Origin of the sequence: Aquiflexum lacus (assembly GCF_015476655.1) — a bacterium.
In the GTDB taxonomy this organism is placed as follows: domain Bacteria; phylum Bacteroidota; class Bacteroidia; order Cytophagales; family Cyclobacteriaceae; genus Aquiflexum; species Aquiflexum lacus.
In genome coordinates, this window is sequence record NZ_JABFHF010000005.1 from 173,015 (window position 1) to 269,828 (window position 96,814).

Annotated in this window: 93 protein-coding genes and 1 pseudogene (1 of these 94 only partly in view); 56 read left to right on the forward strand and 38 right to left on the reverse strand. The window is 39.5% G+C overall.

Translation table 11 applies throughout. The features are described 5' to 3' along the window. The 3 genes from HMJ38_RS06850 to mazG form a co-directional block, all read right to left on the reverse strand. Nucleotides 1-222, reverse strand: partial view of a CHAD domain-containing protein gene (locus tag HMJ38_RS06850; protein WP_194973633.1) — the beginning only. Its footprint begins 579 nt before the window's first position; only the first 222 of its 801 coding nucleotides appear in the window; its start codon is at nucleotides 220-222; the stop codon falls past the left edge of the window. Nucleotides 223-281: 59 nt separating this feature from the next. Next, entirely contained in the window at nucleotides 282-1,190 is a 909-nt protein-coding gene (locus HMJ38_RS06855) for a hypothetical protein (RefSeq protein ID WP_194973634.1), read from the reverse strand. A 331-nt stretch (nucleotides 1,191-1,521) separates the two neighbouring features. Beyond that, on the reverse strand, nucleotides 1,522-2,322 hold the full coding sequence (mazG, locus tag HMJ38_RS06860; RefSeq protein ID WP_194973635.1) for a nucleoside triphosphate pyrophosphohydrolase: 801 nt from the start codon (nucleotides 2,320-2,322) through the stop codon (nucleotides 1,522-1,524). 71 nt (nucleotides 2,323-2,393) lie between these two features. On the opposite strand from mazG, the gene HMJ38_RS06865 reads away from it, so the two are divergent. The 3 genes from HMJ38_RS06865 to HMJ38_RS06875 all read left to right on the forward strand — a co-directional run bounded on the left by HMJ38_RS06865 (nucleotide 2,394) and on the right by HMJ38_RS06875 (nucleotide 5,348). After that, nucleotides 2,394-2,624 (forward strand): hypothetical protein, encoded by a 231-nt coding sequence (locus tag HMJ38_RS06865; protein ID WP_194973636.1) that lies wholly within the window; start codon nucleotides 2,394-2,396, stop codon nucleotides 2,622-2,624. A 58-nt stretch (nucleotides 2,625-2,682) separates the two neighbouring features. Beyond that, on the forward strand, nucleotides 2,683-4,074 hold the full coding sequence (gene glmM / locus HMJ38_RS06870; RefSeq protein ID WP_194973637.1) for a phosphoglucosamine mutase: 1,392 nt from the start codon (nucleotides 2,683-2,685) through the stop codon (nucleotides 4,072-4,074). 131 nt (nucleotides 4,075-4,205) lie between these two features. Then, nucleotides 4,206-5,348, forward strand: coding sequence for a cysteine desulfurase family protein (locus tag HMJ38_RS06875; RefSeq protein ID WP_194973638.1), 1,143 nt, complete (start codon nucleotides 4,206-4,208; stop codon nucleotides 5,346-5,348). A gap of 564 nt (nucleotides 5,349-5,912) precedes the next feature. On the opposite strand, the gene HMJ38_RS06880 is transcribed toward HMJ38_RS06875, so the two are convergent. The 5 genes from HMJ38_RS06880 to HMJ38_RS06900 form a co-directional block, all read right to left on the reverse strand. Further along, nucleotides 5,913-7,703, reverse strand: coding sequence for an ABC transporter ATP-binding protein (locus tag HMJ38_RS06880; RefSeq protein WP_194973639.1), 1,791 nt, complete (start codon nucleotides 7,701-7,703; stop codon nucleotides 5,913-5,915). Between the two features lie 116 nt (nucleotides 7,704-7,819). Next, complete coding sequence (locus tag HMJ38_RS06885) at nucleotides 7,820-8,152, reverse strand: DUF6787 family protein (RefSeq protein WP_194973640.1); 333 nt, start codon at nucleotides 8,150-8,152, stop codon at nucleotides 7,820-7,822. A gap of 5 nt (nucleotides 8,153-8,157) precedes the next feature. Continuing rightward, nucleotides 8,158-8,511, reverse strand: a complete 354-nt coding sequence (locus tag HMJ38_RS06890) for a DUF5615 family PIN-like protein (protein ID WP_194973641.1) — start codon at nucleotides 8,509-8,511, stop codon at nucleotides 8,158-8,160. Then, a complete protein-coding gene (locus tag HMJ38_RS06895; protein WP_194973642.1) occupies nucleotides 8,508-8,738 on the reverse strand; it encodes a DUF433 domain-containing protein in 231 nt (76 codons plus the stop codon). The genes HMJ38_RS06890 and HMJ38_RS06895 overlap by 4 nt, the downstream gene beginning before the upstream one ends. Before the next feature lie 44 nt (nucleotides 8,739-8,782). After that, complete coding sequence (locus HMJ38_RS06900; protein WP_194973643.1) at nucleotides 8,783-10,525, reverse strand: M14 family zinc carboxypeptidase; 1,743 nt, start codon at nucleotides 10,523-10,525, stop codon at nucleotides 8,783-8,785. 157 nt (nucleotides 10,526-10,682) lie between these two features. On the opposite strand from HMJ38_RS06900, the gene HMJ38_RS06905 reads away from it, so the two are divergent. Beyond that, a complete protein-coding gene (locus tag HMJ38_RS06905; RefSeq protein ID WP_194973644.1) occupies nucleotides 10,683-11,810 on the forward strand; it encodes an AAA family ATPase in 1,128 nt (375 codons plus the stop codon). Between the two features lie 235 nt (nucleotides 11,811-12,045). Here HMJ38_RS06905 and HMJ38_RS06910 read toward each other — a convergent pair whose 3' ends face one another. The 3 genes from HMJ38_RS06910 to HMJ38_RS06920 all read right to left on the reverse strand — a co-directional run bounded on the left by HMJ38_RS06910 (nucleotide 12,046) and on the right by HMJ38_RS06920 (nucleotide 14,847). After that, the gene (locus HMJ38_RS06910; RefSeq protein WP_194973645.1) at nucleotides 12,046-13,365 is read right to left on the reverse strand and encodes an aspartate kinase; all 1,320 of its coding nucleotides are present in this window, start codon (nucleotides 13,363-13,365) and stop codon (nucleotides 12,046-12,048) included. A gap of 207 nt (nucleotides 13,366-13,572) precedes the next feature. After that, nucleotides 13,573-14,049: a 6,7-dimethyl-8-ribityllumazine synthase gene (gene ribH / locus HMJ38_RS06915; RefSeq protein ID WP_194973646.1), complete on the reverse strand. Its 477-nt coding sequence runs from the start codon at nucleotides 14,047-14,049 to the stop codon at nucleotides 13,573-13,575. Nucleotides 14,050-14,136: 87 nt separating this feature from the next. After that, nucleotides 14,137-14,847, reverse strand: a complete 711-nt coding sequence (locus HMJ38_RS06920) for a tetratricopeptide repeat protein (RefSeq protein WP_194973647.1) — start codon at nucleotides 14,845-14,847, stop codon at nucleotides 14,137-14,139. Nucleotides 14,848-15,294: 447 nt separating this feature from the next. Between HMJ38_RS06920 and HMJ38_RS06925 the strand changes: the two genes are divergently transcribed. The 3 genes from HMJ38_RS06925 (at nucleotide 15,295) to HMJ38_RS06935 (ending at nucleotide 16,818) form a co-directional block, all read left to right on the forward strand. Continuing rightward, nucleotides 15,295-15,759, forward strand: a complete 465-nt coding sequence (locus HMJ38_RS06925; RefSeq protein WP_194973648.1) for a helix-turn-helix domain-containing protein — start codon at nucleotides 15,295-15,297, stop codon at nucleotides 15,757-15,759. A gap of 376 nt (nucleotides 15,760-16,135) precedes the next feature. Then, nucleotides 16,136-16,432: a type II toxin-antitoxin system HigB family toxin gene (locus HMJ38_RS06930; RefSeq protein WP_194973649.1), complete on the forward strand. Its 297-nt coding sequence runs from the start codon at nucleotides 16,136-16,138 to the stop codon at nucleotides 16,430-16,432. Nucleotides 16,433-16,449: 17 nt separating this feature from the next. After that, nucleotides 16,450-16,818: a helix-turn-helix domain-containing protein gene (locus tag HMJ38_RS06935; protein WP_194973650.1), complete on the forward strand. Its 369-nt coding sequence runs from the start codon at nucleotides 16,450-16,452 to the stop codon at nucleotides 16,816-16,818. A 34-nt stretch (nucleotides 16,819-16,852) separates the two neighbouring features. Here the strand turns inward: HMJ38_RS06935 and HMJ38_RS06940 are convergent, their stop codons facing one another. Then, entirely contained in the window at nucleotides 16,853-18,958 is a 2,106-nt protein-coding gene (locus HMJ38_RS06940) for a hypothetical protein (protein WP_194973651.1), read from the reverse strand. 422 nt (nucleotides 18,959-19,380) lie between these two features. Between HMJ38_RS06940 and HMJ38_RS06945 the strand changes: the two genes are divergently transcribed. The 3 genes from HMJ38_RS06945 (at nucleotide 19,381) to HMJ38_RS06955 (ending at nucleotide 21,853) form a co-directional block, all read left to right on the forward strand. Then, nucleotides 19,381-20,280 (forward strand): helix-turn-helix transcriptional regulator, encoded by a 900-nt coding sequence (locus HMJ38_RS06945; protein ID WP_194973652.1) that lies wholly within the window; start codon nucleotides 19,381-19,383, stop codon nucleotides 20,278-20,280. 138 nt (nucleotides 20,281-20,418) lie between these two features. Continuing rightward, entirely contained in the window at nucleotides 20,419-21,129 is a 711-nt protein-coding gene (locus HMJ38_RS06950; RefSeq protein ID WP_194973653.1) for a hypothetical protein, read from the forward strand. Between the two features lie 139 nt (nucleotides 21,130-21,268). Continuing rightward, complete coding sequence (locus HMJ38_RS06955) at nucleotides 21,269-21,853, forward strand: DUF6642 family protein (RefSeq protein ID WP_194973654.1); 585 nt, start codon at nucleotides 21,269-21,271, stop codon at nucleotides 21,851-21,853. A gap of 374 nt (nucleotides 21,854-22,227) precedes the next feature. Here the strand turns inward: HMJ38_RS06955 and HMJ38_RS06965 are convergent, their stop codons facing one another. From HMJ38_RS06965 to HMJ38_RS07015, 12 genes and pseudogenes are all read right to left on the reverse strand, one after another. Further along, complete coding sequence (locus tag HMJ38_RS06965; RefSeq protein ID WP_194973655.1) at nucleotides 22,228-25,194, reverse strand: type I restriction endonuclease subunit R; 2,967 nt, start codon at nucleotides 25,192-25,194, stop codon at nucleotides 22,228-22,230. A gap of 67 nt (nucleotides 25,195-25,261) precedes the next feature. Then, a complete protein-coding gene (locus tag HMJ38_RS06970; RefSeq protein WP_194973656.1) occupies nucleotides 25,262-27,799 on the reverse strand; it encodes a S8 family peptidase in 2,538 nt (845 codons plus the stop codon). A gap of 3 nt (nucleotides 27,800-27,802) precedes the next feature. Continuing rightward, complete coding sequence (locus HMJ38_RS06975; protein WP_194973657.1) at nucleotides 27,803-28,777, reverse strand: AAA family ATPase; 975 nt, start codon at nucleotides 28,775-28,777, stop codon at nucleotides 27,803-27,805. 155 nt (nucleotides 28,778-28,932) lie between these two features. Beyond that, a complete protein-coding gene (locus HMJ38_RS06980) occupies nucleotides 28,933-31,701 on the reverse strand; it encodes a hypothetical protein (protein WP_194973658.1) in 2,769 nt (922 codons plus the stop codon). 174 nt (nucleotides 31,702-31,875) lie between these two features. Continuing rightward, nucleotides 31,876-32,262 (reverse strand): annotated as a pseudogene (locus HMJ38_RS25765) (sacsin N-terminal ATP-binding-like domain-containing protein); the annotation flags it as partial. Nucleotides 32,263-32,283: 21 nt separating this feature from the next. After that, nucleotides 32,284-32,478 carry a hypothetical protein gene (locus HMJ38_RS06985; RefSeq protein ID WP_194973659.1) on the reverse strand — a complete coding sequence of 65 codons (195 nt, stop codon included), beginning with the start codon at nucleotides 32,476-32,478 and terminating at the stop codon, nucleotides 32,284-32,286. Next, on the reverse strand, nucleotides 32,478-33,008 hold the full coding sequence (locus HMJ38_RS06990) for a hypothetical protein (protein WP_194973660.1): 531 nt from the start codon (nucleotides 33,006-33,008) through the stop codon (nucleotides 32,478-32,480). Before HMJ38_RS06990 ends, HMJ38_RS06985 begins: the two co-directional genes overlap by 1 nt. Further along, nucleotides 33,001-33,639 (reverse strand): DUF4145 domain-containing protein, encoded by a 639-nt coding sequence (locus HMJ38_RS06995; RefSeq protein ID WP_194973661.1) that lies wholly within the window; start codon nucleotides 33,637-33,639, stop codon nucleotides 33,001-33,003. The genes HMJ38_RS06990 and HMJ38_RS06995 overlap by 8 nt, the downstream gene beginning before the upstream one ends. Nucleotides 33,640-33,643: 4 nt before the next feature. Further along, nucleotides 33,644-34,897, reverse strand: a complete 1,254-nt coding sequence (locus HMJ38_RS07000; protein WP_194973662.1) for a restriction endonuclease subunit S — start codon at nucleotides 34,895-34,897, stop codon at nucleotides 33,644-33,646. Beyond that, nucleotides 34,897-36,363, reverse strand: a complete 1,467-nt coding sequence (locus tag HMJ38_RS07005; protein WP_194973663.1) for a type I restriction-modification system subunit M — start codon at nucleotides 36,361-36,363, stop codon at nucleotides 34,897-34,899. Before HMJ38_RS07005 ends, HMJ38_RS07000 begins: the two co-directional genes overlap by 1 nt. A gap of 191 nt (nucleotides 36,364-36,554) precedes the next feature. Continuing rightward, nucleotides 36,555-36,926: a GxxExxY protein gene (locus HMJ38_RS07010; protein ID WP_194973664.1), complete on the reverse strand. Its 372-nt coding sequence runs from the start codon at nucleotides 36,924-36,926 to the stop codon at nucleotides 36,555-36,557. A 101-nt stretch (nucleotides 36,927-37,027) separates the two neighbouring features. Then, complete coding sequence (locus tag HMJ38_RS07015) at nucleotides 37,028-38,524, reverse strand: type I restriction-modification system subunit M (RefSeq protein ID WP_194973665.1); 1,497 nt, start codon at nucleotides 38,522-38,524, stop codon at nucleotides 37,028-37,030. A gap of 220 nt (nucleotides 38,525-38,744) precedes the next feature. Here HMJ38_RS07015 and HMJ38_RS07020 point away from each other — a divergent pair, with 220 nt between their 5' ends. The 8 genes from HMJ38_RS07020 to HMJ38_RS07055 all read left to right on the forward strand — a co-directional run bounded on the left by HMJ38_RS07020 (nucleotide 38,745) and on the right by HMJ38_RS07055 (nucleotide 43,838). After that, a complete protein-coding gene (locus HMJ38_RS07020; RefSeq protein WP_194973666.1) occupies nucleotides 38,745-38,897 on the forward strand; it encodes a hypothetical protein in 153 nt (50 codons plus the stop codon). A gap of 105 nt (nucleotides 38,898-39,002) precedes the next feature. Next, nucleotides 39,003-40,265: an AAA family ATPase gene (locus HMJ38_RS07025; protein ID WP_194973667.1), complete on the forward strand. Its 1,263-nt coding sequence runs from the start codon at nucleotides 39,003-39,005 to the stop codon at nucleotides 40,263-40,265. Next, complete coding sequence (locus tag HMJ38_RS07030) at nucleotides 40,262-40,531, forward strand: RloB domain-containing protein (protein ID WP_194973668.1); 270 nt, start codon at nucleotides 40,262-40,264, stop codon at nucleotides 40,529-40,531. The genes HMJ38_RS07025 and HMJ38_RS07030 overlap by 4 nt, the downstream gene beginning before the upstream one ends. A 350-nt stretch (nucleotides 40,532-40,881) precedes the next feature. Next, nucleotides 40,882-41,520: an ATP-binding protein gene (locus tag HMJ38_RS07035; protein ID WP_194973669.1), complete on the forward strand. Its 639-nt coding sequence runs from the start codon at nucleotides 40,882-40,884 to the stop codon at nucleotides 41,518-41,520. Between the two features lie 291 nt (nucleotides 41,521-41,811). Further along, a complete protein-coding gene (locus HMJ38_RS07040; RefSeq protein WP_194973670.1) occupies nucleotides 41,812-42,039 on the forward strand; it encodes a hypothetical protein in 228 nt (75 codons plus the stop codon). A gap of 157 nt (nucleotides 42,040-42,196) precedes the next feature. Then, nucleotides 42,197-43,177, forward strand: a complete 981-nt coding sequence (locus tag HMJ38_RS07045; protein WP_194973671.1) for a phospholipase D-like domain-containing protein — start codon at nucleotides 42,197-42,199, stop codon at nucleotides 43,175-43,177. Between the two features lie 236 nt (nucleotides 43,178-43,413). Next, on the forward strand, nucleotides 43,414-43,620 hold the full coding sequence (locus tag HMJ38_RS07050; RefSeq protein ID WP_194973672.1) for a hypothetical protein: 207 nt from the start codon (nucleotides 43,414-43,416) through the stop codon (nucleotides 43,618-43,620). Next, the gene (locus HMJ38_RS07055; protein ID WP_194973673.1) at nucleotides 43,620-43,838 is read left to right on the forward strand and encodes a hypothetical protein; all 219 of its coding nucleotides are present in this window, start codon (nucleotides 43,620-43,622) and stop codon (nucleotides 43,836-43,838) included. The genes HMJ38_RS07050 and HMJ38_RS07055 overlap by 1 nt, the downstream gene beginning before the upstream one ends. Nucleotides 43,839-43,951: 113 nt before the next feature. Here HMJ38_RS07055 and HMJ38_RS07060 read toward each other — a convergent pair whose 3' ends face one another. From HMJ38_RS07060 to HMJ38_RS07070, 3 genes are all read right to left on the reverse strand, one after another. Then, complete coding sequence (locus HMJ38_RS07060; RefSeq protein WP_194973674.1) at nucleotides 43,952-45,043, reverse strand: Fic family protein; 1,092 nt, start codon at nucleotides 45,041-45,043, stop codon at nucleotides 43,952-43,954. A 356-nt stretch (nucleotides 45,044-45,399) separates the two neighbouring features. Beyond that, complete coding sequence (locus HMJ38_RS07065) at nucleotides 45,400-46,416, reverse strand: nucleotidyl transferase AbiEii/AbiGii toxin family protein (protein ID WP_228779927.1); 1,017 nt, start codon at nucleotides 46,414-46,416, stop codon at nucleotides 45,400-45,402. Beyond that, on the reverse strand, nucleotides 46,417-47,001 hold the full coding sequence (locus HMJ38_RS07070; RefSeq protein WP_194973675.1) for a DUF6088 family protein: 585 nt from the start codon (nucleotides 46,999-47,001) through the stop codon (nucleotides 46,417-46,419). A gap of 180 nt (nucleotides 47,002-47,181) precedes the next feature. On the opposite strand from HMJ38_RS07070, the gene HMJ38_RS07075 reads away from it, so the two are divergent. The 6 genes from HMJ38_RS07075 (at nucleotide 47,182) to HMJ38_RS07100 (ending at nucleotide 51,833) form a co-directional block, all read left to right on the forward strand. Beyond that, nucleotides 47,182-47,400 carry a hypothetical protein gene (locus HMJ38_RS07075; protein ID WP_194973676.1) on the forward strand — a complete coding sequence of 73 codons (219 nt, stop codon included), beginning with the start codon at nucleotides 47,182-47,184 and terminating at the stop codon, nucleotides 47,398-47,400. 215 nt (nucleotides 47,401-47,615) lie between these two features. Beyond that, nucleotides 47,616-48,932: an ATP-binding protein gene (locus tag HMJ38_RS07080; RefSeq protein ID WP_194973677.1), complete on the forward strand. Its 1,317-nt coding sequence runs from the start codon at nucleotides 47,616-47,618 to the stop codon at nucleotides 48,930-48,932. Between the two features lie 421 nt (nucleotides 48,933-49,353). Continuing rightward, nucleotides 49,354-49,578: a hypothetical protein gene (locus tag HMJ38_RS07085; RefSeq protein WP_194973678.1), complete on the forward strand. Its 225-nt coding sequence runs from the start codon at nucleotides 49,354-49,356 to the stop codon at nucleotides 49,576-49,578. Between the two features lie 388 nt (nucleotides 49,579-49,966). Next, the gene (locus tag HMJ38_RS07090) at nucleotides 49,967-50,119 is read left to right on the forward strand and encodes a hypothetical protein (RefSeq protein WP_194973679.1); all 153 of its coding nucleotides are present in this window, start codon (nucleotides 49,967-49,969) and stop codon (nucleotides 50,117-50,119) included. 414 nt (nucleotides 50,120-50,533) lie between these two features. Beyond that, nucleotides 50,534-50,929, forward strand: coding sequence for a DUF3037 domain-containing protein (locus HMJ38_RS07095; protein WP_194973680.1), 396 nt, complete (start codon nucleotides 50,534-50,536; stop codon nucleotides 50,927-50,929). Between the two features lie 61 nt (nucleotides 50,930-50,990). Next, complete coding sequence (locus HMJ38_RS07100; protein WP_194973681.1) at nucleotides 50,991-51,833, forward strand: alpha/beta fold hydrolase; 843 nt, start codon at nucleotides 50,991-50,993, stop codon at nucleotides 51,831-51,833. Between the two features lie 226 nt (nucleotides 51,834-52,059). Here HMJ38_RS07100 and HMJ38_RS25520 read toward each other — a convergent pair whose 3' ends face one another. Beyond that, complete coding sequence (locus HMJ38_RS25520; protein WP_262892875.1) at nucleotides 52,060-52,194, reverse strand: hypothetical protein; 135 nt, start codon at nucleotides 52,192-52,194, stop codon at nucleotides 52,060-52,062. 190 nt (nucleotides 52,195-52,384) lie between these two features. Between HMJ38_RS25520 and HMJ38_RS07105 the strand changes: the two genes are divergently transcribed. The 5 genes from HMJ38_RS07105 to HMJ38_RS07125 all read left to right on the forward strand — a co-directional run bounded on the left by HMJ38_RS07105 (nucleotide 52,385) and on the right by HMJ38_RS07125 (nucleotide 57,836). Further along, entirely contained in the window at nucleotides 52,385-53,056 is a 672-nt protein-coding gene (locus HMJ38_RS07105) for a 3-keto-disaccharide hydrolase (RefSeq protein ID WP_194973682.1), read from the forward strand. A gap of 10 nt (nucleotides 53,057-53,066) precedes the next feature. After that, complete coding sequence (locus HMJ38_RS07110) at nucleotides 53,067-54,416, forward strand: Gfo/Idh/MocA family protein (RefSeq protein WP_194973683.1); 1,350 nt, start codon at nucleotides 53,067-53,069, stop codon at nucleotides 54,414-54,416. Nucleotides 54,417-54,768: 352 nt separating this feature from the next. Beyond that, the gene (locus HMJ38_RS07115) at nucleotides 54,769-54,999 is read left to right on the forward strand and encodes an alpha/beta fold hydrolase (RefSeq protein ID WP_194973684.1); all 231 of its coding nucleotides are present in this window, start codon (nucleotides 54,769-54,771) and stop codon (nucleotides 54,997-54,999) included. 23 nt (nucleotides 55,000-55,022) lie between these two features. Beyond that, nucleotides 55,023-55,550, forward strand: a complete 528-nt coding sequence (locus HMJ38_RS25770) for an alpha/beta fold hydrolase (RefSeq protein ID WP_394355059.1) — start codon at nucleotides 55,023-55,025, stop codon at nucleotides 55,548-55,550. A gap of 312 nt (nucleotides 55,551-55,862) precedes the next feature. Further along, nucleotides 55,863-57,836 carry a S9 family peptidase gene (locus HMJ38_RS07125; RefSeq protein WP_194973686.1) on the forward strand — a complete coding sequence of 658 codons (1,974 nt, stop codon included), beginning with the start codon at nucleotides 55,863-55,865 and terminating at the stop codon, nucleotides 57,834-57,836. 236 nt (nucleotides 57,837-58,072) lie between these two features. Here HMJ38_RS07125 and pdhA read toward each other — a convergent pair whose 3' ends face one another. Continuing rightward, nucleotides 58,073-59,092, reverse strand: coding sequence for a pyruvate dehydrogenase (acetyl-transferring) E1 component subunit alpha (gene pdhA, locus HMJ38_RS07130; RefSeq protein ID WP_194973687.1), 1,020 nt, complete (start codon nucleotides 59,090-59,092; stop codon nucleotides 58,073-58,075). Between the two features lie 105 nt (nucleotides 59,093-59,197). On the opposite strand from pdhA, the gene recF reads away from it, so the two are divergent. Next, nucleotides 59,198-60,307 (forward strand): DNA replication/repair protein RecF, encoded by a 1,110-nt coding sequence (recF, locus tag HMJ38_RS07135; RefSeq protein ID WP_194973688.1) that lies wholly within the window; start codon nucleotides 59,198-59,200, stop codon nucleotides 60,305-60,307. On the opposite strand, the gene HMJ38_RS07140 is transcribed toward recF, so the two are convergent. Beyond that, entirely contained in the window at nucleotides 60,301-60,717 is a 417-nt protein-coding gene (locus HMJ38_RS07140; protein WP_194973689.1) for a DoxX family protein, read from the reverse strand. The two genes, recF and HMJ38_RS07140, sit on opposite strands and share 7 nt — an antisense overlap. 134 nt (nucleotides 60,718-60,851) lie before the next feature. On the opposite strand from HMJ38_RS07140, the gene HMJ38_RS07145 reads away from it, so the two are divergent. Then, entirely contained in the window at nucleotides 60,852-61,967 is a 1,116-nt protein-coding gene (locus HMJ38_RS07145) for a TlpA family protein disulfide reductase (protein ID WP_228779928.1), read from the forward strand. Nucleotides 61,968-62,091: 124 nt separating this feature from the next. Here HMJ38_RS07145 and HMJ38_RS07150 read toward each other — a convergent pair whose 3' ends face one another. After that, nucleotides 62,092-63,012 carry a nucleotidyltransferase family protein gene (locus HMJ38_RS07150; RefSeq protein WP_194973690.1) on the reverse strand — a complete coding sequence of 307 codons (921 nt, stop codon included), beginning with the start codon at nucleotides 63,010-63,012 and terminating at the stop codon, nucleotides 62,092-62,094. Between the two features lie 309 nt (nucleotides 63,013-63,321). On the opposite strand from HMJ38_RS07150, the gene HMJ38_RS07155 reads away from it, so the two are divergent. Further along, complete coding sequence (locus tag HMJ38_RS07155; protein WP_194973691.1) at nucleotides 63,322-63,660, forward strand: P-II family nitrogen regulator; 339 nt, start codon at nucleotides 63,322-63,324, stop codon at nucleotides 63,658-63,660. A gap of 171 nt (nucleotides 63,661-63,831) precedes the next feature. Then, the gene (locus HMJ38_RS07160; RefSeq protein WP_194973692.1) at nucleotides 63,832-65,064 is read left to right on the forward strand and encodes an ammonium transporter; all 1,233 of its coding nucleotides are present in this window, start codon (nucleotides 63,832-63,834) and stop codon (nucleotides 65,062-65,064) included. A 111-nt stretch (nucleotides 65,065-65,175) separates the two neighbouring features. Here HMJ38_RS07160 and nadC read toward each other — a convergent pair whose 3' ends face one another. Further along, nucleotides 65,176-66,036, reverse strand: coding sequence for a carboxylating nicotinate-nucleotide diphosphorylase (gene nadC, locus HMJ38_RS07165; RefSeq protein WP_317174499.1), 861 nt, complete (start codon nucleotides 66,034-66,036; stop codon nucleotides 65,176-65,178). 34 nt (nucleotides 66,037-66,070) lie between these two features. Beyond that, a complete protein-coding gene (locus tag HMJ38_RS07170) occupies nucleotides 66,071-66,481 on the reverse strand; it encodes a DUF4783 domain-containing protein (RefSeq protein ID WP_194973694.1) in 411 nt (136 codons plus the stop codon). Between the two features lie 211 nt (nucleotides 66,482-66,692). Between HMJ38_RS07170 and gpmI the strand changes: the two genes are divergently transcribed. Both gpmI and HMJ38_RS07180 read left to right on the forward strand, forming a co-directional pair. Further along, complete coding sequence (gene gpmI, locus HMJ38_RS07175; protein ID WP_194973695.1) at nucleotides 66,693-68,213, forward strand: 2,3-bisphosphoglycerate-independent phosphoglycerate mutase; 1,521 nt, start codon at nucleotides 66,693-66,695, stop codon at nucleotides 68,211-68,213. Nucleotides 68,214-68,302: 89 nt separating this feature from the next. Further along, the gene (locus HMJ38_RS07180; RefSeq protein WP_194973696.1) at nucleotides 68,303-68,860 is read left to right on the forward strand and encodes a hypothetical protein; all 558 of its coding nucleotides are present in this window, start codon (nucleotides 68,303-68,305) and stop codon (nucleotides 68,858-68,860) included. Nucleotides 68,861-68,984: 124 nt separating this feature from the next. Here HMJ38_RS07180 and HMJ38_RS07185 read toward each other — a convergent pair whose 3' ends face one another. From HMJ38_RS07185 to HMJ38_RS07195, 3 genes are all read right to left on the reverse strand, one after another. After that, on the reverse strand, nucleotides 68,985-70,487 hold the full coding sequence (locus tag HMJ38_RS07185) for a sodium:proton antiporter (RefSeq protein ID WP_194973697.1): 1,503 nt from the start codon (nucleotides 70,485-70,487) through the stop codon (nucleotides 68,985-68,987). A 193-nt stretch (nucleotides 70,488-70,680) separates the two neighbouring features. Next, the gene (locus HMJ38_RS07190; protein WP_194973698.1) at nucleotides 70,681-71,907 is read right to left on the reverse strand and encodes a Glu/Leu/Phe/Val dehydrogenase dimerization domain-containing protein; all 1,227 of its coding nucleotides are present in this window, start codon (nucleotides 71,905-71,907) and stop codon (nucleotides 70,681-70,683) included. A 66-nt stretch (nucleotides 71,908-71,973) separates the two neighbouring features. Next, entirely contained in the window at nucleotides 71,974-73,050 is a 1,077-nt protein-coding gene (locus HMJ38_RS07195; protein ID WP_194973699.1) for an anhydro-N-acetylmuramic acid kinase, read from the reverse strand. A gap of 117 nt (nucleotides 73,051-73,167) precedes the next feature. Here HMJ38_RS07195 and HMJ38_RS07200 point away from each other — a divergent pair, with 117 nt between their 5' ends. From HMJ38_RS07200 to HMJ38_RS07255, 12 genes are all read left to right on the forward strand, one after another. Beyond that, nucleotides 73,168-73,893, forward strand: a complete 726-nt coding sequence (locus tag HMJ38_RS07200; protein WP_194973700.1) for a type III pantothenate kinase — start codon at nucleotides 73,168-73,170, stop codon at nucleotides 73,891-73,893. Continuing rightward, nucleotides 73,877-75,160: a hypothetical protein gene (locus HMJ38_RS07205; protein WP_194973701.1), complete on the forward strand. Its 1,284-nt coding sequence runs from the start codon at nucleotides 73,877-73,879 to the stop codon at nucleotides 75,158-75,160. The genes HMJ38_RS07200 and HMJ38_RS07205 overlap by 17 nt, the downstream gene beginning before the upstream one ends. A gap of 12 nt (nucleotides 75,161-75,172) precedes the next feature. Further along, the gene (locus HMJ38_RS07210) at nucleotides 75,173-76,477 is read left to right on the forward strand and encodes a tetratricopeptide repeat protein (RefSeq protein WP_194973702.1); all 1,305 of its coding nucleotides are present in this window, start codon (nucleotides 75,173-75,175) and stop codon (nucleotides 76,475-76,477) included. 50 nt (nucleotides 76,478-76,527) lie between these two features. Then, complete coding sequence (gene lptC, locus HMJ38_RS07215) at nucleotides 76,528-77,118, forward strand: LPS export ABC transporter periplasmic protein LptC (protein ID WP_228779929.1); 591 nt, start codon at nucleotides 76,528-76,530, stop codon at nucleotides 77,116-77,118. Between the two features lie 88 nt (nucleotides 77,119-77,206). Continuing rightward, nucleotides 77,207-77,422 (forward strand): hypothetical protein, encoded by a 216-nt coding sequence (locus HMJ38_RS07220; protein WP_194973703.1) that lies wholly within the window; start codon nucleotides 77,207-77,209, stop codon nucleotides 77,420-77,422. Further along, complete coding sequence (locus HMJ38_RS07225; protein WP_194973704.1) at nucleotides 77,422-78,696, forward strand: hemolysin family protein; 1,275 nt, start codon at nucleotides 77,422-77,424, stop codon at nucleotides 78,694-78,696. Before HMJ38_RS07220 ends, HMJ38_RS07225 begins: the two co-directional genes overlap by 1 nt. 85 nt (nucleotides 78,697-78,781) lie before the next feature. After that, complete coding sequence (locus HMJ38_RS07230) at nucleotides 78,782-80,893, forward strand: peptidylprolyl isomerase (RefSeq protein ID WP_194973705.1); 2,112 nt, start codon at nucleotides 78,782-78,784, stop codon at nucleotides 80,891-80,893. A 102-nt stretch (nucleotides 80,894-80,995) separates the two neighbouring features. After that, nucleotides 80,996-81,262 (forward strand): DUF493 family protein, encoded by a 267-nt coding sequence (locus HMJ38_RS07235; protein WP_194973706.1) that lies wholly within the window; start codon nucleotides 80,996-80,998, stop codon nucleotides 81,260-81,262. 11 nt (nucleotides 81,263-81,273) lie between these two features. Then, nucleotides 81,274-81,501 (forward strand): 4a-hydroxytetrahydrobiopterin dehydratase, encoded by a 228-nt coding sequence (locus HMJ38_RS07240; protein WP_194973707.1) that lies wholly within the window; start codon nucleotides 81,274-81,276, stop codon nucleotides 81,499-81,501. A gap of 1 nt (nucleotide 81,502) precedes the next feature. Further along, entirely contained in the window at nucleotides 81,503-82,198 is a 696-nt protein-coding gene (gene rsmI / locus HMJ38_RS07245) for a 16S rRNA (cytidine(1402)-2'-O)-methyltransferase (RefSeq protein WP_194973708.1), read from the forward strand. 169 nt (nucleotides 82,199-82,367) lie between these two features. Continuing rightward, nucleotides 82,368-83,165, forward strand: coding sequence for an inositol monophosphatase family protein (locus HMJ38_RS07250; protein ID WP_194973709.1), 798 nt, complete (start codon nucleotides 82,368-82,370; stop codon nucleotides 83,163-83,165). A gap of 65 nt (nucleotides 83,166-83,230) precedes the next feature. After that, a complete protein-coding gene (locus HMJ38_RS07255; RefSeq protein WP_194973710.1) occupies nucleotides 83,231-86,221 on the forward strand; it encodes an AsmA family protein in 2,991 nt (996 codons plus the stop codon). Nucleotides 86,222-86,254: 33 nt separating this feature from the next. Here HMJ38_RS07255 and HMJ38_RS07260 read toward each other — a convergent pair whose 3' ends face one another. Continuing rightward, the gene (locus tag HMJ38_RS07260; RefSeq protein ID WP_194973711.1) at nucleotides 86,255-87,160 is read right to left on the reverse strand and encodes an AEC family transporter; all 906 of its coding nucleotides are present in this window, start codon (nucleotides 87,158-87,160) and stop codon (nucleotides 86,255-86,257) included. A 158-nt stretch (nucleotides 87,161-87,318) separates the two neighbouring features. Between HMJ38_RS07260 and HMJ38_RS07265 the strand changes: the two genes are divergently transcribed. Next, nucleotides 87,319-87,549, forward strand: a complete 231-nt coding sequence (locus HMJ38_RS07265; RefSeq protein ID WP_194973712.1) for a hypothetical protein — start codon at nucleotides 87,319-87,321, stop codon at nucleotides 87,547-87,549. On the opposite strand, the gene HMJ38_RS07270 is transcribed toward HMJ38_RS07265, so the two are convergent. Next, nucleotides 87,546-87,920, reverse strand: a complete 375-nt coding sequence (locus HMJ38_RS07270; protein ID WP_194973713.1) for a UDP-glucuronosyltransferase — start codon at nucleotides 87,918-87,920, stop codon at nucleotides 87,546-87,548. The two genes, HMJ38_RS07265 and HMJ38_RS07270, sit on opposite strands and share 4 nt — an antisense overlap. A 200-nt stretch (nucleotides 87,921-88,120) precedes the next feature. On the opposite strand from HMJ38_RS07270, the gene HMJ38_RS07275 reads away from it, so the two are divergent. The 8 genes from HMJ38_RS07275 to HMJ38_RS25300 form a co-directional block, all read left to right on the forward strand. Next, nucleotides 88,121-88,432 carry a hypothetical protein gene (locus tag HMJ38_RS07275; protein WP_194973714.1) on the forward strand — a complete coding sequence of 104 codons (312 nt, stop codon included), beginning with the start codon at nucleotides 88,121-88,123 and terminating at the stop codon, nucleotides 88,430-88,432. A 71-nt stretch (nucleotides 88,433-88,503) separates the two neighbouring features. Then, nucleotides 88,504-90,771, forward strand: a complete 2,268-nt coding sequence (locus tag HMJ38_RS07280; RefSeq protein WP_194973715.1) for a TonB-dependent receptor — start codon at nucleotides 88,504-88,506, stop codon at nucleotides 90,769-90,771. Nucleotides 90,772-90,961: 190 nt separating this feature from the next. Continuing rightward, nucleotides 90,962-92,230 (forward strand): serine hydroxymethyltransferase, encoded by a 1,269-nt coding sequence (locus tag HMJ38_RS07285; protein ID WP_194973716.1) that lies wholly within the window; start codon nucleotides 90,962-90,964, stop codon nucleotides 92,228-92,230. Nucleotides 92,231-92,243: 13 nt separating this feature from the next. Beyond that, the gene (gene tatC, locus HMJ38_RS07290) at nucleotides 92,244-93,104 is read left to right on the forward strand and encodes a twin-arginine translocase subunit TatC (RefSeq protein WP_194973717.1); all 861 of its coding nucleotides are present in this window, start codon (nucleotides 92,244-92,246) and stop codon (nucleotides 93,102-93,104) included. Then, nucleotides 93,097-93,534: a ribose 5-phosphate isomerase B gene (gene rpiB / locus HMJ38_RS07295; RefSeq protein ID WP_194973718.1), complete on the forward strand. Its 438-nt coding sequence runs from the start codon at nucleotides 93,097-93,099 to the stop codon at nucleotides 93,532-93,534. Before tatC ends, rpiB begins: the two co-directional genes overlap by 8 nt. Nucleotides 93,535-93,704: 170 nt before the next feature. After that, nucleotides 93,705-96,068, forward strand: coding sequence for an ABC transporter permease (locus HMJ38_RS07300; protein ID WP_194973719.1), 2,364 nt, complete (start codon nucleotides 93,705-93,707; stop codon nucleotides 96,066-96,068). A gap of 212 nt (nucleotides 96,069-96,280) precedes the next feature. After that, a complete protein-coding gene (locus HMJ38_RS07305) occupies nucleotides 96,281-96,517 on the forward strand; it encodes a hypothetical protein (protein ID WP_194973720.1) in 237 nt (78 codons plus the stop codon). A 65-nt stretch (nucleotides 96,518-96,582) separates the two neighbouring features. Further along, the coding region (locus HMJ38_RS25300) for a hypothetical protein (protein WP_228779930.1) at nucleotides 96,583-96,814 on the forward strand (232 nt) is incomplete at its 3' end.

The following is a 96,814-nucleotide window of genomic DNA, read 5'->3' on the forward strand; positions in this document are numbered from 1 at the left end:
CCCAGCATGTTTGAATATTTTCCTGACAGGTTTAAAAACTTTGACTAGGTCAGTGTTAGGAAGGATATGAGAACAGTATTTAACAAAGGAGTGGATTTTCTTGGTAAAAACCCTCATTTGATGGATATCTACCGGGTTTTGGTGTTGGCAAAATTGGTCAAAATGCTGGTGAAGCATTTTCCATTTGTCTTCCAAAAATTCTTTTTGTTGGCGCTTATTCAATTTTGATAATTTTTTGACCTTGAATATACATCTTATTCAAAAATAATGGATTAAAAATTTCACTTGGATTTCAATGAAAATCCAATGCCAAGATGGTATTCGACATTTGTTAAGTCAAACCCCCTAAGGTTACCACCAAACCTGAGGTTCAAACCATTAAAATCCAGAATCATACCTCCTTCAATAGCAGCTTGGTTTCTGTTTGCCTGAGGGTTTTTGGCCCATTCATTTCGTTTGCCAGGGTTGTTTTCATCAATGATCTCCACTTCCCAAAATTCCCTGCTGTGGTTTAGTCCTGCACCTGCATACATCCAAAGGGGTTTATGGATTTTCCATGTTATTCCCATGATACCCTCTACCACCCCATGTTTGATGTAGCCTGTAGTCTCAGCATTTTCAAATTCCCCTTCACCATATACTGTACCCAAGCTATTAGCGGTCAGATCCCCGGTTTTGACCATTATATCGGGATTGCCTCTGATGGTCATGTAAGTACCAATACCACGATGATTGATGCTACCGACGGTTAATCCGAAAGGTGCCGTAGGATTGTAGACATAGGAATAAAAAAACCTGTCCACTTTTCTTATTGGGATAAACCCTTCAGGAAGATTTTCATACTTCTTTGTTGGTTTATTTTTGTTTATGGCAATGGCTTTTTCCAGTTCAAAGATTTTTGGGTAAAGCTTTTCACTTCCCAGTTTTTTGGCTTGTTCCAGATATGGTTTTGCCATTTTGGATTTACCCGTTTTGAAAAGGGCAAGAGCCGAATAATAATAACCTTCTCCTTGTTCTACGTCCATGGTGATTTGGACTTTGGCCAATTCAAGAACCTGTAGCCAATTTTCCTGATTGATTGAAAGGTTGATTTCTTTATCGATTTTTAAGAAATCAGCTTGTTGAGCATATACCGAAGTTGAAGCCAGCATTACAATGAATGCGAAAGCCACACGGGCGAAAGTTTTCATGATAAATAAATTCAATGGCAGCAAAACTCACTGCAATATTGAAGAGATAGATTTGGGTGATTTTGCTTGAAAATCATTACTATTTACCACAGAAATGAGGAATAAAAAAGGATAAATCAAAATAAAATTTTGAGGATAATATAATCCCTTTTAGAGATAAAAAAGTGTATCTGCTGCAGGTGAAAAACCAAAAGTTTAAGATTCAATGGTTTTATTTTTCATAAAACAGCTTTCCAACTCTTTTGATGTGTTCGATAAATTCAGGATGTTTTAGCTTCGGGAAATTTACAAGATCAACAAAATAAGGTAAGGAACTGTCTTCCAATTCTGATTATATTTTTTTCGCCTCTTCCCAATATACATCCATCTCTGCCAAGGTCATTTCCTCAATCAATTTTCCGGATTCTTTGGCCGCTTTTTCGAGGTATTGGAATCGCTTGATGAATTTCAGGTTGGTACGTTCCAAGGCCTCCTCCGGATTGATATCGATAAATCTAGCGTAATTGATCAAAGAAAAAAGTAAATCCCCAAATTCACCTGAAGCTTTTTCTTTGTCGATCTCAGCATCTTCTGTAGCATTGAAAGCTTCTTTGAATTCCTGCATTTCCTCTTCTACTTTTTCCCATACCTGATGTTTTTCTTCCCAATCAAACCCTACTCCACGGGCTTTTTCCTGTATCCTCATGGCCTTGATCAGGGCTGGGAGGGATTTTGGAACTCCACCCAATACAGATACATTCCCTTTTTCCTGCAATTTAATTTTTTCCCAATTCTGTTTGACTGTTTCCTCATCTTCGGCTTTGGTATCTCCATAAATATGCGGATGTCTTCGGATCAATTTTTCACAAAGACTATCAATCACTGTCCCTATATCGAAGGATTTTTTTTCAGATCCTATTTTGGCATAAAACACAATATGCAGCAGAATATCCCCCAATTCCTTTTTGATCTCATTAAGATCATTTTCGATGATGGCATCAGAAAGCTCAAAGGTTTCTTCTATGGTAAGGTGCCTCAGGCTTTCCAAAGTTTGTTTTCTATCCCACGGACACTGCTCCCGAAGCTCATCCATAATGGTCAAAAGTTTATCAAATGATTCGAGTTGGGATTTTCTGGAGGATAATTCAGACATATATGGGGAAACTAATCGTAATGTGAGGACGTTTTCAAAGTATTACGTAAATTTGCGCAAATTAAATTGATATGGCAACCTTGTACTTTACTTTAGGCTTTCTGGCATTATTCTTCATTTTGATGTCCGTCAGGCTGATATTTCTCAAAAATGGTGAATTCAAAGGCACCTGTGCTTCACAAAACCCCTACCTGAATAAAGATGGCGGGACCTGTGGCTATTGTGGTAAAACAGTAGATGCCGACAGTTCCTGCGGAAACCCTGACAATGAAGTGGACAAGGTCATGGCCAAATTCAAATAAGCAGTTTTTTACTCCTGATTATGTCAGGATTTTTCTATTTTAACTTAATCGTTTTCTTGTGGCATTAATTAAATCTATTTCAGGCATTCGTGGTACCATTGGTGGTAAACCTGGAGAGGGATTAACCCCTCTGGATGTTGTAAAATTTACCTCGGCCTACGGGAGTTGGGTCATCAATCATACAAATAATCCCAGGGTGGTTATTGGCCGGGATGCCAGAATTTCCGGTGAAATGGTCTCTAAATTGGTTTCCGCTACGCTTCAGGGCTTGGGGATTGATGTGATTGACCTTGGTTTGAGTACCACACCGACAGTTGAATTGGCAGTTCCGTTGGAAAAGGCGGGCGGAGGGATTATTCTCACTGCGAGCCATAATCCTATACAATGGAATGCACTGAAACTTTTAAATGACAAAGGAGAATTTATTTCTGATCTTGAGGGTAAGGCTATTCTTGAAAGTGCCGAAAATGAAGATTTTTCATTTGCAGAAGTAAGAAAAATTGGAAAATATATAGAGATCGATGATTATATCGATAGGCATGTGGAACATGTGCTTGGGTTGAAATTGGTGGATAAAGAAGCCATTGCAGCCAGAAAATTCAAAGTAGTCATTGATTGTGTAAATTCCACAGGAGGAATTGCCCTTCCAAAATTATTAAGAGCTCTTGGAGTTGAGGACATTGAGGAAATGTATTGTACCCCTGATGGAAATTTCCCCCACAATCCTGAACCGCTTCCAGAAAACCTGAGGGATATTTCTGAGAAATTGAAGAAAGGTAAGTTTGATTTGGGCATTGTCGTAGATCCGGATGTGGACAGGCTTTGCTTTATGAATGAAGACGGAAGCCCCTTTGGAGAAGAGTATACTTTGGTAGCAGTAGCGGATTATGTACTTTCAAAGACCCCGGGAAATACGGTGTCCAATCTAAGTTCAACGAGGGCCTTGCGGGATGTGACAGAGAAAAGAGGCGGACAATATCAAGCTGCTGCAGTGGGAGAAGTCAATGTGGTCAACAAAATGAAAGAGACCCATGCCGTCATAGGAGGTGAAGGAAATGGTGGGGTGATTTATCCGGAATCCCACTATGGAAGGGATGCTTTGGTAGGTATCGGTTTATTTTTGACACATTTGGCCAAATTCGGTAAGACCATTTCCAGATTGAGGGCAAGCTATCCGAATTACCATATTTCCAAAAACAAAATTGAACTCACACCGGAAATCGATGTGGACAAGGTCTTGGAAGCCATCAAGAAGAAATACAGCAAACAACCCATCAATGATATCGATGGGGTAAAAATAGAATTCGACAAAGAATGGGTGCATTTGCGAAAATCAAACACCGAACCCATTATCAGAATATATTCCGAATCAGAATCTCAGGCGACTGCTGACCACTTGGCCAATAAAATCATTTTGGATATCCGAGAAGTGGTCAAAGGTTCTAATTGAAAGTGGTTAATGTTAGTGGGACACTAACATTTGCCCAGAATAGTTCAAATTGAGATCGTTTAGAAACCTGCCATGTTTTCATAACCTGGGAGGTTTATAAAAAGTAACCCCGGCCCAAATAAAATAAAGAAATGAGAGTGTACTTAGACAATGCCGCCACCACAGCCATGGACGATAGGGTAGTGGAAGCCATGATTCCCTACATGAAAGAGCATTATGGCAATCCTTCCTCTGTTCACAGTCATGGTAGACAGGTAAGATCCGCCATTGAGAAATCAAGGAAAAAGGTAGCGGAATTACTGAATGCATCACCGGCAGAGATATTTTTTACCTCAGGGGGAACAGAAGCGGATAATACTGCGATTGTTTGCGGGATTGAGACGCATGGAATTACCCATGCCATAACTTCACCGATAGAACATCATGCGGTATTGCATACTTTGGAAGAATGTGCCAAAAAAGGGAAAGTGAAACTCAGCTTGGTGGAGGTAAATGATAAAGGAGAAATCAATTTGAACCATCTTCAAGAGCTATTGAAATCCAATCCCAATTCTTTGGTTTCTCTCATGCATGCCAATAATGAAATTGGTAACATCAATGACCTGAATGCTATAGGCAATATGGTGAAGGAATATCAGGGATTTTTTCATTCGGATACCGTGCAGACCATGGGTCATTATGTGCATGACCTTAAAAATCTACCCGTCGATTCCATAGTGGCCGGAGGGCATAAATTCCATGGTCCAAAAGGGTCAGGGTTTTTGTATGTCAAAAAAGACAGGAAAATCCATCCCTTTATTTATGGCGGAGCCCAAGAAAGGAATATGCGTGGCGGTACCGAAAATGTCATTGGCATAGTCGGAATATCCAAAGCCTTGGAGTTGGCCTATGAGGATATGTCTGGGCACCAATCCCACATTGAGGGTCTGAAAAAGCATTTTATCGAGTTACTGAAAAGTGATATTCCCGGAGTTGAATTCAATGGGCTTTCGGAAGATTTGGATAAAAGCCTTTACACGGTATTGAATGTAAGCTTACCACCTTCGGAAGAAAACAGGGGTATGTTACTGTTTAACCTGGATCTGCATGGGATTTCAGCATCAGGTGGTTCCGCATGCAGCAGTGGGGCAACGGTAGGTTCGCATGTACTTAGGGCACTGAATCATGACTATGAAAGGGAATCTGTGAGGTTTTCTTTCAGCAGGTTCAATACGAAAGAAGAGATTGAATACACTGTTGAGAAGTTGAAGGAATTGTATGGGGTTGCGGTCTAGGATCTCAAAAAGAGGATGTTTTAATTTTGTGGTTTGATAGAACGCTGATGACGCTGATTGTGCTGATTCACGCAGATAAAAAAATCAGTGAAAATCAGCCAAACCTGCGTTATCCGCATTCCAAAAAACGCTTAGTAGAAAATCATTCCAAAAAATAACTAAATTCTTGTTTGATATTCATTCTGATTTTACTTTTAGGGAAACACATTTAAAATGAGAAAGCGGAAGTGTTCCTGACCATATTTGATAAAGACCTCCAAATGATAGGGGAGACCAAAATCAAAGATTATGTAGAATAACACTCAAGCCTCCCATTTTACCAAAGATGGCGCAATATGGCTTCATGAAAATGTGGACGATGAGTTGGGTTTTATAAGGATTAAGGTTTTGGAGAAATGAATGCTTATCGAGGTTCAAGTCAGATCTTATGAAAATAGCTCAGGGCTTAAGATTCCATATCAATATCCATTTATATCCAATATCCATCAGTATCTTTTAATCAAAAAATTATACCATTGATTTCCTAACAGGCAGGAAAATGGAATATCATTAAAAACCTCATTATTACTCCGCAAACTGCAACCTTACCAAATTGGCATAGAAGCCATCTTCCTGCAAAGCCAAAGTTTCATGAGTGCCTTCTTCGACGATTTCACCGTCTTTGAGGACATAGATTCTGTTCACCTTACGGATGGTGGCCAATCGGTGGGCAATGATGATGGTGGTCCTGTTTTTCATCAGTTCATCCAATGCCTCTTGTACCAAAGCTTCTGATTCGGCATCCAAGGAAGAGGTCGCCTCATCCAAAATCAAAATGGCGGGATCTTTCAAAATGGCACGGGCTATCGCTACTCTTTGTCTTTGTCCGCCCGATAGTTTGATCCCCCGTTCACCGACAGTGGTTTCCAAACCTTCAGGAAATCTGCTGATAAACTGCCATGCATTGGCTTTTTTAGCTGCTTCGATGATTTCTTCTTCGGTGGCGTCAGGCTTGGCATAGGCAATATTTTCCTTGATACTGCCTCCAAAAAGTAGAACCTCCTGGGGAACAATACCTATATTCGACCGCAACTGCTTCAGATTCCAATTGGAGATATTTATTCCGTCCACCAGAATAGCACCTTTTTCTACAGGGTAAAATTTGAGCAATAACTGAATGATGGTGGATTTACCGGCACCACTTTGTCCGGCAAGGGCCACTTTTTCTCCTGCGGGGATATGTAAATTGATGTTTTTAAGCACTTCCAACTCAGGCCTTGTTGGGTAGTTAAATCGAACATGTTCAAATCGAACATCGCCGGACATACGGACTTTTTGAAAGTCAGCAGTGGACAATTCCGGTTCCTCCTCCAAAATTTCCAATACCCTTTCGGAAGAACCAATTGCTTTTTGAATCTGTCCATAAATATCTCCTAACCCTGCGATGGAACCTCCGATAAAAGTGGTGTACAGGACAAAAGAAACCAGGTCCCCAACAGTCATTTCACCTGATGCTACTAACGTGGCTCCATACCACATCACTGCCACAATCCCCCCGAATAAGGCAAAAATGATAAATGAGATAAAAGCCCCTCTGAATCCGGCAGCTTTCAAAGCCACATCAACCACCCGGTTTAGGCCTTTTTTGTACCTGTTGGATTCGTATTCCTCCCCTGCAAAGGATTTTACTGTCATGATGGACTGCAAGGTTTCTTCGACAATTACATTGGCTGCAGCCAATTCATCCTGTGCCTGTTTGGATAGTTTTCGGATAAACTTCCCAAAGACCATGGCGATGATGACCAATACCGGAAAAGTGGCCAACATAAACAATGTCAGTTTTGGTGTAGTCACCATCAAAAAGACCACCCCGGCAAGTAAGGTGATAATCTGTCTGAACAATTCTGCCAAGGTCACTGAGAAAGTATCCTGAAGCATGCTGACGTCAGCTGTGATCCTGGAAATCAATTCCCCGGTCCTTCTTTTGTCAAAAAATGTCATGGGCAATTGTACCAGTTGACTGTACAATGAGATCCGGATATCCCGCATACTGCGCTCTGAAACCTTAGCGAACAACCAAACCCTGAAAAAAGAAAATATGCTTTGGATCAACAAAATTCCCAACAAAATAAATGCAATTCCATTGATGTCATTGACCAACCAAGTCTCTCCTGAAGCTGTGTCTATCAGTTTCCCCGCAACAAAGGGGAATGTCAGTAAGGTTAAGCTTGAAAAAAGTAGAAATGTCATGCCCAGTAAAAAATTTACTTTATAGGGTAGAACAAACCTAAAAATACCACCTAGTTTATTCAGATTCTGTTTGTTCAGCTTTCGCTTTTCGTGTTCTTCAAGAGCAGTGCCTCTCTTTTTTGCCATGGATAATATCTATTCAATTATTCAACCTGCAAATCTAAACAATAAGATGGGAGGTGGAAGGTATTCATTCTTTTTTTTAAGGTTCAAACTTGAACAGCATCTATCAAGAGAACAGTTTATTTGGGCTTGTGTTTTGAGTTCTTACCTCTTCCTGAGATTCTTCTGAGAAATTGTTTTTCCTTCTCCCAAAAGAAGTCAAATTGTCCAAAGACAAATCCCCACATCAAAAGGATAATCTGATAAAGGGGAAGTACCAATAACAGGTAAAGCACGGTTTTCCAAAACCCGCCCCTTTCCATACTGATCCCCAAAAAGTCAAAAATAGGTTTCTTGATAAAAAGAATGGTAAATCCAGTCAATGCAAATACGATCAATACCAATACCACCTGTCGGAGACTTTTCAGGTTCCACTTGGATTGGAGTTTTTGGAGGAAGGATTGTTTTTTCATATCTATTATTGATGAATAATTACCCCATCATTAGATAGTTCAACGAAATTGCTATTTTCTAAAATCTCTGAAATGCGTTTAAAGTATTTCCTCAAAAGGTCAAAAAGTGTCCGGTTTTTGATATTTCCAGTGGTAATTAAAAGTAGTTTTTTTGGTTCATTTTTTACCATAAAGGAATTGTAAAAATCTAAATCTTTGGTGATCACTACATAATTATTTAAATCAGCAAATTCAGTAATCTCTGTATCTTTGGTTTCATCCCCTTTAGGCAGTTCCAAGACGTGTTTCGATTCAAAACCCATTTGATTTAAGATCTCACTAAATAGAGGAGGAAGTTGGGCGTCAACTAAATACCTCATGCGATTTTACTGTACGATTTCACTTTGGTAAGTTTGGATGCATAGGCTAAGCAAGCCAAAATATCCGCTTTTTCCAATGCCGGATAATCAGAAAGAATCTCTTTTTCAGTCATGCCTGCACTTAGTAAATCCAAAATAAGTTCCACAGGATACCTTTTGTTTCGAATGGTAGGTTTCCCGTGGCAGATATCAGGGTTGATAGTTATTCTTTCCAATAAATTTTCCATAGCTTAAAATTAACCCATTTTCGTGAATTCTAGGTTTAAATTGGTTATTTATCAAGTTTTTCCACCCTAAACACCGGATACCGATTATGTTCCTTTTCTTTCCATGGGGAATGTTCATATACCCATCTCAATTGTGCAGGACCACTTTTTGCCAACTCCTCATCTTTGGACTTGGCTTCTTCCATTTCTGATTTCACCTCCGGATTTTGTTTCAGGTATTCCGAAGCCAAATCTTCAAAGACATAGGCAGAATATCCTTCTTTGGCCTGTAAGATCGTGTCAAAGAAGTTCCAGTTGAAGAAGCTGTCCTCTGATTGAGGTTCCAAAACTTCCATGATATATCGGTTGGCTTCCTGATTCATGGGAATCATCATGTCTCCCTTACGAAAGCTTATCATAGCCTGGGATTGTTTTATTTGGGTGTTAGAGTGCAGGTAGTGGCCTTCATAAGGTCGCTGCGCCGTCTGAAAGTCTGCAATATGATAGATCGTCACCGGAATAACCGTATCTTTTTTGATTTCCTCCATTTGCACACCATTTCTTTGAAGGTTTTCTATGACGGTAAACCAACCTTGCGGAATGATATAAGCTTCCGGTTTTTTGATATTCAATCCGGCGGTGTAGGTGTCATAGAATTTGACTTCTTTGATAAATGGCTTACTTCGGTCATAGTATAACCTTGGCAATCCGGAAATATCAGAGGGCTTTTGGCCTGATTCATAACCCATATATTCAATCAGTTTATGCTGATTTCTATCCAATACAAAGTTGAAACCAAACTCCTCCTGTTCTTTTTTTGCTTTGCGGTCGGCAGACGCTTTGTCCACAATTTTTTCATAATCTTCCCGGATGATTTCCATAAAGGTCTCCATCAGGGCAAAGGTTGAAGCTACCCTTAGGTCATATGGTTTCAACATATGCGTCTCGGGCATAAAACTCAAAGTCCCAAAAAGTGCCGCATAACCGCTGCTGTACCTGCCATTGTCTTTGAACTGTGCCCATCCATCCTCGGGTTTCCCGCCCCAGGCATTGACATAAGGGACCATGGGGAAATCCTTGGTTTCCATTCCGCTGTAGAGTTTTGGATGCAGTTCCTGATCCAAATAGGTGCCCATTTCTCCACCAAGCTTGCCATGACTGGTAGATACCAAGGTCATCACATGTTGGTAGTCCGCGCCATTGCTGACATGGGTATCGATAAATATTTGTGGCCTCAGCCAAGTAAAGATCTGTTGAAATGACCTTGTGTTTTTGGTATCGGCTTTGATAAAGTCTCGGTTGAGGTCAAAGTTCCTGGCATTGCCCCTAAAGCCAAATTCCTGAGGTCCGTTTTGGTTGACCCTGCTGAATGAGCCTCTGTTCAGATGGCCCCCGATGTTGTAAACAGGGATAATGGCCATTGCAAGATCTTCCGGAACTTCTATTTCATTCAGAAGTACGTCCCTCAAAAACATCATCGAAGCATCTATCCCATCAGGCTCTCCAGGATGAATGCCATTGTTGATGAAAAGCACCAATCGGTTTGCTTCATGCCATTTTTTCGGGTCAAATATTTTCTGTCTGTCAAATAACAGTACGTGGAGCGGGTAAGCACTGTCGGTCATCCCCATTTCCACCATTTTGACCTCTTCAAAATCATTGGCCAAGGTCTGAAAATATTGGATTACTTCCGAATAGATTGGCGTCTCCCGCCCTCCTGTTTGCTCAAAAAGTGTCAAATACTTTTCCTGTGCGGATAATCCTTGAAAAATGAGTATTGCCAATACCAACAGTGAGATTTTTTTCATGCCCGAATTTGGGAAAAAAGAGCTTTAAATGCTAAAGGAGATTACACTTTTCATTTTTGGATTTACAAATTTGTTACGTACATTGCGTTACGCAAATTACGTTACGTAGAATGCGTAACGTACATTGCGTAATGGTAATACTAAATCAGTAAGCAAGATGTCAATGAAACCACCTGGTAATCCATTTGTACTCAATACTTATCATGGGAAAAAGTATTTCTGTGATAGGGAACATGATCTTGAAAAGCTTCAAAACCATATAGATAATGATAGAAATGTCGTTTTATATGCATGGAGAAGGCTTGGAAAATCTGCTTTGATCCAGCGGTTTTTTGAAGAATTGGAAGATACGGGTAAATATGAAACTATTTATGTGGACTTTTTGGCAACACATACCATTGAAGATGCAGTAAAGACCATCACGACGGGGATCTATGATAGATATGGAAAAACCAAAACAGGTTTTTCGGCTGCCATGCAGAAACTGTTGTCCATGATGGGTGCGACTATCAGTTTTGACCCTTATAGTGGCGCCCCTGAGTTGAGCTTGGGGCTGAGACAACCGGGAACTGAAGAACACTCCCTGCATGCTTTGGGTGAATTTCTCAGGGAAAGAAAAAAGAAGATCGTTATCACTATTGATGAATTTCAACAGGTAGCCCATTACGAGCAGGATAATGCTGAGGCCATATTCCGGGTCTGGACACAGCAGTTTCCCGATATCCGGTTTATTTTCAGCGGGAGTCATCGGACCATGATGGTCGAAATGTTTGCTGATAAGAGCCGCCCATTCTATCAAAGTGCGCAATTGATGTCCCTCTTGCCCATACCTTTGGAAAAGTACATTCCATTTATTCAGTGGCACTTCAAGGCAAAAGGCAAAAGTATATCCAATGAGCAAATAGCAATGATTTATAACTGGTCCAGGGGGCAGACCTATACCATACAGTTGGTCTGCAACTACCTATATTCCCAATATACCCAAGTCAAGGACGAAAATATCCAAAAAACTTATCAGGACATATTGGAGCAGCAGCAAGGGATTTTTGCCAATTTTCCCAAGATGCTGACCAAGACCCAATGGAATGTTTTCAGGGCTATCGCTAAAGAAGAGCCTTTATACAATCCCTTAAGTAAAGATTTTATCCAAAAACACAGGTTAGGTGCAGCAAGCACCGTAAACACCGCCCTCAAATCCCTCCAAAAATCAGAATTGGTGGTAGTCGATGATGAGGCTTATCTGGTTCATGAGGTGTTGCTTGCCAGGTGGATGGCGAGGTTGTAAAGAGAAATACCCCCAAATTTGGGTTTGGAGGGTATCTGATACCTGTCATTTCCGGATTAGTTCAAAAAGAACAGTTAAAAGGAGCAAAAGACCTATCCTTGTCACCTCGACGGCAGGAGAGGTCTATTAACTCAAATCGGTGAACAGATTTCTCTCTCCGTTCGAAATGACAAGGTCAAGCTTTTCTTTTGTCTTTCGTCTTGAATCTTGGGACTTCTTGCAGCCCCCAACTTTTTCACCACTCAAACAACCCCTCATTCAAACTCTTCAATGCCTCATTTTTGTATTGAGCTTCTACCAAAATAGATACATTGTGTCGGCTGCCACCATAGGAAACCATGCGGAGTGGGTATTCCCTAAGGCAATCCATGATATTGGCTACAGTCCCTTTGGACTCCGCAATCATGTTGCCGACAATGGAAACAATTGTCTGATTATTGTCCACCTCTACAGTTCCATATCTTTCCAATTCCTGTACGATTTCCTTGAGATGCGTAAGGTCGTCAATGGTAACAGATACAGCCACTTCGGAAGTAGTAATCATATCGATGGCAGTTTTGTATTTTTCAAAAACCTCAAAGACTTTTCTGAGAAAACCATAGGCCAACAGCATTCTACTGGATTTGATCTTGATAGCAGTGATCCCATCCTTGGCGGCCAAAGCTTTGACACCTGAACCTATTTCCTTGGCTGTGATGGTCGTGCCCTTGGCATCAGGCTCCATGGTATTCAGTAATTTGACAGCAATGTTATATTGTTGTGCCGGCCAAATGGAAGCTGGGTGCAGGATTTTGGCTCCAAAATAAGCCAACTCTGCTGCTTCATCAAAGGACAATTGGGCGATGGGTCGGGTTTTGTCCACGATCCTAGGATCATTGTTGTGCATGCCGTCGATGTCGGTCCAGATTTCAACCACATCCGCATTGATGGCCGCCCCGATGAGGGAAGCAGAATAATCTGAACCACCCCTTTTGAGGTTGTCGACTTCATTTCGGTGGTTTTTGCAGATATAGCCTTGCGTCACAAAAATGCTTTCCTCAGGATAATTGGCCAAAATCACTTTCAGTTTTTCGGAAATTTTATGGAGTTCAGGTTCATGATTTTCATCGATACTCATAAAATCCAATGCCGGGAGGAAAACCGCATTGATATCCAATTCCTGCAGGAGGGTATAGAACAGCTTTGTGGAAAGCAATTCTCCCTGCGCCAGAATATCCCTGTTGATGGCTTCGTTGAAAGATATCTTGAGAATGATATTGAGAAACTCAAAATGCTCCTTGATGATCTTTTCTGCCTTGGTCCTGGCAGCTTCTCCTTTCAAAAGTTCCTTATAAAAAGTCAAATAGTGTTTGTGAAGGGTATCAATGCGCTCTTTGGCAAGATCTTTATTGGCCTCTGCCAATGCTTCCCCGATACCTACCAGGGCGTTGGTCGTACCGGAAAGTGCGGAAAGCACAACGATTTTCCTTTCATTGTCTCTAGTGATCAAATCTTTGACCTGATGCATTCTTTCGGGCCTTCCTACCGAAGTACCCCCGAATTTCATAATTTTCATGGTATGTGTATAGGTTTGGTTTTTTTAGATGCGAGAGATTAGAAGTGAGATGGGAGAAGTAAGACACAAGACTTGAGGTCTTTGACGCAAGAGCCAAGAACCAAGATTGGGTTCATTTTAATTAAGGCTTTCTGGTTAAGAATTCAGGTTTTGGGAAGTGATGACTACCCAAAATCTAATGTCTCACGTCTTAAATATCACTTCTCTTTAAAACCCCAGCATCTTTATCGCTGTGATGGCTGCTTCATCTCCTTTGTTGCCGTGTTTGCCTCCGGCGCGGTCTAGGGCTTGCTGAAGGGTATTGGGAGTGAGAACCCCAAAAATAACCGGTTTGTTGTATTTCAATCCCACATGGGTAATCCCGTGTGCCACAGCATCACAGATAAAGTCGAAGTGCCTTGTCTCGCCCTGAATCACGCATCCCAAACAGATTACAGCATCAATTTCCTTTATTTCTGCCAACCACTGTGCACCTAAGGTCAGTTCGAAAGAACCGGGAACATTTTTCCGGAAAATATTATCCTTTTTGACACCATGTTTTAGTAGGGTTTCCACTGCAGCGGTAAACAAAGATTCGGTCACCTGATCGTTCCATTCAGAAACGACAATACCAAATTTCTTTTGAGACATATCCAATAAATTTTTATCAGAATACAGACTTAAGCTTTTCAATGAAGTTGCCATAAATTAAATTGTTGGATGGGGTATAAAATGAAAAAGGAGCAAGACCTTAGCCTTACTCCTTTTAGAATGCCTGTATAAATCAAAGCATTACTTAGAGGCAAGGCCTTCCAAGCGCGCTTTATGCTTTCGTGCGTTTGTGAATTCAAAAGACTCGAAATATTTGTCTTCTATAATACTGTAGGTTTTGATGGCATTGTCATAGTCGGCATCCACCTCATAGGCAATCGCCAATTTACTTAAATACCTGGGAGTATAGAATTTATTTTCTTTATGATCAATTGCCTTTTTGTATTGGGCGATGGCCTCTTTGTTATTTCCCAACTCCAGATAAGCATCACCTAACAATGAGTATGCCCTGGATTGAACAAAGAAATCACTGGAAGAGAAATTTTTCAGATGGTCAATTGCTTTTTGGAACTGTCCATCAGAAATATAAATGGATCCAATATAGAAATGAGCAAGATTAGAAGCATCAGTGCCACTATATTGGTCTACAATTCTGAGGAAACCAACATTCGAACCGTCTCCATTGAGTGCCAAATCAGTGCTGTCCTGTTCAAAATAATACACTGCCTGAAACATTTCAGCCTGTGCTTTTTTGTTTTTATTTTGTTTGTCTATCTGGAAATATAGAACCCCTGCAATCAGCAAAATGCCTACTATTAAGATACCGCCGAATAATCTCGAATTCTTTTTGATAAAGAGCTCACCTCTTTCCAATCTGCTCGCAATCTCTTCGGGTTGCTCCAAAAGCTCATATTCTACCTGAGGAGCTTTTTTTGTTGTTTTCTTAGCCATTCTTTAAAATTTTCCGCCCGCAAAGTTAATTTTCTTTTATTGAAATCCAAACTGAGATGGGATAGATACATTGAGAAGGCGGAAAGTAAGAGGGGAAATTGCAGTAATCACGGATACGCCAATATTTCATTTGTAAACCAATTGATAAAGTCATCTGATCATCCATTTCATTATCAAAGTCAACCAAACAGTGAATCAATAGAAAACTTTTGGCCACATGGTGAATGTTGATTCCCAACTTCGGGATGAAATTGACCGAACGATTTTGGTTTTGGGAACGGATTAGCAAGGATATCTTGTGGATGTTGACTTTGTGCAAGGTACCGCAAGGGAAGCAAGGGTTGCGCTAAGGTTTTTATTCTTTGCGATATCTTTGGGACCTTTAGGAATATCCGTTTTCTGAAATTCATTTTATAAAAGTTACCAAATAAGGTATCTTTGTAAATTATGAAAATTAAAATATTAAAGTCAAAACAAGAATATGACAATGCCTGTGAGCGGATTTACGCCTTGATCCAAAGCACAGAAAAAGCCATTGAACCGGAAAGTCCGGAAGGAGAGGAGTTAGAACTTTTGTCTATGCTTGTCGAAAAATATGAGCAAGAGCACTTTCCTGTCGAAGCGCCAAATCCAATAGAAGCAATTAAGTTTAGAATGGAACAGATGAATCTAAAACAGGTAGATATTGCTCCGCTATTGGGAGGCAAAACAAGAGTGTCTGAGATTCTGAATGGGAAGCGTGCATTGACCCTTAAAATGATAATTTTATTGAACAGATATTTGGGAATACCCTTGGAGTCACTGATTGCCGGGAATAAGGATGTAAACCTGGAGCCGGAATCACGGGATAAAGTTCTGGGAATTGCCTCAATCAAAAAATATTTTTCCGGGTCTAAGGCTGCTATTTTTTAAGCGAAATGCTGATTTTTTCAGAAGGAGAAAACCGTAAGGGCTTGAATTTAATGTTAAAAAAATGAGAAAATCTTAACATTATAAATTTACAATGTAAAAAAATATCAATTTTCTTTACATTAGTGTTTTTGATCAATGCCCTGACCAAACAGGAATAGAAAAATACAAATCCATTAGAAAAATCTGTATTTAGAACTTGAACCATGGACTTTGGGATTTGAAAATTGGCAATCCATAAAAAAATAAACCGCAAGGGACGCAAGGCTTCGCTAAGGAATTTCATTGCGCTTGTGTTTTGTAAGCATAAAAAAATCCAAATATAGAAAAGTTCCCAAATTGAGAATTTCGTCTTATATTTACATCAAGATTCAATGACATGGAAAGAATTTTTTCAAAAAGTACCCTAAGAGAATTTTGGGAGAAACATGCTGACTCTGAACAGTATCTAAAAACTTGGCATAATACAGCAATGAATGCACAATGGAAAACCCCAGGTGATGTAAAACAGACTTATGCGAATGCCAGTATTTTAAAAGACAGCAGAATTGTATTTAATATAAAAGGTAATTCTTATAGACTTGTTGCCAAGTTCAATTTTGAAAAACAATGGATTTTTATCCGATTCATTGGAACCCATGATGAATATGACAAGATTGATGCTAACTCAATATAAAATTAAAACTTAAAACCATGATAATAACACCAATAAAATCAGAATCTGACTATAGAAATGCATTAAAAAGAATGGAAGTCATATTTGATGCAGCTATAGGAACACCTGAAAGTGACGAAGCAGATATACTTGGGTTAATGATTGATGAATATGAAAAGAAATATTATCCGATAGAAACTCCTGACCCAATAGAAGCTATCAAGATCAGAATGGAAGAAATGCAACTAAAACAAGTTGACTTGGTAGATGAAATTGGTGGAAAAAGTAGAGTTTCGGAAGTTTTAAACCGGAAAAGAAAATTGACTGTAGAGATGATAAGAAACCTCACAAGACGATTAAATCTATCTCCAGGTCTATTGATCAATGACTACGAACTGGTACGATAAATATGCACAACAGTCAATACCCGGAAATCAACATTCAAGAGCCCTTATTTTCCGATCGCATATTCAGAGAGAATCCCCAGGCATCTTTGAGGGGCCTTGGATTGGTGAGGTTTTCTAGTTCGGAAACCTGCGCTTTCAAATGATTCCTGTAGAAAAGGAAATCCCCATCTTCAATCAGGCTATCAAGATCAAAATTCACGGCATATTTTTCTGCCATATGAAGAATAGCATCCTTGCGCATCTGACTGTGGTCGCTCAAATAATCAGCCATTTTCAGTAACCATAACTTTTGCTCCCCTAAGGTCTTTTCGGCCAACTCCAGGGCTTTTAAGATCAAAGATACCGCTTTTTTGCCCAGTTCATTGTCCTCATCATGAAGGAAATATTTTGTTTCTACTGCCTTTACATCAAAGGCTCCCGGAATATCACCCATTCCTGCCTCTTTCAGCATCCCTGTGATAAAGGCTGTGGCTTTCCTGATGTCATCCTCTGCACCGGTGGTTACATTTTCTTCTCCAAAAACAAGACGCTCTGCGGCATATCCGCCTAAATACAGTGCCAACCTGTTTATGACTTCCTGTTTGGAAATGTAATTCCATTTGAATTTGGTATGGACAAAGCCACCCGTTTCCACTTCGGCTGTATTGGAGAATATAACTTCAGGAACAGTGCGGAGTAAAATGGTAGCAATGATGGCATGACCGGATTCATGCACTGCTATAATGGCCTGTAAATCATTTTGCTTGCTTTTTCTCAAATCTTCCAGGATGAATTTTTGCTGGATTGAAAGCGAATGAACGAGGATTTGTTCCCGATAATAGTCGATATGGATATGGTTTTCCTTTAGCTTCATGGCAATACAGGAAACCTCCAGGTTTTTTAAAATCATTTCCGTGATGATTTTTCCCAATTTGGATTGGATAACCTGATGAATGGTGGTAAAGATCGGCCGGGTACCCTGAGTGGGATAAACCGCCTCTTTGTAAATAAAATCATGCAAAGAGGAATCAATTTGAAGTTTAACGCCTTGATTGCGGTAAACCTTCTCCTCAATTTTCCCAAGTTCCAGGTTTATGATTTTTTGAAAGGATTGTTTACTGAAGGCAGGGTAGATAATGTGAAGATTTCCCAATCTCGCAATCTGCTCATTTCGAAAACGACGCTGCAAAGCCCTTTTGATGATGGGGACGTTGATTTTCAGGGATTGTTCGTGAAACTCATCCGCATCCATATCGGGATTGAAATTGTGGCTCATGGTATAGGCCTCATCCAAATTGCCCAAAACAAAAATCAAACCTTTGGAACAATCCACTGTCTTTGGACTATTCCCGAGTTCAAATACCTCCAATAAGAAAGCTAAAGTTTCGTATCCTTCCAACGAAAGCAATTTTTCCTGCAATTCAAAAGTTGTAGAATATTTTTCCTTCACCATATCAAAAATACTTTCATAAAACCGGGCAGGGACAAATAGCACATCCTGCGTGTTTGAATCGGTCTGCTTTCCATCATTACTATGATCTGTATACTGATTTTTTGGATCCATTTTCTCCATGAAATATTCCACCTGAGCGGTTACCTTCCCTTTGGATACCTGTACGCCATGGGACAAAAGATATCGAAGCTGTTTGATCAGGTCGTAAATTTCTTCCTGATGAAAACTGAATTTGGAAATCTTGAATTTCCCTGAATCCAATAACTGCCAGATAATCCGGGAAGAACTTTTTTCTTTTTCCGCTCCCAAATCATCCAATGTTCGGGCATGTTGGAATTCATCAAGGGCCAAGATGATGGGGTAGCCATTGACATTTTCATAAATCTCCTGAAGGGTTCTCTGAACATTCCAATCTCTGTTTTCACTCTCACCAAGGTCAAAATAGTAGTACTTTTGCTCCATTGAAATCAATTGAACCAAACGATTGACCAAGGAAGACTTACCCACGCCCGTCAAACCCCACAAATTAATGATCACCGGCTTTTCCTGGATTTCAGGAAAAAGATACCAAGAGCTGATCGCATCGACTACTTCCTCAATGACCTGATCTATTCCCACAAATTCTGTTTTCAATGTTTCCTTGGCTTGTTGAAGAACTGTTTGTTTTTCAATCAATTCTTTGTGCCTTTGTTGTAAGTCCTTGTTCATATTTTCTTGTTTTGGGTCAAAACTATATTGACCCTCCGCCAAAGAACGGCCGAGTTAAATCTTTTTTCTGACTCTCTGTCCTTTTACACGTAGGCTTGTTTATAAAGAACTCTAATTTTAATTCATATTTTTCGGGTTGCTGTGGGTAGGAATGACTGCGGACCGGGCCGGCCTTGGCCTTGCGCGCGGATAGGATTCCGTCGTCTTGTCCCGATAGCTATCGGGATTGGTTACTTTTTTTGTCAATGCCTGCCCCGATTTTTTCGGGGAAAAAAAAGTAACTATATAAATGGCATTTCGATATTTTAAAGGTTGAGAAAACAATATATGGTAACCAGTATGATTCCGAATACTCAGAAAATCAAATTAAAAAAACAGACCCTCAGCCATATACTGGCTAAGGCTATACTTATCTTTATGACATGAGCAAACTAGCATCCCTGATCCGGCAGACAGAAATCATCAAACTGGCCAAAAGAAAATCCTTTGACTGGGAAACCTTGGACCGGCATTTGGCACGTAAGGAAGAGGAACTTGGGCATCAACTCTGCATCTCCAAAAGGACCTTTAACCGGGACCTGTCCGAAATTGCTTCCCTGTTTGGCATCGCCATTTCCTTTGACTTCAAAACTGCCCTTTACAGTATAGTTCCCGAGGACAGCAGTGAGGAAAACACCCAATTGCTGGAAGCTTTTGATATGCTTCAGGTCTTTGGACAAAAAGGGAAAGTGCCTTCCTACCTGCTTTTTGAAGAGCGAAAAGCCAAAGGGACGGAACACCTCACTTCCATTTTGGCAGCCATACAGAAACAAAAACTGGTAAATATCCAATACGAAAAATACTGGATGTGGGAACTGGAAGACAGGACCTTAAAACCGCTGGCGCTGAAAGAATTCAAACAGCGCTGGTACCTGCTTTCCCTGGACGAAAAAAACAAATTCAAAGTATTTGGATTGGACAGGATCCGGAATCTGGAAATCCTACAAGAAGGCTATCAGGTCAGCCAGCACATGGACTTTGAGCGGTATTTCAAGGATGTCTTTGGCATCATCAATAGCCCCGGCAATCCTGTGGAAGAGGTGATCCTTACTTTTACGGAATTCAAAGGCCGGTATATCAAATCCCTGCCCCTACATTCCAGTCAGGAAATATTGGTTGACGATGGCAGCATGCTTACCATCCGCCTCCAAGTCAAAATCGAATACGAACTCATTGCCGAAATCCTCTCCCATGGGGATGAAGTGAGGGTCGAAGGACCGGAAAGATTAAGGGGTCTGGTCAGGAAGAAGGCAGGGAATGTTGGTGCCGGTAGGATTAAATAAAGGGGAGATTTTATCATAGTGAAATACCATGAAGCTTCTAAAGGGAATAATAGGAATTTATGAGCGAACATAATTTTAAAAATTCAAAATTATTATCTTAGTTAAAAAGCATGAATCACTTTAAATCTTTAAACAATTATGGAAAAGAACAAAATTGACGAAGAACTTAAAAAAATAGAATCAATACATTGGCTACCATGGATTGGGGAAAAATATTTTGAAATACCTCCAGAAAATAGAATGCTCATAATAGGTGAAAGCCATTATCTTTCTGATTCTGGGGATCCCAAGAAAAAGGAGGGGGATTGGGAAAATAAAATCAGAAAGGATTTAACCCAAAGAATGATTGGTGAAGATGTCCAACATAAGCTCTATTATGAGAATCCTACATTTAGAAATTTTCATAAAGTATTGTTTAATGAAGATAATCTTGACCTTACTAGATTTTGGGAATTGGTGAGCTTTTATAATTTTATTCAAAGACCTATGGATTCAAAAAGTCATAGACCTTCTAAAGAAGATTACCAATTTGGATGGGATACATTCTCAGAAGTTTTTGATTTTCTAAAACCGAAATACTGTTTATTTATTGGAACTGGTTATGCGAACAATCTGAACAAAAATTTAAAAATTGGCCAGAAATTGAATCGATCTAGTGTTTCATGTCCAGAAATGATAAACAGAACTTACGGCAAGAAAATGATTATAGAAGATGAAAATTTAAATACTGCTAAATGCATTTTCATCAAACATACGTCTAAATATATCACACCACAAAAATGGAATTCTTTTTTAAATCAGGAGATGAAAGACCAACTTGATTGGTTATTACTTCAGATTAAAATTTAATCATTAAGTCTGAGTTTGGAATTTCGCAACTTGGGCTAGCGTTGCGGTGGATTTGGAAAATGCTTTAAAATAGCTATGTTTAATCTGAGTTTATTTCTCTTAAAACCTAAAATCTTATATTGTAATTTAAATCGATAAAATGAAAACAAAAATTTTTTGTTTGGAAGGTGAATGGCATTCCAAGGATCTGAGGGATCAATCAACCGTTGAGACATATCTACGTTTTTTGAAAGAGACATTTGGTATTGATTATCTTTTTAGAAAAGTTAATACTAGAGAATCCCTTTTCAAATACTTAGAGCTTTTAGGTAGATACTCAAAAAAGCAATACAAAGATTATTCTATTATTTACTTAGCATTCCACGGCGATCACAGAGAGATTTTCTTAGATGATGTCGAGTCAGTTGAAATTGATGAGTTACTAGATATTAAATTTAATCCGCTCCAAAACAGAATTGTCCACTTCGGCAGTTGCAGGACATTAAAGTTGAATTTTAGGGATTTAGAATACTTTTGGACTAAATCAAAGACAAAAGCTGTGAGTGGGTTTACAAAAAATGTTGACTTTTTGGAAGCTTCTATTTTTGACATTGCCTATCTCTATAAATTAAGTACTCTTGATCAAAAAGGGAAAGTTTATAATCATATAAAGACAAAGTATGAAAGGCATTCAAAAGACCTTGGCTTTGTTTATATCGATAATTATAACCCAAAATCTGAATGAATACCGCAGTACACAATAGATTTGTTTTCTTTATTTAGTTCAAAGCTGGTGAGTAATGTTTTCAAAGAGTGAGAATTAGATGAAAAAAGCAATATGCAAAAAATGCATATTGCTAATTCTAACAAACCCGTGTCATTTTACAACCTTGACGTCATCATCTCTATTTTTTACCGTGTAAAATCCTAACAAGACACTCAATTCCGAATTTGGACTACCAATGTTTTTCGGGAATATCTATTAAAAGGATACGCCTTGAACCATCGGATGGATAGGATTGAAAATAATTTCGAGGACATTTTAAAAGAAGTAAACCAATTCTCTTTGCAACTCAAAAAAAATGGACTTTCCGCCTATATTCTTTGGCGGTCAAATAATCAATAATACTCCTTAATATACCCATAAGCCCTATCAAACAAAACCTGATCTTTGTGGAGTTGATATTTTAGTAAGGCCTTTCTCAATGATTTCTGGACTTCCCTTTCCCCTGAAACCGTTTTTTGCCAACCAGGGAAACTCACTACCCTGACTATGGCATCAATATCAGTTACTATCCTTTCGACTACGGCAGGTGTTTGATCTGTTTTTAGCTCCAAAAACAATTCTGTTAAGGCTGCTTTGGGAGTTTTTTCCTGGATCAACTCTGCCAATTCTTTTTCAGCCTGCACGGTTTCCTTTGCAATTTTACAGAGTTCTTTCACGAACTCTATGGAGGTAATCAATCCTTTCTCTGCCCTGTCCCGGAGTTCTTCAAGGAGTTCACTCAGCTTTTTAAACTTGGGATTTCCTTCATGTTTTTTGAATCGCTTGACAAGGATCTTTTCAAGCTTTTTTGCATTCTTTGGGTCGGGATTGTTGAAGATGTCTTCAATAACATCTGCATCCAGGACAAACTCTTCCAAATGGTGTATTTCACCCACATGGATATTTTCATGGATCAACTTGGTTGTCTGAGCGCCTAAAGTCATCCAGAGAAGTTTTCCAATATTATCCGAAGCAGGCCGGACGGATTCATAGACTTGGGACAGCCATTTATAATCCACCTGATAGAGGTTCAGAATATTATCAGGAGAAAGGGACTCCCAAAGTTTGCTCAAGAATTTGAAGTCTTTAGCGAAGGCATCTTTTTGCTCATCTGATTTGATGGCATTTTGTGCCAGTTCCAGGCCTTCAAAACCAACAATATTTCTGTCCACGCCATCAAAATGGGACAAAGTATCGTGCATGGCTTTTGGCAATTGTTCCCTCAATTCAGAAAGATTGGTAATGATCTGTTGCACGGATTTTTCGTCGAACTCCAACGCCTTAGCGGTATCGTCAAACACTCCAAAATAATCGACTATCCTTCCATAATGCTTTTTTGGGAACAATCTATTGGTGCGGCAAATTGCTTGCAACAGGGTATGGTCTTTGAGTGATTTGTCCAAATACATGGTCTGTAAGATGGGCGCATCAAATCCTGTCAACAGCTTTGCAGTTACAATCAGAAATTTCAAATCCAATATGGGATCGTTGAATTCATCTATGATGCGCTCTTGTTGTGATTTGTCCACTCCCCATTGTTGCTTGAAGTTATAATCATCATTTGCTGAGGTGGATATAACGACTTTACTGACCTCTTCAGGGAAGTGTTTATCCAATTCTTCTTTGTACTGAATACAGGCATAGCGATCAGGTGTAACTATCATGGCTTTAAATCCATGAGGCTCCACTTTCTCCCTGAAGTGAATGGCTATATCCTCAACTATCTTGGCTACCCTTTCAGGGGATTTGAGGAAAGCGGCCATTTTTGCGGACTTCTTGTTCAATGCATCCGCTTCTTCATCCGTCAAAGCAGCTTCCTCTTTGAAGTTTTCAAAAAGCTTGTCAATGGTCTCTTTATCTACATGCACATCTACCAAGCGGGGTTCAAAATGCAAGGGCAAAGTAGCACCATCCCGAATGGAATCCTGAAAAGTATATCTTGATAAATATCCGCCCTCGTCCTCCTCAGAACCAAAAGCCCAAAAGGTATTTTTATCAGCTTTGTTCACCGGGGTACCTGTCAAACCAAAAAGAAATGCATTGGGCAAGGCTGCACGCATCTGTCTTCCCAAATCCCCTTCTTGGGTTCGGTGGGCTTCATCCACCAGCACGATGATATTTTCTCGGGTATTCATGTTTGGTTTGGCATCCCGGAATTTATGGATCATCGAAATGATGATTTTCCGGGTATCCTGTTCCAGCATCTTTTGAAGATCACGGATATTTTCTGTGGTCTCCACATTCGCAATATCCGCAGCATTAAAGGTTCCTGAAATCTGTGTATCCAAGTCTGTTCTATCCACCAAAACAATAACGGTTGGACTTTTCAGTTCAGGCATGCGCCTCAATTTTTGGGCTGCAAAAACCATTAAGAGGGACTTTCCCGAACCTTGGAAATGCCAGATCAAACCTTTTTTGATGCGGCCTTCTTTGACTCTTTCCACGATTTTGTTGGCACCTTCATATTGCTGAAAACGGGGGATGATTTTGATCCTTTGCTTTTTATTGTTGGAACTGAAGAGGGAAAAATTCTGTAAAATATCCAACAGCCTTTTGGGATGCAGCAAATCTCCCATTTCTTTTCCGATCTCTCCCAAGCCCAATAATTTGGCAAGTCTTTCATCTTCGTCTTCCAATCGCCAAGGTGCCCAAAATTCTAAAGGGGTTCTGATTCCTCCAAAAAACAACTCTTTACCTTCAGTGGCAAAGGAGAGAATATTTGAGACAAAGAGTTGGGGAACGGCATTTTCATACACCTGATGGATTTCATGGGCACCATCCAACCAACTCACACTTGGCCTAATAGGTGTTTTGGCTTCCCCAACCACCACGGGAATTCCATTGATAAACAAAACAATATCGGGAATCTTGGTTTCCCGATGATGGACCCGATACTGATTGGTGATGATATAAGTATTGTTATTTATATCATCAAAATCAATCAACCGGATAGGCACATGTCTGTTGTTTTCTCCAAAAGGCATGGTTTTGTCTCCGGTAAGCCATTTGAAAAACTCCTCATTTGCTCGCACCAAACCAACTTGATTTACCGAAATCAGGATGGCCCGGAGTTTATAAATCACCTCATCGGCCAATTCATTTTTGGCTGCTATTTCAGGATTTAGCCTAACTAGGGCAGCTTTCAAATCCTGCTCTAAAAGTACTTCATTTACCGAACGGTTTAAATCTTGGGGAGATTTGTACACCCATTTCACGCCATAAGTAGTCAGCGGTTCTGAAATAATACCTGAATTCAGATTCAGCCCGGAAAGCTGATGAATGATGTAGTGTTCTACGCTGTTGAGTTCGTTAAATGACATATTCTCAAATTAAAAACATAATTAAAATAGGCCTTAAATTTTTTCTTACCAAAATCTATTGCCTTGATTACCCACCTTGACCAATTTGATTGGCAATTGGTACCTGTATTGAGATGATATTTTCAACAGGAGTATAGATATCCACTTCAGTTTCGGGTGTTTCAATAGAAACAATTAAAGAATACCTTACGCTTTCGTTGTATTTTTCCAAATTTCTTCTGCTCTTATACCATCCGCCCTTTGGATAAACAGCCAGTATATTTCTGGAGGCCAATGTCGCACCATTGGTCTTCAAGAAATCTTTTTTTAAGGAGCCTTTGCTTCTAACCCTTTCTTTGATGGTCCAATCTTCCTCGCTCAAATTTGGGACTTCTGCATCTTCTTCCATTTGTGCAGCTGCGGAAACCCTTCTTTCAAATTCAGCAGGGGTTTCACCTTGCTTAATTAATTTGAAGTCTAAAGCATGTGAATGGTAGGAAAAGTTTTTTGCATATTCTCTTGCTCCAGGATTGGGTTCAATAAAATAAGATAAAGTAACTTTTATTGTCACTTCCCTATCATACAATTGATCTTGCAAAACTTCTGTCGGCCAAGGGATTTCGTAAAGATGATATTCATTATACCGAACATTGTTACCGCTTAACTGGAAAGGCCTTATATATGCTTGCGCAATCAGTGTCAGCATATTTCCTGCACTGTAAAGCGCTCGGTTTAAATTAGGAACACCATAACCTATTGATCTCAAAAGAGATCTTCTTTGTCCTTGGTTATTGATATCTTTTCCATTAAGCATTTGAGGTGTCCACTCGGCTGAGTGTACCATCAATCCCCTGATTGTTTCGGGCCAAAAATCAGGATAAGCAGCAAGTATTTCGGCTGCTATTTTTGATGCAAAAGCTACCGCAGCACTTGTTCCTCCAAAAGGTCGAAATAATCTGGCTGAAAAATTCTTATCTATCGATAATGGATCCAATTCATCATGGGAGCTCAGAAAGAATCCATCAGTTACCATGTTTCCTCCCTCCAAAACCAAATCAGGTTTATTCGGCCATTGGGGTTCCCACATCCCAGAGGTAGAGTTTCTTGGTGACATTTCTCCTAATCGAGCAATTGGTGTATATCTTCCAGGTGCGGAAAGTCTATCCTTTGCAGTGAATGCACCAATGGTCAAGACATTATATGCTTGTCCAGGATCTTGAATGCTTTGTATATAGTTTTGATCAGGATAGTCACCATGATTATTTAACCCTACATTACCACCACTTACTAGAATCAATTGTGGAGCAGCGCCTTCAAATGCATTTCCAAACGATATCCGATCCAAAGTACTGGAAGCTGAACTTGGCCGACCCGAATTAATTATACCATCATTAGTGACTGATATACAAAATATCCTTTTCGCATCGGGATTTGAAATAGAAACTGTTGAAAGTCCATCCAAGTAAATTACGCCATGTAATTCTTTATCAGTAGCAACCCTAGGTTGAACGATTTTAAATGACTCAATTCCGTGAATAATTCTGATGGGTCCAGAACTTGCTAGCACCTCTGTCAAATCCCCAAAGAGGGCCAATGCGGCCATACCTGTACCATGCCCTCCATCAGCACCTGTATCTTCTACTCCCCAATCTGACATCCAAGCGTGCAGGTTTGATGCATTTACAAGGGGTTCGATTAGAGGATGACGATGCGTCAAACCTGAATCAAAAAGACAAACAAAAACATTGATTCCATCATTATTTGATCCTACCTCAGCACGGGAAATCAAATCTTGCAACCAAGCCTGTTCATCTTGGTAAGTAACACGATCCCCGGTGATAAAATCATTGATTTCTTGTGGCCTTCTAAGTTCCGCAAGACTATCCAAAAGAAAAACAGAAGAAGCCAATTGTTCCGCAGTTCCTTTTATCATTCGAATGATATGTTCAGGAAAGACCAGCTCTCTATAGCTAAAGTTTAATCCTGTATTTTCTAATTGACTTTCAATTCTATCTTTTTGATATGCAGATTGTCTGAACCAAACTTCCCACCAAACTTCTTGAGTTGGTTCAGGAAAGGAATAGCTATCAACATCAACCCAGAAAGCTTGTAGAGTAGCCAATTTAACTTCTCCCAAATTAGCTATGAGTGGTTGGGCTTGTGGTATTCCGGTATCAACCCCATCTTTTTTAGTGTTTTTAGTCAAAAAATCCTCTACTCTTTTTAAAAAATGGGCCACCCCCCGCTTCGACAACATGACCAAAACCTTATATCGGATTTCCTCCCGTTCTTCGAAAATGAGACTTTCTTTAGAAACTTTTAGGATTTGATAACCTCCTCTTGTATCTGAATGAAGTTGCTCAAATTTTAATTCATATCCCCACCCCGAAAAAAACTCTACATAAACCACCTCATCTCGGACCAAACCCTCTGCAATTTCTTGGTCCTGATTCAATTCAAATCGTTCTTTGATCGCCTCAATTTCCCTCTTTATCCGATTCCCGTGGATAGTCCTGTCGCGGTTTACAATCGGAAAGCGCGATACAACTGTCCTCGGATAAGTATAATCCTGACCTCTTGCAAATCGCTCTATTCCAATTAAATGTCGCTTGGGTTCCTGTGCCATCGATTACTTTCTTTTGGAAAGGGCATCGATCAGGTCTTGCGGTTGAAGTTTATTTTGCCCGTCTAAAATCATGGCTTTGATAGTTTCTTCACAAGCTCGAACGATATCCGAAAAATTAAGTCCTAAAAACTGTTTTGCTATTTTATGTATCTCCAAAGGCTCACTAAATGAAAAAGCCTGCAATTGTTTTTCAATCATCAAAATGATTTCTTCCTCTGTGGGAAGGGGAAATTCTATTACTTCATCAAATCTTCTGAATAATGCCTTATCCAGCATCTCAGGAAGATTGGTTGCACAGATAATGATGCTATTGCTTTGGTCTTTTTCTATATTGATCAGGAAAGAGTTCAACACCCGCTTGATTTCTCCTACATCCTGTCCTTGATTTCGATGGCTACCAATAGAATCAAATTCATCGAAAAGATAAACGCCACGATGATTAACCATAGCATCGAAAATCACCCGAAGCTTGGCAATAGACTCTCCCATAAACTTGGAAACAAGTCCATCCAAACGCACAATAAAAACAGGAATACCCAATTCCCCTGCAATGGCCTGTGCAGTCATGGACTTGCCACATCCCGGAGGGCCGGAAAGCAGAAGTTTTCTCTTAGGTTGCAGATTGTATTGACGTAGAAGTTGCCAGTTGTTTTGTTCTTTGATCAGGCTTTCCAGAGATGCCTTGGCATCGGGTTCCAGGACCATGTCTTTCAGCTTGATCACAGGTTGGAAAACATCCAGCAATTCTTTTAAATCACGCTGACTGGGAAGAATGGGGACTGTTTTGCTTCTGTCTGCAAATGGTTGGCTTCGTTTTAACCTTGCCTTGTCAATCAGTGATTTTAATTCCTGGGCCAAGGCAGTATGTCCCTTTTGGGCTTCGGCAGCAGCAATCTGCAAGGCGGATGAAATGAATCGTTCATCATCCCCTTCTCCAAAATGCTTGATCAAACTTTTTATTTGTTCTGTCGCTCCCATAAAACAAAATTAGAAATTTCTATTTGACATTGTAACCATTAAAAAAAAACTAAATAAATAGCATTAGGTTATTTACTGTTGCTTAAATCATCCGTGTAGAATTAATAAAGACTTTAAATGAAATATTCTTAAAATTGAGGAAAATTTTGATTGACTTAAAATATTTGTCTAGTTATTTTCTGAATCATGTCGTGAAAAGAACCTGCTTGCTTCAGTAATTTAGATTTTTGAATTTCTATTCTTTCTTTTTCCAATAGAATTAGGCGAAGTTTAGAATCAAAATTTTCTTCCCTGCCAATGATTTTTTTGTAAGTAAGAAAATCATTATATCCTGATATAAAAAGATTAAATCCTTTTATGATAGCTTTGGTGTTCTCTTTAATGTAATCTATCGTTATCGAATTGTTTTGTGGTCTTTCAATCAAACAAATAGCAAAGTCCCCTTTTGAATTTATCGCCCTATCTGCTTGACTTGGGGCAAACCTCAATGGTTTTAAGGATCCATAAGCATAGGATTTTAATTCAATGTAAAAAACCTTTCCATTTTTAGTATTGGTTAATTTAAAGTCAAAGGATCCTGCACCGGTATGGATTAATTCCCCACGAAGTGATTCGTTTTTTAAAGCTTTCATAAAGGCTAATTCTACTTCTGAACCTACTTTAAGAAGCCAATCCATATTTTGCTTTTCTGAAACAAGGTCATCTGCATATTGAAGAAGTTGGGAAGCGGACCCAAGCATTTCTGCTCTAGATATCAAGTCCATTATTTCCTTTTTTGGGATCGTTGAATTTGAGATTTGCCTCAAAAGTACCTTGTTGTCTGGATCAGCCAACATCTTGATTTCATCTAACGTGACGTTGGAATTCCTCATAGTTAGTTTATAAAAAAGTTCATTAGATTTTTCTTTGAATGACTTCAAATACTTTTCAGCTCTTTCATCTTTATTTGACCATTCAATTAAATCCAGAAGACAATTTCTGTATTTTTCCAAATGGCCAATTTCAGGCTCTGATAAGTCATTTTTCTGAAGTTCAAATGCAAGCTCTTGGACTCTGCTTCCTAATTCTTCAAACTTGATGGTTTCAGCCATCGGAATTGAAATACACTCATGAATCAAATCAATTCTCCAATCTTCATTTTCATCCAATTCATATAGAATATCCAGGAGTTTTTCATCTAAGGGAATTTCTGGTGATCCAAAATTTTTCAAATCTTCAAACGCACAAAAATCACCATATCGATTTGGTACTATTGCGCCATATTTAATTAATGATTCGAAATCAGCTTTTCCTTTCAGAAGATTCAGATATTCATCAATCCATCCCTTAGCTTCTTTTTCCCCAATTTTCAAACAGTCTGCTAATCCAGAAATATTTTCAGTTTCCTCGATTTGATTGTTGATTAATTCAATGAAAAATTTCAAAGCATGTTCATATCGAAACGTTTCTATATGGTCAATTGGTATTAATTCAGCCTCATACCCAAAAATCTCCTTACCGAAATAAAATATTTGATTCTTAAAACTATCAGATTTAGAATCTTTTCCTAGTAGCTGAAGAATTTGAATTAAAAGATCTTTTGAGTTTTCTCTTTCTTTAAACTTCCATTTAAACCTATTTCCAGACAGAGATATCTTCTCTTTTAATACCTCATTTATCTTAGCTGAAAGGTCAGATAAGCCAAGCATTTCGACCGAGATACCTTTTAATTTGATAGAGCTATGAATGATACAATTCCTCCAATCATCATCAAACGGAACCACTAAATCCAAAAACTCATCAGCAATTGGGTCATCAGTATCCTCCAAGTACAGGTCTTCTAACAACAAGAAATTATTATTGTGATTAGGAATTATAGAGTACTCATTAAGCAGTTCTGACTCCCTATTATCTACCAAAAATTGAATTAACTGATTAATCCATTCTCGGACTTTTTCCTTTTTAATCTTCAATAACTCGGAGACTGCCTGAACCGATTTTAATTCTGATAGCTCACTCAATAAATCCTCTAACCCGTAATAAATCTTTTCAGGCCATAATTCTTCTTCCGAGGTAGGCCCAACAAATTCTATCCATTCTAGAATGTTACTTTCATGGGGAACCTGTGAAGCTCCTTTGAAAAATTTCACCAATTCATAAAAAGCAAGTTTAGACTCATGACTCAAACCATACTTAGGAATAAAAGAGCCACTCAAAGGTTTTACTATTCCAGCCTCACCTGTCTCAACAACTTCTGAATTATAGATAAACTCTCGATAGCCTTCGATTTGTTCTTCAATCCATGGTCTACTGGCATCACTCCATTTTTCATCTGGAAGTCTAGAAAAGACTGTAATGAATCTGTTTTTGGCATCGTTGTTAATTAGCCAATTAGTAAATTCTGTAGCTGCCTCATATGCATTTTCAATAATATTCCGATTCTGGACGGCATCAATACCGTCTTTACTATGAAGCAAAATACCATCTCTATCCTCTGTCGGATTAAATTTAAATCCGTTTAGGATGAATGGAAAGTGAAATTTTTGAGAGCCTATTAGAGGAAAATCTCTAAAAAGTCTGGGATTTTTGGCATCATGAGGAATTAATTTCATGTTTTCAAAATCTTCAACTTCCACAGCCAATGAAACCTCAGGAGTCGAATAAGTAATGAAATTATGATCTTGGTCAAATTCACCATCTTTGTAAATTGTCACAGTATACCTTGAAATCTCATCTTTTTGTTCCTTCAACTCACTTGTAAATGAAATTTCAGTTTCTTCAATTTCATTTAAAACTTCCACTTCTTTGATTTTTGGTAGGTATACCAAGGTTAATGGCAGAGTATTGACTAGATCCTTAAGGCCTTCTTCAGCAAAGGATAAGCGCTCCTCTGTATCTAAGAAATAAGTAAAAATAGTATCAAGTGAATCTTCTTCCCGATGCAATTCATATTCAGGGATTTTTGGGAAAAACTCATCATTTTCAATATCGCGAATATGATTTAGGGCTTTCTCGATCTTTGGAAGCATTTCCTCTGATGTATTTCCTGATCGATCTAATAATGACTTGAATTTTCTATGAATACCTCGATGGTTTACAACACCTTCTACCTCGATGATTTTGGATAATAGGTGGGTACTGATAAATCCAGTTCCAAATTTACCTGTCACTTCTTCATCTGCATTGGTAGAATCCTTGGAACTGACTTGCTGAATCAAACTAAAAATATTCTTAAGGGTAAAGGGGTCTCCATTATGTTTAAAAATCAATTTTTCCTTAGTCAAGGTCAGTTGAATAGAAACTCTCCCAAATGCTATATTTGGAACATCTTTGGCATTTTGGATCAATTCCCAAACCCAGCGTTTTGAAGAATCGGCTGGATTATTTTCAACCTTACTTAATATTTGTCTGATTTTATCCGCAGTGAGTTTTCGGTTGTTTTGTTCTTCAATTACTCTGGGGTCGTCGAAATCTAAGTCAGCGACATTTGATTTTAATTCACTCATGGTTAATGTTATAAAATTTAGTTAAGATTCTTTTTCAAAAATCACTTCAATGAATTTCACAATAAACCCAATATGCATTTCGTAACTTAATCTTATCTCTTCGGGAACCTCTGGACCAAAATCCCCTTTAACTAAGTAAGTTCTCACAAATTCCTCTGACGAAAGAATTTGGTAAGAGGACATTATAGGATCAGGTTCAAAATAGTTGGTATCCATTACTTAATTGTTTCAAACATTTCTAATGCTAATTTTTTTGCATCCTCTCGATTATGGTTTGATAGGCCGATTTGTTTCTGAAGAGTTGGCCAATTAACCGTTTTGGTTTTGATTAGAAAAACTAATTCCGACTGAATACTTTGATAGAAATTTCGTGTTTCGGTTCTAGAAACATCGGCGAATGGTATAAATTCAAAAACATCCAAAATCAATTCCTCTGTTTCAAAACCACTTTCTTTCATGTAAGCTTTAGCTATCGATTTGGCTAAATCTTGGGTAAGACGTGATATCAATGGACCATGTGCGTAACCTACATAACAAAATTCATCTTTAAATTTAATAGAGAAAATCTTTGGCTGATTTGATTCTAAACCCGAAGTGTAGTCTTCTTCTTTTGCATTTGAAATTCTTATGAAATATTGAGGTTTTTCATGTAGTGACGCCTGAACCACCATCTCATTGGTTAATTTATATTTCTCTTCACCTTTGATAAGAGAAAAGACATATTGGCTTTTAAAAAAATCACTCATCTTTCTTTTTATTGTCTCTACCTTCAATTCCTTTAAGCTTTTCTTCTGGCAATCCATTATAGATTTCATCTACCTGCTTTGGTAGCGTGATCATATACTCCACAATCAGATTCGTTAAAGAGAAAAGTTTTCCAACGGTTTCTGGATCATCGGTATCAATCTGGCCAGGATGCACTGCGTCATTTCCAATTACCCGGACTGAATCCAGCGCTTTTTGAACCATTGGTGGTAGGCCTCTTTTGACTATTTTGCCAATATCTGTATTGATATTCTTACCTTCTTCTCCTAGTTCTTTACAAAGAATCTGAATTCCAAGTCGCAGTAAAGCCGCCGCACCTCTAGGGGATTGATTATGGATAATTGAAGCTTCATTATACAATTTCAAAACGGATTCTGGCATATCTGAATTAGGGAATGGAGCACTTCCACTGTTTGGGTACCTCAATTTTCCATTTACCCAAACTGTCGATTCTTCACAATTATGGCATGTTCCTATCCACAAAGGGTTTGAAGATTGTAATTGTTCAGTATAACCATCCCATGACCGGGACCACCAACTTTGCATAGAAACTGTATTACAATGCGGGCAAGTAAAAGACTTTTCTCCAACTATTGGTCGTATGTACTTCATATATTTAGAAAATTTGATTGATTAGGGATTTTTGGAGGTTACGGGATGTTAATATTTTTGACTCCACATTAATAATACTATCCTCAATTTTTTTCGAATACTCTCCTGCATATTCCTGCTCCTTTAAGCTTGGAACAATTATTTGCAATCTTAATAAGCTTTCAGATTGTACTGCAGCTTGACCTATCCATTTGGTACAAAGTCTTTCAAATAGTCCAATATCAAAGTGAAACTTCAACCATAAATAGAGGAATTTTTGGGTTATTATATTTTTATTGGCTCGTAAGCGGGTAAAATGATTGCTGAACGTAAAGCCAACTATTTCATCTGTTGCCAATATGCTTTTCCCTACTAAATCTTCGCTATTAGTATTACAAAAAAGAACATCATCAACTTCGATTAAATATCTTTCAATATTAATCCTAAAAGGAATCATTGCCACTTTCTCTAAATCAATTCTACCTTCTCTAGTTACATTGTTCATTCTTAACTGAGGAATGCCATTATCATCTCGTTGCCCCTCAGCAAAACCGTTTTGAAAGTCGGAAATAACATCAGAGAGTTTAATAGTCAGCCAACCAACAGGAAATTCTCGCTCTTCCCAAAAAGTTTGAAAAAGAGATTTACACTTTAATGGTTTCTTGTCTAAATCATGATCAATGTGTGAAGTAAAGATTTGCCAAATAAAAGCCTTCAACTTCTTTTTTAACCTCTCCAAAACCTCCCTCTCCCTCTCAATCACCTCATCCATCACCCAAAGCAATTCAGCCAAGCGAGCCTGTTCGGCTTTGGGGGGAAGGAGGAATTCGTAGTTGGCTAGGTCTTTAAATTTTACCCTGGGAGATAGTCCTCCTGCTGAATGCTTGATAGCATAATCAAAAAACTTTTCATTGTGAACGATAAAGGGAAGCAACTCTGACAAAAGCTCTTTTTTGGCTCTTAAGACAGTAATATCTCCGGAACAAATTCCATCAAATTCTGCTTGAGCAGCTTTTTTTAAATAAGCCCTTCTTCTGCCAAACAGCACATCACCTTTTCGGAACTTCTTAGTAAAGGTGGTACTTTCTTCTATTGTAGCAGACTTGCGAAGATGAAAATCTCCTGAGTCAATATGTTCTAAACCTACCACATGCTCAATACTTTCAGCAATGATATCCTTGCAAATTTCTTTAGGTTCGGCTACTAGATCGCCGAATTTGACCAGCTTCCAATTTGACTTATCAATATTCAAATCGGTATAGTTCATTACTTCTTCCATTACCCTTTTAAAATTTCAAAAAGCTGATTCATACTACTTTTAAGTTCTTCCCCTTGGCTTTCCCAGTTTTCATAAGCAAGTGGAAAAGGGAGAATCGAATCAGCCTCCGCCTTTTCAGGCCTAACATACAGACTAATTGCCATGTTGCCTTTATTATCCAGTATATCATCTATTGAAACTACTGCTGCAAAATTGTCTATATCCTCAAATCGTTGATAAGCCTCAAAAATCCTATCAAGATGATTATCCAGTAGGTATCCAATAGTTTTCTCCTGTTTCACTTCATGCACTGCATTGATGAAAAGTACCTTTCCCTTTCTTTCTTCACTCTTGTTGGTTTTGGTAATCAACAAACAAGCTTCCATTGGAGAATTATAAAACAGATTTGGTCCCAAGCCAATGACACATTCCACCAAGTCTGCTTCGATCATCTTTTTTCTCATTTCACCTTCTGATTCCCGAAATAGGATTCCATGTGGCCAAAGGGAAATAGACCGTCCATTCCTTTCATCCAAACTCTTTTGTATATGCTGCTGAAAAGCATAATCAGCACATCCCTGTGGCGGAGTTCCCCAAGCATTCCTGCCATAAGGATCATTTTCAAAACCTTTTCTATCCCAAGCCTTGATAGAGTAGGGTGGGTTGGCCAGGATGACATTGAATTTCTTCAGTTCATCATGCTCCAAGAAAGCAGGTTGGGCCAAAGTGTCTCCCCGCACTATACTGAACTCCTCTATGCCATGCATAAACATATTCATCCTAGCAATGGCCGAAGTAATCAGATTGATCTCTTGTCCATAAAGCCTGAGTGTTCGGTATTCCTTTCCTTCTTCTTTGAGGTGAAGGGCACAGTTCAGCAATAAACCACCCGATCCACAGGTCGGGTCATAGACTGACTCTCCCGGTTGGGGGTCCATGATTTTGGTCATCAGCTTCACCACCGTCCGGTTGGTATAAAACTCCGCAGCCGTATGTCCACTGTCATCCGCAAATTCCTTGATCAGGTATTCATAAGCATTCCCCAGCTTATCATCCGCAACCGCACTCAAGTTGAGCTTTTGTTTGGAAAAATGTTCGATCAGGTTGATCAGCGTAGCATCAGAAAGCCTTTCCTTATTGGTCCAACTGGCATCGCCAAAAATCCCGTAAAGTGTATCTGGATTCGCTTTTTCGATTTCTCGCATGGCATTTTGCAGGGCCATTCCCACATTGGTGGTAGTTTCCCGCACGGTATTCCAATGCGATTGTTCAGGCACCTGAAAGTGATGGTTTTCTGCAAAAGCTGCATATTCCATATCGCCGTCACTTTCTTTCAGTGCATTCTCAAACTCCTCCTCATACACATCACAGATCCGCTTGAAGAAAAGCAGTGGAAAGATATACTGCTTATAATCTCCCGCATCGATGGTGCCCCTCAATATCTTCGCCGCACCCCAAAGGTATTTTTCGAGTTCTTGTTGGGTCATATTATTTTGTTTACCACAGATTTATACAGTTGGTTCACCACAGATTTACACAGATTTGCACAGATTCTTATTTTAGTGTTGGTTTTTAGCTAAAGTGTAATTTGTTTTATTCTTCATTTACAATAATTTTTTGACCAAAAATTACTCAGAATTTTATCTGTGTTAATCTGAGCAATCTGCGGTGCAATCATTCACATTATAATTCTGTTAATTCCTTTTTTCATATCCTGTACATTAAAGTTCAGCAAGAGTCCAAGTTTCAAACCTGATAATTTGAGATAGGTCATGACTTGGGCTTTGTGAATTGATGCAATTTCATCTACAGCCTTCAATTCCAAAATTATCTTTTTTTCTACCAAAAGATCTATCCTGTAACCTGCTTCCAGCAATTTGTTGTCATACTCCACAGGAAGCACTTTCTGTCTCTCGACAAAAATCCCGGATTTCAATAGTTCATATTCCAAACATACTTCATAGGTTGACTCCAACAATCCAGGTCCCAAAGCGCCATGTACCTTATAAACGCATCCGATAATTTTATATGACAAATCATTCAATTCCATGAACTATAATATTTAGGTACTTGAAGTTGTATTAAATCAATTCCAGTTTCAATATAGTTTTCACCACAGATTCCACAGATTTTCTCAGATTTTAATCTGTGTCAATCTGAGATATCTGTGGTGAACTTTAATAGAATCTTTTTAAATCTTTCCTCAGCCTTTTGACTTTCCTCCCATGCTTTTTTCAGATCCGCCAAAGCCTCTTCTACAGAAGGCAGGTTATCCTCTATGACCTTTTCTACATAAAGCGGCATATTCAGGTTGTAGTCGTTCTCTTCAATATCTTCCAAGGAGGCTACTTTGACATAATTGTCCACATCCTGAAATTCTTTGAACCAGGTGAATATTTGCTTGACATTTTCAGGTTCAAGGAAATTTTGTGCCCTGCCCACTCTCACCTGATCAGAACCATCAATGAATAGCACTTTTCTTTTTTTCTCCGCAGTCTTGTTCTGCTTGAATACCATCACACAAGCTGCTAATTGGGTGCCATAGAAGATATTGGAACCAAGCCCAATCACCGCTTCCAACAAATCCTGTTTGAGTAAAGCTTCTCGGATTCTTCCTTCTGCACCTTTTCGGAACAAGGCACCATGGGGCAGAACCACAGTCATTCGGCCTGTGCTGTTCATGGACTTGATCATGTGCTGCACCCAAGCCATATCTCCGTTGCCTTTCGGTGGCACTCCTGCTATATTTCTTCCGTATGGATCGTTCACCCAATTTTCACTTCCCCAATCATCTAAGGAAAAAGGCGGGTTAGCAATCACACAGTCAAAAGTTTTTAATCCATCCGCAGAAAAGAAAGCAGGATTCCGTAAAGTATCTCCCCTTACAATCTGAAAATCTTCAATTCCATGCAGGAACATATTCATTCTTGCGATGGAACTGGAGGTAAGATTTTTCTCCTGCCCATAAAGGGTCAGCGTTCTGTAATCTTCCCCTGCTTCCCGTAGGTGATCCACACATTCCAATAACATACCACCTGTGCCACAAGCAGGATCATATACACTTTCTCCCTCATGTGGATCCAAGATCAATCCCAATAAATGGACTACTGACCGTGGGGTATAGAATTCCCCAGCTTTCTTATTGGTCAAGTCAGCAAAGTGCTTGATCAAATACTCATAAGCTTGCCCAAGGATATCCGGTTCTACCAGTGAGTTGGAAAGGTTGTATTGTGAAAAATGCTCTATCAGATCAATCAGCAATCTATCAGAAAGTTTGTTCTTATTACTCCATTGCGCATCACCAAAAATCCCATATAACAATTCCTGATTGGCCTGTTCTATTCCTCTGAAAGCTTTTTCGATCGCTTGCCCTACATTGGTTGTCGTCTGCCTTACATCATTCCAATGACAGCCAATCGGCACTTCAAACCTATGGAATTCAGGCAACATCGCATATTCAATATCTCCTCCTGATTCTTCCAAAGCTTGCTGATATTCCTCATCATAGACATCAGAAAGCCTTTTGAAAAACAGCAAGGGAAAAATATACACCTTAAAATCCGAAGCATCCACCGGACCTTTTAAGATCCACGCGGCTTTGGAAAGGTACTGTTCGAGTTGGGAGAGGGTGAGTTTGGATTCCTTCATTTAAAATCTGGTTGAAAAAAGCATTTCTCAAAGATAAAAGAATTGGGGAAAGAGATGGATTTATTTTTAAGTTGCTTTTTGATAAAATTCATCAATAAGTATTTTTTAGTTTATTTTTCATTAAATCATCTATACAAACAATGTAATAATATATGACACCCAAAATGGACTGCCTTCTGCCACCCCTTCCAAGACCATCAAGGAAAATCCTTATGGGGGATTGGATATCTATGAAAACAAAAACGGCATTCCCGGCATTGTTCCCCATCAGACCCTCAAACCCAATACCCACGGAGGCTACGATGTGTACCAAAACAAAAACGGGATTCCCTCTATCACTCCGACTGCTGTGATTAAGAAAAAGGATGAGTAGGGGGGGAGGGTAATTGCAAATCACACCCAGCGGAGGAAACAAAAAGTTTATTATAGTAATTTTAATGTTTATATTTGAAAAAATTTTACATATAAGACTATTAAAATGGTATTAGAAATCCGATTGAGTAATTTTTTCTCCATTAAGGATGAAGTCTGTATTGATTTTCGAGCTGCAAATATCAAATCAGCCAATGCGAGAGCATTAGCTGACAATGTGTTTCACCATGAGAAAACCGATATCCTTAAAACTATCGTGATGTATGGCGCCAATGCTTCAGGGAAAAGCAATGTGATCAAGGCTATCCGTTTTTGTAACACCCTGGTATTTAGATCACACATGCATAATGAAAATACGGTTTTCAATTTCAAGCCTTTTAAGTTTAACGGTTTCAGTAATAAACCTAGTAAGTATTTTATCCGCTTTATATCCAATGAAATCGAGTATGAATACGCTTTTAGTCTAACCACTAATCAAATTATAGAAGAAAGTTTACACTTTTATCCAAAGGGAAGAATCAAGGAAGTCTTTACCCGAGATGAAAGAAAAGGGAAAGAGAAGAGCGATATTTACACTTTTAGAGATGTCATCAAAAGACCCATGGATGTGGCCGAAAATACATCAAACAAAACGCTCTACATCAGCAGAGCAAGTCAAATGGACAGAGAAATTCCTAAGGAGATTTTCAATTACTTTCACAATACATTTATCCTTCAATATTTAGGTTTTGGTATCTCTGCGATTGAAAAGCTTAGTAAGGAAAATACAGAGCTATTGATTGATGCATTGAAAATCGCTGATAGTGATATCGTTGATGTTAAAATCAGATCATTGAAACAACCTGGAAAAAACTTCAATGCCAATCTGGATACTTTGACGGTGACTGTTGAAGAAGTTGTTCAAGAAAGACTTCAAATTACAACATTTCATAAGAGAGACCCGCAGAAAGGTTTTGACTTCTTGACGGAGGAATCCCAAGGTACTATTAAGTTGTTTTTCATCATGCTGACTATCATGGATATTGTAAAAAACAACAAGATATTGCTAATTGATGAAATAGAGGAGAGCCTTCATCCGAAAATCATTGAGTATATCTTCAATTTCTTTAGAGCAAGCAAGAGTGCCCAATTGCTTTGCACCACACACAACACCAAATTTTTGGATCTCAAGAAAATGCGGAAAGACCAGATTTACTTTGTGAATAAAAAAGAGGATGCTTCTACAGATGTATATTCTCTTTATGATTTCAGCGACTTTAGAGATACTATGGACTTGGAAAAAGCATACCTTCAGGGAAGGTTTGATGCGGTACCGATTATAAATGACTCTTTGGAAACTTTAAAAGAAAAATTGTTGGTGCCAAAATGATTATTTCAAACCCATCGATTGAATTATGGTTTTTGTATCATTACACGAACCAAAAAGCTGTCATATCTACCAATGATTGTATCAAAGAGCTATCAAATCGGAACAGGAACCAATACAAGAAAGGGGTGATTGATAAAAATCTCCGGGAAAAACTGGATGCTGAATGTAAGAAAGCCTGCGAAAGAGCAAAGACCTCACAACTTTTTCAAAACCCATCATCTAATATCTATGAACTGATCGAAGATTTGGAGAGTGTTAAAAAGTAAAGTCAAAACAAGAAGGACCATTACTTAAATAAATCCAAATGTCATCGCCATGAAAACCCATATCCTGACCCTCGTTTCTTTCTTCTTCTGCCTGACCCTTGCAGCCCAGACTTACCAGAAATACCCGACCCAAAACGGTATCCCGTCTATTAATCCTAGCACGACCGTCAAACAGCCCCCAATACTCTGAATGTGTACCAAAACAATAACGGGATTCCCTCTATCACTCCGACTGCTGTTATTAATAAAAAGGATGAGTAGGGGGGATTTTTTTGATGATGCAGGGATTCTAGTTAGAATAAAAAACAATCATAAGTATATGAAAGGAGATTATACTTTTCTGACATTAGATGGAGGTTGCCGATGCACCCGAACCCACTTACAGAAACCCTTTTCTAGTAGAAGCCATGATCAATCTGAATATGATTGATGCTATTGGAAGTGGCATCAAGCGTATGTTTAACATTCAGAGGAAGAAGTTTTTTCCAATGCCGGAATATGAATTCGGGGGCAAAAAGGTAAAACTTATAATTACTGGGAAGGTGATGGATCTGAATTATGCACGAAAGGTTGCGTCTATGCCTGATTTGGGATTGCTGGATATTATTGCTTTGGACAAAGTTTCTAAAGGAAAGAAACTCAATGAATCGGAGATTAAAGAACTAAAGGCTAAAGGATTGATTGAAGGCAGAAAACCTAATTTTCATATTTCTGCTACTGTTGCAAAAGTTACTGGAGAAAAAGCAGATTATATTAAACAACGTGGCATTGATGATGCATACTGCCAAAAAATGATATTGGATTATATTCAAAAATTTGGTGAAGGTCGAAGAGAAGATTTTGAGAAGGTTCTATTAGACAAACTACCCGACGTTCTGGGTATTGACCAAAAAAGAAATAAAGTACGCAATATTCTTCAAAAGATGAGAAGAGAAGGATTAATTGTACCTGAAGGCAAAACATGGAAGATGTCTAAGCTGAATGTTTAGACATTTATCGACGGGATTTAGACAAATACTTAGACGGATTTTATTATATCTAATTGATATATAGTAATTTATACTATACGGTCTTCATTAAATTTAGACATTTAGACGAACTTTAGACATTTTGAAATAAATAAATCCAAATGTTAACGCCATAAAACCCATATCCTAACCCTCGTTTCCTTCCTCTTCTGCCTGACCCTTGTAGCCCAGACTTACCAGAAATACCCAACCCAAAACGGAATCCCGTCTATTAATCCAAGCACGACCTTCAAACAGCCCCCAATACATTGAATGTGTATCAAAACAATAACAGGATTTCCGGAAATCCTACCTTCCCAAACCATCAGGGTGCAGCCCAATGGAACAAAGGAGGTCTATGAGATGCAATATGGCATCCCGGATATCTCACCCTCCCAGGTAATCAAACCCAGCTACCATGGAGGATATGAAGTGTATGACACCCAAAATGGCCTGCCCTCCATTTCACAAAAGAAATGGATAATACTCGAAGATAAATAGTATACAAGGGTAAAGAATAGAATTTTGTATAGAGATGTCAAAGGACAAGAAATTAATCAGCTATAGGTCAGAACCATAAATAAAAGGTTTAAATCAGGTTGGCACTTTCTGCTACTAATAATTACATTGTAAACAGTTGGAACAATAAAACACCAAAATGGGAAAATTTATAACAGGGAAAGAACTTGAAGAGGTGATCACAGATATAATTTATAAGGCTAAAAAAACACTTATGATAGTATCACCTTTTATAAAACTAGATGACTATTTTAAAGAAATGTTTAACAAACATGAAAAAAACCCTGATCTTCATATAATTCTGATTTTTGGAAAAAACGAAGGTTTATACAGCAAAAGCCTTTCAAGGGAGGATTTTGATTTTTTCAAAAAGTTTCCAAAAATAAGTATTGTATATGTTAAAAACCTACACGCTAAATATTACGGAAATGAAAAGATGGGTGTAACTACCTCAGTTAATCTCTATGATTTTTCATTTAAAAATAATATTGAGTATGGTATATATAAAGAAACGCAATTTTCATACACCTTCAATGGAAGTTTTGATTCAGACGTCTTTAATTTTTCATGGGATTTAACCGAAAACCACCCTTGTGTTTTTGTTAGAAGACCAATTATTCAAAAATCACTTATGGGATTAAAAACCAAATATCTGGGCGCAGAAACTTTGTTGGACCAATCACATGAATTCATAAGGAACAAATTTGACATAAGTCCTAGGTTAAATAAATTCCCCGATGTTTTAAAAGAAAATGATGATTTAAAATTTAAAGGAAAACCTTCTAGGGAAGAAATTGAAATCAATTACAACAACCAAAAAAAGGAATACAACAATCCTGATAAGGAAAAAGCTAGTTTAAACTTTTCAGCATCTAAAAGTAAATATCATCAAGAGGATATTCATGTAGGGTATTGTATCAGGACAGGTGAACAAATTGATTTTAATCCAGAAAGACCATTTTCTTACCAAGCATTTAAATCCTGGAATTATTTTGGAAATGCTGATTTCCCGGAAAAATTCTGTCATTTTTCCGGTGAAGCATCAAATGGTGAGACTTCAGCTGCCAAACCGATTTTGGGTAAAAACTGGAGGCAGGCAAAGAGTTTTATGGATTTTTGAACTTTCTAAAAATTTGAAACAAGAAAAAACATCGTCGCTCGCCCAATGATGGTTTTCAATATTTGAAATAGTGAGTTTAACTGCATATTAAGATCCATCTTGACCACCTGTTCCGGTGATGTTGACCACCTTTTTCCGATGATATTGACCACCCCTTTTAGGGCTAATTGCATCTTCAAAGGATAAAATTCCGATGATTTTTACCACTGGTTAAGGAAATTTAAATATATTTTAATATGTCAAAAGATAAAATGAATATTTCAGATGAAGAATTAGATAGGGATTTAAGGAATCTCTATCTTGATTCTGATAAAGATTCTCATATCCCGTTGGTAGATGATGAGTATTTCCATAAAATTTATGGAAAAGAAAATTATGAAAATATGAAAGCAAAAAGGGCTGAAAAAGTTAAAAAAGAAAAAGAACGTTTAGGTTTAATCTGATGAAAATCCAAATCCTGACCCTCATTTCCTTCCTCTTCTGCCTGACCCTTGCAGCCCAGACTTACCAGAAATACCCCACCCAAAATGGTATCCCGTCTATTTTTCCAAGCGCGACAGTCAAACCCGGCACTTCCCCCAATACCCTAAATGTGTACCAAAACAAAAACGGGATTCCCTCTATCACACCGACTGCTGTTATTAAGAAAAAGGATGAGTAAGGGGGGTGTAATTGCAAATTACACCCAGAGGGAGATTAATTAGGGTACTGGTGACACATTTAGAGATAGTTATAAAAATGGAATATAGCTTATTTATCTTAGGCTGGTTGGTCTCATTGGTCAAGGGAGCTATGTTCAAGAATTTTCATTAAAGCAGTATTGAGGTAGAGTTTTTCCTTTCCTACCTTTTTGGAATTCAGGAAACCTTTATCTTCCAAAGCACTCAGGTAGTTTCCTACGGTTTTTGGAGTTCCCAGGCCTACATCAATCAATGATTGCCTTTTGGTGTAGGGAAGTCTGAAAATTACCTCTATCAATTCCTTGGAATAAACCTTTGGCAATGTATTGCGGATACTTTCAGCAGTTGATTCCATCAGTTGGGTTACCTGTTCCAGTCTTTTCAACCCGTGATTGGCCGTGCTTTCGACCATTTCCAGCATGTAGAGGATAAAATCCTCCCAATTCTGATTTTCTGTTACTTCCCTCAGGCAGCGATAGTAATCGTTTTTATGCTGAATGATGTATTCACTGAGGTATATCGCCGGTATATCGAGCAGTCCTGTTTGCTTGAGAAATAGCAATAGCAGAATTCTACCCGTACGGCCATTTCCATCGGCGAATGGGTGAATCGCCTCAAATTGATAATGTGACAGCGCCATTTTGATCAAAGGATCAAAGGATTCATTTTCATTGATGAACTTCTCCCAGTTGGTCAATTTTTCTCTGATCACAGGTTCTCCCGTTGGGGGCGTGTATATTACCTCTCCATTGGGATTGGCTAAAGTTGTTCCGGGGGTATTTCGGATTCCAGCAGTATTTCCTTTGATGATCTGTACCAATTCTATGCAGAGATTAGTAGTGATAAAGGGCCTTGATTTCATCCGTTCCAACCCCAACCAAAGTGCCTCCTTGTATCTAAGAACTTCTTTGGTTTCCGGACTGTCAAATTTTTTATCAGCAATAAGGGCCTGGTAAAGGTCATCATTGGTAGTAATGATATTTTCAATGGCAGAACTTGCTTTGGCTTCCTGTAAGTGAATGGTATCTAAAAATAGTGTAGGATTGGGCAAACTACGAATAGCTCCGTTCAATTGAGCCAAAGCCCTGCTTGCCGATATTGTTTTCAACAGGATGGGTTTTGTCTCCAAGTCTGCCTTCGGTGGAAGTAGGGGGAGTTCGTTGTATGGAATTTTTCTATTAATCATATATTGGAACAGGAGTAAAATTTACACTCGTAAAAGTAACGAGGGTAAATTTATTGAATTTTTACCCTCGTTCAAAAAACAACGGTAAAAATTACCCTTGTTTTTTCATGTTGGGATTAGTTCCAAGTGCTTCCGAATTAGATGGATAGTTTGGATAGCTTGGTGAAATTACAAATTACACCAAGCAGGGGAAAAAAGAATGGGTAGGGGGAGAGGGTTGTTTTAAGAAAGTGAAATTCTGGTTATCGTAATCTGACATGTAACAACCTTCAAATCATGTCAAAACAGATATTTTTGGATATTCAGTTGATATTAAGATATTTTCGAGACAATGATCAAACACTTTGTCTTTCAGCTTATTTTAATATTATTTCCCAATCCAATTTATTGATTTTGGCTTTGAGGGTTTTTAATTTTTCAATCATTTCTTTGAAGGGAAGTGAATCTCCATATATCATTTGTTCCTGCATGGTCTTGTAATCATCTTCCCAGGTTTTTAAGATATTTTCCGGAGGAATCGGGTTGATATACTTAGGTGCGTGCTGCTTATAATCCATACCATTTATTCGGTTAAGCCGGCTTCTGTGTCTGACGATTTCCTGATATAAGTCTGGGGAAGCTAAGGCGATTTCCGCAAACTCCGTATCCATGATCCGCTCGATATCATACAGGTGACGGCTGAGTCTGTGGGTTCTGATATTTGTTTCCTGTTTTTGAAATTCCTCATGGAGCAGGAAGATCTTTTCCAGAAAAGTCCGTTCTACATTGACACAAGGGATATCGATAGGGAAATCTGCAAATGTTCTTCCTGCAAAATAATCTCCCACAAAACTATTGATCGGTCTTAGGGTAAGGGGTTCGTACAAAGACCTACTTCCAATTTCAATAAGAACTCTTGGGCGGATGTATTCGGAAACTTGTGGCAGCACTGATGGGTAGATTAACTCTATGGTCTGTGGATCCTTGTCTGATTGGGTACTTTCAGGTAGGTCAAAAGTAACATCCAATAATTCAGCCTGCTCAAATTTTTCTTTTAGCTTGGGATAAAATATTTCGCGGACAAAATTTTGGGAAGCCCTTCGGAGTTTATCGACTTGATGTTTGCCCAAGTCTCCTTCAAACCCCAAGTATTTCCTATCCAAAGCCAGGTCAATATCTTCGGAAAAACGCTCAATCATTCCCCAAGCTTTGCTCAGGGAAGTTCCTCCTTTGAAAACCAAAGACCCAGCCATCTCCTTCTCAAAAATCAGCCTGAGCGTCTGGACCACCCACCAATCTTTTTCGATGGCAACGGGCTTCAGTTTTGATTTTACTTCAATGTCTTTAAAGATATTGATTTTACTTTTATCCGGGATTTTCAACCATTCCTGCATTTAGACTTCCTTTTGGTTTGAAAGTGATTCCCGTATGATTTCCCGGATCCATTCTGGGGCAAGGCGCATATCATGCTCCAACCTGTGTCGTTCTTCTTTTTGTAACAAGGCAATGATTTTTGCTTTATCTCCTGAACTTACTTGATCCTTACCGATAGTTTTCAATGCCTGAATAACCAAGATACTGATTTTACCTATGGCATTTAGATTTTTCGGACTTGTCTTTTTAAACAAGATGGTCTGTTCCCCAGCCTGAATTTTGCGGGGTGCCCCATCAGTAAGGTAAACGATATTGACAGGAACCTGAGGAGAAAGCCCAAGGGCATGCAGAGCAAATTCACCCGTGGGGATAATTCTTGCCTTATCCCGCTTGGCAATTGCGTGGGCAATTTCTTCAGTAGTGATGTGGACTTCACCGATATAAGGGTCTCGCTGTGGTCGAGAGTAGATACCTCTAGCCACCCTTTTGATCTCAGATTTCTCGACTAATCTATCCAAGGCCTTTTGTATGGTATTGGCACTACCAAACGAAATAAAATCCTCTATGAAAAACAGCGAACCCCCTCTCGCTTTTTTCATTTTCATAAGTATCTTATTTTCAGTAGATATAGCCAATTTTTTATAATATTTCTGTCGTTAAAGTAGAAAATATTTCCGACAAAATGATACTTGTTTCAAGATTGATACAAGCATCGATAAAAATTGGCGATTTTGTTCCTTGTAACAAATTTTGATAAAATTTATTACAATCCAAATGTCATCGCCATGAAAACCCATATCCTGACCCTCGTTTCTTTCCTCTTTTGCCTGACCCTTTCAGCCCAGACCTACCAGAAATACCCTACCCAAAATGGTACCCCATCTATTTTTCCAAGCACGACCGTCAAACCCGGCACTTCCCCCAATACCCTGAATGTGTACCAAAACAAAAACGGGATTCCCTCTATCACTCCGACTGCTGTGATTAAGAAAAAGGATGAGTAGGGGGGATAAATCGGGGGGGGGTGAGGAGTGAAGCCAATGATATGGGATTAAGTATTGAATAAAAAACTTTCCGTCAGGTGTATGGGGATTTGAGGTCTGTTGTTGATTTAAAAAATGAGCGATATATTGTTGCATTAAAAGATTGTGGATTGATCAGTTCAGCTGATAAGCATTGGTTGACAGAGTTTAGAAAGGGAATCGAAACCAAATAGTTTATGTCAGAAAGTCAAAACATAGAATGGAAAAGTAGCTGGCATAATGACTATCTGAAATGGATTTGTGGATTTGCAAATGCCAATGGAGGCACTATTTATATCGGTAAAGACGATGCTGGTAAAGTAATTGGTCTGGCAAATGCCAAACTGCTTTTGGAAACTTTACCCAATAAAATCAGAGACAGCTTAGGTATTGTTTGTGATGTGAACTTACAAACTGGAAACGGACTGGATTTCATTGAAATTATTACCAAACCGTATTCAGTACCCGTTTCATTGCGTGGACGCTATTATTACCGTTCAGGGAGTAGTAAGTTGGAATTAACCGGTAATGAACTCAATGACTTTCTTCTCAAGAAAGGTGGGAAAACGTGGGATGATGTTATGGAAGTGGGAGCATCCATTGATGATATAGATGAAACGAGTGTCAGGAAGTTTTTGCAGGATGCCGCGGAAAGTGGCCGTATGCCGGATGTATCGGGCCTAAGCACAATGGAGATTTTAGAAAAACTACGGTTACAAAAAGAAGGGAAGCTAAAACGGGCAGCCATCATATTATTCGGTAAAGATCCAAATCAATTTTACCCCAATATTTTAGTGAAAATTGGACGTTTTACAGGAGAAGATGAGGATCTGACTTTTCAGGAAATCGAAGAGGGAAATCTAATAGGACTTTTATTAAGCGTAACCGAACAGCTAAATAGGAAGTTTTTGACAAAACAAATTGATTTTAAAGGTTTGCAAAGGATTGAAAAAGGAGAATATCCGGTGGCGGCCATCCGTGAAATGCTGCTGAATGCGTTGGTTCATCGTAATTATATGAGCAGTTCCGTTCAAATGAGGGTGTATGACAATAAAATCACCATTTGGAATGAAGGCAGCCTTCCCGAGGGATTGGATTATGAAGCCTTAAAGAGGAATCATAGCTCCAGACCAAGAAACCCCATTATTGCGGATGTGTGCTTTAAAGCCGGTTACATTGATGCATGGGGTAGAGGCACTCTCAAGATTTATAAATCTTGCCACGAGGCAGGTTTGCCTGAACCGGACATAAAGCCTTTGGATGGGGGAGTGGTTGTCACCCTTTTCAAAGATTATTTAAACGAGGAGCAACTTAGAAAATTAGGGTTGAATAGCAGGCAGATTAGGGCTGTTCAATTTGTAAAAATGAATACTGCCATTTCTAATGCTGATTATCAAAAGTTGAATGACGTTGGCAAAACGACAGCAACCGAAGAATTAGGTGAATTGGTGGCATTTGGGGTGTTTAGCCCACCAAAAGCCAAAGGACGTGGAGCAAAATATACTTTAAATTAATTGGCCGCTAATTGGCCAAATCGGCCGTTGATTGGCCGCTATTAGACCAAAAAAAGAATAGTATGAGAAACTAAGCAATAAAATAGAAGCCCACGACCGCTTCATTACAGAAATTCTAGATGACAAAAAGTACACTATAGATTCCGTTAAAAAGTATAAAGCATCTCATCCAGCTTGTGGTTTAACCCCAGAGACCACAAAACAAATAGACCTTTTTACAAATTTAGGTTTAAATCCATTAAGTCCCCTGCACAGCCCCCAATACCCTGAATGTTTATAAAACCATGAACGGGATTCAGGAAATCCTACCTTCCCGAAACATCAAAGTAATGGAACCAAGGAAGTATATGGGACGCAATATGGCATCCCTGAAGTATTCCCCTCCCAGGTAATCAAACCCAGCTACCATGGTGGATATGAAGTGTATGACACCCAGAATGGCGCGCCTTCCATCACCCCTTCCAAAACCATCAAGGAAAATCCCTACGGTGGATTGGATATCTATGAAAACAAAAACGGCATCCCCGGAATTGTTCCCCATCAGACCCTCAAACCCAATAATTACAGAGGCTATGATGTGTACCAAAACAAAAACGGCATCCCCTCTATCACACCGACTGCGTTGATTAAGAAAAAGGATGAGTAGGGGGATTAATGGCTATAATCAGAACTATTTTGAAGATTATGTTGTATGAATATTAATGAAAATATGACTTGGTATATTTGAATCAGGTTTAGAATTTTTTGAGTATTCGGTTTCTTGCATGTTACCAAATTTTGTATTCTCAAACATGTTAGTATCGAAATGTCAATTATATAGTTACTTTTTTTCTTGACAAAAAAAGTAACCAAAAAAGTCAAGACTGCGGAATCCTATCCACGCGCAAGGCCCTTGCCGGCCCGGTCCGCAGTCAATCCTCCCCGCCACAACCTGAGAAATTTAATCAAGATTAAGAGTTCTGGTTAACCAAACGAACGTGCAATATTTCGAATACTCAGATAGAATTTTGCTGCGAACATAAATTGCTACAGTATTGACTATTAAAAGCATTCCTGTATTAAAAGAAAAGGAAGCAGAAAAATTTGTTAAAATGGCAGAAAAATCCGTTTCAAAAGGCTCTACTGTAGATTTCAGTAAAGAGTTGGTGAAAGCGCATGCCATTCTTAAAAAAGCCAAAATGATGTAAATAATAAGGTTTTGGGATTTTTATTAGATACTTGTACTTTTTCTGTTCTGAGCAAGGAAATCTTAAGCAAGACCAAGGCTTTTGATTGTGGTCATCAGGATTTAAATGAGATTAATGTATTTTGATTTGATTGAAATTTCAGGTGAATAAATTCCTTATTACTTTTAATTTTTTCGTTACTTTAATAATCTACTAAATCTGTAAATTGCCTGCCTTACTTCAGATAGCTAACTTGATTGTATGGATAGAAGGATGTAATTGCAAATTACACCCAGTGGAGGGATTGCCAGAGGAATTGGGATTTGAAAAAGATGAAATCTTTAAAAATTTGACCAAAAACATCTTTTCTCAAGATTGGATTATTCAGGTAAGTAAAGCATACCGGGAATTCATCTCATTAATAACAAAAAAACCATGAAAAGCACCTATTCCATTGTTTATACTCCGGTTTCCGCTGTTTCTCAAGAGCGGATAAATTTGGGATTGCTAATGATAGGCGATCAGGGAGAAGGTATGTTCAGATATTCTCATAAAAAACTGAATTCAGTCAAAGCGCTTTTTTCACCTGATGGATTTAAGCTGCTAAAAACAACACTTAGTGCCCTGGAAAACCAGTTTTTTAAGGAATCGGGGTCTTTAATTCCCCAAACTGAAATAAATTCAGAACTGATCCACTACCTTTCTTATTATTCAAACAATTTAATTTCCTTCACGACTCCGAAGACGATTGAAATCGAATTAAATGAAGCAACATTCTCAAAATTGTTTGAAAAGTGGATTTTCAAAACTTTAGTCAGTCAGCGTCAATAAGTTACGGTTCCTTCCAATCCGAAAAAAAACCTCAAGCAAATCAAGACACACCATCAAAAAAATGCAGGCAATTAGGCAGATTAAAGTAGGGGATTTGGAATTTGACTGCCGGGTGGCAGGGGATCCAAAAAATCAGGCCATTATCCTGCTGCATGGCTTTCCGGAGACTTCTTTTATGTGGATCCGCCTGTTGGACAAGCTGGCTGCTTTGGGATTCTACTGCCTGGCACCGGATATGCGCGGCTACAGTGCCCATGCCTGCCCCAAGGGGGTAAAAAACTATACCGTAAAAAAGTTAACTGAAGATATCCTGCATTTGGCCGATGCCATAGAGGCGGCTAAATTCCACCTGATCGGTCACGATTGGGGGGCGGGGGTAGGCTGGAATGTGGTCTATCAGCATCCCGAAAGAATCCTCAGTTGGACAGCCCTATCGGTGCCGCATTCCAGGGCACTGGGCAAGGCCATCAAAACAGATCCGGAACAAAAAAAGAAAAGCCGCTACATAGGCTGGTTTCTGTTCCCCTTTATTCCCGAAATCATTATCCGCAGGAAAAATTTTGAAAAATTCAGAAAACTCTGGAAAAACAGTTCCCCGGAAGAGTTGGACAATTACCTGACCGTTTTTGGAAGAAAGCAGACCTTAACCGCCGCCCTGAATTATTACCGTGCCAATTTCAGAGGCGGAAAAAGCTGGCCCATCGGGGAAATTACCACCCCTACCTTATTGATCTGGGGAAAATATGACCTGGCCATTGGTGCCGCGGCAGTGGCAAATAACCCCAAGTACATGAAAGGCGACTATACTTTCCTGGCCTTGGAGGGCGGGCATTGGCTGATGCAGACCAATTATGCGGAAGTGGAAAAAGCGGTGGTGGAGCATGTGACTAAATATAGAATATAGCCGGTAATAGAGGCCAAATGGATAGGAGGGGGGTAATGGCAGATTACACCCAGTGTGGGCAGGCAGGCATCATCCCGAGTTCCCAATATTTTAAAAACATTCAGAAAAGTAATGACACTTGTTTTCACGTCGCGTCCGCCGCGAATTCGCTGCGATCGTTGCGTGAAACATTTAACACCTCATTGGTAGTCACGAGGGACTCCAGCGGTACAATTAGACGGTTGAATTATTGGAAAAATATTTTGCCCTTTTGGTCAAAATCATCCTTTTTCCGGACTTCGTGAGATGCCCCTAATCCCGTAGCTATCGGGACGGGACAGGCTTTCACTACGATCAGCATGACGCTCCGAAATTCTGTCATTTGTAGTTAGCGAGAAGGTATGGATAGAAGGCTGTAATTGCAAATTCACTCAGCGGTGGCAGGTAGGCGTGTTTAATTCTTAATTAGCGGGGCATTTATTTATGACTGAATGACCTTTTTTAAAATTTTTCAACAAGTTATTTTTATTTGTATTATTTTCAATTTAATTAAATGATTAAAAAATCTCCCCATGATAAACAAAACATTGTTTTGCCTCGCTGCATTGATATGCTTTGGCTTTGGTACCACCAACGCCCAAGAAATCCCTGACACTGAGTTTACCCCGCTTTTCAACGGGCAGAATCTTGATGGATGGGTAGGGAATAAATCAGCATATCGTGCTGAAAACGGGATGATAATCGTCGACCCCAAAGGTGGTGGAGGTGGGAATCTTTTCACCGAAAAAGAATATGGCAATTTCATATTCCGATTTGAGTTTCTCTTGACGCCAGGTGCCAACAATGGTCTTGGCATCCATGCGCCTTTGGAAGGGGATGCCGCTTATGTAGGCAAAGAGCTCCAGATTTTGGACAATGAAGCGGAGAAATATGCCAATCTTGAGGATTATCAATTCCACGGTTCAGTATATGGCGTCATGCCTGCCAAGCGCGGCTATTTGAAAGCTCCCGGGGAATGGAATCAGCAGGAGGTCATCGTCGAGCATCCCAGAATAAAGGTGATTCTCAACGGAACGGTCATTCTGGAAGGTGATTACCTGGAAGCAAGCAAAAACGGAACAATGGACCAAAAGGACCATCCAGGACTTCAGCGCAGCAGTGGCCATATTGGCTTTTTGGGACATGGAGATGTCCTCCGGTTCCGCAATATCCGAATCAAAGAATTACCCTTGACAAACAAATAATAATAACCCGATGAAGAAAAATTTTCAAGTGATAGACCGAAGGGACTTTTTGAAAAAGTCTGCTTTAGGAGCCGCAGGTTTGGCTTTGGCCCCATCCATCTTGGCACAAGCCAAAGCCGCTGGCAGATTGAGAACAGTCCATATAGGCTTGGGCGGAATGGGAAGGGCGGACTTGGAAGCCATCGCTTCTCATCCTGAGGTGGAAGTAGTGGGACTATGCGATGTAGACAGCAACATGCTGACACAGACCAAAGCCCTTTATCCCAAGGCCAAGACCTATGCTGACTACCGTCAGATGCTCAAGGAATTGGAGAATGAGTTTGACGCCGTGGTCGTTTCGACCCCCGATCATAGTCATGCGCCGGCATCATTGATGGCCATGGAAATGAACAAGCCAGTCTATTGTCAAAAACCGCTTACCCACCATGTGACGGAAGCAAGGGCCATGAAGAAAATGGCTGAAGAAAAGAATTTGGTCACGCAGATGGGCATTCAGGTCCACTCTTTCTACGATTACGAACTGGCCACCCTCCTTATCCAATCCGGGACCATCGGCAAAGTGCATACCGTACGGGCCTGGTCTCCCAAAAACTGGGGATTTGATGGCCCGGAACCTGTGGGAGCTGATCCTGTTCCGGATCACTTGGACTGGAATCTCTGGCTTGGCACAGCCCCCAAGCGATCTTATAAGGAAGGGCTCTACCATCCTGGAAACTGGAGAAAAATCATGGATTTCGGTTGCGGTACCCTTGGGGATATGGGCGTGCACATTTTCGATACACCCTACAATGCCCTGCAGTTGGATGTCCCCCGTACCATCCACAATGACTGCAGAAAACCTACCGGATTTGGATTCCCTGAAAACAACATAGTGACTTATGAATTTCCTGCCACCCCGTATACCGCTGAGTCACTCAAGTGGGTATGGTACGATGGTTCCGGAGCCCCTGCGGCCCATGAAGACCTGCAACTTCCCAATGGGGATACACTACCTGAGCAAGGGGCCATGTTTATGGGTGAAAAAGGTAGGTTACTTTTGCCGCACTTTATGGAACTTCCCCGATTGATTGTCGATGGGAAATACCAGAAATTTGATGTGGCACCTTTTAATCTCGGTGCTCCGGTCAAGGATTATGAAGGAGAAAGCAAAAAGCATTACCATCAGTTTGTGGATGCCTGTTTGGGAAAAGGGAAATGCAGTGCGCCTTTTGAATACTCCGCCCGACTGACCGAAACCATTCTTCTCGGGGTGATAGCGGGAAGATTTCCGAATAAAACCCTTCATTGGAACAGCAAAAAAGCCCGTTTTTCCGAAAGAAAAGCAAATAAATTTTTGGGAGGAAAATACAGGAAATTCTAAGGAAGAAAATGCCATCAGGTTTTCCCTACCTACAGCAGCTCCGGTTTACGTCAATGGTAGTTATGAAAATTAGCATTTACAGAAAGGAAAATGACATCAAGGCGGGCTGCAGACCTCTCCTGACGTCGAGGTGACAAGGCAAAGTTTTATTATAGATTTAATGCTATCTGTAGTTCTAAACACTCGATTTCAAAATCTGTCAATGGTAGGTACGAAGGATCTCCAGAGGTCCTATTTATGTTTATTTTAGCAGGCTGGGGAATCATGCACACATTAACCGCAAATTGAAAAATGCAAAGAATCAAGCAGATTAAAGTTGGGGATTTGGAATTTGACTGCCGGGTTTCGGGGGATGAAAAAAAACGAGTTGATCATTCTGCTTCATGGATTTCCTGAGACTTCATTTATGTGGATCAATTTAATGGACAAACTTTCCGCCATGGGATTTTATTGTCTGGCAATGGATATGCGTGGCTACAGTCAGCATGCCTGCCCAAAAGGAGTAAAAAACTATACCGTAAAAGAGTTGAGCGAAGATATCCTGAATATGGCAGATGCCATACAGGCAAATAATTTCACCTGATTGGACACGATTGGGGGGCGGGGATAGGCTGGAATGTTGTCTATCAGCAGCCCGAAAGAATCATCAGTTGGACCGCGCTATCGGTACCGCATTCCTGGGCACTTGGCAAAGCCATTAAAACAGATCAGGAACAAAAAAGGAAGAGTCGTTGCATAGGCTGGTTTTTACTGCCCTTTATTCCTGAAATCATATTACGAAAGAATAATTTCGAAAAATTCAGAAAATTATGGAAACACAGTTCCCCTGAAGAGTTGAATAACTACCTCACTGTATTTGGAAGAAAACAAACCTTAACGGCCGCCTTAAATTATTACCGGGCAAATTTTAGAGGAGGAAAAAGGCAAGCCATTGGAGAGATTACAACACCCACTTTATTTATTTGGGGCAAACATGATTTGGCTAATGGTACCACAGCAGTTGAATATAACCATAAGTATATGCAAGGAGATTACACTTTTCTGGCATTGGATGGAGGTCATTGGCTGATGCAGACCAATTATCCTGAAGTGGAAAAAGCGGTGGTGGAGCATCTGACTAAATATAGAACCTAGCAGGTAATAGAGCTCAAATGGATAGAAGGGTGTAATTGCAAATTACACCCAGTGGGGGATGATTCAGCTTTTTGTAAGGAGATAAAACATCAAGGCTTGGGAAGAAAATCTCTAACTGATTAAATATCCCTGATTTCAGGGATTGCCATTTTTTGGAAAATGCTTTATCTTAAAAATTCTTTTATAAACAAAAAATTATATGAATCCAAGATGAAGACAAGCGACTCTGAGGAACGATTATCTAGCAGTGATATTCCATGCAGGTTTTCAGTGAAATACGAGTTGTGATCCATCAAAAAAAAATATTACGACATGAAAAAAATATTGAAATGGCTTGGCCTGTTTGTTTTTGGTTTGATCTTATTTGTGGCAATTGTCTTGGCAATTACCGGAATCCCAAAGTCCCCGGCAATTTCCACTGAAAATGTGCCAAGAATTCCACTAAGCTATGGGTTGAAAACAGTAAAGACACTCGATCAGTCTGAAAATTTAATGCGGTATGCAGGCTGGTCATTAGCAGGTGATGGAAATAGAATTCTTGTTCATAAATTAGATAATTTCAATCCTGTACTTTATAGTATCGATGGTCCAGGAATGGAATTGCTTCCTGTAGAAGAAATCCCTAAAAATACCGCAAGACTTATCGGAAATCCCAATCTTGATAAAAAGGAATTAGTATATGCGAAGGATAAAGACGGAGATGAGCAGTTTGCACTGTACCTATATAATAGGGAAACTGGTAAATCTACCTTGCTTACTCCCGGAGAAGATAAAAATGTGGCACCTAGGTATCACCCTTCCGGTGAATGGATTCTCTATCAAAAAAATAAACCCGGATCAAAAAACTATGATTTATATCGTCAGAATCCAAATGAACCCGGAAAAGAAGAATTGATTTTGGAAATGGAAGGTTTATGGACAATAGACGATTGGTCTCCTGATGGAAAACAAATTTCCGTGCGAAAGTACATCTCAGCAACCGAAAAACAACCCTATATTTTAACCCTAGAGACTGCCGAATTGATTCCTCTTGCCATAGATACCACCGTAAAAGCCAATTTCGATAGGCTTGAGTGGAGTGAAGAAGGAGAGAAGTTGTTTTTCGCAAGTACCTATTTATCCGATTTTCAAAAACTCCATCAATATGACCTCAATACAGGCAGGGATAGTCTCCTATTAGCGGATTTCAATTGGGATATTTCTACAGTATTCAATTCGCCTGATGGCAATTGGCTGAGTTTTACAGTAAATGAGGATGGACAAAAACAAGTTTATTTTTACGACTTGAGAAACGGTAAACTCGAAACCATACCTAATTTGCCTTTTGGAAATGTTGAGAATGTTACTTTCAATAGAAAGAGAGATGCTATAATTGGCTTTGGATTGACAACTGTCAACAATTCAACTAATATTTATAGTTATGACCTGGAAACCAAAGAGTTGATACAATGGACAGATTTTACTTCGGATGAGGATTTACCCAATCCTGAAATTATCCATTACCCTACTTTTGATATCGATTCATTAACAGGTAAAAAAAGAAACATAACTGCTTATTATCACAAACCACCGGCAAATTTTGAAAAACCATACCCGGTTATCATTGATATCCATGGTGGCCCTATGGCCCAAATGACGATAGAACGTATGCCGCAATGGTATCCTTTACTGACAAAAGGAATTGCTTTTCTGGCGCCTAATGTTCGGGGATCTACAGGTTTTGGAAGTACTTTTACCGACTTGGACAATGGATTGAAACGTGAGGACGCGGTAAAAGACATTGGCGCATTATTGGATTGGATTAAAGCACACCCGGACCTTGATGAAAATCGGGTAATTGTATTTGGAGCATCCTATGGAGGATATATGGCTTTGGCCTCAGCGGTTCATTATTCAGACAGAATATTGGGCGCTGTCGATTTTTTTGGGATGGCAAATTTTATCACAAGTAGCCAGAGCAGCAATGAAATATTAAAGGATGCAGACAAAATTGAGTATGGAGATATTCAAGTTCCAGAAATCAGGGAATTTCTTGAAAAGATATCACCTTTAAACAATCTTGAAAAAATCAATATTCCCATATTTATTTATCAGGGAGCCAATGACTCAAGGGTCAATGTCAACGAATCCAGACAAATGGTGGAGGCCCTAAAAAATGAAGGCAAAACTGTGTGGTATATTGAAGCCTCTGATGAAGGGCATAGTATTACAAAGCCACTTAACCTTTTATATGTCCCTTCTGCCTTTTACCTGTTTGTAGATGAGTTGTTGGAAGAAAGTAATTAAGGACTTCATCAAATATGATAATTAAATTATCGCTGTTAACAATCATAATAGCTTTCTGTTAAAATCCGGAAAGATTTGTTGGCATATATGTAGGCATCAAGTTCCTAGAATTATTTCCCATTTGTTTGGCGTAATTTTTCTTACAACTTAAATTTTACATTTTTTTTAATCCAACCAAAAAAAAACCAACGTCACTTCCGCAACGATGGTTTATGTATTGAGATGTCAAAATAGTTTTACTCCATAACAAAAGGATAATCCTCTTGTTTGTAGACGTCCTTAAAGGCGTCCTGTCCGTCAGGCCAAGGGGATTCTTCGGCGAACTTCACGGCATCTTCAACTTGCTTTTTGACCTTTTTATCGATTGCGGTAATTTCATCCTCTGTGAGGATTTTATTGTCCATGATGGTTTTCTTTACTTGCTCGATGGGGTCACGTCCTTTGTATTCCTCTACTTCCTCTCGGGTTCTGTATTTCTGTGGATCAGACATGGAATGTCCTTTGTACCTGTAAGTCCTGAATTCCAAGAGGGTTGGACCATCTCCTTTTCTCGCTCTTTCGGCTGCTTCTGCTACTGCTTCATGCACAGCTTCCACACTCATGCCATCCACAGGGAATGAAGGCATGTCATAAGCTTCACCGATAGTATAAAGCTCCGTGACATTGGAGGTTCTTGCTACAGATGTTCCCATGGCATAACCATTGTTTTCTATCACGAAAATCACAGGGGTTTTGTATAGCATGGCAAGATTCAGGGCCTCATGAACAGCTCCTTGTCTTACAGCTCCATCTCCCATATGGCAGATGCAAAGATTTTTTGTTCCTTGATATTTTTCTGCGAAACCGATTCCCAGGCCCATAGGAACTTGCGCTCCAACGATTCCATGACCGCCCATGAAATTTCTTTCTTTGTCAAAAATGTGCATCGAACCACCTTTTCCTTTGGTGGTGCCTGTGACTTTGCCAAAAAGTTCGGCCATCACTGCACCCGGGTCAGTTCCCAAGCCAAGTGGATGGGCATGGTCTCTGTAAGCGGTGATCCACTTATCGTCTTTTGTCAAGGCAGTGATTGCACCTGAAGCACAGGCTTCCTGTCCGATATATAAGTGGCAGAAACCTCTTATTTTTTGCTGTCCGTATAGTTGACCTGCTTTTTCTTCAAACCGCCTCATCAACAGCATGCTTTCGTACCAATACGCATAAGTTTCTTTGGAATATTTTGCTTTTGCTTTGGTAGCAGTACTCTTTTTTGCCATATCGATTATAATAAAATATGCTAAATTAGGCCTCAAATATAATCAAAACGGCTGAATTTTAAGGCCGATTGCGAAAATAGTCAAAAACCTTACAGATTAGGCAACATGTACCTGAAAAATATCCGCCTGCAACAGTTTAAGAATTATCAGAAGGCCGAGGTACAGTTCTCCAGCGAAATCAATTGTTTTGTAGGCATCAATGGCAGTGGTAAAACCAATCTTTTGGACGCCATACATTATCTATGTCTGACCAAAAGCGCGATCAATGGGGTGGACATGCTCAATATCCTGCATAACAAAGATTTTTTTACGGTTTTTGGAGATTTTGACCTGGAAGGAAAGGAAATAGAAGTGCGCTGTATTTTTGAAAGTGGGAAAAAAAAGCAGCTTTTACAAAACAGGAAAGCCATTGAGAAGATGAGTGATCATGTGGGCTTACTGCCTGTGGTGATGATTGCCCCTGATGATACCGGACTGATCAAAGACGGCAGTGAGGAGAGACGAAGGTTTTTTGACAACATGCTCTGTCAGATGGATAAGCAATATTTGGATCAGTTGGTCAGGTATCAACATTTTCTGAAACAAAGAAATGCACTCATCAAACAGTTTGCGGATAAAGGCCGCTGGGACAGTGCCTTTATTGAACCCTATGACCGGGAAATAATCAGTCTTTCCAAAAAAATAGCAACTGCGAGGAAATCCTTTCTCGAAGAATACTATCCCATATTGAAGGAGTTTTATAATATTATATCTGACAATCAAGAGCAAATAGGGGTGGCCTATGAAACCCATTGTTCAGGTGCTGAGTTTGAAAAAGAATTCAAAGCCAGTGCGCAAAAGGACTTTTTACTGAAAAGGACCAATATGGGTATCCATAAAGACGATTTTGTTTTTGAAATCGAAGGCTATCCCATCAGAAAATTCGGATCCCAAGGTCAACAGAAATCCTTTGTCATAGCCTTGAAGCTGGCTCAATTTCAGATTTTTTTGACCCACAAAAAGACCAAACCGATATTACTGTTGGATGATATTTTTGACAAATTGGACGACAATAGGATCGGGAAGCTGATGAATCTTGTGGCTGATCATAGATTCGGACAGTTGTTCATTTCGGATGCAAGGCCCGAACGGTCAAAAGAAATTCTGGCTGGAATTGGGGCAGAAAGTCGTTTTTTCCTGGTCAAAGATGGTGAGATTGGAAACTGGGATCAATAAGATCCGTTTTTGATTATCTGAGCATCAACAGAATATTTTCCAGGTCCTGCAAACATCAAGAAAACAAAAATGACCAAAAACAGTAAGCCTTTCTCTTGGTTTGAAAAGGGGTCATCCCCATGCACCACAAAGGAGATCACTGCCATATTAATGATCAGAGGAATCAAGGTTAATCTGGATAGAAAACCCAAGGCGAGTAAAATGGCACAAAAGAATTCGGCGAAAATGACCAATTGTAAAGATGCAGCAGGACCTAAGCCTATGGGATCGCTGAAAGTGGTCAGTCTTTCACTGAAATTTTCTATTTTTGCCCAACCGTGTGTGACCAGCATCAGGGATGTTGAAATCCTCAATATAGCTAATCCCAAATCCTGGAGAAATGGAGTGGTGGAAAAGAATAACTTTTTCATGGTTTAAGGGGTTTGGAAAGGGTAATCGATTGAATATCCTCAAAAATAATAATTATTCTATAACTGATTCCTACATTTAAAACTTAAGTGTAAAGTTGAATCCAATATCACTACCTTTCATGAATATACCTTCGATGATGAAAAAGTTTCTTTACCTGATTTTATTAGTATTTGTAAGTGCCAATGTCCATGGACAAGCGCCGACACAGGCCTATTTGGATTATATGAATGGGCTTGAAAATTATGTCCAAAATGATCTCTATGGAAAAGTTGCGGCAGTTTTGTATGATGTAGATGAACTTCCTCCGGCTGAGGATTACATCAATTTTGTAAAGCAGATCAAAAAAGAGCTAGACGGATATTTAGAGGAAAATGCATCAGGTTTGGAAATTTCTGAAAAAGAGCAGGCCAAGGTTTTTACCAATACCATGCTTGTCCAATTGGGAGATCTATATTTGGATAGGGGCCAGGAATTGGATACCTCCGAAAAGCTGTTGTTTTTGGAAAAGTTCTTTGGAGATACAGGGCTTGAAACTTCAATTCTGGAACTATCAGATGACCTTGCAAGATCCATGATGATGAGTGTTCATGGAGCGTTGGGAATTCCTTTTGGTATGCCCAATGAGCAGGTAGCCGCTTTTGTTGAAGAATTGGAAGAGCCAAAAAAGGAAATGTTTATGGCCGCCTTGATACAGAACGACATGATGATGCTAACAGGTGGTTATGACAAAAACAAAAGTCAGGTAGAGGGTTTTAAAAGGGCGTATCCGCAATCCATGCACATCGGGAATTTGGATGCTGGTTTGATTTCGATAGAAAAGCTTAGGGCCGGTGCAGAGGTAGAGAATTTTTCATTTGTTGATCTGGAAGGAAATCAGGTGAGTCTTGCAGATTTCAAAGATAAGATCATTTACCTGGATCTTTGGGCGAGCTGGTGCGGCCCATGCATCAACACCTTCAGGACCAAAACCCCGGAATTTGAAACAAAGTTGAGGGATAAGGAGGATGTGGTTCTGATGTACATCTCCATAGATGAAAAGGAAGAACCTTGGCGAAATTACCTCAGCAAAAATCCCATGAGGGGAACTCATCTTTTTGCAGGAAAAGGATTTCAGGCAGAAATCATGCAATACTTTAAGGTTTGGGGTATTCCCCGCTACCTGATTATCGGGAAAGACAATAAAATCATCGACGTCAACGCCCCTAGGCCTGGAGATGAAGCCTTTGAGGTCTTGTCCAAAATTCAGTGATCAGTTTTCGGTAGGCAGTTTCCAGTTTGTGTAAGAGATCAATGATCAGTTTAGGTTTAATGTTATGTGTTTGGTTATGTTTGCTAAGGCAAACTGCCCACTGCGACTGCCTACTGAAATCTGCCTACTGCGACTGAGCAACCCCCCAAAGATTCTCCGGATACTCACCAGTTTCATGCATCCTTTTCAAGGAGTCAATGACTATAGGTTTATCTTCTGTATAGGTGACGCCGAACCAGGTTTTTCCGCCTTCTAAAATTTCGAAGGCAGCTTTTCCTGATTGAATCAAATTGTTGGCAACGGTTGGGATATAGAATTCGGATTTGAGGTTTTCCTGATTTGCGGGTAGGAATTTATGCCACATTTCCTCAATGTCCGAAAAAACGGCTTGATGAAATCCCCAAAAATTCATTGAAACTGGAGTTCCTTCTTTGATTTCGATCACTTCTCCATCACCTTTAGCAAGAATTTTTCCTCCGTCCTTTGCGATGGCGGTTCTTTCTACCATGCCTACCAGTTGATTGGCATCGTTCATGCTGCAGACGCCTCGGCTGACAGTTCCGTGATCTGACAATACATTTTGGATGGCATAGCCTACCATGGCATGTAGATTGGGCTGTACGCCATTGGTCAGGAATTTACTGATTACTTCAAAAGCTTCTTTGCCATAAAAATCATCCGCATTGATAACCGCAAAAGGTTCTGCAATGGCGTCCTTGGCGCATAATACAGCATGTGCGGTGCCATAAGGTTTCACCCTATCGGGATGTTGAAATTTGCTGGGCACAAAACTGTTGAGCGCCTGAAGTACAAAGTCAACCTCAATCTTTCCTTCCAGCTTGGGCAATAGCAGTTCTTTCGTCATTTCAAGAATTTCTTCTCTTACAATCAGCACTACCTTTCCAAAACCTGCCCTGATGGCATCATAAATGGAATATTCTAAGATGGTTTCTCCATTGGGGCCAAAGCCGTCAATTTGTTTATTTCCTCCATATCTACTTCCCATTCCTGCTGCGAGGACCAAAAGTGTTGGTTTGATTTCCATAAAGTTATTTTTAATTAATCTTCAAAATTACTGCTTTCATGAAAGATACAAAGCCAGAGTACTATTATTTCTAAACTCAGAATCCTCTGATAAAGATCACTATTTTTAGAATAAGGTTTCTATATCACTTGGTTTTATAGAAATTTTCATGAAAGTATTTAAAATAGGGTTAAAAATATGCCTGTTAATTAAAAATAATGTAAATTTTTATAAAATCAGGTTCAAAAATAATCTTGAAATACTTTTTTATTACTTTTTCTTTTACATTAGCACTGCTTTTCTAACAAATCGCCATTTAAATTGAAAAAAATGAAAAAAATCGAAGCAATCATTAGAACATCCAAATTTGAGGAGATCTATACCTGTGTCGCGGCATTGGGCGTGAAATTCCTCACCTTCTACGAGGTCAAGGGCATGGGTATGGAACACGCAAGGCAACAGACCTATAGAGGGGTTGCATATGAACCCTCCTATATTCCAAGAACAAAACTTGAAATAGTGACGGTGGAGGATTTGGTGGAACCCGTAGTGGACTGTATCCTGAAAATGGGTAAAACAGGCGAAGTCGGTGATGGGAAGATATTTATCTACGAAGCCTTGGAAGCCTACAGAATCAGAAACAGTGATACTGGTGAGGAAGCATTATAGAAACAAGAATCAAGAAACAAGAGCCAAGAAATAAGAAGCCAGATGCGAGATGCGGGAAGGGGGATGTGAAAAGGGGGGGCAAGCTAATAGAAAATATTATGCTAAAATCTAACTCTAAAATTCGGTTTCATACATCAAAATTTTATTACAATACACTAACCTATCAAACCTATGAATCAAGAAATGTTTACAATCAATAACCTGTGGATGATGGTGGCCACCATTTTGGTCTTTATCATGCACTTGGGCTTTGCCAGTCTCGAAGCAGGACTGACGAGGGCCAAAAACACAGTCAATATTCTTTTCAAAAATACGATTATTCCTGCTATAGGACTTTTGACTTACGCCTTTATCGGTTTCAACCTCATGTATCCCGGGGATGATTTTGCAGGTGGTTTTTTCGGATTGGCTGGTATTGGAATAACTTTACCTGAAGGTTGGGACACCTTTGCCTATAATGAGGGATATACCTTTTTCACAGATTTTATTTTTCAGGCCATGTTTGCAGCTACAGCTGCGACCATCGTTTCTGGAGCGGTGGCAGAAAGGGTTAAATTGGGACCTTTTATATTTTTCTCAATTCTATATGTAGGAATTTGCTATCCTATCGTCGGGATGTGGAAGTGGGGAGGGGGATTTCTTGATTCCATGGATATCCCTTTTTATGATTTTGCAGGATCTACCATTGTCCATTCAGTTGGGGGATGGGGTGCACTTGTTGGAGCTTTTCTATTGGGACCAAGATTGGGTAAATATACCGAATCCGGTATGAAGGCCATCCCTGGGCACAATATTCCTATGGCTACCATTGGGGTATTTTTGCTTTGGTTTGGCTGGTTTGGATTCAATGGTGGCTCGGTTTTGACTGCTGATCCCGGCACTGTTTCTTTGGTTTTTGTCACTACGGCAATTGCCGGTGCTGCCGGTGCTTTTGGGGCATTGATTGCGTCTTATCTGAAATTTAAGACTTACGACATCACGATGGTACTCAATGGAATTCTTGCAGGATTGGTGGGAATTACGGCAGGGGCAGACCAGATGGGCGTTGGTGAGGCTGCTATCATCGGGTTTGTAGGCGGTACATTGGTGGTTTTTGCAGTTGTGTTTTTTGACAGAATTAAAATCGATGACCCTGTAGGTGCGATATCTGTTCACTTGATTGGAGGTATTTGGGGAACTTTGGCAGTGGGTCTTTTCGGGAATCTTGCAGGGTTCCAGCAAGTGCTTTCCCAATTGATTGGGATAGGCGTGGTAGGAGCATTTTGTTTTGCGACCAGTTGGCTGATATTCTTCTCGATGAAAAGAACGATTGGTATACGCGTAGATGAAAGAGAGGAATTGGAAGGTCTCGATATCAACGAACACAGCATGCAGGCTTATCCTGATTTTGCTTCAAAAAACTAAAATAAAATATCAAAAGGGACCTGAGGAATTTTTTTCCTCAGGTCCCTTTTGATATTTTAATTGTTATGGCAGAATAGTGACATCCATAAAAAGCACTGAAGAAACAATCCATCAATAAGCTTTTAGACTGATATCCATACTTTTTACCTGATGGGTCAACGCACCTACGGAAATATAATCCACCCCACACTCAGCTACATCTTTCAAAGTTGATTCTGTAATACCGCCCGAAGCTTCTAGTGGGTATTTCCCGCCCACTAATTTGACAGCTTCTCTCATGGTAGGATAATCCATATTGTCCAGCATGATATAGTCTATACCTCCTGTTGCAAGGACTTCTTTGACTTCATTGAGATTCCTGGTTTCAACCTCTATCTTCAAATCAAGGTTGTTGGAAGCTAGGTAATTTTTGGTTGAGGTAATGGCATTTCGAATCCCGCCTGCAAAGTCAATATGGTTGTCCTTGAGCATGACCATGTCGTATAATGCAAAACGGTGGTTGATCCCTCCGCCCAAAATAACTGCCCATTTTTCCATCAACCGAAAATTCGGTGTAGTTTTCCGGGTGTCCATCAATTTTGCCTTTGTGTGAGCGATCAATTGATTAAGTTGGGATGTTTTGGTGGCTATTCCACTCATTCGCTGCATGCAATTGAGCACCAGTCTTTCAGTTGTCAAAATAGAAGCAGCAGCACCCTTTACCTTTAATCCTATTTGACCTGCTGCAACTTTCTCCCCATCCCTTAAAAGCATTTCTACTGCCAATGTTGGGTCGTATTGATTAAAAATCATTCCAGCCAACTGCAGACCCGCTATGACGCCATCTTCTTTGATAATCAGCTGAGCCTGTCCCTGTTTTCCTTTTGGGATGGATCCCAAGGAAGAATGGTCGCCAGAACCGACATCTTCAGTCAGCGCCATTTGAATAAATTGATGTATTTTTTCCGGACTTAAATAACCTATATTTTCCACGCCTCAAAATTAAAAAATAAAGTGTGGGTGTGATTTAAAATCTCATTTTTATAATTTCCAAACTGTAAATTTTCATCAGGTCACCTTTATCTGCCCCTTTGATCAATATCCTAAACTGATCGGTATCGGTAGTGTAAGAGCCTACAAAAAACATGGTAGGCCCCGGGCTGCCGCCTTTATGAAGGATTTTAAAATCAGTGGGGGGGTATTTTATAAAGAAATCTTTTAGGATGAACTCAGCTTGATTTTTGGAATAATCACCTTGATGACCGTTGATATTCAGGTTGATAGCTTGGTCAAAATATTTTGCAAGATCTTTACTGGAACCTGTTTTGAAATATACAGTAACGTCAGTGAGATTGAACAGAATCGGCCTGAAATCACTTGCATTCGACTGCATAAAAAGTAGCACACTCAAAGTAAGAAGGGCAATTATTTTTTTCATGAACCCGATAACTTCAAAAATTAAGCCAATATGAAACTGTAAATCCTTTTTTTTTTGAAAAAAGTAGTTGTCCACTAATTTCTGTAATTCGTACTCAGATTTTCCTGATTAATAAAAATTAATCTAGCTGGAATTTTGTCCCCTTAGCAAAGAATAATCATTTTTACGGTTCAATTTAGAATTTTATTGATTTTTAAATTTTTGTTTGAACATGAATAAAAAAGTAATCTTAATGATATTGGATGGTTGGGGCATCGCTACCAATCCGGAAGTATCCGCAATCGACAAGGCCAAAACGCCTTTCGTGGATAGCTTATACAAGAAATATCCCCATTCGAAATTGGAAGCATCGGGCCTTGCAGTTGGGCTTCCTGAAGGTCAAATGGGCAATTCAGAAGTTGGCCACATGAACATAGGAGCAGGTAGGGTAGTGTATCAGGACCTTGTCAAGATAAATAAGGCCGTAATTGAGGGTAACTTAAACCACCACCCTGTTTTGGTAGAGGCCTTTGCTTATGCCAAAAGGGAAAGTAAAAAAGTTCATTTTATCGGCTTGGTTTCCGATGGTGGAGTCCATGCCCATCTCGCCCACCTGAAAGGTCTATGTGATGCGGCCAAATACCACGGGCTTCCCAAAGTATTTGTCCATGCTTTTACAGATGGCAGAGATACAGATCCAAAGAGCGGATTGCATTACTTAAGCGAACTGAACGAATACTTTCAGCATTCGGTGGGTAAGATTGCTTCTGTCGTTGGCAGGTATTATGCCATGGACAGGGACAAAAGATGGGAAAGGGTAAAATTGGCCTATGATGCACTAGTACATGGAGAAGGAGAAAAATCCAAAGATATTATAGCTTCCATAGTCAAATCCTACAGTAATGGTGTCACGGATGAGTTCATCAGGCCAATCATTCAAGTAGATGAAGAAGGCAAACCATTGGCAAAAATTGAAAGTGGCGATGTGGTGGTTTGTTTTAACTTCCGGACAGATAGGGGAAGAGAAATCACTCAGGTGTTGACCCAGACTGATTTTGAGGATTTCAACATGAAAAAACTTAATCTCAATTATATTACCTTCAGCAATTACGACGAAACCTTCAAAGGCATCAAGGTTCTTTTTGAAAAAGACAATCTGAACAATACATTAGGCGAAGTACTGGCCCGCAATGGAAGGAAGCAGATTAGGATAGCCGAAACCGAAAAATACCCACATGTGACATTCTTTTTTTCCGGAGGAAGGGAAAAGGAATTTGAAGGGGAAAGCAGGATTTTATGTCCATCTCCCAAAGTGGCGACTTATGACCTCAAGCCCGAAATGAGTGCTTTTGAAATAGCGGATAAAATAAAGACAGAACTAAGGAGAAAAGAAGTTGATTTTGTTTGTCTTAATTTTGCAAATCCTGATATGGTCGGTCATACGGGGGTATTTGAAGCAGCTGTCAAAGCATGTGAAACAGTTGATGAATGTGCAAGACAAGTGATCGAGCAAGCTTTGGAAAGTGGTTACACGACCATTGTGATTGCCGACCATGGCAACAGTGACATGATGATCAATGAAGATGGGAGTCCCAACACCGCTCATACCACTAACCTAGTACCATGTATCTTGGTGGACAAAAATGATAATTTTGAAATCAAGGATGGGAAATTAGGTGATCTTGCGCCGACTATCCTTACACTGATGGGAGTGTCTATTCCTTCCGAAATGACTGGAGATATACTATTGTAATTTCTATTACATTTGCAGACAAAGAATTCAATCCATTCAGGAATTGAATTCTTTGTTATTTAAAGCCAACTCAAAAAATTATTGTAATTATGAAATACTATTTGTTGCTGATTTCTATTGGGTTTTTAGTCATTGGATGCTCCGTAGGTGAAAACAAACCCGGTTTGTCTGAACCTGTATATTTTCCCCTCAAAGATTATTTTGAAGTACAAGCTCTTCAACTTGACGGGAAAGGTGTGTCCAAGGAAATAACTGTCAATGGAGAAAAAGAAAAAATCAAAAAGACATTAGATTCAGATGGATGGTTGAGAGAGTTTGAGTTCTTTATAGAGGCAGATATCAACAGCTCCAGTTTGGCTGGTTCATATGAGACGAGAAGAAGTGAAAAGGCCATTATTCACGAACTTAAACCGGGAGAGAAAGGTAAAATTAAAAGAATTGTAGTCAATTTTGATGGGGAAGAGGTAAAGGATATTTCATTTGTTTCCAGAACTGAAAATCTCTTTTATAGCTCTGAGACAAGAGGTGTAATCTACAATCAAAGTCTGACAGGTAAACTTGATAATTATGTCGTGGAGACCATGCAGAAGGTTGTATTTCTCAAACCCAATAAAATGATCATTACTGCTGCCATCAATTATTATTGATGGTTCTGGTTCGCTAAGCAACCAAATGCAAATCCCGGACAATGATCTTTGTCCGGGATTTTTTATGTGGTCAAGAATCAGGTGTTTAACAATGGTTAATACTGGGTCTTAAAACCAATATTCCTTATACAAAGGCAAAGAACACCAGCCAGGTAATGATCAGTACAGGCAGCAATATGGGTATTGAAAACCTGATGACATAACCAAAGAATGAAGGCATTTTTATACCGCTCTGCTCTGCGATGGATTTGACCATGAAGTTAGGCCCATTACCGATATACGTCATTGCACCAAAGAAAACCGCTGCTATGGAGATAGCCATTAATTCGAAAGCAGAGTCATCGTAATTATTTAGAGCAAAATCTCTGACGTTTTCTATGTTGCTGATTTCAGCACCTTGAGAAGCCATAGCAGCAGCCAGGAAATTCAGGTATGTCGGTGCGTTGTCCAAAAACCCTGAAAGAATTCCGGTACCCCAATATAGGGTATTGTGGGTAATGATAGCGGCACCTTCAGGAGACTTTGCAAAGTTGCCGACAAGTTCAAGTGCAGGCATCATGGTTCCGAAAATCCCAATAAATATGAATGCCACTTCCCTTATAGGTTCGAAATTAAACTCATTGCCTTTGATGGCTTTTTGGTCTGCAAATTTGAAACTCAAATAAGCCACTGATAACATGATGATTTCTCTGATGAAAGAAAATTTCTGCCCATCATAATGTATTGCAGGAACCCAATCAATTACATTAGGATCTAAGAACACTGAACCAATGACAACCAAAAGCCATAAAAAATTTCTTGATCCGATTAATTCAAATTTATTGGTATAAGTTGTATTTATGAGATCTTCTTCGATGGCTTTACCGAATTTTTTATCTATAAAATAAAATATAGTAGACAAAATAAGCAGTGCTAAAATCCAAGCAGGCCAGTTATATTCCAAAGTCCAGAAGAAAGGGACTCCTTTTAAGAATCCAAGAAACAATGGGGGATCACCAATAGGTGTCAAAGAGCCACCGATGTTGCTGACCATAAAAATAAAGAAAATGATATGATATGGTTGGATATTCCCTTTGTTTAACCTGATAAATGGTCTGATAAGTAGCATGGAAGCACCTGTAGTACCTATTAGATTGGAGATAAGTGCGCCTATAAGCAAAAGCGTGACATTTGCCATTGGGGTGGCTTTTTTGTCAACCTCTATCAAAATGCCTCCCGAAGCGATATACAGAGAAGCCAAAAGTGCAATAAATTGCACATATTCCGCCATGGCATGAACAGGGCCATGCACGTTGTGGAGTATAAACAAATAATAGGACACGACTAATATTGCAAGTCCAACAGCAATCTTGGGGTAATTGTGGTGCCAGAAATGTTCGTAGAACAAAGGACCTGTGGCAATCATCAGCAATAGGGCAACAAAAGGGATGACCAGCCAAAGCGGTGCAATCTCATGGTGTTCTTCGGAATCATCATAGATATGTTCTGTCAGACCTGCTACCTGATCACTTTCACTCTCCTGATCGGTTATTTCTATCTGGGGATCTGCTTGAGCAAATACTTGTGGGATACCTGAAAAATACAATATCCCAAAAACCACTACAAAAACAGGAATAAGATTCTTCATCCAATTAAAATTAAGGGCTTTTTTTTAACTATTATGATTTCCGAAAACCTGATTATCGAATCAATTCAAACTACAAATTATGATTTTACTTTTGCTAAACTACTATTTTTGCATGAAAAGCGCTACATAAAAAATCACCCACCAGAGGAATTATTTTAATTTAATCCCTCTTGGCTGATGATTGGTAATATGATTATACAAGTTGCTCCAAGGCTATTTCCAAAGAAGTCATGGCAAGTCCTGTTTTTTCGGTATTTCTCTCAAAAGTTGTTTTTAAGGCTTTCGAAATTGTTTCACTGACATCAGTAAATATAGCCTCATCCGTCAGTACAACTTGGTCTGACATGAGGTAGGCGAATACCCTTGCCATTCCGCAATTGGCGATAAAGTCCGGGAGGAGTGAAATTTTTTCATCTACCCACATGCCAATGGGACCAAAAAATATCTCGGGATCAGCAAAAGGTACATTGGCACCACAGCTGATTACTTCCAATCCGGCGTGGACCATTCTTTCTGCCTGGATTTTATTTATCAATCTTGAGGCAGCAGCAGGTATAAAAATCTCATTCTTTAAATCCCATATGCGGTCATTGACTTCCTCAAAAGGAATCAATTCATCTGCAACCAGTTTGTTTCCTTTTCTCTTCACAAACAATTCCCTTATTTCATCCAGGGTAAAGCCTTCCTGATTGATCAATCCCCCCTCTTTATCTATAATACCGACAATCTTGACACCCTCTACTGCAAGAAAGCAGGCTGCTGCAGCACCCACATTTCCCCAGCCCTGTATAACAGCTCTTTTCCCCTGAATATTTCCTCCCCAAATCTTGTAATAGTGTCTGACTGCTTCTGCTACCCCGAAGCCCGTAATCATATCTGCAACTTTATATTTTTTCGGACCATTGGGTGTGTACAATGGATCCTCTAAAACTTTGGAAACACCTTGACGCAGCTGACCGATTTTTCGGATTTTTTCAGGCTCAGTAGCATGGAAATGACCATTTACCACACCTTCCTGTGGATGCCATAGTCCGTAGGATTCTGTGATTGGAATTACTTCATGGATTTCATCTATATTGAGGTCACCACCAGTGCCATAATAGTTTTTGAGCAAGGGCATTACCGCCCTGTACCAGCGTTTCAGCACCTCGTCTTTTCTGGGGTCATTTGGATCAAAATTGATTCCTGACTTTGCACCACCAATAGACGGTCCCGAGACAGTGAATTTTACTTCCATCGTTTTGGCAAGGGATTCCACTTCCCGTTTGTCAAGACCTTTACGCATCCTTGTTCCTCCTCCCGCTGCACCTCCCCGGAGCGAGTTGATGACTACCCAGCCTTCCGCCTCTGATTCACTGTCACTCCATTCAAAAACAATTTCCGGCTGTTGGTTCTCAAATTTTTTGAGTAATTCTTTCATGTTTAATATTTGGGTTTATCAGGTGGCAAAAATAGAAATATTCTCGACTATTGTGGTACTGGTATTTTACAGCCCGTAAGTCGTTCCTCCGCAATTGTCCCTGGAAGCCCCTGTCACAGATGCCAGACAATTGACCTCTCCTCGAATTTTTAAGACCCCAAGAAATGCAAACAATAAAGCTTCCTTAAAATTGATCAAGGTCTTATCAGCTGCTATGAATTCAAAATCTTCGGCCAGCTCATTTTGAAACATTTCCATAAAAAAATTATTGTAAGCTCCCCCTCCGGTGATCAGAATTGCAGGTTTTTTCCCTGGAATGGGCTGAAGTACCTTTTTGATTTGCTCGACATAATGGACCACCAAAGTATGTAGGATATTCTCAGGCTTATACGCTCCGCTCCATTCAAGGATTTTTAGATAATCATCCAGATCTTCCCTGCCCAGAGATTTGGCCCCAACTTTTTGATAAAAGGGGAGTTTGTTCAGATCTTTTAATACTTTGGGCAGCAGTTTGCCCTTTCTGGCAAGTTTTCCATTTTTATCATAAGCCTTGCCACAGGTTTCAGCGAAATGATTGAGCAGTAGGTTGAAAGGACAAATATCAAAAGCAATCCTTTTTCCGTCAAAATTCATACTGATGTTTGCAATACCGCCCAGATTGATACAATAATCATGTTCTCCAAATAATAATTGATCACCTATAGGAACCAAAGGTGCACCTTGTCCGCCCAGCTGTACATCAAGCATTCTGAAATCATTGATGGCGGGTATTCCACAGGATTGGTGAAGTGCCCAGCCATTTCCGATTTGCAGACTGAGTTTTTTGGATGGTTGGTGAAATACTGTGTGGCCATGAGAGGCAACCGCCTGTGCAGAAAGTGATTTTTTGGTCAAAAAATATTTGACTTGATCTCCCATCCAGTTTCCAAACTCTACATCCAGTAAGGCCAGCTTTTGGCCTTTGAGTAGGTGTGACTTTTTGAGTTTCTTTCCCATTTTCTTGGGAAATGGTATGGTATCAGATTCAATAATTGAAAAGCTCCAATTGTCTTTTTTTTCAAATTCGCAGAAAGCAATGTCTAAGCCATCGCCTGAAGTACCTGACATTAAACCGATCACTTTGTATATAGAAGAGCCGCTCATGGGTTAAATTTTGTTAAATGTATGTCTGTAAAGTTAATTTTAATTTATTCAAAAACAGAGCTATGTTAAAATGAGTAATTTCACCATCATCATTTACAATCATCCTCTTTTCAACATTTGAAAAATCTCGTTATTGATATAGGTAATACCAGGTTGAAGACCGCGCTCTTTGAGGATGGGGAAGTGCTTTTGGAAATGAATTATGAAGATTTTGGGAGTTTTTTGGAAGCCACCAAATCACTTCAATTCCAACAGGCCATTATCAGTTCTGTAACATATACCAAAGAACAATTGGAAGAACTCCTTGGCTTTTCTTTTCTGTTTTTGGACAAAACCACAGTTTTGCCCATGAAGAACAAATATGCCACTCCTGATACGCTTGGGGTGGATAGAAAAGCTGCTGTGATTGGAGGCAGGTCAATAATCAAAAGTGGACCTCTTTTGGCAGTGGACCTTGGAAGCTGTATTACCTATGACTTTCTGGATGAAGGAGACAACTATCTTGGAGGGTCGATTTCGCCGGGACTTCAGATGAGGTTCAGGTCAATGCATCAGCAAACGGCCAGATTGCCTCTTGCTGAATTGGAAAGTGGCACAATCCCGGATTTTATGGGCAATAGCACGGTAAGCTGCCTGAGAAGTGGGGTTTATTTCGGTATTCTCAATGAAATAAATGGGTTTATCCAGAAATATCAAGAGCAATATCATGATTTGAAGGTCATTATTTGTGGAGGTGATTCAAAAATTTTTGAAAGCTTAACAAAAGACCACATATTTGTAATCCCTAATTTGATCCTGTATGGATTGGATAGAATATTAAGCTACAATGTCAATTACCAATAGGTTTAAATTACTTGGTGCAATGTGCACCTTTTTCATATACACCAACGCTTATCCGCAATCAAGCGCCTCTACATACAGTGCCTTGGGTTTGGGAGAGTTCAATAATGCAGGATTTACCCATAATCAGGGAATGGGCGGTTTGGGTATTAGCTTTGGGACCGGTTGGGGGATCAATTACATAAATCCAGCCTTATCGACCCGAAATACCATTTTCAATTTTCAAACAGCCTTCAGCTACGAAAGGTTGGATGTATCCTCATCCAATGATAATCAGACGGTAGATGGTGGAGGCCTCTCCTATGTTGGGGTATCACTTCCCATCAATTCCGGGAAATCATCCATAGGTTTGGGTGTAAACCAGGTGACAAGCGTCAATTATAGCATTGTGGTCAATGGGCAGGTTACCAATTCAGACCTTACCTCGTTGAACAGAATAGATGGTGAAGGGGGTATCTCAGAAGCTTATCTTTCAACAGGCTTTGTAGTCGCCAAAAACCTAAGCCTTGGAATACATGGTTCTTACCTGTTTGGTTCTACGATCAGGACGAACCAACTTACCTTGTTAAATGAAGAAAACAATCCAATAGGAGCCTCTACTGAATTTTATCAAAGGCTTACCGTCAGTGATGTCACTTTCAAAACAGGGCTTCATTATTATTTCAAAATCGGAACAAAAAGCAACCTTCATCTAGGCGCCATTTATCAGGCCTATGGAGCGATTAATGGAAAAGAATTTGCGAAGGTAGCTGAATTTGGCCAAGCTAGCAGGCCCGATACAGAAGGGGATATCATCAGAGACAATGAAGTCGGAAATGTTTTCATTCCTAATAAGATAGGTTATGGGGTTTCTTACGAAAAAATTAATAAATTTGTAATTGGACTAGAAGCACAAATGCAGCAATTTAGCCAATACAGGTCCTTTGGAGGAAACCTTGGAGAATTGGGAGATAGTTATAGGGTTGCATTTGGCGGGCAGATAACACCGGATTATTCCGCAGTTGATAATCTATTTAAAAGGTCAACTTACAGAATTGGGCTTCAATACGAGCAGACCCCCTACATTGTTAACCAAACCCAAATTACGGATCTTGGCATTAATTTTGGAGGATCTGTTCCGATTAATAACCTTTCCCTCATGAACTTTGCCGTAAAGGTTGGGTCAAGGGGAACAATTGATAACGGATTGATCAGAGAAAATTACTTAAGCTTTAGTCTTGGATTTTCTCTCAATGATAATACATGGTTTTATAAACGAGTTTACGAATAAAGCAAATAGAATATGAAAGTAAAACACGCACTTGTAGGGTTCTTCTCTTTGGCCCTTGTTGGAATGGCACAGGCACAGGATGGTTGGAACTGGCCTGCTGATGAGGCAATGGAAGCCCAAGCCAGGGAGTACAATGCTGCCTATGTAGATTACATGAAATCAGAACAATTCGTGGAAGCTACCAAGCCACTGAGATGGCTTTATGTTAATACTCCCAGTCTAAATGAATCCATTTATATCAATGGAATTATCGTTTATCACGGTGCTGCTGGAATAGCTTCAGATGAGGCGAAGAAAAAGCAATATCAGGATTCGGTGATTACCATATTTGAAATGAGAAAAGCCAACTTTGATAATGAGGACAGGTGGATTGAGAATAAAGCATATTACAGCTATAATTACTATAAGGCAAATAAAGAAAAAGTAGGTGATGCCTTAGCTACCTTTGACAGGGTAGTGGAGTTGAACGGCAATTTCAATACCATTAACTTGGTCGCAGCCTATTTTGATTTGGTTTACAGGCACAGTGCCTATAATAAGGCATTTACCAAGGAAGAGTTGTTGGAAAGATATGAAAAGCTGAATGCGCTATTGGCAGAAGCTGAGGCTGAGGGTAAAGATGTTTCTGCTCCGAAACAGACTTTAGAGCAGTTGGTAGTGGCCATGGAATTGATCGATTGTGATTTTATTGAAAATACCATGGGTCCAAAATTAGCTGCAGATCCAACCAACATGGTTCTTGCACAGCAGATCTTCAAATATTCTATTCAATACAAGTGTACTTCTTCTCCAACATTCCTTACGGTATTGGAAATTATCGATTCTGAAAGTCCTACGTTCTCTACATCCCAAGTTAGGGCAATGAGGTACATGCAGAATAAAGAATATGAAAAAGCACAACCGGTTTTAGAGAAGGCCTTGACCTTGGCAGAGAATGATGTTCAAAAAGCTGAAGTACATTATGACCTTGCCAAAATCCATGGAGTTGCAGGTAGGAAATCTGCTGCAAGATCTTCAGCTCAGGAAGCTGCTAAATTGGATCCTGAAAAAGCAAAAGAGGCTTGGACCTTAATTGCACAGTTGTACATGCAATCCTACAATGACTGTAGAAAAGGAGTGAGTAGAGTAGAAGACCAAGCTGTATTCATTGCTGCCTACAATGCCTACCAAAGGGCAGGTGACAGCAAAGGCATGGCAGATGCCCGTTCTAGATTCCCTTCTAAAGAAGAATTATTTACTGAAAGTAGACAGGCAGGCGAAACCCATACTCTTGCCTGCTGGATAGGTGAGACTGTAACTTTGGCAACAAGAGATTAATTGACATATTAAAGTATAAAAAAAGGCAGTCTTAACGGCTGCCTTTTTTTATGTGGCTTTTGGATTGGTTTTCTTTTGATAACTTTGTGATCATGAAATGGATGCCCAGGTTTGTGTTGATAATTGCTTTTTTGCCATTGATATTGGCGTCATGTGGTGAAGAAGTGGATACCAGTATGCTGGAAGTTTATCTGGGACCGACCAGTATTGCCTATGATGTTGATTTGGTTCACAGTGATTCTGCCATCATTAGAACCCATCTCAAAGCCAAAAAGCAAATGGAGTTTGAAGATGGTAACTTGGAATTTCCTGAGGGCATAGAGATTACTTTCTTTGACAAAGAAGGAAATATCAGCACCACCATGCGGGCAGATAAGGGGTTTTACGAGCGGTCAAAAAACCTTTACCGGGGTGAAGGTGATGTCAAGGTCGACAATTTTGAAAAAGAGCAAAAACTTTCCTCCGAAGAATTGTTTTGGGATCCGGGCTCCAAAAAAATCTATACAGATAAATTTGTGACCATTCAAGAAAAGGAAACACTCTTCAACGGAACAGGTATGGAAGCGGATGAAGGGTTCAATGAGTATAAATTATTCAAGGTGATCAATAGTCGAACATTACTTCCTGGAGAAGGGATGTAGGAATCAAATAAATAAAATAGATAGTAGATATTCAGTTGGATTTGTGTCATTTGCTATCTTGTGTATTTGAGTGAAATAAAAAATATAAATGAAATTAGCGGATATCTTATTATTGTCGCTTTCGGCAGCCATGGTGATCATAGGTACCCACCTGACCATCACTGCAGGATTGACCACTTCATATCCTGTTTTCATGTTTGCAGTGGCTTTACTGTTCTGGTACCGATACAGAAAAAATGACCAATTGGTCAAAGAAAAAAATCAACCTGATCCTAAAACGGGAATTCGTCGAAAAAGAAAGTAATGGAAAGCCAATATCTCATTTACGTGATCATCACGCTACTCTTTTCAGGATTGTTTTCAGGCCTTGAGATTGCGTTTATTTCGGCCAACAGACTTCATATTGAGCTTCAAAACAAACAGGGGATGCTTTCAGGAAGAATTCTTTCCAAGTTTGTTCAAAACCCCGGACAATTTATAGGAACTACCTTGATAGGCAATACCATAGCTTTGGTGCTTTATGGGATTTTTATGGCCAACTTACTGGAACCATGGATTAGGGAATTGCTTCCAACTGGATTTGACAATCAACTTTGGGTTTTATCGATTCAGACCATTATTTCCACTATGATCGTATTGGTAACAGCTGAATTTCTGCCGAAAAGCATTTTTTTGCTGAATCCAAATAGTCTCCTTTCAGTTTTTTCAGTACCATTTCAGGTCATCTATATTCTGATGTACCCGATCGTATGGCTGGTTGTGGGGCTTTCAAGATTTTTTATCACCAATGTTTTGGGGCTGGAATACAGCGAAGATAAACCTGTCTTTAAAATTACAGACCTCAACAGTTTTATACAGAACAATATGCACCATAGCAGGCAGGATGTCAAAGTGGAGGTAGATTCAAAAATCTTTGACAATGCGGTAGAATTCAAGACCGTCAAGGTTAGGGAGTGTATGGTACCCCGCACGGACATTGCTGCAGTGGATATTGAGGATACTATGGAAGATTTGAAGCAGGTTTTTGCGGAAAGTGGGCATTCCAAAATCATTGTCTATAAAGAAACCATCGATGATGTCATCGGGTATTGCCATCAATTGGAGCTTTTCAAAAAACCCAAAAAGATATCAGACATATTGACCCCAATTATTATTGTACCTGAATCAGCCTTGGCCAATGAACTCTTGATTCAATTTATTAAGGAGAGGAAAAGTCTGGCCTTGGTGGTGGATGAGTTTGGAGGTACGAGTGGCATAGTAAGTATGGAAGATATCATTGAAGAAATCTTCGGGGAGATTCAAGATGAGTATGACAGTGATGATTTAATTGAGCAAAAATTGTCAGAAACGGAATATTTGCTCAGTGCCAGACATGAAATTGATTATTTAAATGAAAAATATGGATGGGAAATTCCTTACGGAGATTTTGAAACTTTGGCCGGATTTATCCTTTCATTAACAGAGGATATTCCCCAGAAAGGCGAATCTATCACTTTTGAGGGCTATACGTTTGTTGTAGTTTCAAAACTGGACCATCGCTTGGAAACCGTCAAAATCAAAATTCATCATGGGGCTTAATCCTCCAAGTAATTTATTGACAAAGATAATATTTTGAATTTACACGCAGATTGAATTATTTTGCGGCACTTCAACAAACAGAAGAATGGCTTTAATTAAAAAAATCAGACAGAGAACAGGTCTTGCAATTGGTGTAATTGCAGTGGGATTGATATTTTTCCTCGTTGGAGGAGATATTTTAAGTCCTAACTCAACCCTTTTGGGCGGTGCATCTAACACGGTAGGTGAGATTGCAGGTGAAAGTATTTCTTATGAGGAATACATCCAAAAAATCGAGGAAACAAAATTTTCATTCCAACAAAATACAGGTAGAACTCCATCCGAAGCTGAAATGAACTCCATCCGAGAACAGGCTTGGAGGGCATTGATCGTGGACAGGGTATTTGACGAACAATATGAAGCCCTAGGCTTGACTGTTACAGATGCGGAGTTAGTTGATCTTGTTCAGGGAAAGAATATCATTGCCGAATTGAGACAACAATTGACCAATCCTGAAACAGGAGAGTTTGATAGGACTCAATTGGTGTCCTTTTTACAATCTCTTGACGAAGCGGGTCCTGAACAAAGAGCATATTGGGCTCAGCAGGAAAGGATGTTTGCAGATGCGAGGTTGAGAATCAAATATGATAATCTTCTATCTACCTCAGAATATGCCAATACTGCTGAGGCAAAATTGGAACACAAAATGGCAAATTCCGTCGCGGATGTTGATCATTTATTCATTCCTTTTTATGCGATATCCGACACCTCAGTGAAGGTTTCTGATAGTGAATTAAATAGCTATATCAGCAACAACAAAGATAAGTTTAAGGTTTCCAATGCTATAGACTTGGATTACATCAGCTTCAACTTATACCCTAGCAGTGAAGATTCCGCAGCAGTAATCAGCGAAATAAGAAAGCTTACAGAAGAATTGAGAGAAAGTTCCTCAGATTCTGTGTTTGCAATGAGAAATTCAGAAGGCGTGCGTCCTTTCGCTTCTTTTGGTCCGGGTGATGCATTACCTGAAACTTTAACTTCCAACGTGGATGACTTTGAAGTTGGTGGGACCTATGGTCCTTTCCTAACTGGGAATTCCACGTATATCACCCATAAAGTTTCTGCCAAATTTGATGGTACTCCTAAAATGAGGGCAGCGCATATTCTTTTTGGTGCTCAGGGACTCGAGGGCGAAGCCAAAGAAGAAGTAAGAAGAAATGCACAGGACGTGTTGAGTGAAATCCAAGGAGGCCTTAATTTTGCCTCTGCAGCTGCGCAATACGGGCAGGATGGAACTGCACAAAGGGGCGGTGACCTTGGTTGGTTTGCCAAAGCTGATTTTGTGGAAGAATTTGCAGAAGTTTCATTTGTAGCTAAAACCACCGGATTGATCCCTAGATTGGTGGAGACAGAATATGGATTTCATATTATCAGTGTTACTGACCTTCCTCAGACAGAGACCTATAAAATTGCAACGATAGAATTAGAGCTAGGCCCTAGTGATGCTACCAGAAATGATGTTTTCCGAAAGGCAGATTACTTTGCAGCAAATACGGGTAACGCCAAGGAATTTGCTGCAAATGCAGAAAAGGATGGTTATAGAATTATTCAGGCAAACAACGTAGATGCATTTGCCAGAAACCTCAATAACCTTACAAATGCAAGAGAAGTGATCAGATGGGCATTCAATGATGCTTCAGAGGGAAAAGTTTCAGAAGTTTTTGAATTGGACAATGCCTACATTGTCGCGACTCTTAAAAAGAAATATGAAGAAGGAACTGCTTCTTTGGAGCAGGTAAGACAGCAAGTGTTGACACAGGTGAGGAATGACAAGAAGGCTGAAATGATCAAAGACAGCATAAAAGATAAAAGCACCCTTGAAGAAATGCAGGCAGTATTTTCTGATGAGGCTTCCTTGGATAACACTGCTGACCTAAGAATGAGCGCTTCAGTAATACCTGGGATTGGATTTGCACCTAAGGCAGTTGGTGCTGCATTTAGTTTGGAAAATTCTGGCGATATCAGTAAGCCTATCCATGAAGATGTGGGTATCATCGTATTGAAATTGAATTCAATCATACCTGCTACTGAAATCGCAGATTACAACAGTTTCCAGAGTCAATTGGCCATCAATGCTTCCCAAAGATCTGGATACATGATTATGATGGCTTTGGAAGACCTTGCCAATGTAAAAGATTACAGGTATAAGTTTTTTTAAAATACCTTAAACAAAAAAGAACCCGTGGATCAATTCACGGGTTTTTTTGTGCTTAAGGATTTTATTTTTAAAGTCTGATGTTTAACCTTTAAATTAGTAACAATGAAACATACATTCAACAGAGAGTCATTTAAGGAAAAGCTTGAAGCGCAAACGTCTTTTCCTACCCTGTATATGTTTAAATTTATAGTTCCCAATGGAAGGGAAACAGAGGTGGCAGCATTATTGCCTAATAATAAGATGACTTTAAAAACTTCTTCAAAGGGCAAGTACATTTCGGCCACCATCCATGCCATGATGCCCAATAGTGATGCTATCCTTGATATATATGAAAAAGCAGCTAAAATAGAAGGAGTAATTTCATTATAAAATATAAGACTATGTGGACAGAAGAAAACAACAAATTGAAGAAAGATTTTAAATTTAAAGATTTTCAGGAAGCTTTTGCCTTTATGACCAGGGTTGCATTTTTGGCAGAGGCTCAAGGCCATCATCCAAATTGGAGCAATGTTTACAATACGGTGACCATTGAATTGACTACGCATGATGAAGGAAATAAAGTGACTCAAAAAGATAAAGACCTTGCCGCTGCCATTGACAAAATCTGATATGCCTGAAGAGGAAAATCCTGTTCAATTGTATCTTGTCCCTACACCCATTGGTAACCTAAAGGATATAACCCTTAGAGCGATTGAGGTGTTGAAATCCGTAGATGTGATTCTTGCAGAGGATACACGCACTACAGGAAAGCTTTTGAAACATTATGAAATTCAGCGACCCTTACAGAGTTATCATATTTTCAATGAGCACAAGACAGTTGAAAAACTCATTGAGCGATTGAAAAAAGGTGAGCTGATGGCATTGGTTACTGACGCAGGTACTCCCGCAATCTCGGACCCGGGTTTTCTTTTGGTCCGTGCTGCCAAAGATGCAGGGATTGAAGTTAACTGTTTACCCGGAGCGACTGCTTTTGTTCCTGCTTTGGTCAATTCCGGCTTACCTAATGACCGGTTTACTTTTGAAGGATTTCTTCCTCACAAAAAAGGGAGGAAAACCAGAATTGAAGCCTTGGAGGACGAATCTAGGACAATGATATTTTATGAATCCCCCCATCGTCTGATGAAGACGCTCGAGCAATTTGCAGAAGCCTTTGGAAAAGAAAGGATGGCAAGTGTATCACGTGAACTGACCAAATTATACGAAGAGAATGTCAGGGGAACTTTGGAAGAACTGATTACCTATTACCAAGAAAACCCCATCAAAGGTGAGATTGTGATCGTAGTGCAGGGAGCGGGGAAGCAGTAGGCAGTATTCAGACACAGTTGGCAGGAGGCAACCGAAGTGGGCCGATAGCAGTCGCAAGTGGTAGTCTCTCAGTAAACAGTTTTCATTTGGAACTGCATCCTGCTCTTCTGAACACTGCCTCAACTGAACACTGCGACTAATATTATCAAATTGTAAAAACTATCTCGAAATGATTGATTTATTAAAGGTATTAGACCAAACAAAAGCAGTGGCCGAAGAAGCCGGCGCTTTTATCCGAAAAGAAAGACAGTTCTTTGATGTCAAGAATGTGGAATTAAAAGGTTTGAATGACCTTGTTTCTTATGTTGACAAACAGGCTGAAATGATGATAGTTGAAAAACTTTCAGAAATACTACCTGAGGCTGATTTTATTACGGAGGAAGGTACAGGTCAGACCGATGGTAAAGATTATACTTGGATTATTGACCCACTTGATGGCACTACCAATTTTATTCATGGCCTACCAATTTTTTCTGTCAGCATCGGATTGAGGCATTTGGATGAGATTGTGATGGGGGTTGTTTATGAAATCAACTTTCATGAATGTTTTTACGCCGTAAAAGACCACGGCGCTTTTTGCAACGGAAAGCCTATTACAGTGAGCAATGTGAAAAATCTGAGTGAAAGTCTGATAGCTACAGGTTTTCCTTATAGTGCGTTTTCTCAAATTGATGTCTATTTGGATGTACTCAAAGAATTGATGAGGAAGTGTCATGGCGTCAGGAGATTGGGAAGTGCTGCCATCGATTTGTGTTATGTGGCTTGCGGAAGGGTAGACGGTTTTTTTGAATATGACCTCAAGCCATACGATGTTGCAGCAGGGGCGTTAATAGTCAAAGAGGCGGGTGGTGCAGTCAATGACTTTAGGCAGGGAGATAATTACCTTTTTGGAAAAGAAATACTCGCTACAAATGGACATATCCATCAGGAGTTTGACAACCTTCTGCAGGATATTTGGCGTGAATAATTCTTGTTTCAAAATCCTATTTATTTTGATTGCGTTTATTGAAGTGACTGATTTTCAAAAAAGAGATGAAAAAGATACTAATAATAATTTTGGCGGTTTTTGTGGTGCTAATTGCGGCGGCTGTTGCATTACCTTTTATTTTCAAGGATCAAATTGCTGAGCGAATTGATAAGGAAATTGCTGAATCCGTTAATGCGCACGTTTATTATGATTTAAATAATATCAGCTTGACCATATTCAAAAGGTTTCCACACATTTCTGCCACTATCAAGGAATTTGGGGTTGTTGGAAACCCCCCATTTCAATATGACACGCTCGTTCATGTGGATATGCTTCAGGTTGACTTCAATCTCAGGTCCATTCTTTTTGGAGATAACCCCTCCCTTACAGGGATTCATTTGGATGGAGGCAGTTTATATGTCAAGGTCCTTGAGGATGGAACTGCCAACTACGATATCACTTATCCATCAGAGGAGGATACTACTGCCGAGAGTAATTTTCAGATTGGCATAGATTTAATTGAAGTCAAAAATTTTGATCTGATTTATGATGACAGACAATTGGAATATTTTATGGCTTTGGGTAATATCAGCATGGAAGGAAACGGGGACTTTACCTTGGATGTCTATGAACTCCCGGTTAAAATGGAAGCTTCGATTGCTGACATTACCTATGAAGGGACCAATTATCTAAGGAACAAACAATTCAGTGGTGAGACGCTGATGAACATCGATATGGATCAAATGAAATTCACATTTGGTGATGGGGATTTTGTTTTGAATGATTTTCTTTTTGATTTTGAAGGCTTCATTGCCATGCCTACTGATGACATAGAGTTTGACCTTGTCTTTGGGGGTAAAGACAATACTTTTAAAAGTATTCTTTCTCTTGTTCCCGGTATTTATTCTGAAAATTTTTCAAATCTGAAGACTTCAGGTTCTATGGATTTTAATGGGATCTTTAAGGGAATTTATAATGACAACAGTTTCCCGTCATTTGATATTTCGTTGAAGGTTGCAGATGGCATGTTCCAATATCCTGATTTGCCAAGACCTGTCAGTAACGTGAATGTGGATATGCAGGTCAAGAATACCACGAGTAACCTCGATTTTACTTCTGTGAATATTCCGACCTTCAATTTGGATTTTGGCAGTAACCCTATTTCGGGAAGGTTTTTTCTGGCGGATCTTATTTCCTATGAAATGGATGGAGCTTTGAAGGGAAAAATAAATCTGGAAGAGATGACTTCCATTTTCCCGATCGAGGGGATGACCTTGAAAGGAATTCTTGATGTCAACGCCCAAGCAAAGGGGAAATATGATTCGGCAGCCCAGATTATCCCAAGTATTGATGCCAAAATAACTTTGGCCAATGGATTTGTCCAAAGTGCTGAATATCCCGCTCCGATCGAAAAGCTTAACATCAATGCCAGCATCATCAATCCAAGTGGTCAAATGAATGATTTTATGGTTGATTTGAGTCAGTTTGGATTTGAATTGGAAGATGAAGCAATTAACGGTAGGCTAAAGATCAATGATTTTTCACTGCTGAATTGGGATGGTGCTTTGAACGGTTCTGTTGACTTGGGAAAAATGCTTGCCATATTTCCAATGGAAGATATTATTATGGAAGGGAAAGTCTTTGCGGATCTTCAGACAAAAGGTTCTTATAAGGATGTTGAAGAAGGAAGATACAACCGACTTGATACTAGGGGAAAAGCTTCCATTACAGACTTTTATTTTACATCGGCAGACCTTCCACAGGGCATAAGGATTCATCGATCAGATGCTGATTTTTCTCCTGACAGGATCAATCTGACTCAATTTGATGCAAGAGTAGGCGAAAGTCCTTTACAGGCTACAGGGTTTCTTTCCAACTATATAAATTATATCCTCAAAGATGAGGAAGTTTTGAAAGGTCAGTTAAGCCTTAATTCCAGCAAGTTCAATGTCAATGAATGGATGACAGCATCCGAAAACACCGAAAGTGAGGCCTTGACAGTCATTGAATTGCCGACGAATATTGACTTCAATATGTCAGTGGCAGCAGCTGAGGTTATTTATGACAACCTGACCCTAAAAGAAGTAAAAGGGAATTTGGCACTAAAAGAGGGGGTGTTGAATTTTAAAGACGCTTCAATGAGTACATTGGGTGGGCAGGTAATTATGAATGGCACCTATGACCCGAGAGACCTTGCTGCCCCGAAATTTGATTTCAGTCTCAATCTTGCCGATTTGAATATTCCGCTTGCATTTGAGGCATTCAATACTGTAAAAGCTTTTGCACCGGTAGCGCAGCATCTAACAGGTAATTTCAACACCAACATTGATTTTTCAGGAATCCTGGGCCAGGATATGATGCCGATTCTTTCTTCCTTGGATGGCAAAGGTTTGCTCAAGGTAACGGAAGCAGCCCTTCAAAACAGTACCTTGATCCAGGGAATTACCAGCTTGACCAAGTTGAATGATACAAATACCTTACAATTCAGAAACCTGAATATTCCTATTGAAATCAATAATGGGGTTATGGATGTAAGGCCATTTGATGTCAGATTATGGGATTACCAGGCAAATATTCAAGGGAGTACCGGTTTTGATGGCAGTATCAATTACCTGATCAATATGCAGGTTCCTGCCGGTAAATTTGGTGCACAAGCAAATACGCTGTTGGCTACAATATCAGGCTCAGAAATGAATGAATCGACACTTATTCCCATTGCAATCAATTTGGGGGGAACTTATAACAGTCCTAAGGTTGGGCTTGCAGGCGGAAATAGTATAGAAAATTTATTGACCAATGCGCTTCAATCCAGGGTATCGAGCGAAAAAGAGAATTTGCAAGAACAGGTGACCCAACAGTTTAAGGCGACAGAAGATAGTCTGAAGAGAGAAGTGACACTCAAGGCTGAGGTCATTCAAGATAGTTTGAAAAGAGAGGCAGAGAAAAAAGTCTCCGAGACAAAAGACAAAGCAGTGGATGAAGCCAAAAGCTTGTTGAAAGGTGTTTTGGGCAGACCTAAGCCAACAAAACCTGATACTACAAGAAAAGACAATTGATCATTCAAGACCCATATAGCATGGGTCTTTTTTTTACATCAGTATAAAATACCAGACCCCAATCGTGAAAAATGAAAGGGGTATTCCTACGCCAACCAACAATGAAGCAAGTTTGGGTTCAAGGTTATGGGTGATCGCTATGATAGAACCTGTAATCATGGGTGCCATAGCTGCTTCTATAACAGAGATCTGTAGTATCAATCCATCTAGCTTGAAAAGGTATTTAAACAAAATCAGAATGGTAAAGGGGATAAAAAGAAGTTTGTAGCCAAGGCCAAACCAAAGGAATTTAGATTTGAATGCACCCGGGCTGATTTTGATTTGTAGACCAACGGCAGTAAGGGCAACAGGAGTTAAGGTGGCAGCGATGATTTTGAGGAATGTATCCAAATGACCTGATATCGCATATTCTCCTATATTCATTCCAATCGCAATTATAAAGAACAGAAATGGCGGAAAGGTCAAGATCTTTTTAGTGATATCCCTTTTCCTTTTCTTTTCCACACTATAGATAGAAGCTACAATCACCGCAACACTACTGACGATGATGAATGAACCAGCTTGATCGATCAGGAGTGCGATTTTCACGCCCTCATCACCATACAGGGCCTGTACAATTGGAAATCCAACAAAGGATGTATTTGCCAAACCGGAGGTGATGACTAAACATCCGGTAATGGAATTGCCCCAGTTTAGTTTTTTTCCCAAAAAACCAAACACCAACCATGATAGCCCAAAACTGATCCAAGCCGAAGCAATCGGTAAGGCCAACTCAGGAACAAGTTCAATTTTTGGGAGATACATCAGTGCCAATGCAGGGAGCACGATATATATCAGGTATCTATTGAGATGATGTGCCAAATTATCCGGTAAAAACCGAAAACGTTGGGAAACAATGCCCAAACACAGGAAAATAACAATCAAAACAATATTAAACATAAAGAAAGTTGGTGCTAGGCCTTTATATAGTAGGTAAAATATCCCCGTCCTTTTGGATCATAGTCAAAGTAAGTTTTTCAAAATTAACAAAACCGTAATTTTTTATTAATCAAATCTAAGGTGAATAAGCTTTCATTTGTAAAGTAAACAAAAATGCCATGACCAAATTAATACCATTGATGGTTGAAGGAAAAAGAATTGTTCAACTTTCTCAACTTACCATAGATCAGGCCAATGACCTTAGAAGTTGGCTTCCTGCCAACAGTCTTCAGAAACTTAGAATTCAGGGGATGGAAATCAACGACTGTATCTCCTTTGAGACTTATGAGTATTGGTTCAAAACCCATCACGTTTTGTCCAGGTCCTACGAAACGATTTTGGATTTTTAGAATAGTCCGTAAAATTTACGTTTATCCGTAAAATATTTTTTCAACTCAGGATACATCAGACTTTCAGCTTGGGGAATCCCTGAAAGTGTAAGTGCGACGTTTCCTTGTGAAAATTCCTCCTCAGGCTCCATGGTTTCAATCATGAAGATAAGTTCTTGGAGAGAAAGAGTTTCTGTAGAACTCTCAGGGTTTAATTTTAAATCATTCCCATAAAAATCCACCGCTTCATAATAAATTTTGCCATCCATCACATTTGCATAGATGCTGATTTCTTCCCCCCATTGACTTTCAGGATATGTCAGTTTGACCAATAGGGCGTTTGGTGATAGGCCTTCAAAATAGCTTTGGGGCTTAAAATCATAATTTATCATGCTTAAAATTAGTAATAAATTACTGCTGTTTAATTTTTAGATATAGCTAAAAAATATTTTTGCCTTTAAATAAAAATAAAAAAGGGAAACCTAACCTAACTATGTTTGTTATCTTCGTGTTGCATTTAAAGCACGCCTGAGAATCCTTGTTCCAAATCCGAAAAATATTACCCCTATTCAGTCATCTGAGCTTAGCCTTGATGTTAAGCATTTTGACCAATGGTGTGTTGTTTTTTCATACACATGAGTTGGAAAATGGAAAGATAATCACCCATGCCCATCCGATTTTGACGGAAGAGCAAGAGGAGATGCCTGACCATGGCCATACCGAAATGGAACTGATTATTTTGGACCTAATTGCTCATGCGGATTATTTTGTATATCATTTTGATTTGGAAATACCTGAGAACGAATCCATAGATCAGAGTTTTGTTTCAGGATTTATTTCACATGAATTTTTAACAGAAATACATATCGGGTTTGATCACCGAGGCCCCCCTACTTTTATCTGAATAATTACTTTTACCTGATCCAGCAGGATTGGGTTATTTCAGTTTTACTAATTAAAAATTAAATTTCAGCGATGCGCGCAGTACTTACGCTTGCCATTTCTCTTTTCTGTTTAGGGTCATTGGCGGCACAGGATATTTCAATTAATGGCAGGGTGGTAGATAAATCTTCCAATAATCCCTTGCCGGGGGTTTCGGTATTTATTGCCGAAATGAACAGGGGGGTAGTGACAGACCTGGATGGTAAATTCAGATTGGCTAATCTGCCGAATAGAAGCGTTACACTGAAATTCTCTTTCATCGGTTATTCAACCATCATTCAATCTATCAAACCAAGTTCAACTTCAAGGTCAATTGAGATACAGCTTGAAGAGGCAATTACCAATATCGATGAAGTAGTGGTATCCGGTGCCTATGTGATGAGTAAAGAGAGTTCACCGATCAGTATTGAAAAAGTGGATTTGGTGGAGATTTTAAAAATGCCTTCGCCAAGTCTAATGACTGCCTTGACTAGAACTCCCGGAGTGAATGAAATATCACTGGGCCCAGGAATCAGTAAGCCGGTAATCAGAGGTCTTTCTTTCAGTAGGGTTTTGTCTGTTTATCAAGGAGGAAGGTTTGAAAATCAACAGTGGGGGGCAGATCATGGGTTGGGACTTACCGAAACAGGAATTGGAAATGTGGAATTGATTAAAGGCCCTGCATCCTTAATTTATGGTTCTGGTGCTATGGCAGGAGTTGTCAATCTCATTGAAGAAAGGGATGCCATCAAGGGGGAAGTTGAAGGATATTTAAATTTCAGAGGATACAGCAATAATCTTGGATTGAGATCAGAGATGGGAGTAAAAGGAGCATCTGAAAATGGATTTGTCTGGTCTATCAATGGTGCTGCAGAATCTCATGCTGATTACAAAGATGGTGATGGAAGGACAATGGGCAATACGAGGTTTAACACCCAGAATTTCAAAGGGGGCGTTGGTCTTCAGAAAAAATGGGGTGATACGAGGTTAAGATATACCTATCTTAAACAGAAGCTTGGTATTCTAGATGAATCTGATGTTGAAGGATTGGCAACTTTTAGAGGCGATAGGTCCTATCAGGTACCCTTCCAAAACGTAACAGACCACTTTATTTCATCTGAAACCAATGTGTTTCTTGGGGAAGACAAAATAAAAGCTACAATTGGTCTTCATAAAAATCTTCGTGAAGAAATTGAAACCGGTGAGGGATTTGTTGATTTGGGTTTGAATCAGACAAACATCATGTATGATTTCAAATATTATAAAACATTGAATCCTAGCCTTGAAGCTATTTTTGGTGTTCAAGGCTTTTATCTTCAATCAATAAATTATGATGATGCCTTGGAGTTTTTAATACCGGATGCAAAAAAAGACGACCGTTCTATCTATGGTCTTTTGAATTACAATAAAGACAAGTGGGTCTTTCAGGGAGGGATCAGATACGATTACCGAAAAGTAAATGTTGATGCAAGTTCACCTCATTTTGTGGATTTTGACTTTATACTACCTGGAGAGCCTGAAAACAGGCAATTGGAAAGGACTTTTGATGGGGTAACAAGTTCGGGTGGTGCAACATTTAGACCCAATTCCAATTGGAGATTCAGGTTAAATATTGCTCAGGGTTTTAGAGCTCCCGATCTTGGTGAGCTTTTTTCGAATGGTGTTCACCCCGGCACCAGAAGATTTGAAAAAGGAAATGCTGATTTTGAGAGGGAACAAAACATCCAAACTGACTTTGGCATCAGGTATAGGACCAATAATTTCTCTATTTCGGGAGAGGTGTTTTACAATGATATCAATAATTATATCTTCTTTGCTCCAACAGGTGAGATGCAAGAAGACTTGGAGATTTGGACTTTTGAGCAATCCGATGCAAGATTGTATGGAGGTGAACTAGAGTTTGATTTCCATCCATCTGCCGCAAAATGGTTCAATGCCTCTACCTCTTATTCAATGGTAATAGGCCAAAGAACACTGGATTGGACCTATTTGCCATACATTCCGGCCTACAGGTGGAATCAATCGGTAGATTTCAGAGCCAATGATATTGGGATTATTCAGAAACCATATTTCAGTATTCTTGGATCACTTATATTCAATCAGGACAAAGCAGCACCATTGGAAGAGGCCACTCCAGGATATTTCTTGTTGGGAATGAACATCGGCGGGAATCTTAAAGTCGGGAATACCTTGTTGGACGTTTATGTGAGTGGGACCAATATCCTGAATAAAACATATTTGGATCACCTTTCGCTTTTCAGACCCTTTGGGGTCAATCAAATGGGAAGAAATGTGGCATTGAATGTTAGAATACCATTTTAATTTGAATTAAGAATTTATGCAAGGAGCTCAATAATACTTCATCTGAGCTTCAAAAACCGACATGCTCAAGAATTATAAAGTTTAAATCATAAACAAGAAGGGGGTTTTATTTGCCCCCCTTTTTGTCTTTATTCAATTGGATAATCCATCGATTAAAACTAATTTTGGGCGACTTATTAAAATACCCCCCATGAAAAGAGATCAGGCCATTTTTGACCTTATTGGAAAAGAAGAAAACCGTCAAAAAACGGGAATTGAATTGATTGCATCCGAGAACTTTACCAGCAAACAGGTAATGGAAGCAGCTGGAAGTGTATTAACCAATAAATATGCAGAAGGATTGCCCGGCAAGCGTTATTACGGCGGTTGTGAGGTAGTTGATCAGATCGAACAGTTGGCAATTGACCGAGCAAAAGAACTTTTTGGCGCAACTTGGGCAAATGTTCAGCCGCATTCCGGCGCACAGGCCAATGCCGCAGTATTCTTAGCAGTTTTGAATGCAGGTGATCCTATTTTGGGTTTTGACCTTTCTCATGGAGGACACCTGACCCATGGTTCTCCGGTAAACTTTTCCGGAAAGTTATATAAGCCTCATTTCTATGGAGTAGAAGAAGAAACCGGCGTTATTGATTATGACAAGGTTGAAGCAAAAGCTTTGGAGGTAAAACCTAAGCTTCTTATTTGTGGCGCATCTGCCTACAGCCGTGATTGGGATTATGAAAGGTTGAGGGATATTGCAGATCAGGTTGGGGCGATTTTGTTGGCAGATATTTCCCACCCATCAGGATTGATAGCTAGAGGCTTATTGAATGACCCATTGGATTTTTGTCATATAGTAACCACCACTACCCACAAGACCTTGAGAGGTCCCCGTGGTGGTCTGATTTTGATGCGGGAAGATTTTGATAACCCTTTTGGATTGAAAACTCCCAAAGGAGAATTGAGAAAAATGTCTTCGCTATTGGATTCAGGAGTATTCCCGGGAACACAAGGAGGTCCATTGGAACACATCATAGCAGCAAAGGCCATAGCATTTCAGGAAGCACTTTCTGATGCGTATATGGAATATGTACTTCAAGTCAAAAAGAATGCTGCGGTCATGGCTGAATCTTTCGTAGCACTTGGATACAAGATCATTTCAGGTGGTACTGACAACCACATGATGCTGATTGATCTTAGAAACAAAGAGCTGACCGGTAAGATAGCCGAAGAAACACTTGGAAAAGTAGATATTACAATCAATAAAAACATGGTCCCTTTTGATACACGTTCCCCATTTGTCACCTCGGGTATGCGTGTGGGAACAGCCGCAGTTACCACCCGTGGGCTGAAAGAAGCGGATATGAAAAAAATAGTACAATTGATAGACAAATCGCTCACCCATCATGATCAGGATGCATCGTTGGCTCAGATCAAGTCGGAGGTAAATGAGTGGATGGTACAATTCCCATTATATTAATTTCAAAAAAAACGTGGCCTTAGATCAGTATAAAGAAGAAGAGGAAGAAGAGGGCATGTCCTTTTTGGACCATTTGGAACAGTTACGTTGGCATTTGCTAAGGTCTGTTTCTGCGGTTATGATTTTTACTGTGGCGGCATTTCTTGCTAAAAGTATCGTGTTTGGTAAAATCATTCTTGGTCCATCCAGGATTGATTTCTTTACCTATAGGGTGCTTTGTCAGGTTTCTGATTTTCTGTCTCTACCGGCACTCTGCATAGAACAGCTTCCTTTTACGATACAGAGTAGGCAGATGACAGGGCAGTTTTCGATGCACATTACTTCCAGTTTGGTGGTAGGCTTGATTGCATCATTTCCCTATTTATTTTGGGAAGTTTGGAAATTTATTGCCCCTGGTTTGTATTCCAAAGAAAGGCAGGCGGCCAGAGGAGCTGTTTTCTTTGTAAGTTTATTGTTCTTTGCGGGTACACTTTTTGGATATTATATCCTGGCACCACTGTCAATAAATTTTCTATCCAACTATCAATTGGATCCAAGTATCTTGAATGAATTTGATATCACCTCCTATGTAAGCACGCTTTCTATGCTTGTGCTGGCATCGGCAATCATGTTCCAGTTGCCGGTGGTGATTTATTTTCTTTCCATGTCAGGGTTGGTAACTGCCGCTATGCTCAAGGCCTATCGAAGGCACTCCATTGTGGTAATTTTAATTTTGGCAGCTGTGATTACCCCACCCGATGTGATCAGTCAGATTTTGATTGCCATGCCGATTTTGGTGTTGTATGAAGCAGGTATTCAGATCGCAAAGAGGCTTGAAAAGAAAAGAGCTGAAAAAGAATTGGAAGACAACCTCAAATACAAGGACAATGAGTAAAAAAATAGCCATAGGAGGAGATCATGCCGGTTTTGAATATAAGACCAAATTGATCAAAGTATTGGAAACAGAGGGTTATGAAGTCAAGGATTTTGGACCTTATACTGATGCTTCAGCGGACTATCCTGATTATGTACATCCACTATGTGAGGCCATTGAAAATGGAGAATTCAAGCAAGGGGTACTGATCTGTGGTAGCGGCAATGGCGTAGCCATCACTGCCAACAAGCATCAGGGAATCCGAGCAGCCCTTTGCTGGACAGAAGATTTGGCTTCCTTGGCGAGACAACACAATGATGCAAATGTACTGGCGTTGCCAGCCAGGTTTATACCGTTTGATTTGGCAGATAAATTAACCAAGCTATTTCTGACCACAGAGTTTGAAGGTGGCAGACATGCTACCAGAGTTGGTAAAATCGCTTGTAAATAACTGATCCTCCCTATGAAAATGGGGAGGATTTTTTTTACCTACTATCCCATCTTCGAACAAAGATCGTCCGCATAAGAACGTTATTTTAGGGAAAGAGCCCGTATTGTGTCTTAAAGGATGATTTTGGATGGCATAACTCTTGAAAAGTATTGTCAAAATTATTTTCTACTATGATGGTATTCCGTGCGCTTAAGACAGCTTTTCGAAACCTCCTCCGTCACAAAACAAATGCGGTGGTCAATATCCTTAGCCTCACCATTGGCTTGACTTCCGGTATTTTTATCTTTTTGTGGGTTTTGGATGAATATGGTTTTGATAAATTCCATACCAATGACAAGGAACTGTATCAGGTGATGATCAACCATACTTTTCTGGATGGGCAGATCCACACCTATGGAGCTACTCCTGCGAAATTGAAGGAAGCCGTTCGCGCTGGTATTCCTGAGGTCAACAACATTACCCAAACCAATATGTCCTCGACCCTATTGGTTCAGCATGAGGAAGTTTCTTTTCAGGAAGAAGGGATTTATTCAGACTCTGAATTTTTTACAATCTTTCATTTTCCTTTGGTCCATGGAGATCAGTCCAATCCTTTGCCGAATAACAATTCCATCGCCATATCCCAAAAACTTGCGGACAAATTGTTTGGAAACACAGACCCGATCGGTGGAACCATCCAAGTGGAACAGACACAGGAATTTATGGTCTCTGCAGTTTTTGCCGATGTCCCATCCAATTCAAGTATTCAGTTTGAGTTTGTGGCACCGTTTGAAGTCTATTACCAAGAAAACCCTTGGATGCAGGGGTGGCAGACAGGAGGGACAAAAACCTATTTGAAATTGGACCCAAAGGCTTCTTTGCCTGCTGTAAATCAAAAACTGGAAACGCTGATCAAAAATAATTGTATTGAATGTACCACTAGTCCGTTTCTGTATAGCTTCAGCAAATTGTACCTCAATGGTAGGTTTGAGGGTGGCAAAAATGTAGGGGGAAGAATCGAACAGATCATTTTGTTCTCCATTGTGGCATTCATTATCCTGCTGATGGCCTGTATCAATTTTATGAACCTGGCCACGGCAAGTGCCGCAAGCAGGAGTAAGGAAGTCAGTGTCAGAAAAATCATCGGAGCAAACAGGCCTGGCTTGGTGCTTCATTTTATGCTTGAGTCGCTGATCATTGCGTTCCTAGGATTGCTATTGGCCATTTCCCTGGTACACAGTTTACTCCCATTCTTCAATAAAATTACCTCCAAATCCATCCAATTGGACTTGTTCGACCCTTTGTTTTTGGGTGGGGCGGTTGCGATTACCTTGATTTGCGGTTTTCTGGCGGGGATTTATCCGGCCATTTTCCTTTCTTCTTTTAAGCCCATGTCTATTTTTCGTGGAAATGCAGGAAGTCTGCTGACAGGTAGTGGCTTGAGAAAATCCTTGGTTGTCATCCAATTTGCTTCTGCTGTGATTTTGGTGGTCGGAAGTATCATCATTTACCAACAAATCAACTATATCAGCAACAAAGACTTGGGATTTGACAAGAGTCAGGTTTTGGTCATTAATCAGAATAAGGATCTGATTGCCAATACTGCTCCCTTCAAAAACGCCATGCTGCAATTGTCCAATGTGGAGAATATTGGTTTTGGGGGGAATGATATTTTTGTCATCCCGATCACCACTACAGAAATCGATTGGCAGGGGAAAGCCAAAGATGCGGCTATCCATTTCAAGCTTTTCAGGTCTGATGAGGGTTTCATTCCGACCATGGGAATCGAAATGCTCCAAGGAAGGAATTTTATGGGAGTTAACCAAGATTCCCTCAACTACATCATCAACCGCAAGGCCATGGAGGTCATGGGAATCTCGGAAGAAGAGGTAATCGGATCGGAATTGGATGTTTGGGGTAGAAAGGGGAGGATCGTAGGGGTCACTGCCGATTTTCACAATGACAATCTAAAAGTAGGAATAGAGCCTTTAGTATTCCTCTATTCAGAGAATCTTGGGGCGCATTATTTTGTGAAAATAAACCAATCTGCGCCTATGTCAGAATCATTGGCCGGGATTGAAAAAGTTTTTAAGGCACATAGTCCCGACTATCCATTTGAATACACCTTTTTGGACGAACAGTTTGAGCAACAATACAGGTCAGATTTGGTGTTGGGCAAGCTCTCTATGAGTTTTATGGTGATTTCAATCTTGATATCCTGCTTGGGGCTGTTTGGTTTGGCAACATTCACCGCAGCCCGAAGGATAAAAGAACTTGGTATCAGAAAAGTAATGGGAGCGACTTCTCTTAATTTGGTACTCATGCTTTGTGGGGATTTTACCAAATTGGTTTTGATAAGCATCCTGATTGGCAGCCCAATCGCTTGGTATTTGGCGAAAGAATACTTGTCAGGATTTGCTTTTCACGTGGACATCAGTGGGGTTGCATTTTTACTGGCTGGTTTAGGATTATTGGTCTTGGCACTGTTCACCGTCGGATTCCAGTCGCTTAAAGCCGCTTTGACTAATCCTGCGGATTCGTTGAAGAGTGAGTGAGGATTTTGGTGGAATTGTGTTTTGATTTGGATATGCCTTCAATGGAAAAAAAAAAAATCCTGCATGGTATTGAGTCTCTGCCCTGGTGGGATCAGCTATTACAAATAGAAAAAATATTCAAAAAAAGTTTATTTTTTTATAAATACTATCTCTCCCAACTTTAATAATTTTAACAGATCAAAACTGTAAATGATCTTTTAACAAAAACCAACATGATGACAGAAGATAAGAATACACCGTCCAAACAAGGAAAATCAAACCCTTCTGATCCGGGTAAAGACAAGGCAAGCATAAAGGAGGGATCCACAAAGGAGGAGCTGAAAAAAGAGGATGAAGTAAAAAAGGAAAACCTGGACGAAGATGGAGAGGTGCCATCCCATTTAGAATCCAATCCCAACAGAAATCCTGATAAACCGAATATCCATAAGCCAAAATACGGAGGCACATGAAATAAATAAAAACAAAACCTAGCCTTGGCCAGGTTTTTTTATTTCACATACAAACTCGCAAGATTATGAAACTACGTCAATCAATATTTACTTTGTTGCTGATCACAAACTTTTCGATGCTGGCCAATGCCCAGGATTTAATTGTGAAACAGAGTAACAAAGATCATGAAACCACATTGGAAAAACTTAGGCCTTCTTGGAAAATTCCTTCGGAATTGAGAAGTAGGGTTAAAACTAAACTATACTTTCTTTTTCTCTTTGGTTTCCGGATGATTTTGAAGTCAATTTTGGTACGGG

What these genes read in the sequence shown, in the direction of transcription:
- HMJ38_RS06855 (WP_194973634.1), bottom strand. Translation starts at nt 1,190, where the DNA reads ATGAAAACTTTCGCCCGTGTGGCTTTCGCATTCATTGTAATGCTGGCT.
- mazG (WP_194973635.1), bottom strand. Translation starts at nt 2,322, where the DNA reads ATGTCTGAATTATCCTCCAGAAAATCCCAACTCGAATCATTTGATAAA.
- HMJ38_RS06865 (WP_194973636.1), top strand. Translation starts at nt 2,394, where the DNA reads ATGGCAACCTTGTACTTTACTTTAGGCTTTCTGGCATTATTCTTCATT.
- HMJ38_RS06875 (WP_194973638.1), top strand. Translation starts at nt 4,206, where the DNA reads ATGAGAGTGTACTTAGACAATGCCGCCACCACAGCCATGGACGATAGG.
- HMJ38_RS06880 (WP_194973639.1), bottom strand. Translation starts at nt 7,703, where the DNA reads ATGGCAAAAAAGAGAGGCACTGCTCTTGAAGAACACGAAAAGCGAAAG.
- HMJ38_RS06885 (WP_194973640.1), bottom strand. Translation starts at nt 8,152, where the DNA reads ATGAAAAAACAATCCTTCCTCCAAAAACTCCAATCCAAGTGGAACCTG.
- HMJ38_RS06890 (WP_194973641.1), bottom strand. Translation starts at nt 8,511, where the DNA reads ATGAGGTATTTAGTTGACGCCCAACTTCCTCCTCTATTTAGTGAGATC.
- HMJ38_RS06895 (WP_194973642.1), bottom strand. Translation starts at nt 8,738, where the DNA reads ATGGAAAATTTATTGGAAAGAATAACTATCAACCCTGATATCTGCCAC.
- HMJ38_RS06900 (WP_194973643.1), bottom strand. Translation starts at nt 10,525, where the DNA reads ATGAAAAAAATCTCACTGTTGGTATTGGCAATACTCATTTTTCAAGGA.
- HMJ38_RS06905 (WP_194973644.1), top strand. Translation starts at nt 10,683, where the DNA reads ATGTCAATGAAACCACCTGGTAATCCATTTGTACTCAATACTTATCAT.
- HMJ38_RS06910 (WP_194973645.1), bottom strand. Translation starts at nt 13,365, where the DNA reads ATGAAAATTATGAAATTCGGGGGTACTTCGGTAGGAAGGCCCGAAAGA.
- ribH (WP_194973646.1), bottom strand. Translation starts at nt 14,049, where the DNA reads ATGGCAACTTCATTGAAAAGCTTAAGTCTGTATTCTGATAAAAATTTA.
- HMJ38_RS06920 (WP_194973647.1), bottom strand. Translation starts at nt 14,847, where the DNA reads ATGGCTAAGAAAACAACAAAAAAAGCTCCTCAGGTAGAATATGAGCTT.
- HMJ38_RS06925 (WP_194973648.1), top strand. Translation starts at nt 15,295, where the DNA reads ATGAAAATTAAAATATTAAAGTCAAAACAAGAATATGACAATGCCTGT.
- HMJ38_RS06930 (WP_194973649.1), top strand. Translation starts at nt 16,136, where the DNA reads ATGGAAAGAATTTTTTCAAAAAGTACCCTAAGAGAATTTTGGGAGAAA.
- HMJ38_RS06935 (WP_194973650.1), top strand. Translation starts at nt 16,450, where the DNA reads ATGATAATAACACCAATAAAATCAGAATCTGACTATAGAAATGCATTA.
- HMJ38_RS06940 (WP_194973651.1), bottom strand. Translation starts at nt 18,958, where the DNA reads ATGAACAAGGACTTACAACAAAGGCACAAAGAATTGATTGAAAAACAA.
- HMJ38_RS06945 (WP_194973652.1), top strand. Translation starts at nt 19,381, where the DNA reads ATGAGCAAACTAGCATCCCTGATCCGGCAGACAGAAATCATCAAACTG.
- HMJ38_RS06950 (WP_194973653.1), top strand. Translation starts at nt 20,419, where the DNA reads ATGGAAAAGAACAAAATTGACGAAGAACTTAAAAAAATAGAATCAATA.
- HMJ38_RS06955 (WP_194973654.1), top strand. Translation starts at nt 21,269, where the DNA reads ATGAAAACAAAAATTTTTTGTTTGGAAGGTGAATGGCATTCCAAGGAT.
- HMJ38_RS06965 (WP_194973655.1), bottom strand. Translation starts at nt 25,194, where the DNA reads ATGTCATTTAACGAACTCAACAGCGTAGAACACTACATCATTCATCAG.
- HMJ38_RS06970 (WP_194973656.1), bottom strand. Translation starts at nt 27,799, where the DNA reads ATGGCACAGGAACCCAAGCGACATTTAATTGGAATAGAGCGATTTGCA.
- HMJ38_RS06975 (WP_194973657.1), bottom strand. Translation starts at nt 28,777, where the DNA reads ATGGGAGCGACAGAACAAATAAAAAGTTTGATCAAGCATTTTGGAGAA.
- HMJ38_RS06985 (WP_194973659.1), bottom strand. Translation starts at nt 32,478, where the DNA reads ATGGATACCAACTATTTTGAACCTGATCCTATAATGTCCTCTTACCAA.
- HMJ38_RS06990 (WP_194973660.1), bottom strand. Translation starts at nt 33,008, where the DNA reads ATGAGTGATTTTTTTAAAAGCCAATATGTCTTTTCTCTTATCAAAGGT.
- HMJ38_RS06995 (WP_194973661.1), bottom strand. Translation starts at nt 33,639, where the DNA reads ATGAAGTACATACGACCAATAGTTGGAGAAAAGTCTTTTACTTGCCCG.
- HMJ38_RS07000 (WP_194973662.1), bottom strand. Translation starts at nt 34,897, where the DNA reads ATGGAAGAAGTAATGAACTATACCGATTTGAATATTGATAAGTCAAAT.
- HMJ38_RS07005 (WP_194973663.1), bottom strand. Translation starts at nt 36,363, where the DNA reads ATGACCCAACAAGAACTCGAAAAATACCTTTGGGGTGCGGCGAAGATA.
- HMJ38_RS07010 (WP_194973664.1), bottom strand. Translation starts at nt 36,926, where the DNA reads ATGGAATTGAATGATTTGTCATATAAAATTATCGGATGCGTTTATAAG.
- HMJ38_RS07015 (WP_194973665.1), bottom strand. Translation starts at nt 38,524, where the DNA reads ATGAAGGAATCCAAACTCACCCTCTCCCAACTCGAACAGTACCTTTCC.
- HMJ38_RS07025 (WP_194973667.1), top strand. Translation starts at nt 39,003, where the DNA reads ATGGTATTAGAAATCCGATTGAGTAATTTTTTCTCCATTAAGGATGAA.
- HMJ38_RS07030 (WP_194973668.1), top strand. Translation starts at nt 40,262, where the DNA reads ATGATTATTTCAAACCCATCGATTGAATTATGGTTTTTGTATCATTAC.
- HMJ38_RS07035 (WP_194973669.1), top strand. Translation starts at nt 40,882, where the DNA reads ATGGAGGTTGCCGATGCACCCGAACCCACTTACAGAAACCCTTTTCTA.
- HMJ38_RS07040 (WP_194973670.1), top strand. Translation starts at nt 41,812, where the DNA reads ATGTGTATCAAAACAATAACAGGATTTCCGGAAATCCTACCTTCCCAA.
- HMJ38_RS07045 (WP_194973671.1), top strand. Translation starts at nt 42,197, where the DNA reads ATGGGAAAATTTATAACAGGGAAAGAACTTGAAGAGGTGATCACAGAT.
- HMJ38_RS07050 (WP_194973672.1), top strand. Translation starts at nt 43,414, where the DNA reads ATGTCAAAAGATAAAATGAATATTTCAGATGAAGAATTAGATAGGGAT.
- HMJ38_RS07055 (WP_194973673.1), top strand. Translation starts at nt 43,620, where the DNA reads ATGAAAATCCAAATCCTGACCCTCATTTCCTTCCTCTTCTGCCTGACC.
- HMJ38_RS07060 (WP_194973674.1), bottom strand. Translation starts at nt 45,043, where the DNA reads ATGATTAATAGAAAAATTCCATACAACGAACTCCCCCTACTTCCACCG.
- HMJ38_RS07065 (WP_228779927.1), bottom strand. Translation starts at nt 46,416, where the DNA reads ATGCAGGAATGGTTGAAAATCCCGGATAAAAGTAAAATCAATATCTTT.
- HMJ38_RS07070 (WP_194973675.1), bottom strand. Translation starts at nt 47,001, where the DNA reads ATGAAAATGAAAAAAGCGAGAGGGGGTTCGCTGTTTTTCATAGAGGAT.
- HMJ38_RS07075 (WP_194973676.1), top strand. Translation starts at nt 47,182, where the DNA reads ATGAAAACCCATATCCTGACCCTCGTTTCTTTCCTCTTTTGCCTGACC.
- HMJ38_RS07080 (WP_194973677.1), top strand. Translation starts at nt 47,616, where the DNA reads ATGTCAGAAAGTCAAAACATAGAATGGAAAAGTAGCTGGCATAATGAC.
- HMJ38_RS07095 (WP_194973680.1), top strand. Translation starts at nt 50,534, where the DNA reads ATGAAAAGCACCTATTCCATTGTTTATACTCCGGTTTCCGCTGTTTCT.
- HMJ38_RS07100 (WP_194973681.1), top strand. Translation starts at nt 50,991, where the DNA reads ATGCAGGCAATTAGGCAGATTAAAGTAGGGGATTTGGAATTTGACTGC.
- HMJ38_RS25520 (WP_262892875.1), bottom strand. Translation starts at nt 52,194, where the DNA reads ATGACAGAATTTCGGAGCGTCATGCTGATCGTAGTGAAAGCCTGTCCC.
- HMJ38_RS07105 (WP_194973682.1), top strand. Translation starts at nt 52,385, where the DNA reads ATGATAAACAAAACATTGTTTTGCCTCGCTGCATTGATATGCTTTGGC.
- HMJ38_RS07110 (WP_194973683.1), top strand. Translation starts at nt 53,067, where the DNA reads ATGAAGAAAAATTTTCAAGTGATAGACCGAAGGGACTTTTTGAAAAAG.
- HMJ38_RS07115 (WP_194973684.1), top strand. Translation starts at nt 54,769, where the DNA reads ATGAAAAAAAACGAGTTGATCATTCTGCTTCATGGATTTCCTGAGACT.
- HMJ38_RS07125 (WP_194973686.1), top strand. Translation starts at nt 55,863, where the DNA reads ATGAAAAAAATATTGAAATGGCTTGGCCTGTTTGTTTTTGGTTTGATC.
- pdhA (WP_194973687.1), bottom strand. Translation starts at nt 59,092, where the DNA reads ATGGCAAAAAAGAGTACTGCTACCAAAGCAAAAGCAAAATATTCCAAA.
- recF (WP_194973688.1), top strand. Translation starts at nt 59,198, where the DNA reads ATGTACCTGAAAAATATCCGCCTGCAACAGTTTAAGAATTATCAGAAG.
- HMJ38_RS07140 (WP_194973689.1), bottom strand. Translation starts at nt 60,717, where the DNA reads ATGAAAAAGTTATTCTTTTCCACCACTCCATTTCTCCAGGATTTGGGA.
- HMJ38_RS07145 (WP_228779928.1), top strand. Translation starts at nt 60,852, where the DNA reads ATGATGAAAAAGTTTCTTTACCTGATTTTATTAGTATTTGTAAGTGCC.
- HMJ38_RS07150 (WP_194973690.1), bottom strand. Translation starts at nt 63,012, where the DNA reads ATGGAAATCAAACCAACACTTTTGGTCCTCGCAGCAGGAATGGGAAGT.
- HMJ38_RS07155 (WP_194973691.1), top strand. Translation starts at nt 63,322, where the DNA reads ATGAAAAAAATCGAAGCAATCATTAGAACATCCAAATTTGAGGAGATC.
- HMJ38_RS07160 (WP_194973692.1), top strand. Translation starts at nt 63,832, where the DNA reads ATGAATCAAGAAATGTTTACAATCAATAACCTGTGGATGATGGTGGCC.
- HMJ38_RS07170 (WP_194973694.1), bottom strand. Translation starts at nt 66,481, where the DNA reads ATGAAAAAAATAATTGCCCTTCTTACTTTGAGTGTGCTACTTTTTATG.
- gpmI (WP_194973695.1), top strand. Translation starts at nt 66,693, where the DNA reads ATGAATAAAAAAGTAATCTTAATGATATTGGATGGTTGGGGCATCGCT.
- HMJ38_RS07180 (WP_194973696.1), top strand. Translation starts at nt 68,303, where the DNA reads ATGAAATACTATTTGTTGCTGATTTCTATTGGGTTTTTAGTCATTGGA.
- HMJ38_RS07185 (WP_194973697.1), bottom strand. Translation starts at nt 70,487, where the DNA reads ATGAAGAATCTTATTCCTGTTTTTGTAGTGGTTTTTGGGATATTGTAT.
- HMJ38_RS07190 (WP_194973698.1), bottom strand. Translation starts at nt 71,907, where the DNA reads ATGAAAGAATTACTCAAAAAATTTGAGAACCAACAGCCGGAAATTGTT.
- HMJ38_RS07195 (WP_194973699.1), bottom strand. Translation starts at nt 73,050, where the DNA reads ATGAGCGGCTCTTCTATATACAAAGTGATCGGTTTAATGTCAGGTACT.
- HMJ38_RS07205 (WP_194973701.1), top strand. Translation starts at nt 73,877, where the DNA reads ATGTCAATTACCAATAGGTTTAAATTACTTGGTGCAATGTGCACCTTT.
- HMJ38_RS07210 (WP_194973702.1), top strand. Translation starts at nt 75,173, where the DNA reads ATGAAAGTAAAACACGCACTTGTAGGGTTCTTCTCTTTGGCCCTTGTT.
- lptC (WP_228779929.1), top strand. Translation starts at nt 76,528, where the DNA reads ATGTGGCTTTTGGATTGGTTTTCTTTTGATAACTTTGTGATCATGAAA.
- HMJ38_RS07220 (WP_194973703.1), top strand. Translation starts at nt 77,207, where the DNA reads ATGAAATTAGCGGATATCTTATTATTGTCGCTTTCGGCAGCCATGGTG.
- HMJ38_RS07225 (WP_194973704.1), top strand. Translation starts at nt 77,422, where the DNA reads ATGGAAAGCCAATATCTCATTTACGTGATCATCACGCTACTCTTTTCA.
- HMJ38_RS07230 (WP_194973705.1), top strand. Translation starts at nt 78,782, where the DNA reads ATGGCTTTAATTAAAAAAATCAGACAGAGAACAGGTCTTGCAATTGGT.
- HMJ38_RS07235 (WP_194973706.1), top strand. Translation starts at nt 80,996, where the DNA reads ATGAAACATACATTCAACAGAGAGTCATTTAAGGAAAAGCTTGAAGCG.
- HMJ38_RS07240 (WP_194973707.1), top strand. Translation starts at nt 81,274, where the DNA reads ATGTGGACAGAAGAAAACAACAAATTGAAGAAAGATTTTAAATTTAAA.
- rsmI (WP_194973708.1), top strand. Translation starts at nt 81,503, where the DNA reads ATGCCTGAAGAGGAAAATCCTGTTCAATTGTATCTTGTCCCTACACCC.
- HMJ38_RS07250 (WP_194973709.1), top strand. Translation starts at nt 82,368, where the DNA reads ATGATTGATTTATTAAAGGTATTAGACCAAACAAAAGCAGTGGCCGAA.
- HMJ38_RS07255 (WP_194973710.1), top strand. Translation starts at nt 83,231, where the DNA reads ATGAAAAAGATACTAATAATAATTTTGGCGGTTTTTGTGGTGCTAATT.
- HMJ38_RS07260 (WP_194973711.1), bottom strand. Translation starts at nt 87,160, where the DNA reads ATGTTTAATATTGTTTTGATTGTTATTTTCCTGTGTTTGGGCATTGTT.
- HMJ38_RS07265 (WP_194973712.1), top strand. Translation starts at nt 87,319, where the DNA reads ATGACCAAATTAATACCATTGATGGTTGAAGGAAAAAGAATTGTTCAA.
- HMJ38_RS07270 (WP_194973713.1), bottom strand. Translation starts at nt 87,920, where the DNA reads ATGATAAATTATGATTTTAAGCCCCAAAGCTATTTTGAAGGCCTATCA.
- HMJ38_RS07275 (WP_194973714.1), top strand. Translation starts at nt 88,121, where the DNA reads ATGTTAAGCATTTTGACCAATGGTGTGTTGTTTTTTCATACACATGAG.
- HMJ38_RS07280 (WP_194973715.1), top strand. Translation starts at nt 88,504, where the DNA reads ATGCGCGCAGTACTTACGCTTGCCATTTCTCTTTTCTGTTTAGGGTCA.
- HMJ38_RS07285 (WP_194973716.1), top strand. Translation starts at nt 90,962, where the DNA reads ATGAAAAGAGATCAGGCCATTTTTGACCTTATTGGAAAAGAAGAAAAC.
- rpiB (WP_194973718.1), top strand. Translation starts at nt 93,097, where the DNA reads ATGAGTAAAAAAATAGCCATAGGAGGAGATCATGCCGGTTTTGAATAT.
- HMJ38_RS07300 (WP_194973719.1), top strand. Translation starts at nt 93,705, where the DNA reads ATGATGGTATTCCGTGCGCTTAAGACAGCTTTTCGAAACCTCCTCCGT.
- HMJ38_RS07305 (WP_194973720.1), top strand. Translation starts at nt 96,281, where the DNA reads ATGATGACAGAAGATAAGAATACACCGTCCAAACAAGGAAAATCAAAC.